General features: G+C 55.1%; 127 protein-coding genes (1 of these 127 only partly in view). 87 read left to right on the top strand and 40 right to left on the bottom strand.

Features of this window, described 5'->3' with window-relative positions; genetic code table 11:
* The 8 genes from GVJ63_RS16260 to glpD all read right to left on the bottom strand — a co-directional run.
* A protein-coding gene (locus tag GVJ63_RS16260) for a malonate decarboxylase holo-ACP synthase (protein ID WP_022624026.1) crosses the window boundary here: on the bottom strand, positions 1-30 show its beginning. It extends 591 nt beyond the left edge of the window; the window shows 30 of its 621 coding nt (coding positions 1-30); its start codon is at positions 28-30; its stop codon lies off the left edge, out of view.
* Between the two features lies 1 nt (position 31).
* Positions 32-991, bottom strand: coding sequence for an AEC family transporter (locus GVJ63_RS16255; RefSeq protein WP_010253228.1), 960 nt, complete (start codon positions 989-991; stop codon positions 32-34).
* A gap of 133 nt (positions 992-1,124) precedes the next feature.
* On the bottom strand, positions 1,125-1,925 hold the full coding sequence (mdcE, locus tag GVJ63_RS16250; protein WP_159227120.1) for a biotin-independent malonate decarboxylase subunit gamma: 801 nt from the start codon (positions 1,923-1,925) through the stop codon (positions 1,125-1,127).
* Positions 1,925-2,758 (bottom strand): biotin-independent malonate decarboxylase subunit beta, encoded by an 834-nt coding sequence (locus GVJ63_RS16245; RefSeq protein WP_010253223.1) that lies wholly within the window; start codon positions 2,756-2,758, stop codon positions 1,925-1,927. Before GVJ63_RS16245 ends, mdcE begins: the two co-directional genes overlap by 1 nt.
* On the bottom strand, positions 2,751-3,050 hold the full coding sequence (mdcC, locus tag GVJ63_RS16240) for a malonate decarboxylase acyl carrier protein (protein WP_010253220.1): 300 nt from the start codon (positions 3,048-3,050) through the stop codon (positions 2,751-2,753). Before mdcC ends, GVJ63_RS16245 begins: the two co-directional genes overlap by 8 nt.
* Before the next feature lie 8 nt (positions 3,051-3,058).
* Positions 3,059-3,919 carry a triphosphoribosyl-dephospho-CoA synthase gene (locus GVJ63_RS16235; RefSeq protein WP_132499647.1) on the bottom strand — a complete coding sequence of 287 codons (861 nt, stop codon included), beginning with the start codon at positions 3,917-3,919 and terminating at the stop codon, positions 3,059-3,061.
* A complete protein-coding gene (gene mdcA / locus GVJ63_RS16230) occupies positions 3,919-5,574 on the bottom strand; it encodes a malonate decarboxylase subunit alpha (RefSeq protein WP_010253213.1) in 1,656 nt (551 codons plus the stop codon). The genes GVJ63_RS16235 and mdcA overlap by 1 nt, the downstream gene beginning before the upstream one ends.
* A 381-nt stretch (positions 5,575-5,955) precedes the next feature.
* Entirely contained in the window at positions 5,956-7,461 is a 1,506-nt protein-coding gene (gene glpD / locus GVJ63_RS16225) for a glycerol-3-phosphate dehydrogenase (RefSeq protein ID WP_010671548.1), read from the bottom strand.
* Between the two features lie 227 nt (positions 7,462-7,688).
* Between glpD and glpE the strand changes: the two genes are divergently transcribed.
* From glpE to malQ, 5 genes are all read left to right on the top strand, one after another.
* The gene (glpE, locus tag GVJ63_RS16220; RefSeq protein WP_010253207.1) at positions 7,689-8,015 is read left to right on the top strand and encodes a thiosulfate sulfurtransferase GlpE; all 327 of its coding nucleotides are present in this window, start codon (positions 7,689-7,691) and stop codon (positions 8,013-8,015) included.
* A gap of 29 nt (positions 8,016-8,044) precedes the next feature.
* Complete coding sequence (gene glpG, locus GVJ63_RS16215; protein WP_010671549.1) at positions 8,045-8,866, top strand: rhomboid family intramembrane serine protease GlpG; 822 nt, start codon at positions 8,045-8,047, stop codon at positions 8,864-8,866.
* A gap of 31 nt (positions 8,867-8,897) precedes the next feature.
* Positions 8,898-9,656, top strand: a complete 759-nt coding sequence (locus tag GVJ63_RS16210; RefSeq protein WP_010253201.1) for a DeoR/GlpR family transcriptional regulator — start codon at positions 8,898-8,900, stop codon at positions 9,654-9,656.
* Between the two features lie 155 nt (positions 9,657-9,811).
* Entirely contained in the window at positions 9,812-12,217 is a 2,406-nt protein-coding gene (gene malP, locus GVJ63_RS16205; RefSeq protein ID WP_159227119.1) for a maltodextrin phosphorylase, read from the top strand.
* A 9-nt stretch (positions 12,218-12,226) separates the two neighbouring features.
* Positions 12,227-14,308: a 4-alpha-glucanotransferase gene (gene malQ / locus GVJ63_RS16200; protein WP_159227118.1), complete on the top strand. Its 2,082-nt coding sequence runs from the start codon at positions 12,227-12,229 to the stop codon at positions 14,306-14,308.
* A 35-nt stretch (positions 14,309-14,343) separates the two neighbouring features.
* On the opposite strand, the gene nfuA is transcribed toward malQ, so the two are convergent.
* Both nfuA and gntX read right to left on the bottom strand, forming a co-directional pair.
* Positions 14,344-14,919 carry a Fe-S biogenesis protein NfuA gene (gene nfuA, locus GVJ63_RS16195; RefSeq protein WP_010253194.1) on the bottom strand — a complete coding sequence of 192 codons (576 nt, stop codon included), beginning with the start codon at positions 14,917-14,919 and terminating at the stop codon, positions 14,344-14,346.
* Between the two features lie 58 nt (positions 14,920-14,977).
* Positions 14,978-15,658, bottom strand: a complete 681-nt coding sequence (gntX, locus tag GVJ63_RS16190) for a DNA utilization protein GntX (RefSeq protein WP_022624032.1) — start codon at positions 15,656-15,658, stop codon at positions 14,978-14,980.
* A 34-nt stretch (positions 15,659-15,692) separates the two neighbouring features.
* Between gntX and bioH the strand changes: the two genes are divergently transcribed.
* Together bioH and GVJ63_RS16180 are read left to right on the top strand one after the other, a co-directional pair.
* Complete coding sequence (gene bioH, locus GVJ63_RS16185) at positions 15,693-16,466, top strand: pimeloyl-ACP methyl ester esterase BioH (RefSeq protein ID WP_022624033.1); 774 nt, start codon at positions 15,693-15,695, stop codon at positions 16,464-16,466.
* Positions 16,467-16,639: 173 nt separating this feature from the next.
* Positions 16,640-16,909, top strand: coding sequence for a YdgH/BhsA/McbA-like domain containing protein (locus tag GVJ63_RS16180; protein ID WP_010671554.1), 270 nt, complete (start codon positions 16,640-16,642; stop codon positions 16,907-16,909).
* On the opposite strand, the gene GVJ63_RS16175 is transcribed toward GVJ63_RS16180, so the two are convergent.
* The 4 genes from GVJ63_RS16175 to yjbE all read right to left on the bottom strand — a co-directional run bounded on the left by GVJ63_RS16175 (position 16,910) and on the right by yjbE (position 22,059).
* Positions 16,910-18,595 carry an alpha-amylase family glycosyl hydrolase gene (locus tag GVJ63_RS16175; RefSeq protein WP_010253185.1) on the bottom strand — a complete coding sequence of 562 codons (1,686 nt, stop codon included), beginning with the start codon at positions 18,593-18,595 and terminating at the stop codon, positions 16,910-16,912.
* 128 nt (positions 18,596-18,723) lie between these two features.
* Positions 18,724-21,051, bottom strand: a complete 2,328-nt coding sequence (locus GVJ63_RS16170; RefSeq protein ID WP_050680521.1) for a Tex family protein — start codon at positions 21,049-21,051, stop codon at positions 18,724-18,726.
* A 103-nt stretch (positions 21,052-21,154) separates the two neighbouring features.
* On the bottom strand, positions 21,155-21,628 hold the full coding sequence (greB, locus tag GVJ63_RS16165) for a transcription elongation factor GreB (protein WP_010253180.1): 474 nt from the start codon (positions 21,626-21,628) through the stop codon (positions 21,155-21,157).
* 182 nt (positions 21,629-21,810) lie between these two features.
* The gene (yjbE, locus tag GVJ63_RS16160) at positions 21,811-22,059 is read right to left on the bottom strand and encodes an exopolysaccharide production protein YjbE (protein ID WP_010253177.1); all 249 of its coding nucleotides are present in this window, start codon (positions 22,057-22,059) and stop codon (positions 21,811-21,813) included.
* Between the two features lie 537 nt (positions 22,060-22,596).
* On the opposite strand from yjbE, the gene ompR reads away from it, so the two are divergent.
* Together ompR and envZ are read left to right on the top strand one after the other, a co-directional pair.
* Positions 22,597-23,316: a two-component system response regulator OmpR gene (gene ompR, locus GVJ63_RS16155; RefSeq protein ID WP_003853014.1), complete on the top strand. Its 720-nt coding sequence runs from the start codon at positions 22,597-22,599 to the stop codon at positions 23,314-23,316.
* Entirely contained in the window at positions 23,313-24,680 is a 1,368-nt protein-coding gene (envZ, locus tag GVJ63_RS16150) for a two-component system sensor histidine kinase EnvZ (protein WP_010253168.1), read from the top strand. Before ompR ends, envZ begins: the two co-directional genes overlap by 4 nt.
* Before the next feature lie 39 nt (positions 24,681-24,719).
* On the opposite strand, the gene pckA is transcribed toward envZ, so the two are convergent.
* The 5 genes from pckA to GVJ63_RS16125 all read right to left on the bottom strand — a co-directional run bounded on the left by pckA (position 24,720) and on the right by GVJ63_RS16125 (position 30,882).
* Complete coding sequence (pckA, locus tag GVJ63_RS16145; protein ID WP_010253165.1) at positions 24,720-26,339, bottom strand: phosphoenolpyruvate carboxykinase (ATP); 1,620 nt, start codon at positions 26,337-26,339, stop codon at positions 24,720-24,722.
* Between the two features lie 368 nt (positions 26,340-26,707).
* Entirely contained in the window at positions 26,708-27,574 is an 867-nt protein-coding gene (hslO, locus tag GVJ63_RS16140; protein WP_010671560.1) for an Hsp33 family molecular chaperone HslO, read from the bottom strand.
* Between the two features lie 49 nt (positions 27,575-27,623).
* Positions 27,624-28,028, bottom strand: a complete 405-nt coding sequence (gene hslR, locus GVJ63_RS16135; protein ID WP_010253159.1) for a ribosome-associated heat shock protein Hsp15 — start codon at positions 28,026-28,028, stop codon at positions 27,624-27,626.
* Between the two features lie 13 nt (positions 28,029-28,041).
* Positions 28,042-28,689: a GMP/IMP nucleotidase gene (gene yrfG, locus GVJ63_RS16130; protein WP_022624036.1), complete on the bottom strand. Its 648-nt coding sequence runs from the start codon at positions 28,687-28,689 to the stop codon at positions 28,042-28,044.
* 57 nt (positions 28,690-28,746) lie between these two features.
* A complete protein-coding gene (locus GVJ63_RS16125) occupies positions 28,747-30,882 on the bottom strand; it encodes an intracellular growth attenuator family protein (protein ID WP_033773015.1) in 2,136 nt (711 codons plus the stop codon).
* Positions 30,883-31,273: 391 nt separating this feature from the next.
* Here GVJ63_RS16125 and nudE point away from each other — a divergent pair, with 391 nt between their 5' ends.
* Positions 31,274-31,837, top strand: a complete 564-nt coding sequence (gene nudE, locus GVJ63_RS16120; RefSeq protein WP_010253151.1) for an ADP compounds hydrolase NudE — start codon at positions 31,274-31,276, stop codon at positions 31,835-31,837.
* A gap of 72 nt (positions 31,838-31,909) precedes the next feature.
* On the opposite strand, the gene mrcA is transcribed toward nudE, so the two are convergent.
* Entirely contained in the window at positions 31,910-34,459 is a 2,550-nt protein-coding gene (gene mrcA, locus GVJ63_RS16115) for a peptidoglycan glycosyltransferase/peptidoglycan DD-transpeptidase MrcA (RefSeq protein WP_033773014.1), read from the bottom strand.
* Between the two features lie 116 nt (positions 34,460-34,575).
* Here mrcA and pilM point away from each other — a divergent pair, with 116 nt between their 5' ends.
* From pilM to hofQ, 5 genes are read left to right on the top strand one after another with little or no spacing between them, the layout of a single operon-like run.
* A complete protein-coding gene (gene pilM, locus GVJ63_RS16110; protein ID WP_159227117.1) occupies positions 34,576-35,382 on the top strand; it encodes a type IV pilus biogenesis protein PilM in 807 nt (268 codons plus the stop codon).
* Positions 35,382-35,924 carry a PilN domain-containing protein gene (locus GVJ63_RS16105; RefSeq protein ID WP_061901981.1) on the top strand — a complete coding sequence of 181 codons (543 nt, stop codon included), beginning with the start codon at positions 35,382-35,384 and terminating at the stop codon, positions 35,922-35,924. The genes pilM and GVJ63_RS16105 overlap by 1 nt, the downstream gene beginning before the upstream one ends.
* Positions 35,917-36,411 (top strand): hypothetical protein, encoded by a 495-nt coding sequence (locus tag GVJ63_RS16100; protein WP_061901982.1) that lies wholly within the window; start codon positions 35,917-35,919, stop codon positions 36,409-36,411. Before GVJ63_RS16105 ends, GVJ63_RS16100 begins: the two co-directional genes overlap by 8 nt.
* On the top strand, positions 36,401-36,781 hold the full coding sequence (locus GVJ63_RS16095) for a DNA utilization family protein (protein ID WP_061901983.1): 381 nt from the start codon (positions 36,401-36,403) through the stop codon (positions 36,779-36,781). Before GVJ63_RS16100 ends, GVJ63_RS16095 begins: the two co-directional genes overlap by 11 nt.
* On the top strand, positions 36,723-37,991 hold the full coding sequence (hofQ, locus tag GVJ63_RS16090; protein ID WP_159227116.1) for a DNA uptake porin HofQ: 1,269 nt from the start codon (positions 36,723-36,725) through the stop codon (positions 37,989-37,991). Before GVJ63_RS16095 ends, hofQ begins: the two co-directional genes overlap by 59 nt.
* A gap of 91 nt (positions 37,992-38,082) precedes the next feature.
* Here the strand turns inward: hofQ and GVJ63_RS16085 are convergent, their stop codons facing one another.
* Positions 38,083-38,256 carry a hypothetical protein gene (locus GVJ63_RS16085; protein WP_223265993.1) on the bottom strand — a complete coding sequence of 58 codons (174 nt, stop codon included), beginning with the start codon at positions 38,254-38,256 and terminating at the stop codon, positions 38,083-38,085.
* 97 nt (positions 38,257-38,353) lie between these two features.
* Between GVJ63_RS16085 and aroK the strand changes: the two genes are divergently transcribed.
* The 7 genes from aroK to trpS all read left to right on the top strand — a co-directional run bounded on the left by aroK (position 38,354) and on the right by trpS (position 44,466).
* Positions 38,354-38,875, top strand: coding sequence for a shikimate kinase AroK (aroK, locus tag GVJ63_RS16080; protein WP_003852989.1), 522 nt, complete (start codon positions 38,354-38,356; stop codon positions 38,873-38,875).
* A gap of 38 nt (positions 38,876-38,913) precedes the next feature.
* Entirely contained in the window at positions 38,914-40,002 is a 1,089-nt protein-coding gene (gene aroB / locus GVJ63_RS16075; RefSeq protein ID WP_010253124.1) for a 3-dehydroquinate synthase, read from the top strand.
* A 72-nt stretch (positions 40,003-40,074) separates the two neighbouring features.
* Complete coding sequence (locus GVJ63_RS16070; protein ID WP_022624046.1) at positions 40,075-41,127, top strand: SPOR domain-containing protein; 1,053 nt, start codon at positions 40,075-40,077, stop codon at positions 41,125-41,127.
* Positions 41,128-41,220: 93 nt separating this feature from the next.
* Positions 41,221-42,036 (top strand): adenine-specific DNA-methyltransferase, encoded by an 816-nt coding sequence (gene dam / locus GVJ63_RS16065; protein ID WP_010671570.1) that lies wholly within the window; start codon positions 41,221-41,223, stop codon positions 42,034-42,036.
* 67 nt (positions 42,037-42,103) lie between these two features.
* Positions 42,104-42,787: a ribulose-phosphate 3-epimerase gene (rpe, locus tag GVJ63_RS16060; RefSeq protein ID WP_010253116.1), complete on the top strand. Its 684-nt coding sequence runs from the start codon at positions 42,104-42,106 to the stop codon at positions 42,785-42,787.
* Positions 42,771-43,448, top strand: a complete 678-nt coding sequence (locus GVJ63_RS16055; RefSeq protein WP_132499656.1) for a phosphoglycolate phosphatase — start codon at positions 42,771-42,773, stop codon at positions 43,446-43,448. Before rpe ends, GVJ63_RS16055 begins: the two co-directional genes overlap by 17 nt.
* 16 nt (positions 43,449-43,464) lie before the next feature.
* Positions 43,465-44,466, top strand: coding sequence for a tryptophan--tRNA ligase (trpS, locus tag GVJ63_RS16050; RefSeq protein ID WP_010253111.1), 1,002 nt, complete (start codon positions 43,465-43,467; stop codon positions 44,464-44,466).
* A gap of 58 nt (positions 44,467-44,524) precedes the next feature.
* Here the strand turns inward: trpS and cysG are convergent, their stop codons facing one another.
* The 3 genes from cysG to nirB are packed head-to-tail and all read right to left on the bottom strand — an operon-like array spanning position 44,525 to position 48,798.
* A complete protein-coding gene (gene cysG / locus GVJ63_RS16045) occupies positions 44,525-45,889 on the bottom strand; it encodes a siroheme synthase CysG (protein WP_159227115.1) in 1,365 nt (454 codons plus the stop codon).
* Positions 45,890-45,934: 45 nt separating this feature from the next.
* Positions 45,935-46,261: a nitrite reductase small subunit NirD gene (nirD, locus tag GVJ63_RS16040; RefSeq protein WP_159227114.1), complete on the bottom strand. Its 327-nt coding sequence runs from the start codon at positions 46,259-46,261 to the stop codon at positions 45,935-45,937.
* Positions 46,258-48,798, bottom strand: a complete 2,541-nt coding sequence (nirB, locus tag GVJ63_RS16035; RefSeq protein ID WP_159227113.1) for a nitrite reductase large subunit NirB — start codon at positions 48,796-48,798, stop codon at positions 46,258-46,260. Before nirB ends, nirD begins: the two co-directional genes overlap by 4 nt.
* A gap of 217 nt (positions 48,799-49,015) precedes the next feature.
* Here nirB and GVJ63_RS16030 point away from each other — a divergent pair, with 217 nt between their 5' ends.
* The gene (locus GVJ63_RS16030) at positions 49,016-50,293 is read left to right on the top strand and encodes a cytosine deaminase (RefSeq protein WP_031593898.1); all 1,278 of its coding nucleotides are present in this window, start codon (positions 49,016-49,018) and stop codon (positions 50,291-50,293) included.
* Positions 50,294-50,328: 35 nt separating this feature from the next.
* Here the strand turns inward: GVJ63_RS16030 and tsgA are convergent, their stop codons facing one another.
* Positions 50,329-51,507 (bottom strand): MFS transporter TsgA, encoded by a 1,179-nt coding sequence (tsgA, locus tag GVJ63_RS16025; protein WP_022624051.1) that lies wholly within the window; start codon positions 51,505-51,507, stop codon positions 50,329-50,331.
* 261 nt (positions 51,508-51,768) lie between these two features.
* On the opposite strand from tsgA, the gene ppiA reads away from it, so the two are divergent.
* The 5 genes from ppiA to GVJ63_RS16000 all read left to right on the top strand — a co-directional run bounded on the left by ppiA (position 51,769) and on the right by GVJ63_RS16000 (position 55,113).
* Positions 51,769-52,341 (top strand): peptidylprolyl isomerase A, encoded by a 573-nt coding sequence (gene ppiA, locus GVJ63_RS16020; protein WP_003852970.1) that lies wholly within the window; start codon positions 51,769-51,771, stop codon positions 52,339-52,341.
* A gap of 99 nt (positions 52,342-52,440) precedes the next feature.
* Entirely contained in the window at positions 52,441-52,611 is a 171-nt protein-coding gene (locus tag GVJ63_RS16015; protein ID WP_010253095.1) for a YhfG family protein, read from the top strand.
* Positions 52,601-53,194, top strand: a complete 594-nt coding sequence (locus tag GVJ63_RS16010; RefSeq protein WP_010253092.1) for a putative adenosine monophosphate-protein transferase Fic — start codon at positions 52,601-52,603, stop codon at positions 53,192-53,194. Before GVJ63_RS16015 ends, GVJ63_RS16010 begins: the two co-directional genes overlap by 11 nt.
* 41 nt (positions 53,195-53,235) lie before the next feature.
* Positions 53,236-53,811 carry an aminodeoxychorismate/anthranilate synthase component II gene (locus GVJ63_RS16005; RefSeq protein WP_033768095.1) on the top strand — a complete coding sequence of 192 codons (576 nt, stop codon included), beginning with the start codon at positions 53,236-53,238 and terminating at the stop codon, positions 53,809-53,811.
* An 81-nt stretch (positions 53,812-53,892) separates the two neighbouring features.
* Positions 53,893-55,113, top strand: a complete 1,221-nt coding sequence (locus GVJ63_RS16000) for an aspartate aminotransferase family protein (protein WP_159227112.1) — start codon at positions 53,893-53,895, stop codon at positions 55,111-55,113.
* Position 55,114: 1 nt separating this feature from the next.
* Here GVJ63_RS16000 and GVJ63_RS15995 read toward each other — a convergent pair whose 3' ends face one another.
* Complete coding sequence (locus GVJ63_RS15995) at positions 55,115-57,190, bottom strand: YccS/YhfK family putative transporter (protein WP_159227111.1); 2,076 nt, start codon at positions 57,188-57,190, stop codon at positions 55,115-55,117.
* A gap of 57 nt (positions 57,191-57,247) precedes the next feature.
* Positions 57,248-57,880 (bottom strand): cAMP-activated global transcriptional regulator CRP, encoded by a 633-nt coding sequence (crp, locus tag GVJ63_RS15990; RefSeq protein WP_003852956.1) that lies wholly within the window; start codon positions 57,878-57,880, stop codon positions 57,248-57,250.
* 303 nt (positions 57,881-58,183) lie between these two features.
* On the opposite strand from crp, the gene GVJ63_RS15985 reads away from it, so the two are divergent.
* Entirely contained in the window at positions 58,184-58,588 is a 405-nt protein-coding gene (locus GVJ63_RS15985) for an OsmC family protein (RefSeq protein ID WP_010253071.1), read from the top strand.
* A 544-nt stretch (positions 58,589-59,132) separates the two neighbouring features.
* On the opposite strand, the gene GVJ63_RS15980 is transcribed toward GVJ63_RS15985, so the two are convergent.
* The 3 genes from GVJ63_RS15980 to GVJ63_RS15970 form a co-directional block, all read right to left on the bottom strand.
* A complete protein-coding gene (locus GVJ63_RS15980; RefSeq protein WP_010253068.1) occupies positions 59,133-60,002 on the bottom strand; it encodes a phosphoribulokinase in 870 nt (289 codons plus the stop codon).
* Between the two features lie 61 nt (positions 60,003-60,063).
* Positions 60,064-60,282 carry a YheU family protein gene (locus tag GVJ63_RS15975; protein ID WP_010253066.1) on the bottom strand — a complete coding sequence of 73 codons (219 nt, stop codon included), beginning with the start codon at positions 60,280-60,282 and terminating at the stop codon, positions 60,064-60,066.
* A 4-nt stretch (positions 60,283-60,286) separates the two neighbouring features.
* A complete protein-coding gene (locus GVJ63_RS15970; RefSeq protein WP_010253062.1) occupies positions 60,287-61,303 on the bottom strand; it encodes a hydrolase in 1,017 nt (338 codons plus the stop codon).
* A gap of 57 nt (positions 61,304-61,360) precedes the next feature.
* On the opposite strand from GVJ63_RS15970, the gene GVJ63_RS15965 reads away from it, so the two are divergent.
* Positions 61,361-61,963, top strand: coding sequence for a LysE family translocator (locus GVJ63_RS15965; RefSeq protein WP_010671578.1), 603 nt, complete (start codon positions 61,361-61,363; stop codon positions 61,961-61,963).
* A gap of 1 nt (position 61,964) precedes the next feature.
* On the opposite strand, the gene GVJ63_RS15960 is transcribed toward GVJ63_RS15965, so the two are convergent.
* A complete protein-coding gene (locus GVJ63_RS15960) occupies positions 61,965-62,945 on the bottom strand; it encodes a LacI family DNA-binding transcriptional regulator (protein WP_122889873.1) in 981 nt (326 codons plus the stop codon).
* Positions 62,946-63,181: 236 nt separating this feature from the next.
* On the opposite strand from GVJ63_RS15960, the gene tauA reads away from it, so the two are divergent.
* From tauA to tauD, 4 genes are read left to right on the top strand one after another with little or no spacing between them, the layout of a single operon-like run.
* A complete protein-coding gene (gene tauA / locus GVJ63_RS15955; RefSeq protein ID WP_010253052.1) occupies positions 63,182-64,159 on the top strand; it encodes a taurine ABC transporter substrate-binding protein in 978 nt (325 codons plus the stop codon).
* A gap of 9 nt (positions 64,160-64,168) precedes the next feature.
* Positions 64,169-64,936, top strand: a complete 768-nt coding sequence (gene tauB / locus GVJ63_RS15950; RefSeq protein WP_010671580.1) for a taurine ABC transporter ATP-binding subunit — start codon at positions 64,169-64,171, stop codon at positions 64,934-64,936.
* Positions 64,933-65,760, top strand: a complete 828-nt coding sequence (gene tauC / locus GVJ63_RS15945) for a taurine ABC transporter permease TauC (RefSeq protein ID WP_159227110.1) — start codon at positions 64,933-64,935, stop codon at positions 65,758-65,760. The genes tauB and tauC overlap by 4 nt, the downstream gene beginning before the upstream one ends.
* Complete coding sequence (gene tauD / locus GVJ63_RS15940) at positions 65,757-66,596, top strand: taurine dioxygenase (RefSeq protein WP_159227109.1); 840 nt, start codon at positions 65,757-65,759, stop codon at positions 66,594-66,596. Before tauC ends, tauD begins: the two co-directional genes overlap by 4 nt.
* Before the next feature lie 32 nt (positions 66,597-66,628).
* Here the strand turns inward: tauD and GVJ63_RS15935 are convergent, their stop codons facing one another.
* Positions 66,629-68,533 carry an ABC transporter ATP-binding protein gene (locus tag GVJ63_RS15935; protein WP_010671582.1) on the bottom strand — a complete coding sequence of 635 codons (1,905 nt, stop codon included), beginning with the start codon at positions 68,531-68,533 and terminating at the stop codon, positions 66,629-66,631.
* Positions 68,534-68,645: 112 nt separating this feature from the next.
* Here GVJ63_RS15935 and kefG point away from each other — a divergent pair, with 112 nt between their 5' ends.
* From kefG to slyD, 4 genes are all read left to right on the top strand, one after another.
* A complete protein-coding gene (gene kefG, locus GVJ63_RS15930; protein WP_010253037.1) occupies positions 68,646-69,197 on the top strand; it encodes a glutathione-regulated potassium-efflux system ancillary protein KefG in 552 nt (183 codons plus the stop codon).
* A complete protein-coding gene (gene kefB, locus GVJ63_RS15925) occupies positions 69,198-71,003 on the top strand; it encodes a glutathione-regulated potassium-efflux system protein KefB (protein WP_010253035.1) in 1,806 nt (601 codons plus the stop codon).
* Positions 71,004-71,026: 23 nt separating this feature from the next.
* The gene (locus tag GVJ63_RS15920; protein WP_010253033.1) at positions 71,027-71,221 is read left to right on the top strand and encodes a YheV family putative zinc ribbon protein; all 195 of its coding nucleotides are present in this window, start codon (positions 71,027-71,029) and stop codon (positions 71,219-71,221) included.
* A 197-nt stretch (positions 71,222-71,418) separates the two neighbouring features.
* Positions 71,419-71,985, top strand: coding sequence for a peptidylprolyl isomerase (gene slyD / locus GVJ63_RS15915; RefSeq protein WP_010671583.1), 567 nt, complete (start codon positions 71,419-71,421; stop codon positions 71,983-71,985).
* A 95-nt stretch (positions 71,986-72,080) separates the two neighbouring features.
* Here slyD and GVJ63_RS15910 read toward each other — a convergent pair whose 3' ends face one another.
* Positions 72,081-72,299 carry a SlyX family protein gene (locus GVJ63_RS15910; RefSeq protein ID WP_010253031.1) on the bottom strand — a complete coding sequence of 73 codons (219 nt, stop codon included), beginning with the start codon at positions 72,297-72,299 and terminating at the stop codon, positions 72,081-72,083.
* A 269-nt stretch (positions 72,300-72,568) separates the two neighbouring features.
* Between GVJ63_RS15910 and fkpA the strand changes: the two genes are divergently transcribed.
* From fkpA to bfr, 11 genes are all read left to right on the top strand, one after another.
* The gene (gene fkpA, locus GVJ63_RS15905) at positions 72,569-73,414 is read left to right on the top strand and encodes an FKBP-type peptidyl-prolyl cis-trans isomerase (protein ID WP_010253030.1); all 846 of its coding nucleotides are present in this window, start codon (positions 72,569-72,571) and stop codon (positions 73,412-73,414) included.
* A gap of 166 nt (positions 73,415-73,580) precedes the next feature.
* Entirely contained in the window at positions 73,581-74,303 is a 723-nt protein-coding gene (locus GVJ63_RS15900) for a transcriptional regulator (protein WP_010253029.1), read from the top strand.
* On the top strand, positions 74,303-74,689 hold the full coding sequence (tusD, locus tag GVJ63_RS15895; RefSeq protein WP_010671584.1) for a sulfurtransferase complex subunit TusD: 387 nt from the start codon (positions 74,303-74,305) through the stop codon (positions 74,687-74,689). Before GVJ63_RS15900 ends, tusD begins: the two co-directional genes overlap by 1 nt.
* Positions 74,689-75,048: a sulfurtransferase complex subunit TusC gene (tusC, locus tag GVJ63_RS15890; protein WP_010253027.1), complete on the top strand. Its 360-nt coding sequence runs from the start codon at positions 74,689-74,691 to the stop codon at positions 75,046-75,048. The genes tusD and tusC overlap by 1 nt, the downstream gene beginning before the upstream one ends.
* 9 nt (positions 75,049-75,057) lie before the next feature.
* Positions 75,058-75,345, top strand: a complete 288-nt coding sequence (gene tusB / locus GVJ63_RS15885; protein WP_010253026.1) for a sulfurtransferase complex subunit TusB — start codon at positions 75,058-75,060, stop codon at positions 75,343-75,345.
* Positions 75,346-75,469: 124 nt separating this feature from the next.
* Positions 75,470-75,844 carry a 30S ribosomal protein S12 gene (gene rpsL, locus GVJ63_RS15880; RefSeq protein WP_003852912.1) on the top strand — a complete coding sequence of 125 codons (375 nt, stop codon included), beginning with the start codon at positions 75,470-75,472 and terminating at the stop codon, positions 75,842-75,844.
* Positions 75,845-75,940: 96 nt separating this feature from the next.
* On the top strand, positions 75,941-76,411 hold the full coding sequence (gene rpsG, locus GVJ63_RS15875) for a 30S ribosomal protein S7 (RefSeq protein ID WP_003852909.1): 471 nt from the start codon (positions 75,941-75,943) through the stop codon (positions 76,409-76,411).
* A 90-nt stretch (positions 76,412-76,501) separates the two neighbouring features.
* Complete coding sequence (gene fusA, locus GVJ63_RS15870) at positions 76,502-78,616, top strand: elongation factor G (RefSeq protein WP_010253020.1); 2,115 nt, start codon at positions 76,502-76,504, stop codon at positions 78,614-78,616.
* 68 nt (positions 78,617-78,684) lie between these two features.
* Entirely contained in the window at positions 78,685-79,869 is a 1,185-nt protein-coding gene (gene tuf, locus GVJ63_RS15865; protein WP_010253018.1) for an elongation factor Tu, read from the top strand.
* A 171-nt stretch (positions 79,870-80,040) separates the two neighbouring features.
* On the top strand, positions 80,041-80,235 hold the full coding sequence (gene bfd / locus GVJ63_RS15860; RefSeq protein ID WP_159227151.1) for a bacterioferritin-associated ferredoxin: 195 nt from the start codon (positions 80,041-80,043) through the stop codon (positions 80,233-80,235).
* A 100-nt stretch (positions 80,236-80,335) separates the two neighbouring features.
* A complete protein-coding gene (bfr, locus tag GVJ63_RS15855; RefSeq protein WP_010253012.1) occupies positions 80,336-80,809 on the top strand; it encodes a bacterioferritin in 474 nt (157 codons plus the stop codon).
* On the opposite strand, the gene GVJ63_RS15850 is transcribed toward bfr, so the two are convergent.
* Positions 80,796-81,569 carry an A24 family peptidase gene (locus tag GVJ63_RS15850; RefSeq protein ID WP_122890136.1) on the bottom strand — a complete coding sequence of 258 codons (774 nt, stop codon included), beginning with the start codon at positions 81,567-81,569 and terminating at the stop codon, positions 80,796-80,798. The two genes, bfr and GVJ63_RS15850, sit on opposite strands and share 14 nt — an antisense overlap.
* Before the next feature lie 393 nt (positions 81,570-81,962).
* Here GVJ63_RS15850 and rpsJ point away from each other — a divergent pair, with 393 nt between their 5' ends.
* The 32 genes from rpsJ (at position 81,963) to GVJ63_RS15690 (ending at position 98,589) form a co-directional block, all read left to right on the top strand.
* On the top strand, positions 81,963-82,274 hold the full coding sequence (gene rpsJ / locus GVJ63_RS15845) for a 30S ribosomal protein S10 (RefSeq protein ID WP_001181005.1): 312 nt from the start codon (positions 81,963-81,965) through the stop codon (positions 82,272-82,274).
* Between the two features lie 32 nt (positions 82,275-82,306).
* On the top strand, positions 82,307-82,936 hold the full coding sequence (rplC, locus tag GVJ63_RS15840; protein ID WP_003850712.1) for a 50S ribosomal protein L3: 630 nt from the start codon (positions 82,307-82,309) through the stop codon (positions 82,934-82,936).
* A gap of 10 nt (positions 82,937-82,946) precedes the next feature.
* Positions 82,947-83,552, top strand: a complete 606-nt coding sequence (gene rplD, locus GVJ63_RS15835) for a 50S ribosomal protein L4 (protein WP_003850711.1) — start codon at positions 82,947-82,949, stop codon at positions 83,550-83,552.
* Positions 83,549-83,851, top strand: coding sequence for a 50S ribosomal protein L23 (gene rplW / locus GVJ63_RS15830; RefSeq protein ID WP_003850708.1), 303 nt, complete (start codon positions 83,549-83,551; stop codon positions 83,849-83,851). The genes rplD and rplW overlap by 4 nt, the downstream gene beginning before the upstream one ends.
* Before the next feature lie 17 nt (positions 83,852-83,868).
* Positions 83,869-84,690: a 50S ribosomal protein L2 gene (gene rplB, locus GVJ63_RS15825; protein ID WP_008927137.1), complete on the top strand. Its 822-nt coding sequence runs from the start codon at positions 83,869-83,871 to the stop codon at positions 84,688-84,690.
* A gap of 16 nt (positions 84,691-84,706) precedes the next feature.
* Positions 84,707-84,985 carry a 30S ribosomal protein S19 gene (gene rpsS / locus GVJ63_RS15820; RefSeq protein ID WP_001138115.1) on the top strand — a complete coding sequence of 93 codons (279 nt, stop codon included), beginning with the start codon at positions 84,707-84,709 and terminating at the stop codon, positions 84,983-84,985.
* 13 nt (positions 84,986-84,998) lie between these two features.
* The gene (gene rplV / locus GVJ63_RS15815; protein WP_008927136.1) at positions 84,999-85,331 is read left to right on the top strand and encodes a 50S ribosomal protein L22; all 333 of its coding nucleotides are present in this window, start codon (positions 84,999-85,001) and stop codon (positions 85,329-85,331) included.
* A gap of 17 nt (positions 85,332-85,348) precedes the next feature.
* Entirely contained in the window at positions 85,349-86,047 is a 699-nt protein-coding gene (gene rpsC / locus GVJ63_RS15810) for a 30S ribosomal protein S3 (protein WP_009087585.1), read from the top strand.
* 12 nt (positions 86,048-86,059) lie between these two features.
* A complete protein-coding gene (gene rplP / locus GVJ63_RS15805; RefSeq protein ID WP_008927134.1) occupies positions 86,060-86,470 on the top strand; it encodes a 50S ribosomal protein L16 in 411 nt (136 codons plus the stop codon).
* Complete coding sequence (gene rpmC / locus GVJ63_RS15800; RefSeq protein ID WP_003850146.1) at positions 86,470-86,661, top strand: 50S ribosomal protein L29; 192 nt, start codon at positions 86,470-86,472, stop codon at positions 86,659-86,661. The genes rplP and rpmC overlap by 1 nt, the downstream gene beginning before the upstream one ends.
* Entirely contained in the window at positions 86,661-86,915 is a 255-nt protein-coding gene (gene rpsQ / locus GVJ63_RS15795) for a 30S ribosomal protein S17 (RefSeq protein ID WP_003850147.1), read from the top strand. Before rpmC ends, rpsQ begins: the two co-directional genes overlap by 1 nt.
* A 358-nt stretch (positions 86,916-87,273) precedes the next feature.
* Positions 87,274-88,626, top strand: coding sequence for an 8-oxoguanine deaminase (locus GVJ63_RS15790; protein ID WP_159227108.1), 1,353 nt, complete (start codon positions 87,274-87,276; stop codon positions 88,624-88,626).
* Between the two features lie 248 nt (positions 88,627-88,874).
* On the top strand, positions 88,875-89,246 hold the full coding sequence (gene rplN / locus GVJ63_RS15785; RefSeq protein WP_006120590.1) for a 50S ribosomal protein L14: 372 nt from the start codon (positions 88,875-88,877) through the stop codon (positions 89,244-89,246).
* A gap of 10 nt (positions 89,247-89,256) precedes the next feature.
* Complete coding sequence (gene rplX / locus GVJ63_RS15780) at positions 89,257-89,571, top strand: 50S ribosomal protein L24 (protein WP_003850150.1); 315 nt, start codon at positions 89,257-89,259, stop codon at positions 89,569-89,571.
* Between the two features lie 14 nt (positions 89,572-89,585).
* A complete protein-coding gene (gene rplE / locus GVJ63_RS15775; protein ID WP_003850155.1) occupies positions 89,586-90,125 on the top strand; it encodes a 50S ribosomal protein L5 in 540 nt (179 codons plus the stop codon).
* Between the two features lie 14 nt (positions 90,126-90,139).
* The gene (gene rpsN, locus GVJ63_RS15770) at positions 90,140-90,445 is read left to right on the top strand and encodes a 30S ribosomal protein S14 (RefSeq protein WP_008927132.1); all 306 of its coding nucleotides are present in this window, start codon (positions 90,140-90,142) and stop codon (positions 90,443-90,445) included.
* Between the two features lie 32 nt (positions 90,446-90,477).
* Complete coding sequence (gene rpsH / locus GVJ63_RS15765; RefSeq protein WP_003850158.1) at positions 90,478-90,870, top strand: 30S ribosomal protein S8; 393 nt, start codon at positions 90,478-90,480, stop codon at positions 90,868-90,870.
* A gap of 13 nt (positions 90,871-90,883) precedes the next feature.
* Positions 90,884-91,417 (top strand): 50S ribosomal protein L6, encoded by a 534-nt coding sequence (gene rplF, locus GVJ63_RS15760; RefSeq protein WP_003850161.1) that lies wholly within the window; start codon positions 90,884-90,886, stop codon positions 91,415-91,417.
* A gap of 9 nt (positions 91,418-91,426) precedes the next feature.
* Positions 91,427-91,780, top strand: a complete 354-nt coding sequence (rplR, locus tag GVJ63_RS15755) for a 50S ribosomal protein L18 (RefSeq protein ID WP_003850163.1) — start codon at positions 91,427-91,429, stop codon at positions 91,778-91,780.
* Positions 91,781-91,794: 14 nt separating this feature from the next.
* Positions 91,795-92,295, top strand: coding sequence for a 30S ribosomal protein S5 (gene rpsE, locus GVJ63_RS15750; protein ID WP_003850164.1), 501 nt, complete (start codon positions 91,795-91,797; stop codon positions 92,293-92,295).
* A 5-nt stretch (positions 92,296-92,300) separates the two neighbouring features.
* Positions 92,301-92,480, top strand: coding sequence for a 50S ribosomal protein L30 (gene rpmD / locus GVJ63_RS15745; protein WP_003850166.1), 180 nt, complete (start codon positions 92,301-92,303; stop codon positions 92,478-92,480).
* A 3-nt stretch (positions 92,481-92,483) separates the two neighbouring features.
* The gene (gene rplO / locus GVJ63_RS15740) at positions 92,484-92,918 is read left to right on the top strand and encodes a 50S ribosomal protein L15 (RefSeq protein ID WP_003850168.1); all 435 of its coding nucleotides are present in this window, start codon (positions 92,484-92,486) and stop codon (positions 92,916-92,918) included.
* A gap of 7 nt (positions 92,919-92,925) precedes the next feature.
* Positions 92,926-94,257, top strand: coding sequence for a preprotein translocase subunit SecY (gene secY / locus GVJ63_RS15735; protein WP_003850175.1), 1,332 nt, complete (start codon positions 92,926-92,928; stop codon positions 94,255-94,257).
* 32 nt (positions 94,258-94,289) lie between these two features.
* Positions 94,290-94,406 (top strand): 50S ribosomal protein L36, encoded by a 117-nt coding sequence (rpmJ, locus tag GVJ63_RS15730; RefSeq protein WP_010252805.1) that lies wholly within the window; start codon positions 94,290-94,292, stop codon positions 94,404-94,406.
* A 146-nt stretch (positions 94,407-94,552) separates the two neighbouring features.
* Positions 94,553-94,909, top strand: a complete 357-nt coding sequence (gene rpsM, locus GVJ63_RS15725; RefSeq protein WP_003850176.1) for a 30S ribosomal protein S13 — start codon at positions 94,553-94,555, stop codon at positions 94,907-94,909.
* 16 nt (positions 94,910-94,925) lie between these two features.
* Positions 94,926-95,315, top strand: coding sequence for a 30S ribosomal protein S11 (gene rpsK / locus GVJ63_RS15720; protein WP_004160563.1), 390 nt, complete (start codon positions 94,926-94,928; stop codon positions 95,313-95,315).
* 33 nt (positions 95,316-95,348) lie between these two features.
* Positions 95,349-95,969: a 30S ribosomal protein S4 gene (rpsD, locus tag GVJ63_RS15715; RefSeq protein ID WP_008927131.1), complete on the top strand. Its 621-nt coding sequence runs from the start codon at positions 95,349-95,351 to the stop codon at positions 95,967-95,969.
* Between the two features lie 25 nt (positions 95,970-95,994).
* Positions 95,995-96,984 (top strand): DNA-directed RNA polymerase subunit alpha, encoded by a 990-nt coding sequence (rpoA, locus tag GVJ63_RS15710; protein ID WP_003850179.1) that lies wholly within the window; start codon positions 95,995-95,997, stop codon positions 96,982-96,984.
* Positions 96,985-97,024: 40 nt separating this feature from the next.
* A complete protein-coding gene (rplQ, locus tag GVJ63_RS15705; RefSeq protein WP_003850180.1) occupies positions 97,025-97,411 on the top strand; it encodes a 50S ribosomal protein L17 in 387 nt (128 codons plus the stop codon).
* Between the two features lie 96 nt (positions 97,412-97,507).
* On the top strand, positions 97,508-97,879 hold the full coding sequence (locus tag GVJ63_RS15700) for a DUF1992 domain-containing protein (protein WP_022625141.1): 372 nt from the start codon (positions 97,508-97,510) through the stop codon (positions 97,877-97,879).
* Positions 97,880-98,296, top strand: coding sequence for a Zn(2+)-responsive transcriptional regulator (gene zntR / locus GVJ63_RS15695; protein ID WP_010252765.1), 417 nt, complete (start codon positions 97,880-97,882; stop codon positions 98,294-98,296).
* A 59-nt stretch (positions 98,297-98,355) separates the two neighbouring features.
* Positions 98,356-98,589 (top strand): alternative ribosome-rescue factor A, encoded by a 234-nt coding sequence (locus GVJ63_RS15690; protein ID WP_010252762.1) that lies wholly within the window; start codon positions 98,356-98,358, stop codon positions 98,587-98,589.
* Here GVJ63_RS15690 and mscL read toward each other — a convergent pair whose 3' ends face one another.
* The 5 genes from mscL to def all read right to left on the bottom strand — a co-directional run bounded on the left by mscL (position 98,590) and on the right by def (position 103,348).
* Positions 98,590-99,000 (bottom strand): large-conductance mechanosensitive channel protein MscL, encoded by a 411-nt coding sequence (gene mscL, locus GVJ63_RS15685; RefSeq protein ID WP_010671590.1) that lies wholly within the window; start codon positions 98,998-99,000, stop codon positions 98,590-98,592. It lies immediately after the preceding gene.
* A 124-nt stretch (positions 99,001-99,124) separates the two neighbouring features.
* Positions 99,125-100,501, bottom strand: coding sequence for a Trk system potassium transporter TrkA (gene trkA / locus GVJ63_RS15680; protein WP_010252756.1), 1,377 nt, complete (start codon positions 100,499-100,501; stop codon positions 99,125-99,127).
* 18 nt (positions 100,502-100,519) lie between these two features.
* Positions 100,520-101,821 carry a 16S rRNA (cytosine(967)-C(5))-methyltransferase RsmB gene (gene rsmB / locus GVJ63_RS15675; protein WP_052272168.1) on the bottom strand — a complete coding sequence of 434 codons (1,302 nt, stop codon included), beginning with the start codon at positions 101,819-101,821 and terminating at the stop codon, positions 100,520-100,522.
* A 49-nt stretch (positions 101,822-101,870) separates the two neighbouring features.
* On the bottom strand, positions 101,871-102,815 hold the full coding sequence (gene fmt / locus GVJ63_RS15670) for a methionyl-tRNA formyltransferase (RefSeq protein ID WP_010252750.1): 945 nt from the start codon (positions 102,813-102,815) through the stop codon (positions 101,871-101,873).
* Between the two features lie 20 nt (positions 102,816-102,835).
* Complete coding sequence (def, locus tag GVJ63_RS15665; RefSeq protein WP_010252747.1) at positions 102,836-103,348, bottom strand: peptide deformylase; 513 nt, start codon at positions 103,346-103,348, stop codon at positions 102,836-102,838.
* A 115-nt stretch (positions 103,349-103,463) separates the two neighbouring features.
* On the opposite strand from def, the gene dprA reads away from it, so the two are divergent.
* Genes dprA through GVJ63_RS15635 form a run of 6 tightly spaced genes read left to right on the top strand, consistent with a single transcriptional unit; the run spans position 103,464 to position 107,258 of the window.
* Positions 103,464-104,588: a DNA-protecting protein DprA gene (dprA, locus tag GVJ63_RS15660; RefSeq protein WP_159227107.1), complete on the top strand. Its 1,125-nt coding sequence runs from the start codon at positions 103,464-103,466 to the stop codon at positions 104,586-104,588.
* Entirely contained in the window at positions 104,560-105,033 is a 474-nt protein-coding gene (gene smg, locus GVJ63_RS15655; RefSeq protein ID WP_010252741.1) for a DUF494 family protein Smg, read from the top strand. Before dprA ends, smg begins: the two co-directional genes overlap by 29 nt.
* A gap of 24 nt (positions 105,034-105,057) precedes the next feature.
* Positions 105,058-105,606, top strand: coding sequence for a topoisomerase DNA-binding C4 zinc finger domain-containing protein (locus GVJ63_RS15650; RefSeq protein WP_010252738.1), 549 nt, complete (start codon positions 105,058-105,060; stop codon positions 105,604-105,606).
* A gap of 3 nt (positions 105,607-105,609) precedes the next feature.
* Positions 105,610-106,182 carry an L-threonylcarbamoyladenylate synthase type 1 TsaC gene (gene tsaC, locus GVJ63_RS15645; RefSeq protein WP_010252735.1) on the top strand — a complete coding sequence of 191 codons (573 nt, stop codon included), beginning with the start codon at positions 105,610-105,612 and terminating at the stop codon, positions 106,180-106,182.
* A gap of 3 nt (positions 106,183-106,185) precedes the next feature.
* Positions 106,186-107,004 carry a shikimate dehydrogenase gene (aroE, locus tag GVJ63_RS15640; RefSeq protein WP_122890140.1) on the top strand — a complete coding sequence of 273 codons (819 nt, stop codon included), beginning with the start codon at positions 106,186-106,188 and terminating at the stop codon, positions 107,002-107,004.
* The gene (locus tag GVJ63_RS15635) at positions 107,001-107,258 is read left to right on the top strand and encodes a DUF1488 domain-containing protein (RefSeq protein WP_010252729.1); all 258 of its coding nucleotides are present in this window, start codon (positions 107,001-107,003) and stop codon (positions 107,256-107,258) included. The genes aroE and GVJ63_RS15635 overlap by 4 nt, the downstream gene beginning before the upstream one ends.
* Here the strand turns inward: GVJ63_RS15635 and GVJ63_RS15630 are convergent.
* Entirely contained in the window at positions 107,225-107,779 is a 555-nt protein-coding gene (locus GVJ63_RS15630) for a gamma carbonic anhydrase family protein (protein WP_010252727.1), read from the bottom strand. The two genes, GVJ63_RS15635 and GVJ63_RS15630, sit on opposite strands and share 34 nt — an antisense overlap.
* Between the last annotated feature and the right edge of the window lie 452 nt (positions 107,780-108,231).

The following is a 108,231-nucleotide window of genomic DNA, read 5'->3' as shown; positions in this document are numbered from 1 at the left end:
AAGATCGTGGGGGCGCGGTACAGAGCTCATATTACATTCCTGATGTCAGCGTAATGAACAGCGGTAATGACAAAATACAGAGAATAGAGCTGAGCAGCAGCACAGCCTCTGCATCCGGCGACTGCACGCCAAAGCGGTTGCCAAACACCACCCCGAAGAAACCGGCGGAGAGCGCAATCATCAGAATGGCGGTAATGGCCACAGGACCGCTGAGACCCAATGCCAGCACCAGACCCCAGGCGATAAAGGGCTGAATCAGCAGTTTAGTCACCGTGCCGACGCCCACCACCGCGTTGAGTTTCAGTTTGCGTGCCGACAGGATGACACCGGTCAGGAAGAGTGCAGCGGCCGTGGCAGCCAGACCCAGCGGTTTGATGGCGGCCAGCACCAGATCAGGCATTTTAACGCCCAGCGCTGATAACACCACGCCAATCAACGGTCCCAGTACGATCGGTTTTTTCACTGAACGCCACATCAGAATCGGCAGCATGGTCAGGGTTGAACCGTGTTCGGTGCCGTCGGCAAACGCTTTTTCACGTTCCAGAATCAGCAGGCAAAGCGGTGTAAGCAGCACTGAACCACAGGCGATGGAGACCGCTACCGAGAGCGAGGTGGCGCCATTTTCACCCAGTACGCTGGCCAGAATGGGCAGGCCCAGCGCGGCGTAATTTGGCAGCGCCACCGTCAGTGTCAGCACAGCCGCATCCTGCGGTGACTTTTTGAAAACTTTTGTAGCCGCGAAATAGACAGCTCCATAGGTAATCCACATTGCGCCGGTAATAACCACAATCAGCGGCCATTGCGCCACGATGCCCGGCCAGGGCGTTTGTACCGTGGCACTGAACAGCGCGGCGGGCAGCGCAAAATCCATGACGAAAATATTCAGCAGAGAGACGTCTTTGTTGTTGACCATTCCGGCCTTACCGGCCCAGAAACCCAGCAGCATGATGACAAAAATCGGAGCAAGGGCATGAACAATTATATAAATCATAAATCACCTGTATTTAAGAAAGAATTTTCTGTTAACAGCGATGTTTATAATTCTGAACACGGCCACTGCCCCGGGGCGCACTTAGCAATGCGCCCCGTCAGACCGGTTTCGGCAGGTTTATTTTTTTATTTAATTACCAGGTTGCGCGCATCCGCTCGCGAACCAGGGAGGAGCTGTGGCGATTGGATGCGCCCAGCCGGTTTTTCAGGCTCGGATCCTGACGCGCATCGCTAATGGCTTTCTGCAACGCGATCTCGACCATCGCCACATCGGCGTCAGAAGGCGCATCGGGATTGGCCACGTTCAGCAGATCGGAGAGCAGACCCAGCGTGGCGAAGTTATTCACGTCATAGGCCATCGGCGGAATGGTCGCCGCCAGTTTCTCCAGCGCCTCCACCGAACGCAGCGTGATACGCGCGGCGGACTCTTTACCCATCGCGTGCACCAGCACACCCTGATCGTTGAGCGCAATCAGGCAGTTGGCCTGATAACCGTGCGCCAGGAAGGCGCCAGACATCGCTTTGCCAACAATCAGCCCAATCACCGGATGACCCGCAAGGCGTGCTTTGGCATAAGCGCCCGCAGCCCCGGCCAGCGCCTGATGAATACCGAACGCCTCTTCGCGACGACCATAGGCCTGACTCGGCACGTCGATCACCGCCACAATCGGGCGTTTCACGTCGCTGTTCTTGTCCTCTTCCAGCGTTTCATTCACCACTTTCGCCAGCGTCCAGCCTTCCAGCAGACCGACTTCGCCCCTCGCGGCACGCGGATAGTGGTTTTGTGCATCGGGCACCACGGCGATAAAGCGCACGCTTTCGCCATTAAGTTCACCGTCCGCCACCTGGACAGAGGCGCACAGGCCGCTGAGGCGCTGCGCATCAGGTGCAAGTTTTTCCAGCCAGATTGCACCGCGGCTGTTTGTCTGGGTCATTATTTATCCTCCCGGGCGAAAAGCTGTTTAATCTGCGCCGTGTCCGCCTGCTGACGGGTGTCGAACTGCGTCAGACGTGGCAGGAAATCGGCATATTTATCGCTGCGGTGCTGCGCCGGAACACCTTTAGCGATGAAGTCATTCATCGCACTTTTAACCGCATTGACGCCATCACCGACCAGCGCATCGACCAGGCCGCTGGCGTAGCGGATTTCACCGCCGGTCATGCTCCAGATAAACGGGCGATCGCGCGAGTCATACTCTTCAATGCCCGCTTCCTGCTCAATCACCTGCGGACCGTTCAGCCCCAGGCGCGCTTCACGCGTCACAATCAGGTAGCTGCACAGCGCAGCGGCGATGGACATCCCGCCAAAGCAGCCGACGGTACCGGCAATAATGCCGATAACCGGGGTATAGCGGCGCAGATCGACAATCGCGGCATGAATATCGGCAATCGCCGCCAGCCCCAGATTGGCTTCCTGTAAACGCACGCCGCCGGTTTCCAGGCAGAGCACCGCCTGAGTGGGTATTCCATTGCGGTTGTCTTCGGCTGCCAGTTCCAGCGCCGCCGCCATTTTGGCACCGGAGACTTCGCCCATGCTGCCACCCTGGAAGGTGCCTTCAATGGCGATAACGACCGCAGGCTGACCGTTCAGCGTGCCGCGTGCCACCACCATGCCGTCATCTGACTGCGGCACCACACCCTGCGGGGCCAGCCACGGCGACATGATGCCTTCGAAAGGATCCAGCAGTTCGCGATAGCTGCCGTCGTCCAGCAGTGCACGGGCGCGCTCACGGGCGCGTAATTCAATAAAACTGGCATCGTTACGCATGGCTCACCTCCTCAAAAACCTGTTCAATACGGATACGAGCCACGCCGGGTGTCGCGCCGAAATCGTGAATAATCAGCTTTCCGGCGGGCAGACCGTTGGTTAAATTCAGGCGGTCAAACAGCGCCTTCCAGCGGGCGTCGCTGTTATCCAGTGAGGTGGTGATATCAATGCTAAGCGTTTGTCCTTCAGTTGCGGTGTACAGCACTTCCATATCACCGGAACCAACGACCCCTGCCAGAGCTTTACCGCTGAGTGAGCGGTTAGCAGGTAAAGATAATGTGATGTGTTCCATAATGGCCTCTAGAAATAAGAATGTTCAGGTGAACAGACCCGATCAATGAACAGCGTCGCGGCCAGCAAATCGGCGGCCCCGCCAGGCGAAGCGTTGAGTGACAGCATGCGCTGGTCGAGCTGCGCCAGCGCCTTCTGGCCGCCTGCTGTGCGACAGCCGCCAGACAGCAGCACGGCGCGTGCTCCCTGCTGCATCGCTTTCAGTCCGGTCATACCGGCCCGTGACAGCACGCAGGTATCGCTGAGCGAGGTCATGATCGCCATCAGCGCATCAAGGCGGGCTTCACTTTCACTGGCACCCGTTGCACGACTGGTCAGCAGTTGTGGCAGCGCCAGCTTCATTACGTGAGGAAACGCCTGTTGCGCCTCTTCGCGTGCGCCGGGCACCTGATAGCGATGCGTCGCTTTTAACCCTTTGCTGAACAGTTTTGGCGCGGCGCGGTCGGGCAGGCTGGCCAGCGCGGCTGCGGTGCGGGTCATCTGGTCGGCACTGGCCGCGCCACCGTGCATGGCTGCAGCACTGACCAGCAGTCCCAGCGCCCAGATCGCACCCCGATGGGTGTTGACGCCGCCGGTTGCCGCCATCATCTGCTGTTCACCGTCACGGCCCAGCCGACCCACCGTTTCACGCAGGGCAATATCAGCAGGACGCAGCCAGCTGTGACGGGCCAGCGCCAGAAAGGTCGGCACAAGGCTGTGAGCGGAACGCTCCATCAGCGCCAGTGTCAGGTCCTGATGCGCGCCGTTCCCCCGACTGTCTACCAGACCCGGCTTGGGGCTTAGCCGCGCTTCATCGGTCAGACAATCGCGCGCAATCGTCGCCAGCTGGCTGGCCTGCGCCTCGGTTTGAGTCTGCGACAGAAGTTTCATTACCAGCTCCGGAATTTTGCCGGTGGGTTATAAAGACCACCCGACCATTCCACCAGGTCAGAGACGCTGCTGGCGGCGAGCAGTGAGCGGGTCGCATCTGAACGACGAATGCCCATATCTTCCGGATAGACCACTTTGCCGCTTTTACGCAGGGCCGCCACGCGCGCCGCATCAACGCCAAGGCCGATATCGGTGATGCCGGCTACCGCAGCGACCATCGCACGGCGCTCTTCAAGGCTTTCCGCGCGATAGAGATAGGCAATACCCTCTTCGGTCAGCACGTGGGTGACGTCATCGCCATAGATCATCACCGGTGCCAGCGGCATACCGGTCGATTTCGCCACTTCAACCGCATCAAGCGTTTCAACAAAGGTCGGTTTGGCACCGGCCTGGAAGGTTTCCACCATCTGAACCACCAGCTTTTTACCGCGCTGCATCGGGTCCGGTTCGGTGATCATATTGAGCCATGCAGGCGTGGCATGACGCCGGCCGTGCGGATCGTGACCCATGTTAGGCGCACCGCCGAAACCGGAAAGGCGACCGCGGGTCACGGTTGAGGAGTTTGCCAGGCCATCGACCTGCAGGGTGGCACCGATAAACATATCCACCGCATACTGACCTGCCAGCTGACAGAAGGCGCGGTTAGAGCGCATAGAGCCGTCGCTGCCGGTGAAGAAGATATCGGGACGGGCGCGAATGTACTCTTCCATGCCCAGCTCGCCACCGAAGCAGTGCACGCTCTCAACCCAGCCGCTCTCAATCGCCGGGATCAGCGTCGGATGCGGGTTAAGGGTCCAGTGCTTACAGATTTTGCCTTTCAGGCCGAGTTGTTCGCCGTAGGTAGGCAGCAGCAGTTCGATCGCGGCGGTGTTAAAACCGATACCGTGGTTAAGTGACTGCACCTGATGTTCGGCGTAAATGCCTTTAATCGCCATCATCGCCATCAGGATATGTTCCTGTTTAATCAGGCGCGGATCGCGGGTAAACAGCGGTTCGATAAAGAAAGGTTTATCGGCTACGACGATGTAATCGATCCAGGAGCCGGGAATATCGACGCGGGGCAGGTCGGTCTCGTCATCGACCAGCTCATTTACCTGGGCAATCACGATACCGTCACGGAACGCGGCGGCTTCCACCAGGGCAGGCGTATCTTCAGTACTCGGGCCGGTGTAAAGGTTGCCTTTGCGGTCAGCTTTATAACCGGCAATCAGCGCGACGTTTGGACTCAGATCGACATAAAGGCGGGAATAGAGTTCGATATAGGTGTGGATTGCGCCTATTTCCAGCTGACCATCTTCTAACAACTGAGAAATACGCAGACTTTGCGGACCGGAAAAAGAGAAGTCGAGTTTACGCGCAATGCCTTTTTCGAAAATATCCAGATGCTCACTGCGACCCACGCTCGGCATAATCATATGCAGGTCGTGTACTATCGCCGGATTAACCTCAGCCAGGGTACGTGATAAAAAATCGGCCTGCTTCTGGTTATTCCCTTCCAGTACCACCCGGTCGCCCGGTGCAATCAGTTTTTCAAATGCTTCTACAGCTCTTTCAGTAGGAATGACTTTGCCATCAACAGGGAAGGATGCCAGACGACGCGCTTTTTCACTGCGGCGTGTGTTCCATTCCCGGGCAGGCGTTTGGCCTGTGTTCATTTCAACCTCCTGATTAAAATAACGGTTGTTTCGTTTTTACTGAGGAAAGTTTGTGCTTTCTGATGACGTCGTTCAATTAAGCAAAAAGCCTGAACGTTATATTTACAGTAACAATAGGATGTGAACGTTTTGATATGCGAAGCAGAAAGAGTTGAGTTTAGGCGCTGACCAAAAATGTGATCGCATAAACGGATTTCTGTATAAAAAATGGTTTGAGCCTGGCATTTTTAATAAAATGTTCGTCGTACAAAAATAAACTCTGCTACACGCTGAAAAGCGCAACCTGTTGGATCAGCACCCGGATTCACCGACCCGCTATCGCAGACATAAAAAAAGCAGGCCGAAGCCTGCTTTCTGATTCTTTAGTTAGTTACTGTCCGTTTATGATGCCAGCGACAGGGCGGGTTTAGCTTTCGCTGCCAGCCACTCGGTGACTCGCGCCTGCTGCTCTTTGGTCAGCCACATGCCCTGTTTGGTACGACGCCAGATAGCATCATCCAGCTCACGAACCCACTCATGCTGCACCAGGTAGCGTAATTCTGCTTCGTAAAACTCGTGACCGAAGTTCTCGCCCAGATCGTCCAGGCTTTTCGCGCCAGCCAGCAGGGTTTCAGTGCTGCTGCCGTAGGTGCGCGAGAAGTGGCGCGCCATATTTTCACTGATAAATGGATAGCGACGACGCAGGCTGGCCGCATAATCTTCACGGGTGCCGGAGATATTTCCGCCTGGCAACACGCAGTTCTTCGTCCATGCCGGGCCCGCGTTCGGGTAGTACTTCGCCAGTTTCTCCAGCGCATGTTCTGCCAGCTTACGGTAGGTGGTCAGCTTGCCGCCAAATACCGACAGCAGCGGAGCCTGACCATTATCGTCGCGCACATCCAGGGTGTAATCACGGGTGATCGCCTGTGGCGAATCGGATTCGTCATCACACAGCGGACGGACACCGGAATAGGACCAGACGATATCGTCAGCGGTCAGCTGCTTTTTAAAGTGTCCGTTGAACACTTTCAGCAGATAGTCGGTCTCGCTGTCATCAATATTGACGTTTTTCGGATCGCCTTTGTACTCGACGTCGGTGGTACCGATGATAGAGAACTCATCCATCCACGGGATGACAAACACGATGCGGTTATCTTCGTTCTGCAGAATGTAAGCCTGCTTTTCGGTATGGACGCGTGGCACCACAATGTGGCTGCCCTTGATCAGGCGAATACCGTAAGGTGATTTCAGCTTCAGACTGTCGTCGAACAGCTGTTTGACCCACGGGCCGGCAGCATTGACCAGGCCTTTCGCCTGCCAGGTAAAGGTTTTACCGCTGTCGACATCTTCCGCTTCGACCTTCCACAGGCCGCCTTCACGCCAGGCACGGGTCACGCGGGTGCGGGTACGGACTTCGCCGCCACGCTTCACGACTTCCTGTGCGTTCAGTACCACCATGCGGGCATCATCGACCCAGCAGTCAGAATATTCGAATCCGCGCGTAATTTCCGGCTTCAGGGCCGAATCCGCGCCAAATCGCAAACTTTTACTGCCTGGCAGACTGGTACGCTTGCCAAGATGGTCATACATAAACAGGCCGGTACGGATCATCCACGCCGGACGCAGATGCGGACGATGCGGCAGACGGAAGCGCATCGGGAACGCCAGATGCGGAGCCATTTTCAGCAGCACTTCACGCTCGGCCAGTGCTTCACTGACCAGACGGAATTCGTAATGTTCAAGGTAGCGCAAGCCGCCGTGAATCAGTTTTGAACTGGCAGAGGAGGTCGCGCAAGCCAGATCCCGCGCCTCCAGCATTAACACCGACAGTCCGCGTCCTGCAGCATCTGCTGCAATGCCGGCACCGTTGATGCCGCCGCCGATCACGATCAGGTCTTTGGTTTCCACGTCATCTCCTCCGATGTTCGGAATAGTTCACTAATGTTCGTTTTCGAGCATAATCATAATCGCAAACCAACATTGACGCCAGCTTTTAACCAGGTAAAAACATTTTTGCGTGATATAGCTAACATTCTGCCCACCAAAAAAACCGATAGCCGTAACGATTGTCAGGTTATCGGCGTGGATTCTCGGGTTACACTACGCGCTATTGTGACGCTGTTATGAGAGATCCCATGGAAACGTTCGAATGTATTGATGTGCAGCAGGCGCAGGCGCGTCTGGCGCAGGGTGCGCTGCTGGTAGATATCCGCGATCCGCAAAGTTATGCCCTGGGTCATGCGGCGGGTGCGTTGCATCTGACCAACAGCAACCTCAGCGATTTTGTCAGCGGCGCCGATCACAGCCTGCCGGTGCTGGTGATGTGCTATCACGGCAACAGCAGCAAAAGCGCGGCACAATATCTGCTGGGACAGGGCTTCAGCGCGGCGTACAGCATTGATGGCGGCTTTGATGCCTGGCGTGCTGCCTTTCCTCAGCAGGTTGCCCTCGGCAGCGAATAGATTGCCGCTCGTCACATGGAGAGTTACTGATGCGCATTACTCAATTTAATCAGCCCCGCATGGCGCAGGCCTTTGTTGACTACATGGCGACGCGGGGCATCACGCTGCGTATTGAGCATGAAAATCACTACGTCATCATGCTGGATGATGAGAGCAAGATTTCACTGGTCGAAAACGAACTTCAGCAGTTTTTGCACGACCCTAACCATCCGCGTTATCAGGCCGCCAGCTGGCACAGCGGAAAAACCGACAGTGGCCTGCGCTATGAGCGCAGCAATATCTGGGCGAATATCCGTGAGCGTGCCGGTCCGCTGACCATGACGCTGATGGTGCTCTGTATCGCGATATTTATTCTGATGCAGGTCATGGGCGATCGCACCGTGATGGCCTGGCTCTCCTGGCCGGATGCCGATCAGCATCTTCAGGTCTGGCGCTGGTTCAGCCATGCGCTGCTGCACTTTTCACTGCTGCACATTCTGTTTAATCTGATGTGGTGGTGGTATCTGGGCGGCGCGGTTGAGAAGCGACTTGGCAGCGGCAAACTCTTTGTCATCCTGCTGATTTCGGCTCTGCTCAGCGGCTGGCTGCAGGCGAAGTTCAGCGGCATCTGGTTTGGTGGCCTGTCGGGCGTGGTCTATGCCCTGATGGGTTACTGCTGGCTGCGCGGGGAGCGCGATCCCGACAGCGGCGTCTATCTTGAACGGGGATTGATCGGTTTTGCGCTGGTCTGGCTGGTGATTGGCTGGTTTGGCGTCTTTGGTCTGGCTATTGCCAACGCGGCGCACGTCGCCGGTCTGGTGGTCGGACTGGCGATGGCGCTGGTGGATACGCGTAAAGTCACGCGTCGTTAGACAGGATTATGCGGGTTAACAGGAGAGGAACGTGAAGCAGACGCAACGTCATGACGCGATTATCGATTTAGTCCGTCGTCAGGGATATGTCAGTACTGAGGAGCTGGTGGATCATTTTGAGGTCAGCCCGCAAACCATTCGTCGCGATCTCAACGATCTGGCCGATCAGAACAAAATTCAGCGTCACCACGGCGGCGCGGCGCTTCCCTCCAGCTCTGAGAATACCGCCTGGCACGACCGTAAAATGATGTGGTCAGCGGAAAAAGCGCGGATTGCCCAGCGCGTGGCCAGCCAGATCCCGGATGGTGCCACGCTGTTTATCGATATCGGCACCACGCCGGAAGCGGTGGCGCATGCGCTGCTCAACCACAGCGATTTGCGCGTGGTCACCAATAACCTTAACGTCGCCATGCTGCTGATGGATAAACCCGATTTCCGGGTCATTATCGCGGGCGGTGAAGTGCGGACCCGTGATGGCGCGGTAATGGGTGAAGCGACGCTCGACTTCATTTCTCAGTTCCGGCTCGACTACGGCATTCTGGGGATCAGCGGCATCGATATGGATGGTTCGCTGCTGGAGTTTGACTATCACGAAGTCCGCACCAAGCGCGCCATCATTGAAAATTCACGCTGCGTGATGCTGGTGGTGGATCACTCGAAGTTTGGCCGTAACGCCATGGTCAACCTCGGCAACATGAGTCTGCTTGACTACCTCTACACGGACAAAACGCCGCCTGCCAGCGTAATGAAGGTGATTGAGCAGCATGAGGTTCACCTCGAACTCTGCTGATTCCTGCCACGCCAGCCTCCCGGCTGGCGTTTTTCTTTGATTGCTGTCGCTTTTTTCCTCACTCCCGTCTTTACTTAACGGTTGCTGGCACCCGGTTGCCAGCCCGTGCGCTTTCTATTTTTGCTTCACCTCATTGCGTAACAGAAGGGAGTGATATGCCGCAGCAAAAATTTAATAAAGCCCGTTTTAATGCCGCCTTTACCCGCCAGTGGCAACAGTTAAGTCTCCGTTCCGCCCAGCAGATGACCCCGCACCAGGCGTGGCAGGCGGTCAGCGCGGCGCTGGCGGAGCTACTGGACGCACAACCGGCACCGCGTCCGGCTGTGCAGCAGCGTCACGTTAATTACCTCTCGATGGAGTTTCTGATTGGCCGTCTGACCGGCAACAACCTGCTCAATTTCGGCTGGTATAACGACGTCAAAGCGGCGCTGGCTGAGCACGAGTTCGATTTAACGGAACTGCTGGAGCAGGAGGTCGATCCGGCGCTGGGCAACGGCGGGCTGGGACGACTGGCCGCCTGCTACATGGATTCGATGGCAACGGTGGGGCAGTCCGCCACCGGCCACGGACTGAACTACCAGTATGGCCTGTTCCGCCAGTCTTTCGATGATGGTCAGCAGATTGAAGCGCCCGATGACTGGCAGCGTGAGCGCTATCCCTGGTTCCGCCACAACGCGGCGCTGGATGTGGAAGTCGCGATGGGGGGCCGGGTAGAAAAGCAGGAAAACGGCGGTGTACGCTGGCTGCCCGATTTTGCGCTGCGCGGCGAGGCCTGGGATTTGCCGGTGACCGGCTACCGCAACGGCGTGACGCTGCCGCTGCGTCTGTGGCAGGCAGTGAGTGCGCATCCGTTTAATCTTACGGCGTTCAATGACGGCAATTTTCTGCAGGCGGAGCAGCCGGGCATCGAGGCGGCAAAACTGACCAAAGTGCTCTATCCCAATGACAACCATCAGGCCGGCAAGCGGCTGCGCCTGATGCAGCAATATTTCCAGTGCGCCTGTGCGGTGGCGGATATCCTGCGTCGTCACCATCTGGCGGGACGCAGCATTCACAGCCTGCCTGACTTCGAAGTGATTCAGCTCAACGATACACATCCCACCATCGCCATCCCGGAGATGCTGCGCGTGTTGCTGGATGAGCATCAGCTGAGCTGGGATGAGGCATGGCAGATCACCAGCCGGTTGTTTGCCTACACCAACCACACGCTGATGCCGGAGGCGCTGGAGCGCTGGGATGAGAAGCTGATGCGCAGTCTGCTGCCGCGCCATATGCTGATCATCAAAGAGATCAACCAGCGGCTGAAAAAGCAGGTGAAGCAGCGCTGGCCGGATGACAAAGCGATGTGGCACAAGCTGGCGGTGGTCGCTGACGGTCAGGTGCGGATGGCGAATCTCTGCGTCGTCAGCGGGTTTGCGGTCAACGGTGTGGCGGCGCTGCACTCAAGCCTGGTGGTCAGCGATCTTTTCCCGGAATATCACCAGCTCTGGCCGCAGAAATTCCACAACGTCACCAACGGCATCACACCGCGCCGCTGGCTGAAGCAGTGTAATCCGGCGCTGGCCGGGCTGATTGATGAGACGCTGAAAACCGAGTGGGCCAATAACCTTGAGGCGTTAAGCGGTCTGGAGGCCTATGCCGACGATCAGGCGTTTCGTCAGCGCTATCGCAGCATCAAACAGCAAAATAAAGCGCAGCTTACGGAGTATATCGCCCGCCACACGGGGATTATCGTGAACCCGGCCGCGCTGTTCGATGTGCAGATCAAACGGCTGCATGAGTACAAGCGCCAGCACCTCAGCCTGCTGCATATCCTCTACTGCTATCAGAAGCTCTGTCATAACCCGGAGGATGTCACCTTTACGCCACGGGTGTTCCTGTTCGGTGCCAAAGCCGCGCCGGGTTATTACCTCGCCAAAAATATCATTTACGCCATTAACAAGGTGGCGGAGGTGGTGAACAACGATCCACGCGTCGGTGACCGACTTAAAGTGGTGTTTATCCCGGACTACCGCATCACCGTGGCCGAACTGATGATCCCGGCGGCCGATCTCTCAGAGCAGATCTCCACCGCCGGATATGAAGCTTCCGGCACCGGCAACATGAAGCTGGCATTGAACGGTGCGCTGACGATTGGCACGCTGGATGGCGCCAATGTCGAGATTGCCGAACAGGTGGGTGAGGAGAATATCTTTATCTTTGGTCACACCGTGGATGAGGTCAAAGCGCTCAAGGCGAAAGGCTATAACCCGAAAAAGGTGCGTAAGCAGAACAAGCCGCTGGACGATCTACTGAAATCGCTGGAGAAGGGCAAATTCAGCAACGGGGATAAACATGCGTTTGACCTGATGCTGGAGAGCCTGACGAAACATGGCGATCCCTGGCTGGTGCTGGCCGATTTCCAGGCCTACATCGAGGCGCAGCAACGGGTGGAAGCCCTGTGGCGCGACCCGGAAGGCTGGACCCGCGCCGCCATCCTCAATACGGCACGAACCGGCATGTTCAGTTCGGACCGGTCAATTCGTGACTATCAGCAACGTATCTGGCAGGCACCGCGCTAAGGAGCAGCAATGAAGCAACATTCACTCGATCAGGCCGCCCGTGCCGCGGGAATTTCACTGGACTACATCAACGTCAATGGCGAGAAAGAGGCGATCAGCGATGAGACCCTGCAGGCGCTGCTGGCGGTGATGGACGATCCGCAGGACGCAAAAAAATCGCCGCTGCCGCCGGTCGCGGTGTTCAGCGGCAGTGGCAAGCGACAGCTGACGCCACAGGGCAGCGGCGTTTACCGCTGGCAGTTGCAGACTGAAAACGGCAAACAGCACAGCGGCGAGTTAACCGCCGGTGAGCCTTTTACGCTGCCTGGCCCGCTGGCGCAGGGGTACCACCAGCTCACACTCAGTAAGGGCAAAAAAAGCTGGCAGACGCGGATTATCGTCGCGCCGCGCCGCTGCTATCTGCCTCCGGCGCTGGAAGCGGGGGAAAAACGCTGGGGTGCGCTGGTGCAGCTCTATACCGTGCGCTCTGAACAGAACTGGGGCATCGGCGACTTCGGCGATCTCGACCAGCTGTTGGTGCAGCTGGCTGAACGCGGTGGCGATTTCGTCGGGCTGAATCCGCTGCATGCGCTCTATCCCGCCAGCGCCGGTTTCGCCAGTCCGTACAGCCCGTCGTCGCGCCGCTGGCTGAACGTAATCTATATCGACGTCAGTCAGGTGGCCGATTTTCAGCAAAGCGCGGCGGCACAGAAGTGGTGGAACAGCGCCAGAACCCGGAAGGCGCTGACCAAAGCGCGTGAGGCGGAGCTGGTTGACTACGAGGCCGTAATGGCGCTTAAGCTCGCTGCGCTGCGGCACGCCTGGGCACACTTTCAGACGCGAGACAGCCAGAGCGAAGAGCATCAATCCTGGGCGGCCTTTGTGCATGAAGGCGGCGACAGCCTGCGTTATCAGGCCGCCTACGACGGCATACAGCTGGAGCGGCGGGCAGACAAGGCGCAGCAGGGCGGCTGGCCTGCGTGGCCGGAAGCGTGGCGCAACAGCCAGTTGCCGGAGGTGCAGCAGTGGTGTGAACAGCATGAAGAGGAGATCGCCTTCTGGCAGTGGCTGCAATGGCTGGCGCAGCAGCAGTTCTCTGGCTGCTGGACGCACAGTCAGGCGCTGGGCATGAGCGTCGGACTCTATCGTGACCTGGCTGTGGGCGTGGCGGAAGGCAGCGCGGAAACCTGGCACGACCCGGAGCTTTACCGCCTCAAGGCCTCGGTGGGTGCGCCGCCTGACCGTCTCGGTCCGCTGGGACAAAACTGGGGCTTACCGCCGATGGATCCGCATGTAATGAAGGCGCGCGGCTACCAGCCATTTATCGACATGCTGCGCGCCAATATGCGCGACTGCGGCGCGTTGCGCATCGATCACGTGATGTCACTGCTGCGTCTGTGGTGGGTGCCTGCCGGGGAGACGGCGGATAAAGGCGCCTATGTGGCCTATCCGGTCAACGATCTGCTGGCTATCCTGGCGCTGGAGAGCCACCGGCTGCGCTGCATGGTGATTGGCGAAGACCTGGGCACCGTCCCCCAGGAGATTGTCAGCCTGCTGCGTAAAAGTGGCGTCTTTTCATGGAAGGTGCTCTGGTTTGAGCAGGAGAAGGATGAGCGCTATCGCGCGCCGCAGGACTATCCGCGCCAGTCTATCGCCAGCGCCAGCACGCATGATCTGCCTACGCTGACCGGCTTCTGGGAGCAGGGCGACCTGGCGCTGGGTGAGAAGATTGGCCTCTATCCGGGCGATGCGGTGAAAGCGTTACATCAGCAGCGCGCCGCGCAGAAGCAGGCGCTGCTGGATGCGCTTCATCAGGCGGGCGCCTTACCGGCACGCAGCCAGAAGAAGGCAGAGAAGCTCACCATGACGCCTGCGCTGAATCGGGCAATACATCGCTTCCTGGCGGATACCGACAGTGCGCTGCTTGGCCTGCAGCCTGAGGACTGGCTTGGCATGACCACGCCGGTCAACGTCCCGGGCACGGTGGATCAGTACCCTAACTGGCGACGCAAGCTGAGCAAAACGCTGGAGGAGATCTTTGCGGACAAGGAAGTGAATGCACTGCTGAAGGTGGTCAGCCAGCAGCGTCAGTCAGGACAGAAAGGGCAATAACAGAAGCGCGGCAGCCAGGCTGCCGCGCTTAATCATCAGTAGAACGAGTGTTCACCGCGCTGATGCTCAGTAATATCCCGCACGCCTTTGAGTTCCGGGAAGGCGGCCAGCAGCTCTTTCTCGATACCATCTTTCAGGGTCACGTCGATCATCGAACAGCCGTTACAGCCGCCGCCAAACTGCAGAATGGCGTAGCCCTCATCGGTGATCTCCATCAGCGACACGCGACCGCCATGGCCGGCCAGCTGTGGGTTGATCTGCGCCTGAAGCAGATACTCAACGCGCTCAACCATTGGCGCATCATCAGAGACTTTACGCATTTTGGCATTCGGCGCTTTCAGCGTCAGCTGTGAACCAAGATTGTCGGTAACGAAGTCAATTTCAGCATCTTCCAGATACGGCTTGCTCAGTTCATCAACGTAAGCAGAGAGCTTTTCGAACTTCAGTTCGGTGTCAGTAGCTTCAACGGCATCGGGCGGACAGTAAGAGACGCCACACTCGGCTGTTGGCGTACCCGGGTTAATCACGAATACGCGAATCTGGGTGCCATCTTCTTGTTTGGATAGCAGTTTAGAAAAATGTTCCTGGGCAGAGTCAGTAATTCGGATCATGTCGATTGCTCAATAGTTGACTAATTTAGTTGGTTATAATACGCCCATCAAAGACGCTCTACAAGGTACGGCACAGGCACCAGACCTGCACGCTGGCGGCACCCTGGGCCATTAACAGGCGGCTGATTTCATCTACCGTACTGCCGGTGGTAATGACGTCATCCAGCAGAGCGATATGGCGTCCCTGCACCACCATTTCAAGGCAGAAAGCACCCCGTAAGTTGGTGCGGCGCTGGCGGGCGCTGAGCTGATGCTGTAATGCGCCCCCGCGCTTGCGGGAAAGACCTTCGCGCCATTCACATCCCAGCCAGTGCGCCAGCGGTGCGGCCAGCAGTACCGTCTGATTAAAGCCACGCTGCCAGCGTCGTCGCCGATGCAGCGGAACCGGCAGCAGCAGATCGGGACGCGGCACACTGCCACGCCGGTAAACATTAAGCCAGCTTAGCAAAAGCAGCCGCGCCAGCATCACCCTGAGTGCGGTTATGTGAGAAAATTTAAGCTGGTTAACCCACTGGCTGAACGGCGGACAATAGTCATTGACGCAGACCAGCGCCTGCCAGGCGGGCGGTTTAAGCTGGCAGCGGCCGCAGGCGACCTTTGCTGAACCTGCCGGCAATCCGCAGCGTGGACAGAGCAGCGGTAACGGCGGTAATCCGCGCAGACATAAGCTGCAGATGCCGTGCCGGGCTATCCGCAACGGCATCCGGCATAGCCAACACAGGGCAGGCATTGCTAGCATAGCGACCTCCTTATCATTTTCGGGATAGTAACTGATGACGTCGCTCTACTGGCACACCTGCGGAGAAGGAAAACGCGATCTTGTGCTGCTGCACGGATGGGGACTGAATGCCGAAGTCTGGCAAAGCATCATTCCGCGACTCAGTGCGCACTATCGCCTGCATCTGGTCGATCTGCCCGGCTATGGCCGCAGCCAGCATTTCGGTGCGCTGACGCTGGAGCAGATGGCAGCGCAATTGCTGCCTGCGCTGCCACCGCAGTCGATTGTGGTGGGCTGGTCGCTGGGCGGACTGGTGGCGACGCAGCTGGCGCTGAGTGCGCCAGAAAAACTGGCTGCACTGATCACCGTTGCCTCGTCGCCCTGTTTCACCGCCACAGAGAGCTGGCCCGGCATTAAACCGGAGACGCTGCAGAACTTTCAGCAGATGCTCAGCAACGATTTCCAGCGCACGGTGGAGCGCTTTCTGGCGCTGCAGACGCTGGGTACCGAAACGGCTCGCGCCGATGCGCGGCAGCTGAAAGAGGTGGTGCTGTCGCAGCCGATGCCGGAAGTGGCGGTGCTGGATGGCGGACTGGATATTCTGCGCCAGGTCGATCTGCGCGACGCGTTACCGCAGATTACGCTGCCGTTCCTGCGACTCTATGGCGCGTTAGATGGACTGGTGCCGCGCCGGATTGCGGCGGAGATAGATGAAATGTTGCCAGCATCGCCCTCAGTGGTTATCGAAAAAGCCGCACATGCGCCTTTTATTTCCCATCCTGAGCGCTTTTGCCTGCATATTGTTAATTTTATCAGTAATCTGCCGTGATAATGACGCTTTGAACTGGCAAAATCGCAGACAGCAGCAATACTTCTCTCTGTGAGCGAGGCCGTTGCAATTTTATGTGATTAGTCATGGAAATGACTATGCCGTTCCATACTGCCTTACGCGTTTAGCGGCTGCTTACATCTCACAATGGATCATGAATGAGGGTAAACATAATGAAGGTTTTTAAATGGGTTGTGGCTTCAATGATGATGGGCGCGATTTCATTTTCTGCGATGGCAGCGAAAGAAGTCACCCAGGAAGAAGTTAAAACAATGAACCTGCAAAAGATCGGCAACGTTAACACCACGGCGGAAACCACCTCGCCAATGGATGCTAAGAAAGTGTTGTCGAAGCTCGCTGACGAAAAGGGCGGTAAATATTACCGCGTGATCGCAGGCCGCGAACACGGTAAATTCAGCGCAACGGCTGAAGTCTACAAGTAATTAACGTAGCCACATGAACTGCCAGGCATCCAGCTTAACCGGCTGGGTGCCATCAATTTTCTCTCCGCTCACCACATCCTGCAACGTATGCGCCACCGGTAATTGCGTCTCCACTGACCGTCCACTGAGATTAAACACGCACAGCAGCCCGTCGCCGCTTTCTGGCTGATGACGTCTGAGCACCAGCACGGCATTTTCGCTCTCATAAAGCGTCATCGGATTATCCGGGTGAAACGCAGGCTGACGACGACGCAGCTGAATCAGTTGCCCGAGCCGGGTATAGACCTGCTGGCGCAGCCAGTTACCGCCCGCCAGATCTCCCTCAATCTGCTGTAAATCATACTTCTGCCGATTAATCGCCCGGTTGTGTCCGGCGGCGCGCACGCCATCGTAATGGTTACGACCACCCAGAATGCTCTGGATATAGATGGCAGGCACGCCGGGAAAGACCAGCAGAATCGCATGGGCCAGCAAAAAACGTTTCAGCCGCGTGGCGTCATCGTCATCTTCACGGTTGAGCGCATCCAGATAGGTGACGTTGATTTCATAGGGGCTGGTGGTGCCGTCAGGGTTGTTTTTATAGGAGACCAGCGCGCCTTCCAGCGCCAGATCGCGCACCAGCGCCACAATCTCTACTTCAGACAAAATGCCGCGCGCCGGATTAAGGCCGATGCCGTCGTGTGACGCCAGAAAGTTGAAAAAGGTGGTGTCGTTGCTGCTGAGATCCAGAGCGCTCGCCCACTGCCGCAGTGCGCGCGCCGAGCCGGTGTGAATCGCATGCAGTACCAGCGGCGGCAGTGAAAACTGATAGACCATCTGCGCCTCATCGTGCCCGTTGCCCAGATAGCTGATGTTGTCCTGATGCGGCACGTTAGTCTCGGTGATAATCACCGTGCCAGGCGCAACCTGGTCGGCAATAGCGCGAAACAGCTTCACCAGCTGATGAGTCTTTTCCAGATGAATACAGCGCGTGCCGGGCGTTTTCCACATGTAGCCGACCGCATCGAGACGCACATAGTCAGCGCCGCGTTTCAGGTAATCGAGCAGCACATTGACCATGCGCAGCAGCACCTCAGGATTGGCAAAGTTGAGGTCGATCTGGTCAGCGCTGAAGGTGGTCCAGATAAAGCGGGTTTCGCCATCCGCCATTTTAAACGGCGTCAGCAGCGGCGAGGTGCGCGGACGCGTCACGGCGCTGAGATCGGTGGCGGGCGGCATACTGATAAAGAAATCGTCCCAGCCGGGATCCTGCGCCAGGAAGTGGCTGAACCAGGCGCTGTGTGCCGACATATGGTTGCAGACAAAATCGAACATCAGCCGGGTTTCCTGATGCAGCCGCGCAATGTCCTGCCAGTCGCCGCACAGCGGATCGACCTGATGGTAATCAATCACCGAAAAGCCGTCATCGGACGACCAGGGGAAAAAGGGCAGCAGGTGAACCAGCGGAAACGTGGATTGCAGGTGCTGCTGATAGAACCGGGAAAAGGTGCTGAGCGTGGGTTTATCGGCTTCGCGAAACTGATCGGCATAGGTGATCAGCACCACATCCTGCTCATCCCAGTGTGCCTTGCGCGGCAGCTTAATGGCCTCGCGGGCGGTGGCGATGTCAGCCAGCAGGCGCGCAAAGGTCGCCTCCGGAAATGTGCCAGCATAAATCTTATCAATCAGATCGGTGATCGTTTCCATCGTGAATTGGGTGCCACAGCAGGTGTTGTTTTTATGACAGGCGTCTTTTTAGCGTAGCGCGATGGCGGGGATTTTCAACCGGGGAGAAGGGTGTGAAGAGGGGGCCAGGCAGTGGCCCCCTGAAAAGCTTAGCGTTTTTTACCGAAAGCCGCAGCCAGCGCATCACCCATCGCACTGTTACCTGCTGACGAGCTGACCGGACGCGGACGACCTTTCGCGTTGTTCTGACGTTTCTCCTCGCGCGGAGCAGCGTTTTTCGCGCCACCACGGGCATTGCCTTCGCCTGGCTGCTCATCAAGACGCATGGTCAGGGCAATACGCTTGCGCTGGAGATCGACCTCCATCACTTTCACTTTGACGATATCGCCCGCTTTCACCACCTGATGCGGATCTTCCACGAAGCGATCGGAGAGCGAAGAGATATGCACCAGGCCATCCTGATGCACGCCGATATCCACAAATGCACCGAAGTTGGTCACGTTAGTGACGGCACCTTCGAGGATCATGCCCGGCGTCAGATCGTTCAGCGTCTCTACGCCTTCAGCGAACTGTGCGGTTTTAAACTCAGGACGCGGATCGCGGCCCGGCTTCTCAAGCTCTTTCATGATGTCGGTGACGGTCGGCAGACCAAAACGTTCATCAATGAAATCGCGGGCGCTGAGATTACGCAGGCTGCCTGCGTTGCCCATCAGATCGCTCAGTGCCTGCTCGGTGGCGGCCAGGATGCGCTCCACCACCGGGTAGGCTTCCGGATGCACAGTCGAGGCATCCAGCGGGTTATCGCCATGGTTGATGCGCAGGAAGCCCGCACACTGCTCAAAGGCTTTTGGCCCAAGGCGGCTCACTTTCAGCAACTGCTGACGGTTCTGGAAGCGGCCATGCTCATCACGCCAGCCGACAATATTCTGCGCCATCATGCGCGTCAGGCCCGCCACGCGGGTCAGCAGCGGCACCGAGGCGGTGTTGAGGTCAACGCCGACGGCATTCACGCAATCTTCCACTACCGCGTCGAGTTTCTTCGCCAGCTGGCTCTGACTGACGTCATGCTGATACTGACCCACACCGATCGATTTCGGGTCGATTTTCACCAGCTCAGCCAGCGGATCCTGCAAACGTCGGGCAATCGACACCGCGCCGCGCAGCGAAACATCGAGATCCGGGAACTCCAGCGCCGCCAGTTCAGAGGCCGAATAGACAGATGCGCCAGCTTCACTGACAATCACTTTTTGCGCCGTGACCTGCGGGAACTGCTGCTGCAGATCCAGGAAGAAGCGCTCAGTTTCACGTGAAGCGGTGCCGTTGCCAATCGCCACCAGCTCAACCTGATGCTTAATGCAGAGTGCCGCTACGGCGGCCGCGGCTTTCGCGGTCTGGCCGGTATGCGGATAGACGGTATCGGTCGCGACGACCTTGCCGGTGGCATCGACCACCGCCACTTTGACACCGGTGCGCAGGCCTGGGTCCAGCCCCATGGTGGCGCGCATACCGGCGGGAGCGGCCATCAGCAGATCGTGCAGGTTGCGGGCAAAGACGTTAATCGCTTCATCTTCTGCGCGTTCGCGCACCGTGCCCATCAGCTCCGTTTCCAGATGCAGCATCACCTTGATGCGCCACGTCCAGCTCACCACCGCTTTACGCCAGCTGTCGGCAGGAGCGTTATTCAGGCGCAGGTTCAGGTGCTCAGCAATCAGCGTTTCGCCGTGGCTTTCACGCGGTGCTTCATCAAACTGTGGATCGGCATTCAGCGACAGTTGCAGCACGCCTTCGTTGCGGCCACGCAGCATCGCCAGCGCACGGTGCGACGGCACGCCGCTCAGCGCTTCATGGTGATCAAAGTAGTCGCGGAACTTCGCGCCCGCTTCCTCTTTGCCTTCCACCACGCGTGACACCAGATGGGCATTTTTCCACAGGTAATTACGCACCTTCGCCAGCAGCGCGGCATCTTCAGCGAAACGCTCCATCAGAATGTAGCGGGCACCATCCAGCGCGGCACGGACGTCGGCGACGCCTTTGTCGGCATCGACATACTGTTCGGCAAGCTGCTCAGGAATGTGAGACGGCTCCTGCCACAGCGTCTCCGCCAGCGGCTCCAGACCCGCTTCGATAGCGATCTGTCCACGCGTCCGGCGTTTCTGTTTGTAGGGCAGGTAGAGGTCTTCAAGCTCGGTTTTGCTGAGGGTGGTGTTGATCGCGCGGGCGAGGTCGTCAGTGAGTTTCCCCTGATCGTCAATCGACTTCAGAATCGACTGGCGTCGCTCTTCAAGTTCACGCAGATAGCTGAGGCGGGTTTCCAGCTGGCGCAACTGGGTATCATCCAGCCCGCCGGTGACCTCTTTACGATAGCGTGCGATAAACGGCACGGTATTCCCTTCATCCAGCAGGCGAACGGCGGCGTCAACTTGCTCTGGACGCGCCTGGAGCTCACTGGCAATTATCTGGCTCAGAACTTTCATCATCAGGATTGTCTTGCTTTCCGGGTTGAGAAATAGCCGACAGTTATACGGATTGATGGTTAAAATTGCCAGAGACGCGGGCGGCTTTCAGCGATAATCTGAAGGGTTATTGCGGGTAGTCAATCGCGTTGATATACCACAGTGCCGGCCCCACTGGCGTCTCGACGGTGGCGGCATCGCCGACCTCTTTTTTCAGCAGCGCCCGCGCCATGGGCGAGTCGATGGAGATGTAATCTTTGCGGCCAAAAATCTCATCGTAGCCCACAATGCGGAAGCGTTTTAGGTCGCCCTCATCGTTTTCAATTTCCACCCAGGCGCCAAAGAAGACTTTGCCATCCTGCTGGGGTGAATAGTCAACGATACGCAGCTGTTCAAGACTTTTGGTCAGATAGCGAACGCGACGGTCGATTTCACGCAGCCGTTTTTTGTTGTACTGATAATCGGCATTTTCACTGCGATCGCCAAGACTGGCAGCCCAGGTGACTTTTTTTGTCACTTCCGGTCGCTCTTCACGCCAGAGATAGTCGAGTTCTGCTTTCAGCTTATCGAAGCCTTCGCGGGTAATGAGTCGGGTTTTCATGCTATACCGGCCAGAGAGATCCAAAGAGGAACAGTGTAAGACAAAGGGGGCGCGGCAAAAAAGGGCGGGGAAAGGGTTTTTAAAGGCTAAAAACCCACGTTGACTTCCCCGGCGGCGAAAGGGTTGGTGCTGAACAACAATCTGAAGCCAGTAATCTGAAGCTGTAAAAGAAGTCGTGATACTTATTTACCGGCGTGAGTCGCCGTGGTGGTCGATGTACCGGTGCTGTGACCGTCACCGCCGCCGCCGCCCATGGTGGCCAGCGCAACGCCCAGCAGGGCTGCGACTGCGCCAACACCGATGGCGTTAGAGTTACCTTGTGCTGTGGTGGTTGCCGCTGCGCCAGCTGCTTCACCGGTGGCTGTGGCAGCATAAGCTGGAGTGACGCTGCTTAATGCCAGCGCGCTCAGCAGTAAAATTGTTTTTTTCATTGTGTGTAATCCCCGTTGAGACATCGAATGTTGCCTGAGCAGTCTGGTTGAAAACGGAGAAGGCGAAAAGTTGGCTTTACTGATTGATTTAACGGACTTTAATTTCAACTGGTCTTGCTGGTGGCACCGCTGAAACTAATCCGAGAGGAGAGTGGGGCGTTACGCAGGTTTGCTGGAATATTATGCTGTTTGGCTACTGTTGAGGTAGATTATCTGGAGCTTATCCACAGTGATGGCTGATCATTAAGTCAAATTGTCTGCTAACTTGCTGAATTCGTTCATCGAATAAAAACTGGCCCGCTTCTGACGCCAGCGATTCAGAGAAACAGAGCCGTTTTTTCAGATTTGCCGTAACAGGGGCCGGGCAGCGCCAGACGCGTTAAAACTGACCCGAAATCGCCTTAAATCAAATATAAGCTCCTGTTTAATATGCTTTGTAACAATTTTGGCTAGAATATAAACCATTAATGACTGTCACTATAAGGCATCTTTTTTTAACAATGTTGGCTCAGGCAATAGCGCCTTTGGGAGTTGAAAATGCAAGAGAACTACAAAATTCTGGTCGTCGATGATGATATGCGTCTGCGTGCACTGCTTGAACGCTATCTCACCGAGCAGGGCTTTCAGGTGCGCAGTGTCGCTAATGCCGAGCAGATGGATCGTCTGTTAACCCGTGAATCCTTTCATCTGATGGTGCTCGACCTGATGTTGCCAGGCGAGGATGGTCTCTCTATCTGCCGTCGTCTGCGCAGTCAGAGCAACCCGATGCCGATTATTATGGTGACCGCCAAGGGCGAAGAGGTGGATCGTATCGTGGGGCTGGAGATCGGCGCCGACGACTATATTCCTAAACCCTTTAACCCGCGTGAGCTGCTGGCGCGTATCCGTGCGGTGCTGCGCCGTCAGGCCAATGAACTGCCAGGCGCGCCTTCGCAGGAAGAGGCGATCATCGCCTTTGGTAAGTTCAAACTTAACCTCGGCACCCGCGAGATGTTCCGTGAAGATGAGCCGATGCCACTGACCAGCGGTGAGTTTGCGGTGCTGAAAGCACTGGTCAGCCACCCGCGTGAGCCGCTGTCTCGCGATAAGCTGATGAACCTGGCGCGTGGCCGTGAATACAGCGCCATGGAACGTTCGATTGACGTCCAGATCTCCCGCCTGCGTCGCATGGTGGAAGAGGATCCTGCGCATCCGCGTTATATCCAGACCGTCTGGGGTCTGGGCTACGTCTTTGTGCCGGACGGCAGTAAAGCATGAAGCGACTGCGCTTCTCGCCTCGCAGTTCGTTTGCCCGCACCCTGCTGCTGATCGTTACCCTGCTGTTTGTCAGCCTGGTAACGACCTATCTGGTGGTGCTGAACTTCGCCATTCTTCCCAGCCTGCAACAGTTCAATAAGGTGCTCGCTTACGAAGTTCGTATGCTGATGACCGACCGGTTGCAGCTGGAAGATGGCACGCAGCTGGAAGTGCCACCGGCGTTTCGCCGGGAAATCTACCGCGAACTGGGGATCTCGCTCTACACCAATGCAGCAGCAGAGGAGAGCGGATTACGATGGGCGCAGCACTATGAATTCCTGAGCGAGCAGATGGGCCAGCAGCTTGGCGGTCCCACCGATGTGCGGGTTGAGGTTAACAAAAACTCGCCCGTCGTCTGGCTGAAAACCTGGCTGTCGCCCGATATCTGGGTGCGGGTGCCGCTGACTGAGATTCATCAGGGCGACTTCTCGCCGCTGTTCCGCTACACCCTGGCGATTATGCTGCTGGCGATTGGCGGTGCCTGGCTGTTTATCCGCATCCAGAACCGCCCGCTGGTGGATCTGGAGCACGCCGCTCTGCAGGTCGGGCGCGGGATTATTCCGCCGCCGCTGCGCGAGTATGGCGCGTCAGAAGTGCGATCGGTGACCCGCGCCTTTAACCAGATGGCGGCCGGGGTGAAGCAGCTGGCGGATGACCGCACGCTCTTAATGGCGGGCGTCAGCCACGATTTGCGAACGCCGCTGACCCGTATTCGTCTCGCCACCGAGATGATGAGCGAGCAGGATGGCTACCTGGCCGAATCGATTAATAAAGATATCGAAGAGTGCAACGCCATTATCGAACAGTTCATCGACTACCTGCGTACCGGTCAGGAGATGCAGACTGAGCGCGCCGACCTTAACAGTGTGCTGGGCGAAGTGGTGGCCGCTGAAAGCGGCTATGAACGTGAGATCGAAAATGCGGTGATGCCGGAAGAGTTAATGCTGGATATCAACCCGCTGTCGATTAAACGGGCACTGGCTAACCTGGTGGTCAATGCCGCGCGATACGGTAATGGCTGGATCAGGGTCAGCAGCGGACGGGAACTGCATCGTGCCTGGTTCCAGGTGGAAGATGATGGACCTGGCATTAAGCCGGATCAGCTGGCGCATCTGTTCCAGCCCTTTGTGCGCGGCGACAGCGCCCGCAGCACCAGCGGAACCGGTCTGGGCCTGGCGATCGTGCAGCGTATCATCGATGCCCATCAGGGCTCGCTGGAGATTGGCGAGAGCGAACGCGGCGGTTTACGCATTCGTGCCTGGTTGCCGTTAGTGGAAAGCATGGCGCTGAGCCACAACAACGGCAGCAACAGCGTGTCGGGATGATAAAAACGGCGCGGCAGTTTCATTGCCGCGCCGCTTCTTTTAGCGTTGCGGGCCAGCTTTCACCAGCGCAGCACCTGCGGCGTTATCCGTGTACTTGTCGAAGTTATCAATAAAACGCTGCGCCAGACCTTCGGCGGCGGCGGTCCACTTCTCCTCACTCTCCCAGCTACGACGCGGATCGAGCGTATCACTATCCAGTTCGCCCAGCGTAACCGGCATCTGCAGATTAAAGATCGGCAGCGTTTCCATCGGCGCATCATCCAGCTCACCCGCCAGAATGGCATTGATAATGGCGCGGGTATTCTTCAGTGAGATGCGTTTGCCGCTGCCGTTCCAGCCGGTATTGACCAGATAAGCCTGCGCACCGGACGCCTCCATCCGTTTCACCAGCACTTCCGCATACTGCGTCGGATGCAGCATCAGGAACGCCGCGCCGAAACAGGCGGAGAAGGTGGGGGTCGGCTCAGTGACGCCACGCTCGGTCCCCGCCAGTTTGGCGGTGAAACCTGACAGGAAATGATACTGCGTCTGCTCCGGCGTCAGACGTGAAACCGGCGGCAGCACGCCAAACGCATCGGCGGTCAGGAAAATCACTTTCTTCGCGTGGCCCGCTTTTGAGACCGGCTGCACGATATTGTCGATGTGATTGATCGGATAGGAGACGCGGGTGTTTTCGGTTTTGCTGCCGTCGTCATAATCGACGCTGCCATCTTCGCGAACCACCACATTTTCCAGCAGCGCATTGCGGCGAATGGCGCGGTAGATCTCCGGCTCAGCCTGCTCAGAGAGGTTGATGGTTTTGGCGTAACAACCGCCCTCGAAGTTAAACACGCCATCATCGTCCCAGCCGTGCTCATCGTCACCGATCAGCTGGCGGTCAGGATCGGTAGAAAGTGTGGTTTTACCGGTGCCCGAGAGGCCAAAGAAGACCGCCACATCGCCCGCTTTACCCACGTTTGCTGAGCAGTGCATCGAGGCGATGCCTTTCAGCGGCAGCAGGTAGTTCATGATGGCGAACAGACCTTTCTTCATCTCGCCGCCGTACCAGGTTCCGCCAATCAGCTGCATGCGTTCAGTCAGATTGAAGGCGACAAAGTTTTCAGAGTGAAGACCCTGCGCCTGCCAGTCTGGATTGGTACATTTGGCGCCGTTCATCACCACAAAGTCGGGAGTGAATTCGGCCAGTTCAGCGTCGTCAGGCTGGATGAACATGTTCTTCACGAAGTGTGCCTGCCAGGCCACTTCGGTGACAAAACGTACGCTCAGACGGGAATCGGCATTGGCACCACAGAACGCATCCACCACAAACAGGCGCTTGCCGGAAAGCTGGCGGGTGACGCAGCTTTTCAGCGCGTTCCAGGTCTCCTGCGACAGGGGCTGATTGTCGTTTTTGCCGGTGCCCTGGTCGTTCCACCACAGGGTATCGCGCGTGGTGTCGTCACGCACAATGTACTTATCCTTTGGCGATCGCCCGGTGAAAATCCCGGTGTCTACTGCAATCGCGCCGCTCTGCGTCAGGGTGCCACGAGCAAAACCTTCGAGGTCCGGGCGCGTCTCTTCCTGAAAAAGCGTGTCGTAATCAGGGTTGTAAACCACTTCCGTGGTATCCACGATGCCCAAAGCGGCAAGGTCTTGCGAGGTCAGGCCGTTAACGCGCATTTTACTGCTCCTTAAATCGGTGTCTGTTCTGCAAAGCAGAGATAGGTTGGGATCGTGCCACCGGCTGTTGTATCGGGTGCGGCAAATCACTGACAGTCGACTGCGCTTCGTCACGACAGCCTGCAAAGATCACCGGGCAATTCAGGGCATCTGCCTCTGACTTCCGGGCGTTTGCACGATCGCGCGCAGTTTACTCTTCTGCGTTAAGGGAAAAAGGGCAGTGATCTAAAAATGCGACTCAGGGCGCGTTAAGGCTATGTTTCGAACGTTTAAAAGATGTTATGAAAGTAAAAAAAGATAATTTGTCTGAAAAATTATGGGGATAGGCATGGGCGGCGCGGAAGGGGCGGCAGAAGCCGCCCGATAAATCAGTGAAGCTGGTTATTATTCTCAAGGGAGTGGCTGCGAATACCGGCGATATCGACAGCGTCAAACACGTAGTTTGAGCCGCAATAGTCGCAGTGCATGTCGATTTTGCCATCTTCCGCGATGATCTCATCCACCTCTTCCTGCGGCAGCGTGGTCAGTACTTCGCCACAGCGCTCACGCGAGCAGGTGCATTTGTAGATCACCGGCTGCGGATCGTAGAGGGTGACCTCTTCCTGATGGTAGAGACGCCACAGCGCTTCATTCGCAGGCAGATCGATCAGCTCTTCCGTTTTAATGGTTTCGGTCAGCGTTGCCAGATGGTCGAAAACCTCTTTCTCCGTATCCTGCGCCGGCATCACCTGCAGCAGAATACCCGCGGCGCCTTTGTCGCTGGTGCGGATAAACAGCCGCGTTGGCAACTGCTCTGAGCGCATGAAGTAATCTTCCAGGCACTCCGCCAGAGTTTCACCTTCCAGTCCCACCACTCCCTGATAACGTTCGCCCTTTTCAGGGGAAATGGTGATCACCAGATAGCCATTGCCCACCATGCTTTTCAGGGTACTGTCGTCCGGGATGTCGCCTTTGATACGCGCTACGCCGCGCAGTTCCTGGTTGTTGTTACCGTTGATCACCGCCAGCGACAGCGGACCGTCACCCTGCAATTGCACGGTGATTTCGCCATCAAACTTCAGCGTGGCAGTCAGCAGGCTGGTGGCGACCAGCATCTCACCCAGCAGCGTTTTAACCGGTGCCGGATAGTCATGGTTCTTTACGGTTTCACGCCAGGTGTCAGAGACGTTCACCAGCTCGCCGCGCACGGCGGCATTTTCAAACAGATAACGGTGCAGTTGATCCTGGGCTGACATATTTTTTCTCTCACTGGTACGGGGCGATGGCGCGTCAGCTAAGACGGCGTTATTCATCGCCCGATAATTTAAACTTCATCAAATCGCGACGCTCTTTTTTGTCAGGTCGCCGATCGGGATGGGGCATAGTCAGCGCATTCATTTTGCGCGCCTGCGCCATTTTTTCGCGTTTTTCAATGCTGGCATCGGTTTCGCGATAGAGCTGCTGGGCCTCGCTGGCGGGACGGCGCTGAGCGCTGATGTCCGCCACCACTACGGTGCGTTCATCGTTGCCCTGACGCAGTGTCAGTTCCGCATTCAGCTCTACCACCTTGCCGGGTTTGCTGCGCTGGCCGTTGTAATGCACTTTGCCGCCTTCAATCATCTCCCGCGCAATCGCCCGGGTTTTGTAAAAGCGCGCGGCCCACAGCCACTTGTCGAGGCGTACCTCTTCGCTGCTTTTCTCTTTCTTCATTGCTGCTCCTGACTCAGATCAGCGTCCGGTAATCGCCGGTGGCGCGATGACGCTGAAAGATTTGCTCAGGACGACCCGAATCGGGGTTCTTTACGCCTAAGCACTCGCCGATGCCCCATGACGCCGCAGCATCCAGAATCACTTCGCTATCATCGATAAACAGCGTGCGCGGCGCAGAAAAGCCGGTGTGCTGTTGTACCGCCTGCCATAAACGTTGGTCTTCTTTCGGATACCCAAAGGTATGGGTGGAAAGTAATAAATCAAGGTGCGGCGCTAAACCTGTCTGCGCCAGTTTGACGTCCAGATTGTAAGGATGCGCGTTGGTCAGCAGGATAGTGGACTTGCCGGCACGGCGCAGAGCCTGCAAAAAAGGCAGCGTATCGTCACGCAGCGCAATCCGGCTGCGCATCGCCCAGGTCATGGCACGGATGTCCAGCGCCAGCGCTTCTGCCCAGTAATCCAGACAATACCAGTTTAGCGTATGGGCGACGGCCTGATACTTTTCCGCGATGATCGCTTCGGCTTCCGCCCGGGTGATGCCGCGTTGCTGACTGAGTTGTTCAGGCACATGCTCCAGCCAGAAGTGGCGATCAAACGCCAAATCCAGCAGCGTGCCATCCATGTCGAGCAGCACGGTATCAATCTCAGACCAGTTGAGCATGCGGATGTTTCACCCTGTAAAAAAACCGGGCGACAGGGTAGCACAGAAGGGCAGGGCTCAGAATATCGGGCGCACGCTCTGCAAAGTGCCGAGGTTATGATTGAAGCACTTGTCGTAATAGTGCTGGATATCGATCATGCGCTGGCGATTAAGGTGCATACGGCGCAGCGCCAGTAACCCATTGATCACACCGCAGGTTAACAGCACCAGCAGCAGCAATACGGTGCCGAGATAGCGCCACTGCGCCATGGCATCCGGTTCATTGTGCAGCACAATGTGACGCGTGCCGTTGGCATCCGTTGAAATGCTGGTGATGATGCCGCTGGCGCTGAAAGGCGTATGCAGCAGCATGGCGGAGATACGTTGCAGTTCGCGCCACTGAGAGGGCGGATCGAGGTCAAACAGCGACACGGTTGGCTGAGGCTGATTCACCAGCTGGCGACCCTCGTCGCTGACGATCAGGAACCCCCCTGGCGGCGGGCTGTTAAGATTTTCTGCCGCACGACGGGTTTCGCGGAAAAAGAAGGTCGAGGTGGCGGTATTGACCAGGTTTTCCAGGGCTTCGGCACTGACCGGCCGCAGCAGCACATTCATGCCGTTTAGCTGGCCGGAATCTGCGCGACGCATCAGCGCTTCCCAGTCTTTGGCATTGCCCAGGTTCACCAGCGCATTTTTCAGGCGCATACAATCCTGTGGTTGATTACAGAGATCCTGCGTTTTCATCACCAGATCGGAGAAGTCATCCAGCAGGATCATGCCGGACTTCTGAATCGCGGAGGCCAGCTGCGGATTCAGTTTAGGATCGGTATTGGTTTCCGGATGCAGCTGCTTTGTGGTGGTCTCCAGCAGAGCAGCGGCTTTATCAATAATGTCCGATTGTGGCTGCGGCAACGGCGTGGCGTTATTCCAGTAGACCGCCGAGCAGTCGAACGGCATGAAGGCGTAACTTCGGTTGCTCTGATAGTTGTCCGGCACCGAACACATGCCGGTACCGCTCACTTTGAGGTTGTCGCCAATATTCAGGGGCACGCTGCTGAGTTTATCGACGCTGCTGACCTCCAGGCTGTCGGTGCCCCTGGCCCAGGCCAGACTGAGCTTGATCGGCATGCCGAGCGGGATCCAGGTGACCAGCATGGTCAGCACCATCAGTGAACCACAGGCCAGCACCACGTTTTTCCGCCAGCGCTGAATAGGGAAGTTTTTGACTTCATCCTGCAGCGACAGGAAGCGACCCTGACGCACCACCTGACGGTTAAGGTAGATCTCCACATCCGTCACCTGTCCGAGATCGTGCGCGACATAAGGCTGCCAGTGTGGTGGATAGGCGAGGTCAATAATCCCCAGTGTGATATTGCTCTGCTCCTGGTTCGATTCGCTGAACAGGCCCCAGCGCTTTGGCGCGCCGCGCAGGCAGTGTATGTCACGCAGGCCGCGCTCACCCGGAATGCGGTAGAGCAGCCACAGGCTGGCGGCAATCATGACTGCACCCGTCAGCACCAGCCAGATCATCAGCGTTGCGGGGACTAACAGGCTGAAGAAGAAGAGTAAGAAGGCAAGAGAGATGATCACCGCTTCACGCGTGCCATCTGGCCGCGACAGACGATACTCTTCCGGCGTCTCTTTGCGCACCTGCAGCAGTTCGACGTTTTCCGTTTCCGCTTTGCGGATAGAGGCGTTGGTCGACACCGGACGCATCAGCGTCGGCAGCGATTGCTGATCCACGGCGTAATCCACCAGCGAGTGGCCGTTCAGCGAGATCACCAGCGGAATAGATTGGGTGCGGATTAACTCAACGTAGTTTTCGTCGGCGATGTACTGCTCCCACAGCGGCGGCAGATGAACTTCAACTTCATCTAGGTAGTAGCGCCATTTATGGGGATCGTCCGTGGAGAGTCCGTAGCGGGTAATCGCACGGGTAACGGGGTAGACATTGTTGCTTTGTGCCGTCAGCGTCAGTCGTTCGGACGCGCTGCGCTTATCGGTCGTCACCGTAGTACGGGGCTGCTTTTCCAGCGCGGCGACATACTTATCAACCGCCTCACGCTCCTGAGCAGAGAGTTTACGGCAGGGCGGACTGATAAATGGCAGAGGTTTCGCCAACGGCGGACGATGCCGCATAGCGTACCAGAACCCAATGCCTGCCAGGATTGAACAGGTCAGCACTATGGCCAGGATCATCAAGATTGTGCTCATGCTCTGCTCAATTCAGCCAAAATGCTGCCTTCACTTTAAACTTTCGCTTTCGGTTATGCTCACTATAAAAGAGGCATTCCGGAAGATTATATAACCCTGAGGAGTCAGACACCCGATGAAATAGTGCCAGCGTATATCTGATTAGCATTTGTTAAACCCTGCCTTGTCCGAATGGTAACCGGCTCAGACTGGATTAAATATCGGTATTATCTGAAACTTATCGCAGCATATTGACTAATGCAAATTTAGTCTTAACTGATAACCAAAGGCTGTTATTCAATCGATGTAATCTGTGTAACGATAACGTGATTGTCTGACTGTCGCACAATTGCCTGTGGTTAGGTATGCTAATTCGCTCCAGATAGCCGGCGCAAAATAATTTGAGGCTGATATGAAAATTCCAAAAAAACCTGACATCCTCAATATCACCGCCGTGGCACGTTCACGGTTATTCACCATTGAATCGGTCGATCTGACTTTCAGCAATGGTGCGCATCGCGTTTATGAGCGGATGAAGCCCTCAGAGCGTGAAGCGGTGATGATTGTGCCGATTATTGATGACCATCTGATCCTGATTCAGGAGTATGCCGTCGGACTGGAAACCTATGAGCTTGGTTTCCCCAAGGGGCTGATCGATTCAGGTGAAACCGTGAATGAAGCGGCAGTTCGCGAACTGAAAGAAGAGGTCGGTTTTGGTGCCGATCAGCTGACAACGCTGGGCAAACTCACCATGGCACCCTCCTACTTTTCCAGCAAAATGAACATTGTGGTGGCGGAAGGTCTTTACGCTGAAAAGCTTGAAGGCGATGAGCCGGAGCCGCTGATTGTCCACCGCTGGCCGCTGAGCGATATGATGTCGCTGCTGGATGAGCCCGATTTCCGCGAGGCACGTAATGTCAGTGCGCTGTTTATGGCGCGCGAATGGCTGGTGAAGCAGGGACGGCTGAGTTACTGAATATCATCTGTGACTGAATAAAAAAGGCCGACTGACGTCGGCCTTTTTTACAGTGCGGTTTCGTGGGTCACATCAGAACAGCTCGTGACTCTCACCGTTATCCATAATGGTGGTACCCACATCATGAACCGAATATTCGGTTGGCTGGGTGCCATTGATGAAGTACTCCTGACGGGTGTTACCCCCTCCATTTGCCAGCTTGCCGGTGCTGCGATCGATCGTCACCGTGACCACGCCATCCGGTGGTGTTAACGGCTGCACCGGTACGCCATCCAGCGCACTCTTCATGTACTCATCCCATGCAGGTTGTGCGCTCTTAGCACCGCCTTCATAGCCCGAAATCTGATCGGGAATGGCGCCGGAGAGCGTGCTGCGGCCCAGATTGCGGCGCGCATCATCAAAGCCGATCCAGACTGAGGTGACCACGCCAGGGCCGTAACCCGAGAACCAGGCATCTTTCGAGCTGTTAGTGGTACCGGTTTTACCGCCGATATCATTACGCTTAAGGTCACGCCCGGCACGCCAGCCTGTTCCCATCCAGCCCGGTTCGCCAAAGATGTTACTGTTCAGCGCGCTCTTGATCAGGAAGGTGAGCGGGGTGTTGATCACGTGGGGTGCATATTGCTGCTCACCCTGTTGTGCCTGAGCGGGAACCTGCTCCAGTTCAGGCTGAGGAACGGCCTGATTCTGGTTGTTATTTGAGGCAGCAACGTTCTCGACGCTCTCTTCATTCAGGGCCAGCGCTTTTTTGGTCTCGCCATAGATCACCGGCAGATTGCACTGCGGGCAGGCGATCTTCGGTTTCTCTTCAAATACGAGGCCGCCCTGTTCGTTCTCAATCCGGGTGATGAAGTAAGGATCGACCAGGAAGCCGCCATTCGCCATCACGGAGTAGCCGCGCACCACCTGTAACGGGGTAAACGAGGCCGCACCTAATGCCAGCGATTCGGTATGAACAATGTTCTGAGCCGGGAAACCAAAGCGCTGCAGATACTCAGCGGCGTAATCCACGCCCATCGCACGCATCGCACGCACCATCACCACGTTTTTCGACTGGCCTAAACCCTGACGCAGACGAATCGGACCATCGTAAGTTGGCGGGGAGTTCTTGGGACGCCAGTCAGCACCCGCACCCGCATCCCAGCGTGAAATCGGCACATCGTTAAGGATTGAGGCGAGCGTCAGCCCGCGATCCATTGCGGCGGTATAGAGGAAAGGCTTGATGTTAGAGCCGACCTGACGTAGCGCCTGGGTCGCACGGTTAAACATGCTCTGGTTAAAGGCAAAGCCGCCTACCAGCGCGCGCACCGCACCATCATTCGGATCCAGCGAGACCAGCGCCGAGTTCACATCCGGCACCTGGCCCAGCCACCACTCATCACCCACTTTGCGCACCCAGATCTGCTGGCCGGCCTGCAATACCTGCGTCACGCTTTTCGGCGTCGGGCCCTGCACGGTGTCAGACTTATAAGGACGCGCCCAGCGCACACCCGCTAATGCCAGCGACACATTGCTGCCATCTTTCAGCATCACGGTCGCTTCATCGCTGCGCGCTTCCGTTACGACTGCCGGATTGAGCGGACCATAGACCGGCAGCGTCTTCAGCGCTTTCTCAATCCTGGTCTGATCCCAGGCCGGTTCACCCACTTTCCACAGCACACTGGTCGGGCCGCGATAGCCATGACGCATATCGTAGGCCATGACGTTATTGCGAACGGAGGTCTGCGCGGCTTCCTGCAGGCGACGGGTCACGGTGGTGTAGACCTTGTAACCGTCGGTGTAGGCATTCTCACCGTAGCGTTTCACCATCTCCTGACGCACCATCTCGCTGAGATAGGGGGCAGAGAAAGCGATTTCCGGACCGTGATACTTCGCGACCAGCGGCGTATTACGCGCCTCATCATACTGCTGCTGCGTGATGTAATGCTGATCCAGCATACGCGCCAGCACCACGTTGCGGCGCGACAGGGCACGACTCGGCGAGTAAAGCGGGTTAAAGGTGGAAGGGGCTTTCGGCAGACCGGCAATCATCGCCATCTCACTCAGCGACAGCTGGTCAACCGGCTTACCAAAATAGACCTGTGAGGCTGCGCCAACGCCATAAGCACGGTAGCCGAGGTAGATCTTATTCAGGTAGAGCTCAAGTATTTCATCTTTGTTCAGCAACTGCTCAATGCGGATCGCCAGGAACGCTTCCTTTATTTTACGCATCAGGGTGCGTTCCGGGCTCAGGAAGAAGTTACGGGCCAGCTGCTGAGTGATAGTACTGGCACCCTGTGAGGCGTGACCGGAGACCAGCGCAACGCTGGCCGCACGGAAAATACCCACCGGATCAACACCATGGTGCTCATAAAAACGGCTATCTTCGGTCGCAATAAACGCTTTCACCATCACAGGTGGCACTTGCTGCAGAGTCAAAGGAATACGGCGCATTTCGCCATACTGGGCGATCAGATCGCCGTCGGCGCTGTAAACCTGCATAGGGGTTTGCAGACGCACATCTTTCAGCGTGTTTACGTCGGGCAGCTGTGGCTCTATGTATTTGTATAAACCATAAATCGAGCCAGCTCCCAACAGGATGCAACACACTGCAAGGATCAATAAATACTTTACGAACTTCACCTGGAATTTCCCATCTGTTGTCGTTTGAGCAGTTTATAAACAACCGCGCGGTAGTATAAAGGCAAGCCAGACGCTTTGATATGTCCATTTTCCCGGACGATAAGGAGATCGCGCGTATGGCTTTTCATACCTGGCAAATTGGGCTGGATATTCAGAATAGGCAGATTTGCGCCCTGGCCCTCCAGCCTCGTCGTGATGGCTGGCAGCTACGCCACTGGTGGCAGCAGCGGCTGCCGCAAGATACGTTAAGAAACGGCGTGCTGCAATCTTCGCCTGAATTACTGGCGGCCTTAACGACCTGGCGCCAGCGGTTGCCACGCCGTTATTCGCTGCGGGTCGGATTGCCTGCCCAGCTGGTGCTGCAGCGCCAGCTCCCCCTTCCTGCGCAGTCGCTGAAGGAGCCCGCGCTGGGGCACTACGTGCAGGCGGCCGCGCGCCGTCTCTTTCCGCTGGAGCCCGCTGCGCTGGCGCTTGATTACCGACCGGATGCGCAGAGCGGTCAGCTCTGCGTCACGGCAGCGCGGCTGGAGATTATCGACCAGTGGGCGGCACCCCTGTTGCAGGCAGGTTTAAAACCGCAGGTGTTCGAACTGACCACCGAGGCGCTGAAGCGGTTAGCCCGGCAGGCAGCGCTGCAGGACGATGCGGTACTGGTTCTGCAGCAGGATAACCGCTGGCTCTGGAGCGATGCGCACACCGCTGCTGACACAGGCGAAGCCACCACGCTGGAGGCACTGCAACGGCAGGCCTTTCCCGGGGCGCGTTCTGTCGCCTGGTGTACTGCAGAGCAGGCGCCGTTGCCTGCAGACGTTAGCGCGTTTTCCCCTTTTGATCTGTTTCGTTATAAGCAGCCACCTTTGCCGGAGAATCCGGGCGCTTTTGCGCTGGCGGCCGGGCTGGCGCTGCGCGACGGAGATGAGTGATGGTCGCGGTTAATCTGCTGCCCTGGCGGCAGCGCCGTCGGCAACAGCAGCGGCGACAGAGCCTGGTCGTGCTGTCACTGGCGACTGGCGCCCTGTTACTGGTGGTGATGCAGCAAACCTGGCGGATCCAGCAGACGCGTCAGCAGGTGGCGCAGGCGAGCAGGACGCAGCAGCAGGCACTGGAAAGCGTGGAGCAGCAGTTAGCCCAACAGAAGCAGTTACTGGAGCAGCTCGCGGTCGTGCAAAAACAGCAGGCGAAGCATCGCCAGCAGGCTGCACAACTGGCCGCCTGGCAGCAGTTCTGGCTCGATTTACCCGCGTTGCTGCCCGACACCGCCTGGCTGACCCGGCTGGAAAAGCGCGACAACCGTCTGACACTTGAGGGGCGGGCACAGGATATGGCGGCAGTCCGACAGTTCCGCCAGCAATTAACCACTGTGGCCCTGTTTGGTCTGGTGAAGCAGGGCGGGGTTAAGCGTCAGGCTGATGGCCATTATCGGTTTTCACTGCGGGCAGAGATGCAGGAGGTGAACAGTGAGTGAATGGTGGGATCGCTGGTGGCAGATGGCCGCTATTGCGCGCTATGGCTCGTTCGCCGCGCTCTTATCCGGTCTGCTGCTGCTCTCCTGGATCCTGTGGTTACGGCCACAGCAGCAGGCGCTCATTGCTGAACAGCATACGCTGTTGCAGTTGATCCGCACTCTGCAGCAGCGCCAGCACCAGTGGCGTCAGAACCCCGATAATGCACAGTTGCAGGCGCAGCTGCAGTCGATACAGATCGCGAGATCAGCATCTGCATCGGGCCGTGCAGTGGAAGAGATCCTGGCGGCACGCCGTAGCCAGCTGGATGAGTGGCAGCCGGACGCCCCCTCACGCATGCTGACGCTGCATCTGCAGTGGCCGGCGTTCCAGTCGCTTTTTGCCGAGCTGGCCCAGGCCTCCGCACCGTTTCCGGTGCATTTCCAGCTGCTGGCGCAGCCGCAGTACCTGGTGGCTCAACTCTGGCTGGAACCTGACGATGCGCCATAGTCTGCTGATTTTACTGTTGTGCTGTGGCGGCGTGCTGGCGCGCGATCCGTTCCGGCCTGTAGCCGGTTCCGTCTGTGAGGCGACAGTGGAACCGCTCACGGGCTGGCGTCTGCAGGGGATTATTGGCCGGGAGGCGCATTTCCATGCCTGGCTGCTGACCCCGCAGGGAGAGAGTATTACGGCCCGCACCGGCAAGCCATTTCCATTCGCACCCTGGCAACTGGCGGATATGACCCGCCGCAGCCTCACCTTAGCGGTGCCGAATAGCTGCAACGCACAACAGGCCGCATTTTATTTAAAAGGACGTTCGCATGATAAGGATAACCACTCTGCTGCTACTAAGCTGCCTGCTGCCGGTTTACGCCGCTGATGAGGAGCCTCTCAGTCTGACTTTTGATAACGCCCCGGTAGAGCGTATTTTGCAGGCGCTGGCTGACTATCAGCAGATCAATCTGATGATTGCGCCAGAGGTTGAAGGTTCGTTATCGCTGCGGCTGGATAACCTGCCCTGGCATCAGGCGCTGGACCTGGTGGCACGCATGGCAAAGCTGACGCTGGTTGAACAGGATAATGTCCTGCTGGTCTATCCGGAAAGCTGGCAGCAGGCTCAGCAGCAGGCACGTGAGGCTGAGCAGCAGTCGCAGTTGCAGCAGGTTCCTTTGCAACAGCGCGCTGTGATATTGCGTTATGCCAGCGCCAGCGAGGTATATGCCAGCCTGCTGAGTGAGCGTCAGTCGCTGATGACACCGCGCGGTAGCGTGACGGTCGACAAACGCACCAACGCATTGTTACTGCGCGATAGTGCGGCGGCTTTAAAAGAGACGGAGCGCTGGATACGGGCGCTGGATCTGCCACTGGAACAGATTGAGCTGTCAGCCCACATCGTTACTATCAGCGAGGAGCATCTGCAGGAGCTGGGCGTGAAGTGGGGATTGCAGGCGGGGGACGCCGCAGTAAATGATATCCTGCATCATCCCCGGCTGGATGTTCCGCTGGCGGTGAGTTCACCCGGCATCAGCGTGGGAATGGCGCTGGCGCGCATCGGAGGGCAGCTTCTGGATCTGGAGTTAAGTGCGCTGGAGCAGGAGAACCAGATTGAAATCATCGCCAGTCCGCGCCTCTTTACCTCACATCAGCAGACCGCTTCGATTAAGCAGGGCACAGAAATTCCTTATGAAGTGTCGGCAGGAAACAGCGGTGCCACCAGTATTGAGTTTAAAGAAGCGGTACTGGGTATGGAGGTGACACCGACGATTTCCGGCAATGGCCGCATCCAGCTGAAGATCCATATCAGTCAGAATATGCCGGGTCGCAGCATCAGAACCGGCGATAGCGACATATTATCCATCGATAAACAGGAAATTGAGACTCAGGTCACGGTCAGTGACGGGCAAACACTGGCGTTAGGCGGTATCTTTCAGCAGCAGCGCACCCGCGGACAGAATCAGGTGCCGCTACTGGGAAATGTGCCGCTGATTGGCGGGTTGTTTCGCCAGCAATCTGATCAGCGCAAAAAAAGAGAGCTGGTGATCTTTATTACGCCGCGATTGGTCAGGGAAGCAGCGCTTACGGCTGGATAAAACGGAAAATGCGTCCCTTAAGGCCATCTGCGTTGACGCAGGAGAGGAATTAGCTTACAAGGTTTAGCGATTTTCAATACGGTGTAACCGTCTATGCTGGGTAAATCCCGGCAAACAGATCAGAAAACTCCTCTGTACGCAGCGTTGTAAAGACGCAGCGCTGGCGCGTTACAGTTTCGCGAACACAGGCCAATTCAGAAATGGATGTGCTGAAGGCAATATAATCGGTTGCCAAACAGCCTTGAGTGTTGAGATAATTTTTCATCTGACTCTTGCTAACGCTCATGAGGTCTCAGTTCCTGTCCCGCCAGCAAATGCTGAACGCGGGGTATCATTAACGAATTCTTAGTAATACCGACAAAATGGCAGAGAAACGCAATATCTTTCTGGTTGGGCCGATGGGTGCCGGCAAAAGCACTATTGGCCGTCAGTTGGCTCAGCAACTCAACATGGAGTTCTTCGATTCCGATCAGGAAATTGAGCGACGCACCGGAGCGGATGTGGGCTGGGTTTTTGATGTCGAAGGCGAAGCTGGCTTTCGCGATCGCGAAGAAAAAATCATTAACGAACTGACCGAGAAGCAAGGCATCGTCCTGGCGACAGGCGGTGGTTCCGTCAAATCCCGGGAAACGCGTAATCGTCTCTCCGCCCGCGGTGTTGTGGTTTATCTTGAAACCACCATCGAGAAGCAACTGGCGCGCACCCAACGTGACAAAAAACGTCCGTTGCTGCAGGTGGATTCACCGCCGCGTGAAGTGCTCGAAGCGCTGGCTGGCGAACGTAACCCGCTCTACGAAGAGATCGCCGATGTAACCATTCGCACAGATGATCAGAGTGCGAAAGTGGTGGCGAATCAGATTATCCACATGTTGGAAAAAAGTTGATCCAACGTTCGAAGGCTCCTTAACAGGTATCGGGCATCATGGAGAAGATCACCGTCTCACTGGGGGAACGCAGTTACCCCATCACTATCGCTGCCGGACTGTTTAACGATCCGGCTTCTTTTTGGCCGCTAACCGCGGGCGAAAACGCCATGGTGGTGACAAACCAGACGCTGGCTCCGCTTTATCTTGACCAGCTGACTGCGCTGCTGACGGCGGCAGGTGTAAAAGTGGATCAGGTGATCTTACCCGACGGCGAGCAATATAAGACGCTGGCCGTGATGGATCAGGTTTTTACCGCGCTCCTGCAAAAGCCGCACGGTCGTGATACGACGCTTATCGCCTTAGGCGGCGGCGTCATTGGCGATCTTACCGGTTTTGCTGCGGCCAGTTATCAGCGTGGCGTACGCTTTATTCAGGTACCGACCACCTTACTGTCGCAGGTCGACTCTTCGGTTGGCGGCAAAACGGCCGTTAACCATCCGCTGGGCAAAAACATGATCGGCGCGTTTTATCAACCCGCGTCGGTGGTGATTGATACTGCCTGTCTGCAGACGTTGCCCGCGCGCGAACTGGCGTCGGGTCTGGCGGAAGTGATTAAGTACGGCATCATCCTCGACGGTGCGTTTTTCCAGTGGCTGGAGCAGAATCTTGATGCCCTGCTGGCGCTGGATGAACAGGCGCTGGCGTACTGCATTCGTCGCTGCTGTGAACTGAAAGCCGAAGTCGTGGCCGCCGATGAACGTGAAAACGGTCAGCGGGCGTTGCTGAATCTGGGCCATACTTTTGGTCATGCGATTGAAGCACACATGGGCTATGGCAACTGGCTGCACGGTGAAGCGATTGCAGCGGGCATGGTGATGGCGGCACGCACGGCTGAACGCCTGGGGCAGTTCCAGGCACAGGAGACGGACCGCATTATTGCTCTGTTCCTGCGTGCCGGTTTGCCGGTACATGGGCCGGAGGCGATGAGTGCGGAGATGTATCTGCCGCACATGATGCGCGATAAGAAAGTTCTGGCGGGCGAATTGCGGCTGGTACTCCCGCTGTCGATTGGCCGCTCTGAAGTGCGTGGTGGCGTGGCACATGATATGGTGCTGGCTGCAATTAATGATTGTCAGCAATCCTGAGATTAAGCAGTTGAGTGGTGACGCGGCGCGCAGGGTGCGCAGTGCGGAATGCCGCTTTACGGAGGAGGCAAAATGGATGAGTTTAAACCGGAAGATGAGTTAAAACCTGACGCCAGCGATCGCCGTCCCTCGCGCCCTCGTAAGTCGTCTCCCGCAGCCAAAATACCGGTTTCGCGCCAGCGCATCATGATGGGTGTCGGGATCCTGGTTCTGCTGTTACTGGTACTGGGTATTGGTTCGGCGCTGAATGGCCCGGATGAGAAAAAACCTGCGACTGCGGGCAACACGCCTGCCGCTGGCGGCGGTTCCGGCAGTGAGAAGAATATCGACCTGGCCGGCTCCTCTTCCATGTCAGGTGGACAGACGACGCCAACCGGCGGGCAGACCACGCCAGCTACCAGCGAAAATAACGCGGCGACCAGCGGTAATGCTGCGTCTGACCCGCAGCGCGACGTCTCAATGCCGCCTGTGGCTTCAACGCCTACGCAGGCCGCCCCTGTTGAGACGCCAGCAAATCAGCAGCGTGTCACGCTGCCGGGCGATCTGAACAGCGCGCTGAGTAATCAGCAGCAGCAGGTCGACAGTGCCGCGATGGGCACGCAGGGTGGCAGTTCACTGCCAACGGCGCCTGCCACGGTCAGCGGCAATGCCGGAACGGCTGCGAATCCGGTTACGGCCCCAGCAGGCCGTCAGACGCCAAACAAATCAAATGCTTCTGCACGTCCGGCGCACGATTCATCGCATAAAACTGCCTCGAAGCCTGCAACCCGTGACAGCAAAACACATACCACGCCAGCACGCACGCCAGCCCCTTCTGCTCCGGCCACTGCGGCGGCAGGCAGCAGTTCAGCCAGCAAATCATTGCCAGGCGGCAGCTATACCCTGCAGCTGAGCGGTGCATCGAAGGCGGAAAGCCTGAATGCCTGGGCTAAGCAGCAGAATCTGAGTGGGTATCACGTCTACAAAACCACCCGTAACGGTCAGTCGTGGTACGTGCTGGTGAGTGGTTCCTATGCCACACCGGCTGATGCCAAACGCGCGGTAGCCTCACTGCCTGCCGAAGTGCGTGCGAAGAACCCGTGGGTTAAACCAGTAAGCCAGGTGAAGAAAGAAGCCAGCCAATAGCGGATGTGGGGCCAGTTTCTGGCCCCGTTTTAAGCGCAGATCTGCTGTCGGTCCAGCCACAGCCTCACAATAAGATGTAATAACCACGACAGCATGAAAAAAAATCGCGCTTTCCTGAAATGGGCAGGGGGAAAATTTCCCTTAGTAGAAGAGATCCATCGCCATCTGCCGCAAGGCGACTGTCTGGTAGAACCCTTTGTTGGCGCGGGTTCGGTGTTTCTGAACACTGAATTTGATCGCTACCATCTGGCTGATATCAACAGTGACCTGATTAATCTCTATAACATTGTTAAAACGCGCACGGCGGATTTCATCCGTGACGCGCAGCTGCTGTTTACGCCGGAAAGTAACAACGAGATCTGTTATTACCAGCGTCGCACCGAATTTAACACCAGCACCGACGCCTACCTGCGCGCGCTGTTGTTCCTCTATCTGAACCGTCACTGTTACAACGGCCTCTGTCGCTATAACCTGCGTGGCGAGTTCAACGTGCCGTTTGGCCGCTATCGCAAACCCTACTTTCCGGAAGCAGAACTGTTATGGTTTGCCGAGCGTGCGCAAAAAGCGACGTTTGTCTGTGAATCGTACGATGTTACCCTGACCAATGCCGGTAAAGGCTCGGTAGTCTATTGCGATCCGCCTTATGCGCCGCTGTCGGCAACGGCCAATTTCACGGCTTATCACACCAACAGCTTCAGCCTGCGTGAGCAGGAGAACCTGGCGGCGTTAGCGGCAAAGCTGGCTTCGTCGGAGGACCGGATTCCGGTACTGATTTCTAACCACGACACTGCACTGACGCGTTTATGGTATCAGGATGCAGAGTTACATGTGGTCAAAGCCCGGCGTTCTATCAGCCGAAGCATAACGGGTCGCACCAAGGTCGACGAACTGCTGGCACTTTATAGCTAGTCTGTTTCGTCCGCGACCAACGCATTACGCCAGCCTGCGTGCTGGCGCACAACAGTGGGAGAATCGGATGAAACAATATTTGCTGGCCCCTTCAATCCTTTCGGCGGACTTTGCTCGCCTGGGCGAAGACACAGCCAAAGCGCTGGCGGCCGGAGGTGACGTGGTTCACTTCGACGTGATGGACAACCACTACGTGCCTAATCTGACCATGGGTCCGATGGTGCTGAAAGCACTGCGCGACTATGGCATCACTGCCCCCATCGATGTGCATCTGATGGTGAAGCCGGTAGATGCGCTGATCCCTGATTTCGCCAAAGCGGGTGCCACCTACATCACCTTTCATCCCGAAGCCAGCGAACACGTTGACCGCACCCTGCAAATCATCAAAGAGCATGGCTGCAAAGCGGGTCTGGTGTTTAACCCGGCGACCCCGCTGAGCTACCTCGATTACGTCATGGATAAGCTGGATATCATTCTGCTGATGTCAGTGAACCCCGGCTTTGGCGGTCAGTCATTTATTCCTGGCACACTGGATAAACTGCGTGAAGCGCGCAGGCGTATCGATCAGAGCGGTTACAGCATTCGCCTTGAAGTGGATGGCGGCGTGAAGATCGACAACATTGGCCAGATCGCTGCCGCCGGTGCCGACATGTTTGTCGCCGGTTCCGCGATCTTCGGTCACCCTGACTATAAAAAAGTGATCGACGATATGCGCAACGAACTGGAGAAGGCCAATGGCTCATTTCACTGATATTCGTGCGCTGGCGTTTGATCTTGATGGGACACTGGTGGATAGCGCACCCGGCCTGGCCGATGCGATTGACCGCACGCTGAACGATCTCCGTCTGCCGCAGGCGGGCCTTGAGCGTGTCTCAACCTGGATTGGCAACGGCGCGGATATCATGATGGCCCGCGCGCTGACCTTCGCGCTGGGCCGTGAGCCGCAGCCGGAAGAGCAGCGTGATGCGCGGGCACTGTTTGACCGGCATTATGCCGATACCGTGGATGCGGGCAGTACGCTGTTTCCACAGGTAAAGAAGACGCTGGCCGCATTAAAGGCTGCCGGGCTGCCGATGGCGATAGTCACCAACAAGCCGACGCCGTTTGTGGCACCGCTGCTGGAGTCGCTTGGCATTGCTGATGCGTTTTCGCTGATTATCGGTGGCGACGATGTGCCGGTTAAAAAACCGCATCCTGCGGCAATTTTTATGGTGCTGGGCACCTTTGGTGTGTTGCCGAATGAGTTGCTGTTTGTCGGCGACTCACGCAATGATATCCAGGCGGCGCAGGCGGCGGGCGTACCCAATATCGGCATGACCTTTGGCTATAACTATGGCGAGCCGATTGCCACCAGCCAGCCCGATTTAACCCTCGACTCTTTCGACGAACTTTTGCCCGCTCTGGGGCTGTAAATATCAGGACATAAGTATGAAACCCATCGTTTTCAGCGGCGCACAGCCGTCCGGCGAACTGACCATTGGCAACTATATGGGAGCGCTGCGTCAGTGGGTGCAGATGCAGGATGATTTCCACTGCATTTATTGCATCGTTGATCTGCATGCGATCACCGTGCGTCAGGATCCTGTTGCACTGCGTAAAGCGACGCTGGACACGCTGGCGCTCTATCTGGCCTGTGGTATCGACCCGCAAAAAAGCACCATCTTCGTTCAGTCGCATGTGCCAGAGCACACGCAGCTGAGCTGGATCCTGAACTGCTACGCCTACTTCGGTGAACTGAGCCGCATGACGCAGTTCAAGGATAAATCAGCGCGTTACGAAGAGAACATTAACGCCGGTCTGTTCGACTATCCGGTGCTGATGGCGGCTGACATTCTGCTCTATCAGACCCATCAGGTGCCGGTGGGTGAAGATCAGAAGCAGCATCTGGAGCTGAGCCGCGATATCGCGCATCGCTTCAATGCGATCTACGGCGATATCTTCAAAGTACCAGAGCCGTTGATTCCGAAGTCTGGCGCGCGCGTGATGTCGCTGCTGGAACCGACGAAGAAGATGTCCAAGTCTGACGATAACCGCAATAACGTGATCGGCCTGCTGGAAGATCCGAAAGCGGTCGTGAAGAAGATTAAACGCGCCGTCACCGATTCTGAAGAGCCGCCAGTGGTGCGCTACGATATCAAAGAGAAAGCGGGCGTCTCTAACCTGCTGGATATTCTGTCGGGCGTGACCGGTAAAACTATCGCCGAGCTGGAGCAGGAGTTCGAAGGCAAGATGTATGGTCACCTGAAGGGCGCAGTAGCCGATGCTGTGTCGGGTATGCTCTCTGAGCTGCAGGAGCGTTATCACAGCTTCCGCAACGATGAAGCACTGCTGGAGCAGGTGATGCGTGATGGCGCGGCCAAAGCACGCGCACAGGCGCAGGAAACGCTGAAGAAGGTGTATCAGGCGGTAGGCTTTGTCGCGATGCCGTAATGGCTGAGCAGACAACCAGGACGGCGGGCATTGTGCCCGCCGTTTTTATTTGCCGGACTCAGAACCAGCGCAGACTGTCGCGCAGACTTACCACGCTGCCGATGATCATCAGGCCGGGACTGGTCACCTGACCGGCTAACGCTTCCAGCTCGCTCAGTGTCCCGGTGACCACGCGTTGACGCGTAGTGGTGCCGTTTTCCACCAGCGCCACCGGCATATCGCTGCGCATACCGTGCTTTATCAGCTGCTGCTGAATCTCTCCGGCCTGCGTGAGCCCCATATAAAAGACCAGCGTCTGCTGTTCCGCCGCCAGCGTCTGCCAGGCGAGCGAGCCCTCTTTCTGCAGGTGTCCGGTAACCAGTCTGACGCTCTGCGCATGATCGCGGTGGGTCAGGGGAATACCGCTGTAAGCCGCACAGCCCGATGCGGCGGTGATCCCCGGCACCACGCTGAACGGAATCTGCCGCTGCGCCAGCGCTTCCAGCTCTTCACCGCCGCGACCAAAGATAAAGGGATCGCCGCCTTTCAGCCGCACGACCCGTTTTCCACGCTGCGCCTGTTCGCAGAGCAGCTGGTTGATCTCATCCTGCGGCACGCAGTGATGTCCGGCGCGTTTCCCGACAAAAATGCGCTCGGCATCGCGGCGCACCAGATTCAGGATCTCATCAGAGACCAGCCGGTCATAAACGATGACGTCTGCCTGCTGGATCAGCTGTAAGCCTTTCAGGGTCAGTAATCCGGCATCACCCGGACCGGCACCAACCAGTGCCACTTCACCCTGTTGGTGAAGGTCAGCGTTAAAGAGCTGGTCGGTAATCTGCTCCGCGCGTTCACTGTCGCCGTTGGCCAGCGTCTGGGCCAGCCGCTCGCTGTTAAAGAAGCGTTCCCAGAAGTGGCGGCGGGCACTGACAGAGCTGAATTGCTGTTTCACCCGCGCGCGCAGAGTGCCTGCCAGCTGAGCCAGCTGGCCAAGGTGTTGCGGCAGCATCGCCTCCAGCTTCTCCCGCAACAGGCGCGCCAGTACCGGCGCGCGTCCACCGGAAGAGACGGCGACCATCAGCGGGGAACGATCGATAATCGACGGCATAATGGCGCTGGCCTGCTGCGGCGCATCCACCAGATTGCAGAAGATCTGCTGTTTTTCGGCGGCTTCAGCCACCTGCTGATTAACCGCATCATCGCTGGTCGCGGCGACCACCAGCCAGCAGCCGGTGAGCCAGTGCGGATCAAACGCCCCTGGCAGCAGCGTGATGGTTTCCTGCTGCGCCCATTGCCGGAAGGCGGGGGAGAAATCAAGGGCACCGACCAGTAGTTCGGCGCCGGCCTCCAGTAGCAGGCGGGCTTTCCGCTCAGCCACGTCACCTGCGCCGACCAGCAGGCAGCGTCGGCCCTGCAGGCGGCAGAATAAGGGGAAGTAGTCCATCAGACGTCCTTAAAAAAGCCCGCGGAGGCGGGCTGTTGACGGGAGTTACAGGCAGACTTCAACCTGTCCGGCATTGACCCGCACCGGCCAGGCCGCCACGGAGCGCGTTTCATCCTCCATGCAGTAGCCATCGCTAAGACGGAAATGCTGCTTTTTCAGCGGGCTGGCAACCCAGAGCGCATCCTGATGTTCAGCAATAATGCCGCGTGACAGCACGCTGGCATCGGCAAACGGATCGATATTGCTGATGGCATAGAGCTGCTCATCGTTGCGGGGACGGAAGATTGCAACCTGCTGGCCTTTGACCAGCGCGCAGACGCCCGTAGCGGGCAGGATCTGCGTCAGCGGGCACACCGGATTCCACTGGCTCATGATTCGGTCTCCTCAATCAGGGTCACGGCAATGCGTTCATCGGCGCGTGCCGGGCGGTGCTGGTCGCGCTCCGCGACCCGCTGCACGCCAGGATCGCGTTGCGGCGAGTTGATAAAGTGGGCAAAGCGCGTCAGGTGATCCTTATCTTCCAGCGTCGCTTTCCATTCGCAGCTGACGCTGGTACGCAGGGCGGCCAGCTGCTGCTCCATCTGGCTGTTGAGGCCAAGTTTGTCATCCACGATCACCTTACGCAGATAGTCGATGCCGCCTTCCAGACTCTCCAGCCACAGCGAGGTGCGCTGCAGTTTGTCGGCAGTGCGGATATAGAACATCATTAAACGGTCGAGATAGGTGACCAGCGTCTGCTGATCGAGATCGGCCGCCAGCAGATCGCCATGGCGCGGCTTCATGCCGCCGTTGCCGCAGACGTAAAGGTTCCACCCTTTTTCCGTCGCGATAATGCCGACATCTTTGCCCTGTGCTTCCGCACATTCGCGGGTGCAACCAGAGACGCCAAACTTCATCTTGTGCGGCGTACGGATGCCTTTGTAGCGGTTCTCCAGCATCACGCCGAAGCCGAGGCTGTCACCCACGCCATAACGGCACCAGGCGCTGCCAACGCAGGTTTTCGCCATGCGCAGCGCCTTGGCGTAGGCCTGGCCGGTTTCAAATCCGGCGTCGATCAGCTGTGACCAGATGGCGGGCAGATCGTCTTTCTGCGCGCCAAACAGACCGATGCGCTGAGAGCCGGTAATTTTGGTGTAGAGCTGATAGCGCTCGGCGATCTCGCCAATTACTTTCAGTCCCTGGGGCGTGATTTCACCGCCGGGCGAGCGCGGGATCACCGAGTAGGTGCCATCTTTCTGGATGTTGCCAAGGTAGAGGTCGTTGCTGTCCTGTAACGGCGCGTGCTGGGGTTTGAGCACATATTCATTCCAGCAGGAGGCGAGCAGTGAGCCAACCACCGGCTTGCACACTTCACAGCCATAACCCTGACCATAGCGGGCCAGCAGTTCGTCAAAGGTTTTAATCTCCTCTACCTGAATCAGGTGATAAAGCTCCTGACGTGACCAGGCGAAGTGGGCGCAAAGATGGTTATTGACCTCAATGCCCTGACGGCTGAGTTCACTGTTGAGAACCTGGGTGATCAGTGGGATACAGCCGCCGCAACCGGTGCCGGCACGGGTGCTGCTTTTCAGTGCTGCCACGGTATGACAGCCACCCTGTACCGCCTTAATGATGTCGCCTTTACTGACGTCAAAACAGGAGCAGATTTGTGCGGTATCAGGCAGAGAATCGACGCCGATGGCCGGTTTATCCCCGCTGCCGGCTGGCAGAATCAGTGCTTCCGGATTAGCAGGCAGCGGAATACCATTCAGCACCAGCTGCAGCAGGTTGCCATAGTCGCTGGTGTCGCCCACCAGGACGGCACCCAGCAGGGTTTTCTGATCTTCGCTGATAATCAGGCGCTTGTAGATCGATTTGCTCTCATCCAGCCAGACCACGCTGCGAGCGCCTGGCGTGGTGCCGCGCGCATCGCCAATGCCGCCAACATCAACACCCAGCAGCTTCAGTTTGGCGCTCATGTCCGCGCCGGTAAACGCATTGTCGCGGCCCAGCAGATGGTCGCTGGCGACCTGGGCCATTTTGTAACCCGGCGCCACCAGGCCATAGACACGATTCTGCCAGGCAGCGCACTCACCGATAGCGTAGATGGTGGGATCGCTGGTCCGGCACTGGTCATCAATGGCGATGCCGCCGCGCGGCCCCAGTGCTAATCCACACTGTTTCGCCAGTTTGTCCTGCGGGCGAATGCCGGTGGAGAAGACGATGAAATCGACCTCCAGCGCGCTGCCATCAGCAAACTGCAGCGTTTTGCCGCCGTGTTCGTGATGCACAATCTGTTGGGTGTTTTTACCGGTGTGGACCCGTACACCCATCTGCTCAATCTTGCGACGTAGCTGCTCACCGCCTTGCTGATCTAACTGCTCCGCCATCAGCACCGGCGCAAATTCAATAACGTGGGTTTCAATGCCCAGATTTTTCAGTGCGCCCGCCGCTTCCAGCCCCAGCAGGCCGCCGCCAATCACCGCGCCGCGTTTGCTGCGGCGCGAACAGGCTTCGATGGCGTTGAGATCTTCGATGGTGCGATAGACAAAGCAGTCGCTGCCTTCGGCACCGTTAATTGGCGGGATCCACGGATAAGAGCCGGTGGCAAAAATCAGCGTATCGTAATGCACCGCGCGACCGGTACTGGAGTGGATGAGCTTCTCATCACGGTTAATGGTGATGGCGCGTTCACCCAGCAGCAGATTGACCTGATGTTTGTCGTAATAGCCTTCACGAACCAGCGACAATTCTTCAGCGGTGTGATGGGAAAAGTAGGCGGACAGGTGGACACGATCATAGGCGACACGGGGTTCTTCACAAAAGACGGTCAGCGAAAACTGGTCAGGTTCCGCTTTCTCTAGTAATTCTTCTATGAAGCGGTGGCCGACCATGCCGTTACCGATAACGACGACATTGTGCTTGCTCATTTTTGCCTCAAATTTGCGATATCTGCGGCTACAATAGCGCGCCGTTTCTGGCACTTATTGATATACATCAACCACGACGCCATATACCCATTAAGAGGTATATGGTTGATTTGAAATAATTTTTTCTGGTGCGGATAACCCGCTGATTATTCGGGCTTGCGGCGGGTCACCTGAATCGTGTTAGTTTTAAAACACAAAACCGGAAAAGGAGTCGGCAATGATGTCACCTAAGTGGATCAATAACGTGCGTTTACCCTGGCGGGATGGGTTATGGCAGATCGCCATCGCCGATGGCAAAATTGCCCGGCTCTCAGCCCAGCCGCAGCACGCTTCACCGGCGGATGAATCGCTGGACGGCGAGGGTGGCTTAGCCTGCGCGCCTTTTATTGAGCCGCATATTCATCTGGATACCACCCAGACCGCTGGCGAACCCGCGTGGAACCAGTCCGGGACGCTGTTTGAAGGCATTGAGCGCTGGGCTGAACGCAAAGCCATGCTCAGTCATGAAGATGTTAAGCGGCGGGCGATGCAGACGCTGAAGTGGCAGATTGCCAACGGCATTCAGTTTGTCCGTACTCATGTTGACGTTTCTGACCCGTCACTGACGGCGCTTAAAGCGATGCTGGAGCTAAAGGCGGAGATGGCGCCGTGGATCACTATCCAGATTGTTGCTTTTCCCCAGGAGGGTATTCTCTCTTATCCCAACGGTGAAGCGTTGCTGGAGGAGGCATTGCGGCTGGGCGCGGATGTGGTCGGCGCGATCCCGCATTACGAATTTACCCGTGAATATGGCGTTGAGTCGCTGCATAAAACCTTTGCGCTGGCTAACCGCTACGATCGGCTGATCGATGTTCACTGCGATGAGATCGATGATGAACAGTCGCGCTTTGTGGAAACCGTGGCGGCGCTGGCGCATCGCGATGGCAACGGCGCGCGCGTGACGGCCAGTCATACCACCGCGATGCACTCTTACAATGGCGCGTATACCTCACGACTTTTTCGACTGCTTAAGCTGTCGGGCATTAATTTTGTCGCGAATCCGCTGGTCAATATTCACCTGCAGGGCCGCTTTGATACCTACCCTAAGCGGCGCGGCATTACGCGGGTGAAAGAGATGCTGGAGGCGGAGATTAACGTCTGTTTCGGCCACGACGATGTGTTCGATCCCTGGTATCCGCTGGGCACCGCCAGCATGCTGCAGGTGCTGCATATGGGCTTACACGTCTGTCAGTTGATGGGCTATGAGCAGATTGATGCGGGGCTGGATCTGATTACGCATAACAGCGCGAAGACGCTGCAGCTGTCAGGCTATGGCATTCAGACCGGCAACGATGCCAGCCTGATTATTCTGCCGGCAGAGAGTGGTTTTGATGCAGTAAGAAGACAGGTTCCGGTGCGCTACTCGCTGCGTCGCGGCATCGTGGTGGCAGAGACAAAGCCCGCAGAAAGCGAGATTTACTGGCGGGAGCGGGAGCGGATAGACTTCCGGCGTTAAACAGCAGGGCGGCGATCAATCGCCGCCCTGAATGATTAATGCGTAACGTGACCGTGCGAGCGATGTTTAGTGACCAGCCCCAGCAGGACACACATTACAAACACCACCGCGTAGAGGCCGTTGGCGGTGACCAGCGCCGTGTGCACGCCGCTCTTCTCAACAATCGGCGCGGTCACCACGAAGGTCAGCATGGTGCCGACGGTGCCGCAGGTCAGAATAAAGTTCACCAGTTTCGGTGACGCCACTTTGGTCTGCAGCGAGCCGAGCGTGATGATGGTGGTGTAAATTGCGCTGGAGCTGAAGCCCAACACCATAATGATCCACTTCAGCATGCTGGCATCGCTGCTGCTGACGAACCAGTACATCAGTACGGTAGCCAGTCCCGCCAGTACCATCAGAATGCGTTGCAGATCGAAGAAGCGCAGCAGGAAGCTGAAGGCCCACATACCCACCATATACGCGGTCCAGAAGCTGCCCACCAGTTGTCCGGCATCGTTAATATTCATGCCCATGACTTTGGTGGCATATTCCGGCACCCAGGAGATAAAGCCAAGCTGGCCCAGAATGTAGCAGAGCGCCGCCACTGCCAGCAGCAGCACGCCCACACCCCATTTTTCTTTCTCAACTGTCGGGCTGTTTTCGGGCTTACGCAGCACCGGGAACTCGACAAACAGCGTCATGATGAAGATCGCGACGTAGATAAAGCCGATGCAGACGTAGACCCAGTACCACGGCAGCTGACGCGCAAGCAGAATCCCCGCCAGCACCGGAAACAGCGTGCCCGCCATGCTGAAGAAGGAGTCGGTAAACAGCAGGCGCGAACCGCGCTGGCGGCCTTCATACATATGGGTGATCAGGAAGGTGCCGATCGACATAGTAATGCCGCTGACCACGCCCAGCACAAACATACAGAGCGAGAAGACGGTCAGATCGCGGCTGGTCATCAACCCGATTATCGCCAGTACCATCAGGACGAAGCCGAAAATCAGCTGACGCTTCAGTGGCACAATCACCATCAGCCAGGCGTTCAGGAAAACCGCCGCCAGGATGCCGCTGTTGAGGAAGGTGAAGGTATTACTCATGCTGGAGATGGGGATCTGGAAATCTTTTGCGATATCGCCCATTACCATGCCGGTAACAATCACCAGCGCGCCGGTAAGCGCGTAGGAGAAGAAGCTTATCCAGGTGAGGCCAATACGATTACGGTTTGTCATGTTCTGAACCTGTTGAGAACCGGGTGCCAAAAAGTGTCAGAAAGTGTAAACGGAACCGTGATCTTAATAAACAACCAGTGAAACCAGAGATCCATATTTCATGGGTTGTGTGATTTTAATCACGTAATTGCCGGGGTTTAACGTTTGCTCCCCCCATTTGCTGCCACAGCGTAAATATAGGTAAAACGCTGGCTCCTGGAATAGAGTCTCTTTACAATCAATCACGTTTTTGTGCCCGCTCTCCCAGGTAAGGAATCTTTCATGTTTAAACGTACTTTAACAGCGGCCATCACCCTGTTAGCGCTCTCTTCCGTTTCCGCCCAGGCGCTGGCTGCAAAAGGTGACACCCACGTTCTGCTCACCACCTCCGCCGGCAATATCGAACTCGAACTGAATAACCAGAAAGCGCCGGTTTCTGTGAAAAACTTCGTTGATTACGTCAACAACGGTTTTTACAACAACACCATTTTTCACCGCGTGATCCCGGGTTTTATGGTGCAGGGTGGGGGCTTCACTACGGACATGCAGCAGAAGCAGACCAACGCGCCAATCAAGAATGAAGCGGATAATGGCCTGCGTAACCTGCGCGGCACGATTTCCATGGCGCGAACCGCCGATAAAGACAGTGCGACCAGCCAGTTCTTCCTCAACGTCGCGGATAATGCATTCCTCGATCACGGACAGCGCGATTTTGGCTATGCCGTATTTGGTAAGATTGTGAAAGGTCAGGATGTGGTTGAAAAAATTTCTCAGGTACCGACCAAAGATGTGGGTCCTTACCAGAATGTTCCATCCAAACCGGTAGTTATCCTCTCCGCCAAAGTCCTGCCTTAAGTCCGTTCGTCGCCATCTGCGGATGGCGACCGCCTGCCGCATCCGGCAAAGCCAGAATTTGCTCTTATACTTAGGGCAAAAACCTGAGCAGGAGGCGGCATGGCGAACAAACTCACCGAAAAACAGAAGGTCACCCTGTGGCGACAGCGGCGTAGCGCCAGCTATCAGGCCAGCTGTCGGCTGGAAGGCTTCTCGCCAAATGAAACCAGCGTAAACAGCGATGATGCGGCCGCACGTCTGGCGTCACTGAGGAGGCAATATGGACTCTAATACCGCCGTCAGCCAGGATCCCTACCTGTGGCAGCATGACAATGTGCTGAAAAACCTGCCCGATATTCACGATGCCGCGCAGCTGCGTAAGGCGGAGCTGAGTTTTAGTGCGGCGCGTGCCGCCACGCTGGAGCTGGGCCCACGTAATCCTGGACTGCCTTACCTGCGCCAGATCCACCGTACGCTGTTTCAGGACGTCTACAGCTGGGCTGGTGAACTGCGCACTATCGATATCTGGCGCGATGAGACGCCGTTCTGTCATTTCGAATATATCGAAAAGGAAGGTAACGCCCTGATGGCCGCGCTGGAGGAGGAGAAGGGACTCGTTGACCTGCCACGTGACGCGTTTATTGAGCGTGTTGCCCACTACTACTGCGAAATCAATATGTTGCATCCTTTCCGCCACGGCAACGGTCGGGCGCAGCGGATTTTCTTTGAACAGCTGGCGCTGCATGCCGGTTATCTGCTCTCCTGGGAAGAGACTGACGCTGAAAGCTGGAAAGCGGCGAATCAGGCTGGTGTGGCCGGAGACCTGACTCTGCTGGAGCAGGTATTCGCGAAAGTGGTGAGCGAGGCGGCTTAACCGCGTAGAATAGCGGCGCGGGTAATTATTCTGGACTGGCCATGCTGCTGCTTATCGACAATTACGACTCCTTTACCTGGAATCTTTATCAATATTTCTGCGAGCTGGGCGCGCAGGTTCGGGTGGTGCGCAATGATGCCATCACGCTGGAGCAGATGGCGGCGTTACCGCTGACTCATCTGGTGATCTCCCCTGGTCCCTGTACGCCGTCGGAGTCAGGCATTTCGCTGGCGGCGATCCGGCATTTCGCCGGTCAGCTGCCGGTGCTGGGCGTCTGTCTGGGCCATCAGGCAATTGCGCAGGCGTATGGCGCGCAGGTCGTGCGTGCGCGTCAGGTGATGCACGGCAAAACCTCTGCGATTCAGCACACTGGCCAGGGCGTGTTCCGCACTCTGAATAATCCACTAACCGTGACCCGCTACCATTCGCTGATTGTACAGCGCGGCTCCCTGCCAGATGCCTTCGAGGTGACTGCCTGGACGATGCGTGACGGCGAGCCTGACGAAATTATGGGATTCCGCCATAAAACCCTGGCGCTGGAAGGCGTGCAGTTCCATCCCGAAAGCATTCTCAGCGAGCAGGGACATCAGCTGCTGCGCAATTTCCTTGAGCAATAAGTTGCCTTTGAGTGATTTTTTATGCATATTTTGTGATTATTATTTCAAAGTTGCACATCAATCATCTAAATGGGGTCATCAATGGCAGCGGAAAAAATTGCGGTCACGCGGGAGACGTTCGATAACGTTATTTTGCCTGTTTATGCACCTGCGCAGTTCGTGCCGGTAAAAGGCAAGGGCAGTCGTGTATGGGATCAGCAGGGCAAAGAGTATATCGATTTCTCAGGTGGTATCGCCGTCACCGCACTTGGACACTGCCATCCTGCGCTGGTGGAGACGCTGAAAAGTCAGGGCGAGACGCTGTGGCACACCAGCAACGTCTTCACCAACGAACCGGCGCTGCGTCTTGCCAGTAAGTTAATTCAGGCGACCTTTGCCGAGCGGGTCTTCTTCGCTAACTCCGGGGCCGAAGCCAACGAGGCCGCCTTTAAGCTGGCGCGCTACTACGCCTGCAAACGTCACAGCCCATTCAAAAGTAAGATTATCGCCTTTCATAACGCCTTTCATGGCCGGACGCTGTTTACCGTCACGGTCGGAGGACAGCCAAAATATTCTGATGGGTTCGGGCCTAAACCGGCGGATATCGTTCATGTGCCGTTCAATGATCTGAACGCAGTGAAAGCAGTGATTGACGATCATACCTGCGCCATTGTGGTTGAACCGATTCAGGGTGAGGGCGGCGTCGTGCCCGCAACGCAGGAGTTTATGCAGGGACTGCGTGAGCTTTGCGATCAGCATCAGGCGCTGCTGGTGCTGGATGAAGTGCAGAGCGGCATGGGGCGCAGCGGCAAGCTGTTCGCCTATGAGCATTATGGCATCCAGCCCGATATTCTGACCTCAGCCAAAGCGCTGGGCGGCGGTTTCCCGGTCAGCGCCATGCTGACCACTAACGAGATCGCCTCGACCATGGCGCCGGGCGTGCATGGCACCACCTATGGCGGCAATCCACTCGCCTGCGCCATCGCCGAAACTGCGCTCGATATTATCAATACGCCGGATGTGCTGGCAGGCGTTGAGACACGTCGTCAGCACTTTGTCACGGCGCTGCAGGCCATCGATGCGAAGTATGATCTCTTCAGCGATATTCGCGGCAAGGGTCTGCTGATTGGCGCGGCGCTGAAACCGCAGCATGCCGGTAAAGCACGCGACATCCTGAATGCCGCGGCCGCAGAAGGCGTGATGGTGCTGGTTGCCGGCACCGACGTGATGCGTTTTGCCCCGTCACTGATCATTGAGCCTGCCGACATCGAAGAGGGCATAAGTCGCTTCGCCACGGCCGTCGGCAATGTGCTCAACGGCTAGCTTAGTTTTTACGTAAGCGTCTGATCAGCCAGCGGCCATGTTGCGGCCGCTGGTTCCACGCCAGCGATGAAATGGTGTACATCACGCTCAGATGGTCGAGAATGCGCCGCACATGCTGCTCCACCACCGTGATCGGTCCCTCACTGATGTTCTCCAGCTCATCCAGCAGGTTAACCTGTGAGCTTTCACCATCATATTCCAGCCGCTGCTGACACCGCTGCAGCGCGATTTCACAGGATTGCAGGTAACGCTCAGCCAGCGAGGCAGTGAGCATGGTGTGCTCCCGCGCCAGAATCGTCATGGCGTTGATATGCTCGACGATAAACTGGCTGTGCGTGACCCAAAGCCGCATATCACTCAGATAGCGGGAGTTGAACGCGGGTTCCTGCATCGCCTGATTCAGTGAGTTAAACAGCGCATTGTGTGCCTGATTGACCTTCACGCGCTGATAAGCCAGTTTCTCTGGTGACTGTTCGTCACCCAGCAACAGCCGCAGCGCATCCTGATAGGTTTCCAGTGCGTCGTGGGCGTTCTGCCGCAGCAAGCCGCTCTGCCACTGCGGCCACAGCCAGAGCATCCCGCCAAAGGCGATCAGACAACCCATCAGCGTATCCATGAGTCGCGGCAGCAGAAACTGCGCGCCATTCAGCGACAGCAACTGCAGCGAGTAAACCGCCGTGACCGTAAAGCCAATCATCGACCAGCCATAAAACTGGCGGGTAAAGCGATAGCTGATAAAGGTAATCGCCAGCATGATCAGCAGCACCAGCGACTCCGGCACCGCCATGCGCAGCGTGGCGGCCGCGATCACCAGACCGGCAAAAGTGCCCAGCGCCCGGTGCTGAATGCGGACACGGGTAGCGCTGTAGCCGTTCTGGCTGACGAACATGATGGTCATCAGGATCCAGTAGGGTTTGGGGATGTTGAAGAACAGCGCCAGCGCGCTGCCCAGCATCAGCATCACCGCAAAGCGGCCGGCAGTGCGCAGGGCCGATGAGCGAAACGAGAGATAACTGCGCAGTGCCGGTAACAGCGGCAGACGGCGCTGGCGGTCAGCCATCAGATCGCGCTGATAAAGGGGTTTCTGGGTGCGCAGAACCCGCGCAATACGGTTGAAGTGGTAAAGGCAGAAGTTACCCACCGGATTGTCGGGATGCTGATGGGCGATTTTCTCCAGCGCGCCGAGCTGTTTATCCATCGCAAAGCGATCGGGTAGCTGGTGATAGAGAATGTTATCCGCCAGCACCCGCAACCGGGCCGAGATGGTTTTGGCATTCCAGCGGATCACCGCTTCGGCGTGGCTCTGTTCGACCAGCTTCTGCACCTCTTCCGGCCGATGCAGGCTGACCGAGATATGTTCCTGCAGATCCAGCGCCACCTGAAAGGCGCGCGTCAGCCGTTTATGGCTGTGATCGCGGCTTGCCGACAGCATATGCATCTGCTGATAACAGGTGTTAATCAGATCGACCACTTTCTGCTGACGAGCCAGCAGCGGCGGCAGCGCCTTTTCTGGATCGGTCAGCTGCGTCAGCATGGTATATTTTGCGTCGCAGTAGTTAGCCAGCTCGCGATAGATCAGGCTCAGGCTTTCGCGCATTGGCTGCTCTTTCCACAGCCAGAACCAGAACCAGTTAAAGAGCCCGTACCATAGCGTGCCGCCGATATAGAGCAGCGGGGGAACATAGATTGGCATGCGGCCAATCAGGCTCAGGGTAAAGATGGCGGCAATCAGGGTGCCGGGCAGCAGACGACCATGCAGCGGGCTGATCTCCCCGGTAACGCCGAGCAATAAGGGCATGGCAAACAGAATCAGCGGCAGCGGAATAGCATGCAGGGTGAGCCACTGCATCAGAAAGCTGCCGAGGGCAAACAGGCTGCCGCCAACAATCAGGCGTTTGAAGAAGCGTTTATGCGGGGTATCCAGACCGGCGATGTTGCAGCAGGCGGGCACTAATGAGAACAGCAGACCTTTTTGCAGGTCGCCAGCCAGCCAGCCCAGCGCCACCGGCAGACAGAGCACCAGCGTTTGCCGCAAGGCGTAGTTAACTTCAGGATGGTAAATAATTCGACGCCACATCGGCCCAACACAAACAATAACGGCGTGATGTTGCCATCACGCCGTGGGTAACAGGAATTAGCGGGTGCCGTAAACGACGATGGTTTTGCCGTGTGCGGAGATCAGGTTCTGATCTTCCAGCATCTTCAAAATACGGCCCACGGTTTCACGTGAACAACCAACAATCTGGCCAATTTCCTGACGAGTGATTTTAATTTGCATGCCGTCGGGATGCGTCATGGCATCTGGCTGCTTCGCCAGGTTGAGCAGGGTCTGTGCAATGCGTCCGGTTACGTCGAGGAAAGCGAGGTTACCCACTTTTTCAGACGTCACCTGCAGGCGACGCGCCATCTGCGATGAGAGTCGCATCAGGATGTCAGGGTTAACCTGGATCAGCTGACGGAATTTCTTGTAAGAAATTTCCGCCACTTCGCACGCGCTTTTCGCACGTACCCAGGCGCTGCGCTCCTGGCCTTCTTCGAACAGGCCAAGTTCACCAATAAAATCGCCCTGATTCAGGTAGGAAAGAATCATCTCTTTGCCTTCTTCATCTTTAATCAGAACCGCAACGGAACCTTTCACGATGTAGTAAAGCGTTTCTGCTTTTTCACCTTGGTGAATCAGCGTACTTTTGGATGGATACTTGTGAATATGGCAATGGGACAGGAACCATTCGAGTGTAGGGTCTGTTTGCGGTTTGCCGAGAACCATTCGCTATTATCCTCTGTTGTAATCGTGCCCAAAATACAGGGGGCAGTTTTCCCTGTCAGGCGGTGAAAGCTTCAAGCGTTTCCATTTCAGGAAATTATTCGGGCCGCATCAGGCGCAGTGCGCATCATCCTTCCCGGCTTCGTCATCGGGTGACGAAAAATATTTTCAGCACTGTTTGTAGCACAGCTTTTGCCGACTGTCTTCTGTTGTCTCGCTTCAGCTACGGGCGGATTTCTCTGGATTGCTGTTTACCAGGCGAAAGCGTACTCTGGCGACAAAACAGCGTATTCCGGAGCAAAAATCATGCAGGCAAGAGTGAAATGGGTAGAAGGGCTGACATTCCTCGGAGAATCCTCATCCGGCCATCAGATACTGATGGATGGAAATTCGGGTGATAAAGCGCCCAGCCCAATGGAGATGGTGCTGATGGCGGCGGGCGGATGCAGCGCGATTGACGTGGTATCAATTCTGCAAAAAGGCCGAAACGATGTGGCTGATTGTGAAGTAAAACTGACCTCAGAACGTCGTGAAGAGGCGCCGCGAATCTTTACGCACATCAACCTGCATTTTATCGTGAGTGGTAAAGCCCTCCAGGATAAAGCGGTCTCACGCGCTGTGGATCTTTCTGCTGAAAAATATTGCTCTGTGGCCATCATGCTGGGTAAAGGCGTCAACATTACGCATAGCTATGAAGTGATCGAACTTTAGTACCCGCAGGGATCTTTTAAGGTCGCGGGCAAAATCTGTCGTGCTCTGCTGTCAGACTGTGCCTGCGCTGGGAACCGGGTCAGATCGGAAAGTCGCTTAAGCCAATCCCTGGCCGCTCGGCCCGCGCGATTACGCACCTCATCCCTGAGGTGCGCCCGTAGCCGGGCCAACGCGTTGCGTTGTTCAAAAACGCTCCCGGCGTTTTTGTCCCAGGCGCGGGACGCTTTCCTCTTCTGACCCGGTTCCCAGCGTGTTGAACTTATCTATTGCTGCCAGATTCTTGCTGCCCAGGCGTTGTCTGTAGCGACCTTCCTGAAACCGGATGCGGTTGCCGGACGTGAAGCGAAGGGAGCATATACCTGTAGCAAAGCATCGCGGGCCAGGGATGGCCCGCGCTGAGCCTGCCAGGGATGGCGGTTTTGCGTCTTTGCGAAAGGTTTATGCTCCCTGAAGCCTGCTCAGCGGTAAGTCTTTAGCCGCAGGAAAGCCAGTTTTACCATGTTTGTGAAAGACATCTGCTCTCAGAGCGGTTTTTGCTGGCCTCTTACTCTATTCGCTTGCCTTCCATCAGCCGCTTCACCAGCGGACCCATGATCAACTCCATCGCCAGACCCATTTTGCCGCCAGGCACCACCAGCGTATTGATGTGCGAGATAAACGAGCCCTGCAGCATCGCCAGCAGGTAGGGGAGGTCGATATCTTCCAGCGCCTGGAAGTGGATCACCACAAAGCTCTCATCCAGTGACGGAATAGCGCGGGCAGCGAACGGGTTTGAGGTATCGACCGTCGGGACGCGCTGAAAGTTGAGGTGAGTGCGTGAGAACTGTGGTGTGATGAAGTTGATGTAATCTTCCATCGAGCGCACTACCGAATCCATGACCGCTTCACGTGAATGGCCGCGCTCGCCAGTGTCGCGCACCAGCTTCTGTATCCACTCCAGATTCACAATCGGCACCACGCCAACCAGCAGATCAACCTGTTCTGCTACGTTGTGCTGCGCCGTCACCACGCCGCCGTGCAGCCCTTCGTAGAAGAGAATATCGGTGTTCTGCGGCAGCGGTTGCCACGGCGTAAAGGTGCCGGGCACCTGATTCCACGGCACCGCTTCATCGTAGGTATGCAGATATTTACGCGACTGGCCCTGTCCGCTCTGACCATACTCTTTAAAGCTCTGCTCCAGCAGGCCAAAGTCATTGGCTTCCGGGCCGAAGTAGCTGACATGACGTCCTAAATCGCGCGCCTTACGAATCGCCATATCCATTTCAGGGCGGGTAAAGCGGTGAAAACTGTCACCTTCCAGCTCCGCCGCATGAAGATCGAGCTGCTGAAAGATTTTGCGAAACGCCACGCTGGTGGTGGTGGTTCCTGCACCGCTGGAACCAGTCACCGCGATAATGGGATGACGTGCAGACATAGAAAAGCTCCCTGTGAGGTCGGGCAATAGGCATTGTTAACACGAAATGCCGTTGGGTGCATCAGCCACGAAATTCTTTGCGCGGCATGATATTGACCGATTCGTGCAGTTCCGACCACACCAGTACCACTTCACCCGTTTCCAGCTGACGTCGCACATCGGCCACCTTGTCGATCAGGCTGCGTTCCTGCTCGCCATAGTCCGTGCCTTCGCGCAGCACAAAGGTTTCAATCAGATTTTCAAGGGTCTCAGGTGAGACCTGTTGCCAGGGAATAATCACGAGTTCAGTTATCCAGAAAAGGGGCGATCCACTGGGGGATACGCTGTTCCAGCCACATTTCAGGCTGGCGTAATGTCCCACCAACAAAACCTACATGGCCGCCGTGTGGTGTCAGTTGATAAGTAATAGTGGCAGATAATTGGCTGCTGTGCGGGATCACCTCATCACTCATAAAAGGATCATCTTTGGCGTGAATGATCAGCAGCGGTTTCTCTGCGTGCTTCAGCCAGGGCATGGCGCTGGCACGATGATAGTAATCGGCCGCATCCAGAAAACCGTGGGCGCGGGCGGTAATGGCATCATCAAAGTCGCGCAGTCGACGTAGCGCTTTCAGCTGCGCCAGATTGACCGGCAGCGTATCCGGCCAGGCGTGCAGTTTACGGCGGGCATTTTTCTTGAGCTGCGCCAGCAAATAGTATTGATAGACGCGTGAGAAGCCGCGTTCCAGTTTTACGCTACAGGGCTCCAGCAGCAGCGGAGCGGAGACAATGACACCCGCGTCTACCTCAGCGGCTGCGCCCTGCTGGCCCAGCAGGCAGCCCAGCATGTTACCGCCCAGCGAGAAACCGACCGCCGCGGTGGGTACGCGGCCCCAGCGGGTGCGCAGCCAGTGCAGAAAAAAACGGGCATCTTCGGTTTCGCCGGAGTGATAGATGCGGTTGAGCCGATTCGGTTCGCCGCTGCAGCCGCGAAAATGCATCACCACCGCCAGCCAGCCGCGCGCGCGGCAGATCGCCATCAGTCCATGAATATAAGGGCTGTGAAAACTGCCCTCCAGCCCATGAAACAGCACCACGCGCGGTTTATGCTGCGCGAACTGCGGATCTTCACTCCAGGCGAGATCGACGAAGTCGCCATCCGGCAGGTCGAGACGTTGCCAGTGGGGATCGCCCGCGATACGACGACGTAGCAGGCGCGGCAGCAGGGTCTGCAGGTGCGCATTACGCAGACTCTCAGGAGGCGTGAAGTGCTCGTTTTCCGGTCCGGTAAATTTCATGTGGTAAAAGCTTGTCTGTTCCATATCACACTGTTAGCTTCGATAAGTTTTTTCTTGCAGGGTAAGGAGTACCCGATTGCCATGGAACTGAGTCTTTTCTTATCAATGTTGGGATTTCTTTGGGTCGCGGCCATTACGCCCGGGCCTAATAATATGTTACTCACCGCTTCGGGTGCTAATTTTGGCTTTATGCGCACCATTCCGCTGATGATTGGCATCATGATCGGAATGCAGGTGATGCTGCTGATGGTGGCCTTTGGCGTCGGCGGGCTGATCCTGCTCTATCCTTCGCTTCACCTGGTGCTGAAAATCGCCGGTAGCCTCTATCTGCTCTGGCTGGCATGGAAAATCGCTACCGCCAGTTATGAGAAGCTGGAAACCGATCAGGCGCCGGATGCGCCGATGCCCTTCTGGCAGGGCGGCTTGTTGCAGTTGATTAATCCCAAGGCCTGGCTGATGGCGCTGGGCGCGGTCGCCAGCTTCAGCCTGGCCGGTGACGCGTATCGCCATTCAGTGATGGCGATAAGCATCGGCATGTTTCTGGTTAATCTGGTGTCGGGTGTTATCTGGATGGGATTTGGTGCGATGATCGGCCGCATTCTGCGCAGCCGTCGCGCCTGGAAAATCTTTAACCTCGCCATGGGGCTGCTGACCGCCGCCTGCGTGCTGTTAATCTGGCACTGAGTCAGCTGGATGCGCGTTCAACGCGCGTCCACGGCAGCACCTCGCGGATGACTGGCGCATTAGCATTGCGGATCTTCTGCAGCAGCAATTGCACGCTACGCGCGCCCAGCTGGTTCATCGGCTGCTCGATGGTCGTCAGCGGCGGATTCAGGCTGCGGGTAAACGACACGCCATCAAACCCGACCACCGCCAGATCTTCCGGCACGCGCAGACCCGCTTCCAGCGCCGCATGCACCACGCCTACCGCCAGCACATCTGAAACCGCGAACACCGCATCCGGCGGTTCCGGCAGCGCCATCAACTCCCTCAGCCCCTGACTGCCCGCCTCACAGGAGATTTCGTAAGTGTAGGAGACGCCGGACCAGACATACCCCAGCTCCTCAATCGCCTGCCGGTAGCCCTTTTCACGATGATGCGAGTAAAGGTAACGCATGTCGCCATTGATCAGCCCGATGCGTTTACGCCCTTTACCGGCAAGGTAATGGACGGTGTCGCGCGCGGCTTCAAGGTGATCAATGCTGACCGAGGAGGCGGGAATATCCGGATCAAATTCGCAGCACTGTACCCAGGGCGCCCCGGCAATGAGCGCCTGCAAATCCTGTAAACCGGAGGCCGCATCCATAGTAATTACGCCATCCACCACTTTTCCGGTCAGCAGGGAGAGATAGGCGGCTTCACGCTGGAGCTGCGAGGCGGAGTTACAGAGCAGGATGTGATAGCCGTGCAGTTCCGCTTCGGCCTCGATGCCCTGAACCACGCGTGAACAGAAGGGATTGGTGATATCCGAGATCAGCACCAGCAGCATGTTGCTTTGCGACGTACGCAGCTGACGCGCCAGTAAGTTGGGCTGATAGTCGCAGGCAGAGATTGCCGCCAGAACTTTCTCACGCGTATCGGGCTTCACGCCGGGATGCGCGTTGAGAACCCGCGATACCGTGGCTTTGGAGACGCCAGCCAGCTGAGCGACTTTCTCGATCGACATCGGATTCAGAAACCTTAACAGGCAATAATTGGGAACGCATATGAATAGCACAGGGACAATGTGAGCGCCTGACATTTTTGCTTACTTTAGCTATTTTCAGCATTTGCGATTTTTAACTTTGTTTTGCAGATAGTGATCTAAGAACTTATTTCTATTAGGGATAATTTTTAATTCCTTTATGAAACTATAGCGCGCAGAGACACTGCCTCCACTATAAAAACGGTGGGGTAGTGATCATGGCAGCAACACGTTTAACTTTTTTAGCCGCAGCGCTGGCGCTGCTGGCGTTTCGGGCTGATGCGGTCAATGTCACCGTGGCTTACCAGACCTCGGCTGAGCCGGCGAAAGTGGCGCAGGCTGACAACAGCTTTGCGAAAGAGAGCGGGGCCAGCGTTGACTGGCGCAAGTTTGACAGCGGCGCCGGGGTATTACGTGCGATGGCGTCCGGTGACGTCCAGATTGGCAATATCGGTTCCAGCCCGTTAGCGGTTGCGGCGGCGCAGAAGCTGCCGATTGAAGCCTTTTTACTCGCCTCTCAGCTGGGCAACTCTGAAGCGCTGGTGGTGAAGAAGAACATCACTACGCCCAAAGATTTAATTGGCAAACGCATCGCGGTGCCGTTCATCTCCACCACCCACTACAGCCTGCTGGCTGCGCTGAAACACTGGGGCATCAAACCGTCACAGGTACAACTGGTCAATCTGCAGCCGCCAGCGATTATTGCTGCCTGGCAGCGTGGCGACATTGATGGCGCTTACGTCTGGGCACCGGCGGTTAATGAGCTGGAAAAAGAGGGCAAGGTGTTAACCGACTCTGCGGAAGTGGGAAGCTGGGGATCGCCGACGCTGGATGTCTGGGTGGTACGCAAAGATTTTGCTCAGCAGCATCCGGAGATCGTGACTGCTTTTGCCCGCAGCGCGCTTGACGCGCAGCAGGCCTACCTGAACAGCCCCGACAGCTGGCTGAAACAGTCCGATAACCTCAGCAAACTCTCTCGCCTCAGCGGTGTGCCGGAAGCACAGGTGCCCGGTCTGGTGAAGGGCAATACCTACCTCACGGCGCAGCAGCAGGTTGAGCAACTGGGCAAACCGGTCAATAAAGCGATCGTCGATACCGCGCAGTTTCTGAAAGCACAGGGCCGGGTGCCGCAGGCGGATAACGACTACAGCAGCTATGTGACCTCCCGTTTCGTCGAGCCATTAGTTAAACCTTAAGGAGGCACTATGCTGCGCATCGCTCACCTTAATGCCCGTTATGCCGGACAGCCGGTGTTGCAGGATATCAATCTGCAGCTGGATAGCCATGAACTGCTGGTGGTGCTCGGCCCCTCCGGCTGCGGCAAAACCACACTGCTCAATCTGGTTGCCGGTTTCCTGCCGGTGGAGTCGGGCAGCATCACGCTGGATAACCAGCCGGTGACCGGGCCTGGTGCGGAGCGCGGCGTGGTGTTTCAGCATGAAGGATTACTGCCGTGGCGCAACGTGCTGGATAACGTCGCCTTTGGCCTGCAGCTGGCGGGGATGTCACGCCCGGATCGCGACGCGATTGCCCGCCGGTTAATCAGGCAGGTGGGGCTTGAAGGTGCGGAAAAGCGCGCCATCTGGCAGTTGTCCGGTGGTCAGCGTCAGCGGGTGGGCATTGCGCGTGCGCTGGCTACCGATCCACAACTGCTATTGCTGGATGAGCCTTTCGGCGCACTGGATGCCTTTACCCGAGAGCAGATGCAAACCCTGCTGCTGACGCTGTGGCGCGACAGCGGTAAACAGATTCTGTTGATTACGCACGACATAGAAGAGGCGATTTTCCTGGCCAGCGAACTGATTCTGCTGTCGCCAGGACCGGGCCGCATCGTAGAGCGGCTGCGTCCTGGCTTTGGTCAGCGCTTTGCCGCGGGAGAGTCGTGCCGCAGCATCAAATCCGATCCGCAGTTTATCGCCCAGCGCGAGTATGTGCTGAGCCGGGTCTTTGATCAGCGGGAGGCGTTTGCATGAGTGCACTCATCAATGACAAGTCTCTGCCGGTGCGCCGTCGTTTGCGCTGGCCGTTTTCAACCGCCTTCACGCTGAGCATGCTGAGTCTCTCTTTGCTGTTGCTGATCTGGTGGGGCGTGACCGCGCTGGGCCTGATTGCCCCGCTGTTCCTGCCGTCGCCGCAGCAGGTGTTAAGCAAGCTGCTGCTGATTGCCAGCTCGCAGGGCTTTATGGATGCCACGCTGTGGCAGCATCTGGCCGCCAGCCTGACACGAATGCTGATTGCGCTGACTGCCGCTGCCGCCATCGGTATTCCTGTAGGGATCCTGATGGGCCTCAGCCCGGTCGCTCGCGGGTTGCTCGATCCTCTGATTGAACTCTATCGTCCGATTCCGCCACTCGCCTATCTGCCATTGATGGTGATCTGGTTCGGCATTGGTGAAACCTCGAAAATCCTGCTGATCTATCTGGCGATTTTCGCGCCGGTGACGCTCTCCACCCTGGCCGGCGTGCGTAACACGCAGCAGGTCCGACTGCGTGCGGCGCGCTCGCTGGGGGCTAATCGCTGGCAACTGCTGCGCTGGGTGATTCTGCCAGGCGCGTTGCCGGAGATCCTCACCGGTCTGCGCATCGGTCTGGGGGTTGGCTGGTCAACGCTGGTGGCCGCTGAGCTGATTGCTGCCACGCGGGGTCTGGGTTTTATGGTGCAGTCAGCAGGAGAATTCCTCGCCACCGATGTGGTGCTGGCGGGTATCGCGGTAATCGCCTTTATTGCTTTTAGCTTAGAACTCGGGCTCCGCGCGTTGCAGCGCCGTCTGACGCCCTGGAGTGGAGAACAATCATGAACGAACGTCTCAGTTTTACCCCGCTTGGCCCGTACATTGGCGCGCAGGTCTCAAACCTGGATGTGTCTCGCCCATTGAGTGATGCTCAGTTTGAGCAGCTTTATCATGGCCTGCTTCGTCATCAGGTGCTGTTTCTGCGTGACCAGAAAATAACGCCGGAACAGCACCGCGCGCTGGCAATCCGCTTTGGCGATCTGCATATCCATCCGGTCTATCCGCATGCGGAAGGCGTCGAGGAGATTATCGTGCTGGATACCCATCAGGATAATCCGTCGGATAATGACAACTGGCATACCGATGTCACCTTTATTGATACGCCGCCAGCGATCGCCTTGCTGGCCTCGAAGGTGTTACCGGAGTCGGGGGGTGACACGCTCTGGACCAGCGGCATTGCGGCTTACGAAGCGCTCTCTGAACCCTTTAAGCAGCTGCTGGCAGGTCTCCATGCCGAGCATGATTTCAAAAAGTCATTCCAGGAGTATAAGTACCGGAAAACCGAGGAGGAGCATCAGCGCTGGCAGCAGGCGGTAGCAAAACATCCGCCGGTGCAGCATCCGGTCATCCGCACCCATCCGGTCAGCGGCAAAAAAGCGCTGTTTGTGAATGAGGGCTTTACCACGCGGATCGTCGATTTAAGCGAGAAAGAGAGTGATGCGGTGCTGGGCTTTCTGTTTGCGCACGCCACCAAACCGGAGTTTCAGGTGCGCTGGCGCTGGCAGCCAGACGATCTGGCTATCTGGGATAATCGGGTCACGCAGCATTATGCCAATGCTGATTACTATCCTGCCCGGCGCATCATGCAGCGGGCAACGGTGCTGGGCGATAAACCCCGTTAAAAGAGAATCTCCCCGCTCGCGGGGAGATTTTTTTATGAGGCCATAATCTGTTCGAGCTGTTCCTGCGCTTCCAGCCACGCCATCTCTACCTCTTCCAGCGCAGATTTGCTCTCCGCCTGACGCTGCAGCGCGGTGGTCAGGTCCGCTTTACGGCTCTGTTCATAGATAGCGCTGTCTGAGAGCTGAGCTTCGGCTTCGGCCAGCTGGCTCTGCCATTTGCTCATCTGCTTTTCCAGCTTCTCTATCTCTTTGCGCAGCGGCTGCGTCTGGGTGCGCAGTTCAGCATCACGACGCTTCTGGTCTTTACGCGCCTGGGCACTGTTGCCGTTATCCTGCTTCGGCGCGGCATCCTGTTGCGCCTGCTGCTTCTGCAGATCGCTCAGCCACTTCTGATAATCTTCGAGATCGCCTTCAAACACATCCACTTTGCCATCATGCACCAGATAGAGATCGTCGGTGGTCGCGCGCAGCAGATGTCGGTCGTGCGATACCACGACCAGCGCACCTTCGAAGTCGATCAACGCTTCGGTCAGCGCCTGGCGCATATCGAGATCGAGATGGTTGGTGGGTTCATCCAGCAGCAGCAGGTTAGGGCGCTGCCAGACAATCAGCGCCAGCACCAGTCGCGCTTTCTCTCCGCCGGAGAAGCGCTCAGTGATTTCAGTGACTTTATCGCCGCGGAAATCGAAGCCCCCCAGATAGTCGCGCAGCTGCTGTTCCAGCACCTCAGGCGCAATACGCGACAGATGCTGCAGCGGTGACTCATCGGCTCGCAGATACTCCAGCTGATGCTGAGCGAAGTAACCAAGCTTGATCCCTTTCGCCAGACCCATCTTGCCGTCCATCGCCTCCAGCTCACCCGCCAGCAGCTTAATCAGGGTCGATTTACCGGCACCGTTACGTCCCAGCAGGCCGATGCGCGAGCCGGGGACCAGGTTGAGCTTGATGGCGTCGAGAATAATACGGTCGCCATAACCCGCAGTGACCTTCTCCATCTTCATCAGTGGATTAGGCAGGTTCTCCGGCTTGCGGAAAGTGAAGCTGAATGGGTTATCGACATGGGCGGGCGCAATCATCTCCATGCGCTCCAGCATCTTGATGCGGCTCTGCGCCTGCTTCGCCTTGGTGGCCTGGGCACGGAAGCGATCAATGTAGCTGTGCAGGTGCGCCACTTTCTCCTGCTGGCTCTCATACAGCGACTGCTGCTGAGCCAGTTTGGCGACGCGCTGCCGCTCAAAGGAGCTGTAGTTGCCGGTATATTCGAACATCGACTCCTGTTCGATATGAATAATTTTGTCGATGACGGGATCGAGGAAATCACGATCGTGCGAAATCAGAATCAGCGTGCCTTCATAACTCTTCAGCCAGCGCTCCAGCCAGATCACCGCATCGAGATCGAGGTGGTTGGTCGGTTCATCCAGCAGCAGCAGATCGGAACGGCAAATCAGCGCCTGTGCCAGGTTGAGGCGCATGCGCCAGCCACCCGAGAAGTCGCTGACCGGGCGTTGCAACTGTTCCTGACTGAAGCCCAGACCATGCAGCAGGCTTGAGGCGCGCGCATGGATGCTCCACGCCTGCACCGCGTCCAGCTTGCCATGCAGCAGCGCGATGGCATTGCCATCGTCACGCAGATTGGCGTCCGCCAGTTCTGCTTCAAGCTGGCGAAACTGGCGATCGCCATCAATCACGTACTCCAGCGCGGCTTTATCCAGCGCAGGGGTTTCCTGATTCACCCAGGCCAGCGCCCAGTGAGTGGGGAAAGTGACGGTACCGGCATCGCTGGTGATTTCACCTTTTAACAGCGACAGCAGCGTGGATTTTCCACAGCCGTTTTTACCCACCAGCCCGACCTTCTGGCCGGGATTAATGGTGGCGGTGGCATTATCGAGCAGGACGCGGATGCCGCGGCGAATTTGTAAGGCTGAGAAGACAATCATGTAAGCGCCGTATCGTCAGAATATGTTAATTTACTGGCAACATAATGAGATTTTGCTGCGTCGTGCATGGTAGCGGAAAACCGCACCAATGACGACGCTTTGGAGGGAAAGGATGTCGCAGCCACCCAGGGTTTTGCTGCTTTATGCTCATCCGGAATCACAGGATTCGATCGCCAATCGGATTCTGCTGCAGCCGGCTCAGGCACTGGAACACGTTACCGTGCACGATCTGTACGCGACCTATCCGGATTTTTTTATCGATATTCACCATGAACAACAGCTGCTGCGTGAACATGATGTCATCATTTTTCAGCATCCGCTCTATACCTATAGCTGTCCGGCGCTGCTGAAAGAGTGGCTGGACAGAGTTCTGTCGCGCGGTTTCGCCAATGGCGTGGATGGCAATGCGCTGGAAGGAAAGTACTGGCGCAGCGTCGTCACCACCGGAGAACCGGAAAGTGCCTTCAGACATCAGGGTCTGAACCGCTATTCGCTCAATGACATTATGCGTCCTTTTGAGCTGACCGCGCAGATGTGCCGTATGCACTGGATGCCGCCGATGATCGTCTACTGGGCGCGTCGTCAGAGTCCTGAATTAATGAAAAATTACGCCCGCGCCTATGGCGACTGGCTGGCGGCACCGCTGCCGAATGGAGGGGTATAGATGGAAGGGCAAACGCTGCTGACCGCCGGGGTGATTTATCTGGTCGCGGCGGTATTGATTGTACCGGTGGCGGCTCGCCTCGGTATTGGTGCAGTTCTGGGCTATCTGGTGGCGGGTATCGCTATCGGCCCGTGGGGATTAGGCTTTATCAGCGACGTCGACGAGATTCTGCACTTCTCTGAGCTCGGCGTGGTGTTCCTGATGTTTATTATCGGGCTGGAGCTGAACCCGGCAAAGCTGTGGGCGCTGCGCCGCTCCATTTTTGGCGTCGGCGCGGCGCAGGTGATCTTCTCAGCGGCGATTCTGGGCGGCTTATTGTGGCTGACCAACTTTAGCTGGCAGGCTGCGATCATTGGCGGGATTGGTCTGGCGATGTCCTCGACCGCCATGGCCCTGCAGCTGATGATGGATAAAGGCATGAACCGCAGCGAAGCGGGGCAACTGGGCTTTTCGGTGTTGCTGTTTCAGGATATCGCGGTGATCCCAGCCCTGGCGCTGATCCCGCTGCTGGCCGGAACCGACAGCGGTCATATCGACTGGATGAAGGTCGGCATGAAAGTACTGGCGTTTGCCGGCATGCTGGTAGGCGGACGCTATCTGCTGCGGCCTATCTTCCGTTACATCGCTGCGTCGGGCGTGCGCGAAGTCTTTACCGCCGCTTCGCTGCTGCTGGTGCTGGGCTCGGCGCTGTTTATGGATGCGCTGGGTCTGTCGATGGCGCTGGGGACCTTTATTGCCGGGATCCTGCTGGCGGAGAGCGAGTACCGGCATGAGCTGGAAGTCGCCATCGACCCGTTTAAAGGTTTACTGCTGGGCCTGTTCTTTATTTCGGTTGGCATGGCGCTCAACCTCGGTGTGCTCTATACCCATATTGTGACCATCCTGCTGGGCGTCGTGACGCTGGTGGCGGTGAAAACGCTGGTGCTCTATCTGCTGGCGCGCATTTACGGCTTGCGCAGCTCTGAGCGGCAGCAGTTTGCTGGCGTGCTGAGTCAGGGGGGCGAGTTCGCCTTTGTGCTCTTTTCCGCGGCCTCCTCGGCAAAGCTGTTCTCTGGCGATCAACTGCCGATGCTGCTGGTGACGGTAACCCTGTCGATGATGACCACACCGCTGCTGATGAAGGGAATCGATCGTCTGCTGGCACGCCGCTTCAATGAGCCGGATGACGAGGCAGAGAAACACTTTGTCGAAGACGATCAGCCGCAGGTGATTGTGGTGGGCTTTGGTCGGTTCGGGCAGGTGGTGGGGCGTTTGCTGATGGCGAATAACAAACGCATCACCGTGCTTGAGCGCGACATCAGTGCAGTCAGTCTGATGCGGAAATATGGCTATAAGGTCTATTACGGCGACGCCACCGAACTGGAGTTGCTGCGGGCAGCCGGTGCGGCCAGCGCTCAGGCGATTGTGATCACCTGTAACGAGCCCGAAGATGTGATGACGATTGTACATCTGTGCCAGCAGCATTTTCCGCAGTTGCAGATTCAGGCGCGCGCCAGGGGCCGTGTAGAAGCGCATGAACTGCTTCAGGCGGGCGTCACGCAGTTCTCGCGTGAGACCTTCTCCAGTGCGCTGGAGCTGGGACGTAAGACGCTGATGACGCTGGGGATGCATCCGCATCAGGCGCATCGCGCCCAGCAGTATTTCCGCCATCTTGATATGCGGATGCTGCGCGAGCTGATGCCCAATCTCTCTGAAAGCGCGCAGGCTTCGCGCGTCCGTGAAGCGCGGCGTGAACTGGAAGATATCTTCCAGCGTGAAATGCAGCGCGAAAAGCGGCAGATCGACGGCTGGGACGATGATGAATAACCTCTTTAAACAGGCAGAAGCTAATGCGTAAACGTTTTATTGCTGGTGCGACATGCCCGCACTGCCAGGAGAAGGACACGCTGGCAATGTGGCGTGAAAATAATGTCGATGTGGTGGAGTGCGTGAAGTGTGGTCACCAGATGCGTGAGGCCGATAAGCAGGCGCGCGATCAGGTTCGCACTAATGAGCAGGTTATCGGTATTTTTCATCCTGAGTAGCGGAATGGCGCAGCTTTTTTTACGCCTGGACTTACAGCGGGATTGAATTCCGTTACAATTGTCGCCATTAACGCTGTAGTCGCAAGAGAAAGTGAAAACCCTCTTGTACTCAGCCCCGAACCTTTCTGGTTGGTGTTATTGCACGAAAGAATAGACCAATGAGACGGGATCTCAGCTCTCAACGGTTAGGAGATATCATGAAAGTAGCAAAAGACCTGGTGGTAAGCCTGGCCTATCAGGTACGTACAGAAGACGGCGTGTTAGTTGACGAGTCACCGGTGAGTGCACCGTTAGACTACCTGCACGGTCATGGTTCCCTGATTTCTGGTCTGGAAAATGCGCTGGAAAACCACATTGCCGGCGACAAGTTTGACGTGCATATCCCGGCAAACGATGCCTACGGTCAGTATGACGATAACCTGGTGCAGCGCGTTCCTAAAGACGTCTTCATGGGCGTTGACGAACTGCAGGTTGGCATGCGCTTCCTGGCAGAAACCGATCAGGGCCCGGTACCGGTAGAAATCACCGAAGTGGAAGATGATCACGTCGTGGTTGATGGTAACCACATGCTGGCGGGTCAGAACCTGAACTTCAACGTTGAAGTGGTTGCTATCCGCGAAGCCACGCCGGAAGAACTGGCTCATGGCCACGTTCACGGTGCAGATGGCCATCATCATGACCACGATCACGGCCATGATCACGACCACGACCATGATCAGGGTAAAGGCGGTTGTGGCACTGGCGGCTGCGGCTGCAGCCACTAAGTCTCAACAGACCTTTCAAGGCCACCCTCGGGTGGCCTTTCTTTTGGCGCGTATTCTGGTTCTGCCCGGGTAAGCCGGGGCCCGATAGCCCGCGATCAGTAGTGCGGTGGTGGCGTCTCTTCAGATTGTGAGGCGACGATCGATGGCGCATTCGCTTTGAGCTTGTCGGTTAAAATGCGCATCTGCTCACGCATCTTATTCATCTCCAGCTCGTGCTGAACGACCGCGCTGTTCAGCTGATCGATAGTCATCTCCTGAAAGGCCAGTTTGCTCTCCAGCGTCTCCAGACGCTGTTCCCACTCAGATTGTTGCATGACCTGTTCCTCTGTTAAGGTGCGACTCGGGGCGTGATTCTACGATCTGAATGCCAGGAATCACCTGTTTTTTTCACGCCCGGAGGCGTTGCGCTTGAAAAAAGGCAGCGCGGCATCATCTCTGATGAAACTTCCCGATGTTATAAAGGTCGGAGGTTAACCGGGTAATTACATTGTGGGAGTGTTCGACACTGCCACGTAAAGTTATAGTGTGGACCCTGAAGTCCGCAATGTTTCCCGAGGTTAGACGCTTCGGTTTTGGAGAATGGATGAAATCACTGTTTAAAGTCACATTGTTAGCTACCACCATGGCTGTTGCGCTGAATGCTCCGCTGGCAATGGCGGCAGATACCGCTGCGGCGCCACAGGCTGCACCAGCCGCCGCGCCACAGTCTGCGCCTCAGGCACCGAAAAATGCTGCCTTCAAAGATGAAGACCAGCAGTCTGCCTACGCGCTGGGTGCTTCGCTGGGTCGCTACATGGACAACTCCCTGAAGGAGCAGGAAAAACTGGGCATCAAACTGGATAAGCAGCAGCTGATCGCTGGTGTTCAGGATGCATTTGGTGGCAAGAGCAAACTCTCTGATGAAGAGATTGAGCAGACGCTGCAATCCTTTGAAGGCCGCGTGAAAGGCGCAGCCTCAGCGAAAATGGAAAAAGATGCGAAAGAGAACTCTGAAAAGGGCGAAGCTTACGCAACCAAATTTGCTAAAGAGAGCGGCGTGAAGAAAACCGAAAGCGGCCTGCTGTATAAAGTTGAGAAAGAGGGTACCGGCGACGCACCTAAAGACAGCGATACTGTAGTGGTAAACTACAAAGGGACGCTGATTGACGGTACTGAATTCGACAACTCTTATACCCGTGGCGAGCCACTTTCATTCCGTCTGGATGGTGTCATCCCGGGCTGGACTGAAGGTCTGAAGCACGTGAAGAAAGGCGGCAAGATCAAGCTGGTGATCCCACCAAATCTGGCTTACGGCAAAAATGGCGTTCCGGGCATCCCGGCTAACTCCACCCTGGTGTTTGATGTCGAGCTGCTTGATATCAAACCAGCGCCAAAGGCAGATGAAAAAGCACAGGCTCCTGCGCCTGCTGCTGCAGAAAAAGCGCAGTAATCTGCTGACCGCCGCCTCCGGGCGGCGGTTTCATTTCGGCTTCACGACAAACCTCTGGCATAAGCCGACGACATTTGCCAGACTAATGCCTGCCTAATTATCCCAATATTGAGTCTGCCCATAAGCCGCTGTGACAGGCTCCAGCCATTCAGGGTGATACTCTTCAATGTCTAATCCATTCAATCCGGGTGAACTGAGCGACTTCGATCTTCTGGAGCAGCGCCCGTTCGAACAAAGTGATTACGATATTCTGAAATCGTACGAGGCTGTCGTGGATGGCCTGGCGATGTTGATCGGTTCGCATTGTGAAATTGTCCTGCATTCGCTTGAAGATCTTAAGTGTTCGGCCGTGCGTATCGCTAATGGTGAACACACTGGACGTAAAGTCGGTTCGCCTATTACCGATTTAGCCCTGCGTATGCTGCATGATATGCATGGCGCGGACAGTAATGTCTCCCGTGCCTACTTCACACGTGCCAAAAGCGGCGTGCTGATGAAATCGGTCACGATTGCGATTCGTAACCGTCAGCAGCGGGTCATTGGCTTGCTCTGCATCAACATGAACCTTGATGTGCCGTTCTCACAGATCATGTCGACCTTTATGCCGCCCGAGATGCAGCAGGTTGACTCCAACGTCAACTTCGCCAGTTCGGTAGACGATCTGGTGATGCAGACGCTGGAGTTCACCATTGAAGAGGTGAGTGCTGACCGTAATGTATCGAACAACGCCAAGAATCGTCAGATTGTGCTGAACCTGTATGAGAAGGGGATCTTCGACATCAAGGATGCCATCAACCAGGTGGCCGATCGGCTGAATATTTCCAAACACACCGTCTATCTCTATATCCGTCAGTTTAAAAATGGCGACTTCCAGGGGCAGGAGCGGTAATGCGTTACACCCTGCTGGTCACCGGCCCGGCTTACGGTACGCAACAGGCGACCAGTGCCTGGCTGTTTGCCTGCGCACTGCTGACGGCAGGCCATCAGCTTGACAGTGTTTTCTTCTATCGCGAAGGGGTGCTGAACGCTAACCAACTGACGTCGCCCGCCAGTGATGAGTTTGATCTGGTGCGCGCATGGCAGACATTGCATCAGGAGCAGGGTGTGGCACTGAATATTTGTGTGGCGGCCGCGCTGCGTCGTGGCGTCAGCGACCAGCAGGAAGCGGCACGACTCCAGCTGGCGGGCAGTAACCTGCAGCCGGGCTTTACCCTGAGCGGGCTGGGCGCGCTGGCGGAAGCGGCGCTGAGCTGTGAACGCATGGTGCAGTTCTGATGAATCGGGTCGCGTTTGTCTTTACCCGGGCGCCGCACGGCAGCAGCGCAGGACGTGAGGGGCTGGATGCCGCGCTGGCCACGGGCGCGCTCAGTGAGGATATCGGCCTGTTTTTTATCGGTGATGGCGTGCTGCAGCTTAATCTGCACCAGCAACCTGAGACGATTAAGAGCCGTCACTATGCCGCGACCTTTGGCGTGCTGGCACTATATGAGATTGAACACTGCTATCTCTGCCGGACATCGCTGATAGCGCGTGGATTAGAGGTTGACGCTGACCGGTTGCTGGATGTTACGCTACTGGACGCGCCGGCACTGCGACAGACGCTGGCCAGCTACGATCGCATTCTTACTTTTTAAGAGACGTTAATGCTGCATACGTTACTGCACTCACCGGCACACTGTGACCTTGAGAGCCTGCTTTTAATGGCGGGTGCGGGTGATGACCTGCTGCTGTTGCAGGATGGCGTGCTGGCCGCTTTAGCTGGCAGCCACGCATTGATGCGACTGTCAGAGAGCGAAGCGACGCTCTGGGTGCTGGACGAAGATGTCCAGGCTCGCGGTCTCGCTGGACAAATTTCGACCCGTGTGCAGTCAGTAGACTATACTGGGTTTGTCACGCTAACGATCAGGCATCAGCAACAAATGGTCTGGTAATCGGCTAAAACCTGGTTATTTCTTGACACCCCTTTGACTCAGCCCTAAAATTCTGCCTCCTCGTAATTCTACGAGGCGATTTATTACGTGTTTACGAAGCAAAAGCAAATCCAGGAGCTATTTAATGGCAACAGTTAACCAGCTGGTTCGCAAACCACGCGTCCGCAAAGTTGCAAAGAGCAACGTGCCGGCGCTGGAAGCTTGCCCGCAAAAACGTGGCGTTTGTACTCGTGTGTACACCACCACTCCTAAGAAACCAAACTCCGCACTGCGTAAAGTCTGCCGTGTGCGTTTGACCAACGGTTTTGAAGTTACCTCCTACATTGGTGGTGAAGGTCATAACCTGCAGGAACACTCCGTGATCCTGATCCGTGGCGGTCGTGTAAAAGACCTGCCAGGTGTGCGTTACCACACCGTTCGTGGCGCGCTTGACTGCTCAGGTGTTAAAGACCGTAAGCAGGCTCGCTCCAAGTACGGCGTGAAGAAGCCAAAGGCTTAATGGTTCTCCGTTAAGTAAGGCCAAACGTTTTAAATTAAATGTCAAAATAAACTCATAGAGTTTTGGACAATCCTGAATTAACAACGGAGTATTTCCATGCCACGTCGTCGCGTCATTGGTCAGCGTAAAATTCTGCCAGATCCTAAGTTCGGATCAGAGCTGCTGGCCAAATTTGTAAATATCCTGATGGTAGATGGTAAAAAATCTACTGCAGAATCAATCGTTTATACCGCGCTTGAGACCCTGGCTCAGCGTTCAGGTAAAAACGCGCTGGAATCTTTTGAAGTAGCTCTGGAAAACGTGCGTCCGACTGTCGAAGTTAAGTCACGTCGCGTTGGTGGTTCTACTTATCAGGTACCAGTAGAAGTCCGTCCGGTTCGTCGTAATGCTCTGGCAATGCGCTGGATCGTAGATGCTGCTCGTAAACGCGGTGATAAATCAATGGCTCTTCGCCTGGCGAACGAACTTTCTGATGCTGCAGAGAACAAAGGTACAGCAGTTAAGAAACGTGAAGACGTTCACCGCATGGCAGAAGCCAACAAGGCGTTCGCACACTACCGTTGGTAATCACCACGTAGTTGTTAAACCAGCGGGCGCTCAATCAGCCAACCCGCTGGGGTCGACTTACCTTGAACGTCCGAGAATCAGAGGAATCAAATGGCTCGTAAAACACCCATTGCCCGCTACCGTAATATCGGTATCAGTGCGCACATCGACGCCGGTAAGACTACCACTACCGAACGCGTTCTGTTCTACACCGGTGTAAACCACAAAATCGGTGAAGTACATGACGGCGCAGCAACCATGGACTGGATGGAGCAGGAACAGGAACGTGGTATTACCATCACCTCCGCTGCGACCACCTGTTACTGGTCTGGTATGGCCAAGCAGTTTGAACCACACCACGTAAACATTATCGACACCCCAGGACACGTTGACTTCACCATCGAAGTTGAACGTTCTATGCGTGTGCTTGATGGCGCGGTAATGGTTTACTGTGCAGTTGGTGGCGTTCAGCCACAGTCTGAGACCGTATGGCGTCAGGCTAACAAATATAAAGTTCCACGCATTGCGTTCGTTAACAAAATGGACCGCATGGGTGCTAACTTCCTGAAAGTTGTTAAACAGATGGAAGTTCGTCTGGGCGCAACTCCAGTTCCTCTGCAGCTGGCTATCGGCGCAGAAGAGAAATTCACCGGTGTTGTTGACCTGGTGAAAATGAAAGCAATCAACTGGAACGACGCAGACCAGGGTGTAACCTTCGTCTACGAAGATATTCCAGCTGATATGCAGGAACTGGCTGAAGAGTGGCATGCGAAGCTGGTTGAAGCCGCTGCTGAAGGCTCTGATGAGCTGATGGAGAAATTCTTCGGTGGTGAAGAACTGACTGAAGAAGAGATCAAAACATCTCTGCGTAAGCGTGTTCTGAACAACGAAATTATCCTGGTAACCTGTGGTTCTGCATTTAAGAACAAAGGTGTTCAGGCGATGCTGGATGCAGTTGTTGAATATCTGCCAGCACCGACTGACGTTACCGCGATCAACGGTATGCTGGACGACGGTAAAGACACGCCGGCTGTTCGTCACTCTGATGACAACGAGCCGTTTGCTGCACTGGCGTTCAAAATCGCTACCGACCCGTTCGTGGGTAACTTAACCTTCTTCCGCGTTTACTCTGGTGTTGTTAACACGGGTGACACCGTGTTCAACCCGGTTAAGTCAAACCGTGAGCGTCTGGGCCGTATCGTTCAGATGCACGCTAACAAGCGTGAAGAGATTAAAGAAGTTCGTGCGGGTGATATCGCAGCTGCGATCGGCCTGAAAGATGTGACCACTGGTGACACCCTGTGTGACCCAGATAACGTCATCATCCTTGAGCGCATGGAGTTCCCGGAGCCGGTAATCTCTATCGCCGTTGAGCCAAAAACCAAAGCTGACCAGGAAAAAATGGGTCTGGCTCTGGGCCGTCTGGCAAAAGAAGACCCATCATTCCGCGTATGGACTGATGAAGAATCTAACCAGACCATCATCGCCGGTATGGGTGAATTGCACCTCGACATCATCGTTGACCGTATGAAGCGTGAGTTCAACGTTGAAGCAAACGTGGGTAAACCACAGGTTGCTTACCGTGAAGCGATTCGCAACAAAGTTACCGATGTTGAAGGTAAACACGCCAAGCAGTCTGGTGGTCGTGGTCAGTATGGCCATGTTGTTATCGACATGTACCCACTGGAGCCAGGTTCGAACCCGAAAGGCTACGAATTTGTCAACGACATCAAAGGTGGTGTGATTCCTGGTGAATACATCCCTGCGGTTGACAAAGGTATCCAGGAGCAGCTGAAATCAGGCCCTCTGGCTGGTTACCCGGTTGTGGATCTGGGCGTGCGTCTGCATTTCGGTTCTTACCACGATGTCGACTCCTCAGAACTGGCGTTTAAACTGGCCGCGTCTCTTGCCTTCAAACAAGGCTTTAAACAAGCGACACCTGTTCTGCTTGAGCCTATCATGAAGGTTGAAGTTGAAACGCCAGAAGAGAACACGGGTGATGTCATCGGTGACCTTAGCCGTCGTCGTGGTATGCTCAAAGGGCAGGAATCTAACGCTACTGGCGTTCAGATTCACGCTGAAGTTCCGTTGTCTGAGATGTTCGGATACGCAACTCAGCTGCGTTCTCTGACCAAAGGTCGTGCTTCTTACTCCATGGAGTTCCTGAAGTATGACGATGCGCCAAACAACGTAGCGCAGGCCGTTATTGAAGCTCGTAGCAAATAAGCTACGGTTTAAATTTGAACTGATGCCTTCACCCAGATGGTGAAGGCACAACGTAAGGAATTATCGCCATGGCGAAAGAGCAATTTCAGCGTAACAAACTGCACGTAAACGTGGGCACCATCGGTCACGTCGACCACGGTAAAACCACCCTGACTGCAGCTATCACCACCGTACTGTCTAAAACTTACGGCGGCCAGGCTCGTGCATTCGATCAGATCGATAACGCACCAGAAGAGAAAGCACGTGGTATCACCATCAACACTTCACACGTTGAGTATGAAACCCCGACTCGCCACTATGCGCACGTTGACTGCCCAGGCCACGCCGACTATGTGAAAAACATGATCACCGGTGCTGCGCAGATGGACGGCGCGATCCTGGTTGTTGCTGCGACTGATGGCCCAATGCCACAGACCCGTGAGCACATCCTGCTGGGTCGTCAGGTTGGCGTTCCTTACATCATCGTGTTCCTGAACAAGTGTGACATGGTTGATGATGAAGAGCTGCTGGAACTGGTAGAGATGGAAGTTCGTGACCTGCTGTCAGCATATGACTTCCCAGGCGACGACACTCCAATCGTTCGTGGTTCTGCTCTGAAAGCGCTGGAAGGCAACCCAGAGTGGGAAGCGAAAATCATCGAACTGGCTGAGCATCTGGACAACTACATCCCAGAGCCACAGCGTGCGATCGACATGCCGTTCCTGCTGCCAATCGAAGACGTATTCTCAATCTCTGGCCGTGGTACCGTTGTTACCGGTCGTGTTGAGCGCGGCATCGTTAAAGTCGGCGACGAAGTTGAAATCGTTGGTATCAAAGATACTGTGAAATCAACCTGTACCGGTGTTGAGATGTTCCGTAAGCTGCTGGACCAGGGTCAGGCAGGCGAAAACTGTGGTGTTCTGCTGCGCGGTATCAAGCGTGAAGACATCCAGCGTGGCCAGGTTCTGGCTAAGCCAGGCTCAATCAAGCCGCACACCCAGTTCGAGTCAGAAGTTTACGTTCTGTCTAAAGACGAAGGTGGTCGCCATACTCCGTTCTTCAAAGGCTATCGTCCACAGTTCTACTTCCGTACAACTGACGTAACCGGCTCAGTAGAGCTGCCAGAAGGCGTTGAAATGGTAATGCCAGGCGACAACATCAAAATGGTTGTTACCCTGATCCACCCAATCGCAATGGACGAAGGTCTGCGCTTCGCAATCCGCGAAGGCGGCCGTACCGTTGGCGCGGGTGTTGTTGCTAAAGTTATCGCTTAATTGTGATATCTGCTGTGGCTGTGTAAATGGCCACTGCAACACAGTAAAAAGAGCACTTCGGTGCTCTTTTTTTTTGCTCTGAAAACGCCATAACCCTGCAAAGGGTGGGTTTGAAATAAAAACTATTCGCATTTACACTGTGTACAGAAAATGTACCCGAGTGATGAATCAATGTACGTCTGCCTGTGTAATGCCATCAGTGATAAAACCCTTCGTGAAGTCGTGCGTCGCTATCAGCCCAAATCTATTCAGCAACTGCGCGAGCTTGTGCCGGTCGGCAAGCAATGCGGCAAATGTATTCGTGCTGCGCGTGAAATTATGGATGAAGAGATGCAGCATGCACCACTCTACAAAGAGATAGCCTGACCGACGATCGGCGCGTGAATACCCACAATATCTGTCGCGTTTTTTTGACTTCTTTTTAACCGCATCTACGCTCTAATAAACCAGACGCGGAGGGTTAACAATGAAGGGCGATATCAAAGTTATCAGTCATCTCAACAAACTGCTTGGAAATGAACTGGTTGCTATCAATCAGTACTTTCTTCATGCGCGCATGTTCAAAAACTGGGGTCTGACGCGCCTCAATGATGTGGAATACCATGAATCAATCGATGAGATGAAACATGCCGATAAATATATTGAGCGTATTCTTTTCCTTGAAGGGATCCCAAATCTTCAGGATCTGGGACGGCTCCGTATCGGTGAAGATGTTGAAGAGATGCTGAGTTCAGACCTGAATCTGGAGCTGGAGGGCGCGAAAGACCTTCGTGAAGCTATCTCCTATGCTGACAAAGTGCATGACTATGTCAGCCGTGACATGATGATTGAAATCCTGGCTGATGAGGAACATCACATCGACTGGATTGAGACGGAACTTGAGTTAATCCAGAAGATGGGCATCCAGAACTATCTGCAGGCTCAAATCAAACAAGAGTGAATCGGGTCTGCAGTACTATCGCTACCCAGCCCGCAATGGCCAGGAAAGGGCCAAACGGCAGCGGGCTGTCCCCCTGAATAAAACCCCGCAGTTGCAGCATCACGATCGACGTCAGCGCCATAACGGTGGCACCCAACGCAATCCAGGGTAATGCCTGCCAGCCACAGCAGGCACCTAACGCTGCGAAGAGCTTGATATCGCCATAACCTAATCCCTCGTACCCCCGCATCTGCCGATAGCTCCAGGCGAGCAGCCACAACGCACAGTAGCCCGCCACAGCACCCCATATCGCCGTTGTTTCGGTTCCGGACAGCGTGGCATGGAATAATCCAGACCAGAGCAGCAGATAATTGAGCGGGTCAGGTATACAGAAGTGGCGACGATCGATGGCAGCCACGAGCAGCAAGAGGCCTGAGGCCGTAATAATAAAAATAGCCTCCGCAGAGTGGTCAAAACTCTGCAGCACCAGCAGGCACAGAAGGGCAAACAGCCATTCAATGACAACGCTTTCTGCGCCGAACGCGCGATGACAGAAGCGACACCGCCCTTTTAAGCCAGGCCAGCTTATTAACGGCAGCGCATCTCGCCACAGCAGGCGCTGCTGGCAATGATTACAGTGCGAACCCGGAAAGCAGAGTAGGGCAAACCATTGAGCGGGTGAGAGGGCGGGGGTGAAGCGCTGGCTGGTCAGCGAAAGAAAGCTTCCCAATGCACCTCCGCCTGCGAGTGCAGCAATGTGAGTTATCAGAGTGGGCGACATGATTATGCTCCGGACGAAAGGTTAGATGCACTCTCGTGGGCAACGGGTTCTGTGTCACCTATGAATGAAGAAGGGCGGAAACAGAGTCACAACTGAATAACTGATTTATCAGCGATACGGCAGTGCAATGCGACGCACGCTTCACGAACCGGCCACAATTTAATGGGTAAAACCTCAACACGGGTTGCTTCCTGAACAGATTTACGTATAATGCGCGGGCCTGCAGATATTGCAGGCGCGATTCGAGCAGAATCGCAGACGGCTGAAATTTAGGCCGCCTGACAATACTCCCAATTGTGGAGTTATATGCTGAACGATTACACTCTCCCATCAATCGTAATGGGCTCGAGTAGTAATTTTTTTCGTCTATAAAAAGTTTGGAGCTCTGGTCTCATGCAGAACCAAAGAATCCGTATCCGTCTTAAAGCGTTTGATCATCGTCTGATCGATCAATCAACCGCGGAAATCGTTGAGACCGCCAAGCGCACTGGTGCGCAGGTTCGTGGTCCAATCCCGCTGCCAACCCGCAAAGAGCGTTTTACTGTTCTGATCTCTCCGCACGTTAACAAAGATGCGCGTGATCAGTACGAAATCCGCACTCACAAGCGTCTGGTAGACATCGTTGAGCCAACTGAAAAAACCGTTGATGCTCTGATGCGTCTGGATCTGGCTGCCGGTGTTGACGTGCAGATCAGCCTGGGTTAATCAGGTCATCGAGCGATTGAGAGGTTGAAACAATGATTGGTTTAGTCGGTAAAAAAGTGGGCATGACCCGCATCTTCACTGAAGATGGCGTTTCTATCCCCGTCACCGTAATCGAAGTTGAAGCGAACCGCGTTACTCAGGTCAAAGGCCTGGAAAACGATGGTTACCAGGCAATTCAGGTTACCACCGGTGCTAAAAAAGCAAACCGTGTGACCAAACCTGAAGCTGGTCATTTTGCTAAAGCTGGCGTTGAAGCTGGCCGTGGCCTGTGGGAATTCCGCACCGCTGAAGGTGAAGAATACTCTGTAGGTCAGAGCATCAGCGTTGAGATTTTCGCTGAAGTTAAGAAAGTTGACGTAACCGGTACCTCTAAAGGTAAAGGTTTCGCCGGTACCGTTAAGCGCTGGAACTTCCGTACCCAGGACGCTACTCACGGTAACTCCTTGTCTCACCGCGTTCCGGGTTCTATCGGTCAGAACCAGACTCCGGGCAAAGTGTTCAAAGGCAAGAAAATGGCAGGTCAGCTGGGTAATGAGCGCGTAACCGTTCAGAGTCTGGACGTAGTACGTGTTGACGCTGAGCGCAACCTGCTGCTGGTTAAAGGTGCAGTTCCCGGTGCTACCGGTAGCGACCTGATCGTTAAACCAGCTGTGAAGGCGTAAGGGGATAGCAATGGAATTAGTATTGAAAGACGCGCAGAGCGCGCTGACTGTTTCCGAAACTACCTTCGGTCGTGATTTCAACGAAGCGCTGGTTCACCAGGTTGTTGTTGCTTACGCATCTGGCGCCCGCCAGGGTACTCGCGCGCAGAAAACTCGCGCCGAAGTAACCGGTTCAGGCAAAAAGCCATGGCGTCAAAAAGGCACCGGCCGTGCGCGTGCAGGTTCTGTAAAGAGCCCAATCTGGCGTTCAGGTGGTGTGACCTTTGCTGCGAAGCCGCAGGACCACAGTCAAAAAGTTAACAAAAAGATGTACCGCGGCGCGCTGAAAAGCATCCTGTCCGAACTGGTACGTCAAGATCGTCTGATCGTTGTCGAATCATTTGCTGTAGAAGCACCGAAAACCAAGCTGCTGGTACAGAAACTGAAAGACATGGCTCTGGAAGACGTGCTGATCATCACCGGTGAACTGGATGAGAATCTGTTCCTGGCTGCGCGTAACCTGTACAAGGTTGACGTACGTGATGCATCCGGTATCGACCCAGTTAGCCTGATCGCCTTCGACAAAGTCGTTATGACTGCTGATGCAGTTAAGCAAGTTGAGGAGATGCTGGCATGATCCGTGAAGAACGTCTGCTGAAAGTACTGCGCGCGCCGCACGTATCTGAAAAAGCATCTAGCGCGATGGAAAAAACCAATACCATCGTTCTCAAAGTTGCTAATGACGCGACCAAAGCAGAGATCGTTGCTGCTGTTGAGAAACTGTTCGAAGTAGAAGTTAAAGACGTAAACACCCTGGTAGTTAAGGGCAAAGTTAAGCGTCAAGGACAGCGTATCGGTCGTCGTAGCGACTGGAAAAAAGCTTACGTCACCCTGAAAGAAGGCCAGAATCTGGACTTCGCTGGCGGCGCTGAGTAAGTCGGAGGAGAAAGACAATGGCAGTTGTTAAATGTAAACCGACATCTCCGGGTCGTCGCCATGTAGTTAAAGTGGTAAACGCGGAGCTGCACAAGGGCAAACCATTTGCCCCGCTGGTAGAAAAAAACAGCAAATCCGGTGGCCGTAACAACAATGGTCGTATCACTACCCGTCATATCGGTGGTGGTCACAAGCAGGCTTATCGTATTGTTGACTTCAAACGCAACAAAGACGGTATCCCGGCAGTTGTTGAACGTCTTGAGTACGATCCGAACCGCTCTGCGAACATCGCACTGGTTCTGTACAAAGACGGCGAGCGCCGTTACATCCTGGCCCCTAAAGGCCTGAAAGCCGGCGACCAGATCCAATCTGGCGTTGATGCTGCGATTAAAGCAGGTAACACTCTGCCGATGCGTAACATCCCGGTGGGTTCAACCGTGCATAACGTAGAAATGAAACCAGGCAAAGGCGGTCAGATTGCTCGCTCAGCCGGTGCTTACGTGCAGATCGTTGCGCGTGAAGGTTCTTACGTTACCCTGCGTCTGCGTTCAGGTGAAATGCGTAAAGTCGAGTCTGACTGCCGCGCAACACTGGGCGAAGTCGGCAACGCTGAGCATATGCTGCGCGTTCTGGGTAAAGCTGGTGCAGCCCGTTGGCGTGGTGTTCGTCCTACCGTTCGTGGTACCGCGATGAACCCAGTTGATCACCCGCACGGTGGTGGTGAAGGTCGTAACTTTGGTAAGCACCCGGTAACTCCGTGGGGCGTTCAGACCAAAGGTAAGAAGACCCGTAGCAACAAGCGTACCGATAAGTTTATCGTACGTCGCCGTAGCAAATAATATTAGAGGATAAGCCATGCCACGTTCTCTCAAGAAAGGTCCTTTTATTGACCTGCACTTGCTGAAGAAGGTAGAGAAAGCGGTGGAAAGCGGTGACAAGAAGCCTTTGCGCACTTGGTCCCGTCGTTCAACGATCTTTCCTAACATGATCGGTTTGACCATCGCTGTCCATAATGGTCGTCAGCACGTTCCTGTCTTTGTTTCCGACGAAATGGTTGGTCACAAACTGGGTGAATTCGCGCCGACACGTACTTATCGCGGTCACGCGGCTGATAAAAAAGCCAAGAAGAAATAAGTAGGAGGAAGAGATGGAAACTTTAGCTCAACATCGCCACGCTCGTTCTTCTGCTCAGAAGGTTCGCCTTGTTGCTGACCTGATTCGCGGTAAGAAAGTGTCGCAGGCACTGGACATTTTGACCTACACCAATAAGAAAGCGGCTGTACTGGTCAAAAAAGTTCTGGAATCTGCCATTGCTAACGCCGAACACAACGATGGCGCTGATATCGACGATCTGAAAATCACGAAAATTTTCGTTGATGAAGGTCCGACCATGAAACGCATTATGCCGCGTGCCAAAGGTCGTGCAGATCGCATCCTGAAGCGCACCAGCCACATTACTGTGGTTGTGTCCGATCGCTGAGACTCTGGAGACTAGCAATGGGTCAGAAAGTACATCCTAATGGTATTCGCCTGGGTATTGTAAAACCATGGAACTCTACCTGGTTTGCGAACACCAAAGAATTCGCTGACAACCTGGACAGCGATTTTAAAGTACGTCAGTTTTTGACTAAAGAACTGGCTAAAGCATCTGTCTCTCGTATCGTTATCGAGCGTCCAGCGAAGAGCATCCGTGTGACTATTCACACCGCTCGTCCGGGCATCGTTATCGGTAAGAAAGGCGAAGATGTAGAAAAACTGCGCACGGTCGTCGCGAATATCGCTGGCGTTCCTGCACAGATTAATATCGCCGAAGTCCGCAAGCCGGAACTGGACGCGAAACTGGTAGCTGACAGCATCACTTCACAGCTGGAGCGTCGTGTGATGTTCCGTCGTGCTATGAAGCGTGCAGTTCAGAACGCCATGCGTCTTGGCGCGAAGGGTATTAAAGTCGAAGTTAGCGGCCGTCTGGGTGGCGCCGAGATCGCACGTACCGAATGGTATCGTGAAGGTCGCGTGCCATTGCACACACTGCGTGCTGACATTGACTACAACACCTCTGAAGCGCACACCACTTATGGTGTAATCGGCGTTAAGGTATGGATCTTCAAAGGTGAGATCCTGGGTGGTATGGCTGCTGTTGAACAACCGGAACCGGCTGCTCAACCTAAAAAGCAGCAGCGTAAAGGCCGTAAGTAAGGAGAGTCGCTGATGTTACAACCAAAGCGTACGAAATTCCGTAAAGTGCACAAAGGCCGTAACCGCGGTCTGGCTGCGGGTACGGATGTCAGCTTCGGTACTTTCGGTCTGAAAGCTGTTGGCCGTGGTCGTCTGACTGCTCGTCAGATCGAAGCAGCACGTCGTGCTATGACCCGTGCAGTTAAGCGTCAAGGTAAGATCTGGATCCGAGTATTCCCGGACAAACCGATCACCGAGAAGCCGCTGGAAGTGCGTATGGGTAAAGGTAAGGGTAACGTAGAGTATTGGGTTGCCCTGATCCAGCCTGGTAAAGTCCTGTATGAAATGGACGGCGTACCAGAAGAGCTGGCCCGTGAAGCATTCAAGCTGGCAGCAGCAAAACTGCCTATCAAAACCACCTTTGTAACTAAGACGGTGATGTAATGAAAGCAACTGAGCTGCGTGAAAAAAGCGTTGAAGAGCTGAACACTGAGCTGCTTAATCTGCTGCGTGAGCAATTTAACCTGCGCATGCAGGCAGCATCTGGCCAACTGCAGCAGACTCATCTGCTGAAACAGGTTCGCCGTGATGTTGCACGCGTTAAGACTTTACTGACTGAGAAGGCGGGTTCGTAATGACCGATAAAATCCGTACTCTGCAGGGTCGTGTAGTAAGTGACAAAATGCAGAAATCTGCAGTTGTTGCTATCGAACGTTTCGTGAAACACCCGATCTACGGCAAATTCATTAAACGTACGACCAAGCTGCACATCCATGACGAGAACAATGAATGTGGAATTGGTGACGTGGTAGAAATCCGCGAATGCCGTCCACTGTCCAAGACTAAATCCTGGACCCTGGTTCGCGTAATCGAGAAAGCTGTTCTGTAATAAGAATCGTTTTTTCTGAGGAAACCCTCTGCTTCGGCAGGGGGTTTTTTTTTGCCTGCGATTCGGGCTTGATCCATTTGTGCCCGTGGCAATACGGATTTGATGGTGCTCACAAATTCAGGGATTTGCAGGGATTAAGCTGCCTCTCTTCAGGCGAGGTGGCCTGAAAGCGCCAGGCTATAAACGCCGGGGTTATCATAACTGTACAAGGAAATGTGCCGTGAAAATGGAGAGTCATGACCGCTTACGCCGGTCACTGTTAAAATTGCCACTGTTAGCTGCGTTACCTGCGATTAGCTCTGCCAAAAGCTTGCCGCTATTATCGGGTAACACACAACCACTACCCACAGGCAATAGCATGGAACGAACTCTGTTACTGAAGAATGCTGAATGTGTGGTCTGCATGGATGCTGACCGTCGGGAAATAGGTAACGCTTCTATTCTGATAAAAGGAAATAAGATCGTTGCAGTCGGGGAAGCACGCTCGTTACCCGATAGCGCGGATGAGATCATCGATCTGCGAGGACACATTGTCATCCCTGGCCTGATCAATACGCATCACCACATGTATCAGAGCCTGACCCGCGCTATTCCTGCAGTGCAAAACGGCGAGCTCTTTAACTGGCTGACCCACCTCTATCCACTGTGGCAGAATCTGACGCCTGAGATGATTCATATCTCAACACAGATCTCCATGGCCGAGTTAATGCTCTCCGGCTGCACCACCACCAGTGACCATCTCTACGTCTACCCGAATGGCTGTAAGCTTGACGACAGTATTGAGGCTGCAGCCTTAATGGGCATGCGTTTCCATGCGAGCCGGGGCAGCATGAGCGTCGGTAAGTCCCTGGGTGGCTTATTACCCGATGCACTGGTAGAGGATGAAGCCGCCATTCTTAAAGATACGCAGCGTGTGATTGAGCGCTACCATGATGACAGCCACGGTTCGATGTTACGCATCGTGGTTGCGCCATGTTCGCCGTTTTCAGTCAGCCGTGAGCTGATGAAGCAATCCGCAGCGATGGCACGCAGCTTCAATGTCTCTATGCATACCCATCTGGCGGAGAACGACAGCGATATCCGTTATAGCCGTGAAAAATTCAATATGACGCCAGCACAGTATGTTGAAGACCTCGGCTGGGTAGGACCGGATGTCTGGCATGCACACTGCGTCAAACTGGATCAGCATGGCATAGAACTCTTTGCACGTACCGGTACCGGCGTCGCACACTGTCCCTGCTCGAACATGCGTCTCGGTTCCGGTATTGCGCCGATACGCCATATGTGTGATGCCGGCGTACACGTGGGTATGGGTGTGGATGGCTCAGCCTCCAATGACAGCTCAGACATGATGGCCGAGGTTCGTCAGGCGATGCTGCTGCAACGCGTTGGCTTCGGCCCGGATGCGATGACGGCACGTCAGGCACTGGAACTGGCGACGCTGGGTGGAGCAAAGGTGCTAAACCGCGATGATGTGGGCACCATTGCGCCGGGCATGATGGCCGATCTGGCCATTTTTGACCTGAATCGAATTGGACTTGCCGGGGCAGGGCACGATCCTGTCGCCGCCCTGGTGTTCTGTAATCCGGGACAGGTTGCCTATAGCATCATTAACGGAAAAGTCCGGGTACGGGACGGACAAGTGGCCGGAATTGAACTGCCAGCCGTGTTGCGTCAGCATAACCAACTGGCCAGGAAACTGGCTGGTTGAGTCAGAAGGGCATTTTATTTGGGAGGCGACGAAAAATAAGGCAGATTACATTTGCTACTGTTCGCACTATTCCCTAGAATACGCCCTCCCTGTCATCAGGGGAAATCAGCGGCTCGATTGAGAGCCGTTTATTTTTTCTACCCATCTGTGAGAACCGGTGTTACAATGCCGCGCCCTCAATTATGGGGCTTTCTAACGACCTGAGGTTTAGGTCCCGAAGTAGTAGTTGACATTAGCGGAGCACTAAAATGATCCAAGAACAGACTATGCTGAACGTCGCCGACAACTCCGGTGCACGTCGCGTAATGTGTATCAAGGTTCTGGGTGGCTCGCACCGTCGCTACGCAGGCGTCGGTGACATCATCAAAGTTACCATCAAGGAAGCAATTCCGCGTGGTAAAGTCAAAAAAGGTGATGTCCTGAAGGCGGTAGTGGTGCGCACCAGGAAGGGTGTTCGTCGCCCGGACGGTTCTGTCATTCGCTTCGATGGTAATGCATGCGTTATTCTGAACAATAACAGTGAGCAGCCTATCGGTACGCGTATTTTTGGGCCGGTAACTCGTGAACTTCGTACTGAAAAGTTCATGAAAATTATCTCTCTGGCACCAGAAGTACTCTAAGGAGCGAACAATGGCAGCTAAAATCCGTCGTAACGACGAAGTTATCGTGTTAACCGGTAAAGATAAAGGTAAGCGCGGTAAAGTTAAGAATGTCCTGTCTTCTGGTAAGGTCATCGTTGAAGGTATCAACCTGGTGAAGAAACATCAGAAGCCGGTTCCGGCTCTGAACCAACCAGGTGGCATCGTTGAAAAAGAAGCTGCTATTCAGGTTTCTAACGTTGCACTGTTCAACGCGGCAACTGGTAAGGCTGACCGTGTAGGCTTTAGATTCGAAGACGGCAAAAAAGTCCGTTTCTTCAAGTCTAACAGCGAAACTATCAAGTAATTTGGAGTAGTACGATGGCGAAACTGCATGATTACTACAAAGACGAAGTAGTCCAGAAACTCATGACAGAGTTTGGCTACAATTCTGTCATGCAAGTCCCTCGGGTCGAGAAGATCACCCTGAACATGGGTGTTGGTGAAGCGATCGCTGACAAGAAACTGCTGGATAACGCAGCAGCTGACCTGGCAGCAATCTCCGGTCAAAAACCGCTGGTCACCAAAGCACGCAAATCAGTTGCAGGCTTCAAAATCCGTCAGGGCTATCCGATCGGCTGTAAAGTAACTCTGCGTGGCGAGCGCATGTGGGAGTTCTTTGAGCGTCTGGTCACCATTGCTGTTCCACGTATCCGTGACTTCCGTGGCTTGTCCGCTAAGTCATTCGATGGTCGTGGCAACTACAGCATGGGTGTACGTGAGCAGATCATCTTCCCAGAAATCGACTACGACAAAGTCGATCGCGTTCGTGGTTTGGATATCACCATTACCACTACTGCGAAATCTGATGATGAAGGCCGTGCTCTGCTGGCTGCCTTTGACTTCCCGTTCCGTAAGTAAGGTAGGGTTACTTAATGGCTAAGCAATCTATGAAAGCACGCGAAGTTAAGCGTGCAAAATTAGCAGACAAATTCTTCGCTAAACGCGCTGAACTGAAAGCGATCATCTCTGATGTGAACGCTTCCGACGAAGATCGTTGGGATGCTGTTCTGAAGCTGCAGAGTCTGCCGCGTGATTCCAGCCCTTCGCGTCAGCGTAACCGCTGCCGTCAAACAGGTCGTCCGCACGGTTTCCTGCGGAAGTTTGGGTTGAGCCGTATCAAGGTCCGCGAAGCCGCCATGCGCGGTGAAATCCCGGGCCTGAAAAAGGCTAGCTGGTAATTGTCACCAATTGAATCACGGGAGTAACACAGATGAGCATGCAAGATCCGATCGCGGATATGCTGACCCGTATCCGTAACGGTCAGGCCGCAAACAAAGTTGCGGTCACCATGCCTTCCTCCAAGCTGAAATTGGCAATTGCCAACGTTCTGAAGGAAGAAGGATATATTGAAGATTTCAAAATCGAAGGCGACATCAAGCTGGAACTGGAACTTACTCTCAAGTATTTCCAGGGCAAAGCTGTTGTAGAAAGCATTCAGCGAGTAAGCCGTCCTGGTCTGCGCATCTATAAGAAAAAAGATGAGCTGCCAAAGGTAATGGCTGGTATGGGCATCGCTGTAGTTTCTACATCTAAAGGTGTCATGACTGATCGTGCAGCGCGCCAGGCAGGTCTTGGTGGCGAAATTATCTGCTACGTAGCGTAATCGGAGGATACATATGTCTCGTGTTGCTAAAGCACCTGTCGTTGTTCCTGCCGGCGTAGAGGTAAAACTCAACGGTCAGGTAATTTCGATTAAAGGTAAAAACGGCGAGCTGACTCGTACTATCAATGATGCTGTTGAAGTTAAGCATGCTGACAACGCTCTGACTTTCGCTCCGCGCGAAGGTTTCGTTGACGGCTGGGCGCAGGCGGGTACTTCTCGCGCGCTGCTGAACGCAATGGTAATCGGTGTTACCGAAGGCTTCACTAAGAAGCTGCAGCTGGTTGGTGTAGGTTATCGTGCAGCCGTTAAAGGCGACGTGGTTAACCTGTCTCTGGGCTTTTCTCATCCAGTCGATCACCAGCTGCCCGCGGGTATCACTGCAGAATGTCCAACTCAGACTGAGATCGTGCTGAAAGGCGCTGATAAACAGCTGATTGGTCAGGTTGCAGCGGACTTGCGCGCCTACCGTCGTCCTGAGCCTTATAAAGGCAAGGGTGTCCGTTACGCCGACGAAGTCGTGCGTACCAAAGAGGCTAAGAAGAAGTAAGGTAACACTATGGATAAGAAATCTGCTCGTATCCGTCGTGCGACCCGTGCACGTCGCAAGCTCAAAGAGCTGGGTGCTACTCGCCTGGTGGTACATCGTACCCCGCGTCATATTTACGCACAGGTAATCGCCCCGAACGGTTCCGAAGTTCTGGTCGCTGCTTCTACTGTAGAAAAAGCTATCACTGAACAACTGAAGTATACCGGTAATAAAGAAGCCGCAGCTGCAGTAGGTAAAGCTATCGCAGAACGCGCAATCGAAAAAGGCATCACTGGTGTTTCTTTCGACCGTTCCGGTTTCCAATATCATGGTCGCGTCCAGGCACTGGCAGATGCTGCCCGTGAAGCTGGCCTTCAGTTCTAAGGTAGAGGTCTAAGATGGCACACATCGAGAAACAAGCTGGCGAACTGCAGGAAAAACTGATCGCGGTAAACCGTGTTTCTAAAACTGTTAAAGGTGGTCGTATCTTCTCCTTCACAGCACTGACTGTGGTAGGCGATGGTAATGGTCGCGTAGGTTTTGGTTACGGTAAAGCGCGTGAAGTTCCAGCAGCGATCCAGAAAGCGATGGAGAAAGCCCGTCGCAACATGGTTAACGTCGCGCTGACCAACGGCACCCTGCAGCACCCAGTTAAAGGTGCACACACGGGTTCCCGCGTGTTCATGCAGCCGGCTTCAGAAGGTACCGGTATTATTGCCGGTGGTGCAATGCGCGCCGTTCTGGAAGTCGCTGGAGTTCATAACGTACTGGCAAAAGCCTATGGTTCTACTAACCCGATTAACGTGGTTCGTGCAACTATCGACGGCCTGGGCAATATGAAATCTCCGGAAATGGTCGCTGCTAAGCGTGGTAAATCCGTTGAAGAAATTCTGGGGTAATCACGATGGCTAAGACTATTAAAATCACTCAAACCCGTAGTTCAATCGGCCGCTTGCCTAAGCATAAAGCCACTCTGGTTGGCCTGGGTCTGCGTCGTATTGGCCACACCGTTGAGCGTGAAGACACGCCTGCAGTACGCGGTATGGTTAACGCGGTTTCCTATATGGTTAAAGTGGAGGAGTAAGAGATGCGTTTAAATACTCTGTCTCCGGCCGAAGGGTCTAAGCACGCTACCAAGCGTCTGGGTCGTGGTATCGGTTCTGGCCTCGGAAAAACCGGTGGTCGTGGTCACAAAGGTCAGAACTCACGTTCTGGCGGTGGCGTACGTCGCGGTTTCGAAGGTGGTCAGATGCCTCTGTACCGTCGTCTGCCGAAGTTCGGTTTCACCTCTCGCAAAGCAATGATCACCACAGAGATTCGTCTGTCTGATCTGGCGAAAGTTGAAGGCGGTATCGTCGACCTGAACGCGCTGAAAGCAGCCAACATTGTCGGTGTTCAGATTGAATTCGTTAAAGTAATTCTGTCTGGTGAAGTTTCTACACCGGTAACGGTTCGCGGTCTGCGTGTCACCAAAGGTGCACGTGCTGCAATCGAAGCTGCTGGCGGTAAAATCGAGGAATAAGTAGCAGATGGCTAAACAACCGGGATTAGATTTTCAAAGTGCCAAGGGTGGCTTTGGTGAGCTGAAACGCAGACTGCTGTTTGTAATCGGCGCACTCATTGTCTTCCGTATTGGCTCTTTTATTCCAATCCCTGGTATTGATGCCACTGTACTTGCCAAACTGCTTGAGCAACAGCGTGGCACCATCATTGAAATGTTTAACATGTTCTCTGGTGGTGCTCTGAGCCGTGCTTCTATTTTCGCACTGGGCATCATGCCGTATATTTCGGCGTCGATTATCATCCAGTTATTAACGGTGGTTCATCCAGCGTTAGCGGAAATTAAGAAAGAAGGGGAGGCTGGCCGTCGTAAGATTAGCCAGTACACCCGATACGGTACGTTGGTATTGGCCATATTTCAGTCGATCGGTATTGCTACCGGTCTGCCGAATATGCCAGGGATGCAAGGCCTGGTAATGAATCCAGGCTTTGCTTTCTACTTTACCGCTGTTGTGAGTCTGGTCTCAGGAACGATGTTCCTGATGTGGCTGGGCGAACAGATTACTGAACGTGGTATCGGTAACGGTATTTCGATCATTATCTTCGCAGGTATCGTTGCGGGTCTCCCGCCGGCCATTGGCCATACCATCGAGCAAGCGCGGCAAGGCGACCTGCACTTCCTTCTGTTGCTGTTGGTTGCAGTACTCGTATTCGCAGTGACCTTCTTTGTTATCTTTGTTGAACGTGGTCAACGCCGCATTGTGGTGAACTACGCAAAACGTCAGCAGGGTCGTCGCGTTTACGCTGCACAGAGCACACATTTACCGTTGAAAGTGAACATGGCAGGCGTCATTCCAGCCATTTTTGCTTCCAGCATTATTCTGTTCCCGGCAACGATTGCATCGTGGTTTGGGGGCGGTACCGGTTGGAACTGGCTGACAACAATTTCGCTGTATTTGCAGCCAGGACAGCCGCTTTATGTGCTACTCTATGCGACTGCAATCATCTTCTTCTGTTTCTTCTATACGGCGTTGGTTTTCAACCCACGTGAAACAGCAGATAACCTGAAGAAGTCTGGTGCATTCGTACCGGGAATTCGTCCGGGAGAGCAAACGGCGAAGTATATTGATAAAGTAATGACGCGATTGACCTTAATCGGCGCTCTCTACATTACGTTTATCTGCCTTATCCCGGAGTTCATGCGTGATGCGATGAAGGTTCCCTTCTACTTTGGCGGTACTTCACTGCTTATCGTAGTTGTCGTCATCATGGACTTTATGGCTCAAGTGCAAACTCTGATGATGTCAAGTCAGTACGAGTCGGCACTGAAGAAAGCTAACCTGAAAGGCTACGGCCGTTAATTCAGTTGGTTGAGAAGTTACGGAGAGTAAAAATGAAAGTTCGTGCTTCCGTCAAGAGATTATGTCGTAACTGCAAAATCATTCGTCGCGACGGTGTCGTCCGTGTGATCTGCAGCGCCGAGCCAAAGCATAAACAGCGCCAAGGCTGATTTTGTCACATATTTTTCTTGCAAAGTCGGGTTGAGCTGGCTAGATTAGCCAGCCAATCTTTTGTATGTCAGTGCGTTTCCATTTGAGTATCCTGAAAACGGGCTTTTCAGCATGGGACGTGCTTGTTTAATTATAGGAGTGCATAGTGGCCCGTATAGCAGGCATTAACATTCCTGATCAAAAACATACCGTTATCGCATTAACTTCGATCTTCGGTATCGGTAAAACCCGTTCTAAAGCCATCTGCGCTTCAACGGGTATTGCTGAAAATGTTAAGATCAGTGAGCTGTCTGAAGAACAAATTGATCAGCTGCGTGATGCAGTTGCGAAATTCGTTGTAGAAGGTGATCTGCGCCGTGAAATCACCCTGAGCATCAAGCGTCTTATGGACCTTGGTTGCTACCGTGGTTTGCGCCATCGTCGTGGTCTTCCGGTTCGCGGTCAGCGTACTAAGACCAACGCACGTACCCGTAAGGGTCCGCGTAAACCGATCAAGAAATAATCGGGGTGAGTAAATAATGGCAAAGGCACCAGTTCGTGCACGTAAGCGTGTAAGAAAACAAGTCTCAGATGGCGTGGCTCATGTCCATGCTTCTTTTAACAACACCATCGTTACCATTACTGATCGTCAGGGTAACGCACTGGGTTGGGCAACCGCCGGTGGTTCCGGTTTCCGCGGTTCACGTAAATCCACTCCGTTTGCTGCTCAGGTCGCTGCAGAGCGCTGTGCAGAAGCGGTAAAAGATTACGGAATTAAGAACCTGGAAGTTATGGTAAAGGGTCCGGGTCCAGGTCGCGAATCTACGATTCGTGCTTTGAACGCCGCTGGTTTCCGCATCACTAATATTACTGATGTGACTCCGATCCCTCATAACGGTTGTCGTCCGCCGAAAAAACGTCGCGTATAACGCCCGTTTTTTTAGGATAGTTGGAGAAAGAAAATGGCAAGATATTTGGGTCCTAAGCTCAAGCTGAGCCGTCGTGAGGGCACTGACTTATTCCTTAAGTCTGGCGTTCGCGCGATTGATTCCAAGTGTAAGATTGAACAAGCCCCTGGTCAGCATGGTGCGCGTAAACCGCGTCTGTCTGATTACGGCGGTCAGTTACGTGAAAAGCAAAAAGTTCGTCGTATCTACGGCGTGCTGGAGCGTCAGTTCCGTAACTATTATAAAGAAGCAGCTCGTCTGAAAGGCAACACCGGTGAAAACCTGTTGGCTCTGCTGGAAGGTCGTCTGGACAACGTAGTTTATCGTATGGGCTTTGGTGCCACTCGTGCAGAAGCACGTCAGCTGGTTAGCCATAAGTCTGTTCTGGTAAATGGCCGCGTTGTTAACATCGCTTCTTATCAGGTATCTCCGAATGATGTCGTTAGCATCCGTGAGAAAGCCAAAAAGCAATCTCGCGTGAAGGCCGCTCTGGAGCTGGCTGAGCAGCGTGAAAAGCCAACCTGGCTGGAAGTTGATGCGACTAAGATGGAAGGTGTGTTCAAGCGTATTCCTGAACGTACTGATCTGTCTGCGGACATTAACGAACACCTGATCGTCGAGCTTTACTCCAAGTAAGGCTTAGTACCAAAGAGAGGACACAATGCAGGGTTCTGTGACAGAGTTTCTAAAACCGCGCCTGGTAGATATCGAGCAAGTGAGTTCGACGCACGCCAAGGTGACCCTTGAGCCTTTAGAGCGTGGCTTTGGCCATACTCTTGGTAACGCACTGCGCCGTATTCTGCTTTCATCCATGCCGGGTTGCGCGGTGACCGAGGTTGAAATTGATGGTGTACTTCATGAGTACAGCACCAAAGAGGGAGTACAGGAAGATATCCTGGAAATCCTGCTCAACCTGAAAGGGCTGGCGGTAAGAGTTCAGGGGAAAGATGAAGTTATTCTGACCTTGAATAAATCTGGCATTGGCCCTGTGACTGCAGCCGACATTACCCATGATGGTGATGTCGAAATCGTCAAGCCTCAGCATGTCATTTGCCATCTGACCGATGAGAACGCTGCTATCAGCATGCGTATCAAAGTTCAGCGTGGTCGTGGCTATGTGCCGGCTTCTGCCCGAATTCATTCGGAAGAAGATGAGCGCCCAATCGGCCGCCTGTTAGTTGACGCTTGCTACAGCCCTGTAGACCGTATCGCCTACAATGTTGAAGCAGCGCGTGTAGAGCAGCGCACCGACCTGGACAAGCTGGTCATCGAAATGGAAACCAACGGCACAATCGATCCTGAAGAGGCGATTCGTCGTGCGGCAACCATTCTGGCAGAACAACTTGAAGCTTTCGTTGACTTACGTGATGTACGTCAGCCGGAAGTTAAAGAAGAGAAACCAGAATTCGATCCGATCCTGCTGCGCCCTGTTGACGATCTGGAATTGACTGTCCGCTCTGCTAACTGCCTTAAGGCAGAAGCTATCCACTACATCGGTGATCTGGTACAGCGTACCGAGGTTGAGCTGCTTAAAACGCCTAACCTTGGTAAAAAATCTCTTACCGAGATTAAAGATGTGCTGGCTTCGCGTGGTCTTTCTCTGGGCATGCGCCTCGAGAACTGGCCGCCAGCAAGCATTGCTGATGAATAATCAGATCACAGGTTAAGGTTTCACTGAGAAGGATAAGGTCATGCGCCATCGTAAGAGTGGTCGTCAACTGAACCGCAACAGCAGCCATCGTCAGGCTATGTTCCGCAACATGGCCGGTTCTCTGGTTCGTCATGAGATCATCAAAACGACTCTGCCGAAAGCCAAAGAACTGCGTCGCGTAGTTGAGCCGCTGATTACTCTTGCCAAGACCGACAGCGTAGCTAATCGTCGTCTGGCATTCGCCCGTACTCGTGATAACGAGATCGTGGCAAAACTGTTTAATGAGCTGGGCCCGCGTTTCGCGAGCCGTGCCGGTGGTTACACTCGTATTCTGAAGTGTGGCTTCCGTGCTGGTGACAACGCTCCGATGGCTTACATCGAGCTGGTTGATCGTCCAGAAGCTCAAGCAGAAGCAGCCGCAGAGTAATCTGTAGCAACGTAAAAAACCCGCTTCGGCGGGTTTTTTATTGCCTGAAATTTACTACCTTAGAACTTACTCTTTTCATGTTCAAAGGAGCTAACTATGTGGCTGGTTGATGAACTTGCTGAACAGCACATCAAAGCGGCGCTGGAAAAAGGCGAGCTGAGTAATCTTCCCGGCTCTGGTAAGCCGCTGCAGCTGGATGATGACAGTCATGTTCCGCCTGAGTTAAGAGCGGGCTACCGTTTACTGAAAAATGCGGGCTTTCTGCCGCCGGAGCTTGAGCTCAGACGTGAAGCCATGGAAGTTAACGATCTTCTTCGTAACCTCGATCCTGCGGATCAAAATTATCAGGATCATTGCCATCGGCTTCAGGTGCTGGAGCTAAGATTACGCCAGGCGGGTATCAGTACCGACTTTCTCCATGGCAGTTATTCCACTGCTATTCAGCATCGTTTCCGCGAGGAGGAGTAAATGTTTCGTATCGGTCAGTTAGCTAAGCTTGCGGAGGTGACGCCAGACACTATCCGTTTTTATGAAAAGCAGCAGATGATGGATCATGATGGTCGTACTGAAGGTGGCTTTCGCCTTTACAGCGAGGGCGATCTTCAGCGTCTGAAATTTATTCGTTATGGTCGTAAACTGGGTTTCAGTCTGGAAGCGATCAGAGAGCTACTTTCGATCCGGGTTGATCCTGCGCATCACACCTGTCAGGAATCAAAAGCGATCGTTGAAAAACGGCTGAGTGAAGTTGCTCAGATGATCGCAGAGTTAGAAACGATGCAGCGTTCCCTGCGACACCTTTCCGATGCCTGTTGTGGTGACAGTCACAGTAGCATTTCGTGCTCAATTCTTGAGGCGCTGGAGCGGGGAGAGGCTTCGAGCAAATAAGCATATTGTTATTTTGCTGCAAAGGAATAGAGTATCAGACCATCTCAACAGGAGGCGTCATGAGTAAATATCAGCACACCAAAGGGCAAATCCGCGATAACGCGATTCAGGCTCTGTTACACGACCCACTATTTCGGCAACGCATAGAGCAGAAGCAAAAGGGTAAAGGTAGTTTCAAGCGGAAAGAGAAACATGGCAAGGGGACTGGATGGGAGGGCAGTGATAAGAAAGCGTCTTATCACTGCCCTTCTGCTTTTACGGTTAAAAAAACCGCCTGTGCGGCGGCTTATTAACTAGACCCGGCTATTCTGCTGTTTCAGCAGATCGCGGATTTCAGTCAGCAGAACTTCTTCGTTTGACGGTTTAGCCACTGGCTTCTCTACTTCCTTTTTCTTGTACAGACGATTCATTAACTTGATCGCCATAAAGATTGCGAAAGCGATGATGACGAAATCGAAGATGGTCTGAAGGAAGATACCGTACTGCATTACAACGGCTGGAGCATCACCAACTGCAGGCTTAAGTACCCAGGCGAATGATTTAAAATCGACACCACCAATCAGTAAGCCTAAAGGCGGCATAATGATGTTGGCGACTAACGATGAAACAATTTTACCGAATGCAGCACCGATGATGACACCGACGGCTAAATCCATCACATTGCCGCGCATTGCGAAATCGCGAAACTCTTTGATTAAACTCATACTTATCTCCTTGCCCAAGCCAATGCCATAAAGTCTAACAAACCCTACTGGTTTTGCCATCAACACAGCGAATTAAGCGGCAGTTTTGCGTTCCTTATGTTCTGTTCGCCTATAAACGCGGCATTTACAGGAAAAATGGACTCGGCTGGAAGAGACGTTCCACATCTGATACAAACTTCTTGTCGGTCAGGAACATGATGACATGATCACCTTGTTCAATTCGCAGGTTATCATTGGCAATCATCACATCGTCTCCACGAACCACTGCGCCAATAATGGTGCCTGGCGGTAGTTTGATATCATCAATGGAGCGGCCGACCACGCGTGAAGTTGATTCGTCTCCGTGCGCTATCGCTTCGATCGCTTCTGCAATACCGCGTCGTAGCGATGAAACGCCCACGATATCCGCTTTGCGCACATGACCAAGCAGGGCAGAAATCGTGGCCTGCTGAGGTGAAATAGCGATATCGATAACGCTGCCTTGTACCAGATCGACGTAGGCGCGGCGCTGAATCAGCACCATAACCTTCTTCGCCCCCATCTTTTTTGCCAGCATGGCTGACATAATATTGGCTTCATCATCATTGGTGACGGCGATAAAGAGATCAACCTGATCAACATGTTCTTCAGCGAGAAGTTCCTGATCTGACGCATCGCCATAAAAGACGACTGTGTCGTGAAGATGCTCTGCCAGTTCTGCTGCGCGCTGGGGGTTACGTTCAATCAGCTTCACGCTGTAATTTTTCTCAAGTTTTTGTGCCAGACCGAAACCGATATTACCGCCACCTACCAGCATAATCCGTTTATAAGGTTTCTCCAGCCGCTGCATTTCACTCATTACCGCACGAATGTTCTGACTGGCTGCAATGAAAAAGACTTCATCACCCGCTTCTACGATGGTTGAACCCTGCGGGCGAATGGGGCGATCCTGACGAAATATAGCGGCTACGCGGGTATCAATGTGTGGCATATGCTCACGCATGATCGACAGCGGATTTCCTACCAGTGGCCCGCCATAATAAGCTTTCACCACGGCGAGGCTGACTTTGCCTTCAGCAAAGTTGACGACCTGCAATGCGCCAGGGTACTGGATTAAACGATAGATATTGTCGATCACCAGCTGTTCAGGCGAGATCAGGTGATCGATAGGCACCGCTTCAGGAATAAATAATTTGTCCGCATCACGCAGATAATCGGCCGCGCGAATACGGGCGATACGATTCGGCGTATTGAAAAGCGAATAAGCAATCTGACAGGCAATCATGTTGGTTTCATCGGAGTTGGTTACGGCAACCAGCATGTCGGCATCTTCCGCACCCGCCTCACGTAAAATTCGTGGATGAGAACCATGACCCTGCACGACGCGAAGATCGAACTTATCCTGCAGGTGACGCAGGCGTGAAGAGTCGGTATCAACCACCGTGATATCGTTGTTTTCACCCACCAGATTTTCTGCCAGGGTTCCGCCAACCTGTCCTGCGCCCAGAATGATTATTTTCATCGCTTATCAATACTCATTTCAGTTTGTACCCGATTTTTTTATCAGCTTAGCGTAGAAGAAACCATCTCCGCCCTCGGCTTCCGGGAAGACCTGTAAGCCGTTCGCGGGCGCATCTCTGAGGGGCTCTGCCTGCGCATCATGCTGGCGCTGCAGGAAAGCATCTATCTGCTGATGATTCTCTTCAGGCAGGATGGAACAGGTGGCATAAATCAGTGTACCGCCAGGTTTCAGGTGCGGCCAGATAGCATCAAGAATTTCACCCTGAAGCTTTGCCAGCTCGGCGATATCCCGATCGCGACGCAGCCACTTAATATCAGGATGGCGTCGGATCACACCGGTAGCAGAGCAGGGCGCATCCAGCAGAATACGGTCAAACTGACGAACGCCGCACCACTGTTGCGGCGTTCGTCCATCACCCTGTTTCACGTCTGCTTTCATACCCAGTCGTTGCAGATTCTCATTTACGCGTTTAAGACGTTGCGCATCCACGTCGACGGCCATAACTTCGGCCTGAGGCGCGATTTCAAGGATATGGGTCGTTTTACCGCCGGGCGCAGCGCATAAATCCAGAATCTGTTCGCCGTTTTGGGGCTCAAGCAGCAAGGCACAGCGCTGAGCAGATAAATCCTGCACGGTAACCCAACCCTGATCAAAGCCTGGTAGCTGGCTGACCGGGGCAGGGGCGTCAAGCCGCAGCGCATCCGGCACATCGACATCAGGCTGAGCATTCCTGCCGCTTTCGGCCAGCATAGCCAGCCACGTGTCACGATCGTGGTGCTGGCGATTAACCCGCAGCCACATCGGCGGACGCAGATTATTTGCTTCGACAATCTGTTGCCATTGTTCCGGCCAGGCATGCTGCAAACGCTTTAGCAGCCATCCCGGATGCAGATAGCGTTGCGGGCCATCCTGAACAGTGGCGAGCAGCTCTTCCCGCTGACGCTGAAACTGGCGTAATACGCCATTTAATAAGCCTTTCATACTGGTGCGCTTCAGTACTTCGGCGCCCGCGACGGTTTCTGCCAGTGCGGCATGGGCAGGCACACGGGTATATTCCAGCTGATAAAGCCCGACCATGATCAGATAGTGCAGAACCCGCTGTTTGCCGGTAAGTGGACGCTCCATCAGTTTGCCAATCAGCGCTTCCAGCTGCGGTAATGTGCGCAATACGCCAAAACAGATCTCCTGCACTAATGCGCTATCTTTGTCAGAGAGCTTTTTCTGGGCGGCTGGCAGTGCCGTATTCAGGGATTCGCCCTTGTCGACCACACGCTCAATAAGTTGAGCCGAGAGGCTACGCAGGTTGATAGATTTAGTCATAGGGTTTTGTCATCAAACAAAAGGCCCGGTGAGGGACCGGGCCTGAGAGTCAGTCCAGAAGGGTTCCAGGTTCAAACCATTCCCGGCGCGAGTTGAGAAGATCCTGAGCCGACATCGGTTTTTTACCGGCGGGCTGCAACTGGAGCAGGTTCAGTACGCCCTGAGCCGTTGCCACCTGGATGCCATGCTTGTCAGCATGGATAATTTCACCAGGCGCACGATCGCAGTGGGGCAGAACGCTTGCCTGCCAGACTTTAACCGGCTGATCTTCAATGGTGAAAAAGCTCATCGGCCACGGGTTAAAAGCGCGAATACAACGCTCAAGCTGTTCTGCAGAGAGTGTCCAGTCAAGACGTGCCTCCTCTTTACTGAGTTTCTCAGCATAGTTGGCCAGCGTTTCATCCTGTTTTTCAGGTGAAGCCTGCTGAGTGGTCAGTAATGTCAGCGTATCCAGCAGCCCCTGTGGGCCAAGCTGTGCCAGCTTGTCATACAGCGTGGCACTGGTATCCTGGGCAGTAATCGGACAGGCCAGCTTATGCAGCATATCGCCGGTATCCAGTCCCACGTCCATCTGCATGATGGTCACGCCGGTTTCGCTGTCGCCAGCCCAGAGCGCACGTTGAATAGGCGCAGCTCCGCGCCAGCGTGGCAGCAGTGAGCCATGGACATTGATGCATCCCAGACGTGGCATATCAAGCACGGCCTTGGGCAGAATTAATCCGTAGGCTACAACCACCATCACATCGGCCTTGAGGTCAGCAACCAGTTGCTGATTTTCTTCAGGTCGCAGTGACTTAGGCTGATAAACCGGAATGTCATGTGCCATCGCCAGCGTTTTGACCGGGCCTGGCGTTAATTTGTTACCGCGACCAGCAGGACGGTCGGGTTGGGTGAATACGGCGATAACCTGATGTTCAGAAGCAAGCAGCGCGTCAAGATGACGCGCTGCAAAGTCAGGTGTGCCAGCAAAGATGATTTTTAGCGGGGCAGACACGTTTATCCCTTATTAAGATCTCAGGAAGCCTGCGCGTTCTGACGCGCCAGTTTCTCTAATTTATTTTTGATCCGTTGCCGCTTTAAAGGCGACAGATAATCGATAAACAGTTTGCCTTCCAGATGATCGATCTCATGCTGGATACAGATGGCCAGTAACTCGCTGGCTTCCAGTTCGAAACTTTTACCCTCGCGATCCAGTGCACGGACCTTTACCCGCTCGGCACGCGGAACAAATGCGCGCTGTTCCGGAATAGAGAGGCAACCCTCTTCAATGCCGGTTTCACCACTTTTTTCCAGCAGCTCAGGGTTAATCAGCACTAAACGCTCTTCACGACTTTCAGAGACGTCAATCACGATAATGCGCTGATGAATATCGACCTGCGTAGCCGCAAGACCGATACCTTCTTCGGCATACATCGTCTCGAACATATCATCAACGATACGCTGAATGTCTGCGTTAACTTCTTTAACGGGCGCAGCAACTTTGCGAAGACGCTCGTCAGGGAAATGTAATACCTGCAAAACTGACATAAATATCCAGATCTGTATTCGGTTAAGAAAAGATTACTACCTTATATTGTAGACTTTTCGAGGCCTGATTGACAGCATTCTGCGGCAGGAAGCAAGGGCGATCAGGGAGCTGAAGATGGACAAAATAGCGCAGTCTGTACGGCTGGCCGCCGTCACTGGAATGACAGGGAAACGCTGGGTTGATGTGGCGCAGCAAATAGGTGCCGGACAGGCAGACAGGGAGCAGCTTATCCGGCTTGGCTTAGATGAGAGCCAGTGCCAGCAATATTATGATTATAATGAAAAAAATCTTACAGAAGTCTATTCCTGGCTGGATCAGAGTCCGGCTCATCATCTGGTGACTGCTCTGGACGCGGCCTATCCTGCCCGTCTTAAAGAAACCAACCGCTTTCCGCCGCTGCTCTATATTGATGGCGATCCTGCGCTTATCAGCACACCACAGTTAGCGGTGGTGGGCAGCCGAAACTGTTCACACTATGGCCGCTACTGGTGCGACTGGTTTACCCAGCACTTAAGCCTCAGCGGTCTGACCATTACCAGCGGACTGGCAAGAGGTATTGATGGTGTTGCGCATCAGGCAGCACTCAACGTAGGCGGTAAAACGGTGGCCGTGTTAGGTAGTGGTTTGCAGCGGCTCTATCCCAGCAATCATGCCCATCTTGCCGCAGAGATCGTTGAACAGGGTGGGGCGGTGGTTTCTGAGTTTCCGCTGACGACCCTGCCGCATCCGCTTAATTTTCCGCGCCGTAATCGTATTATCAGCGGCCTGAGCCATGGGGTGCTGGTGGTAGAAGCCTCGCTGAAGAGTGGTTCCCTGGTAACGGCGCGGTATGGGCTGGAGCAAAATCGTAATGTCTATGCCTTACCTGGCGCGCTCGGTAACCCGTTAAGCGAAGGCGTAAACTGGCTGATTCAGCAGGGGGCGCTGCTGGTGGCCCATCCCCATAACATCGTGGAAGATCTGGCAAGTGCACTTAACTGGCTGCCGATGACACCGGCCGGTGAAATTTATTCTGAGGTGAGTGACGATGCTCCATTGCCATTTGCTGATGTGTTGGCTAACGTAGGTGATGATGTTACACCTGTTGACGTTGTCGCTGAACGTGCCGGCCAATCTGTGCCAGTTATCTCAGCTCAGTTGCTGGAACTGGAGTTAGCAGGATGGATCGCAGCTGTACCCGGCGGCTATGTCCGATTGAGGAGGGCATGCCATGTTCGACGTACTGATGTATTTGTTTGAGACATATATCCACAACGAAGCAGAAATGGGTGTTGATCAGGACAGATTGACAGACGACCTGACGGATGCCGGGTTCCATCGTGAAGATATTTACAGTGCGCTGAACTGGTTAGAAAGATTGGCTGACTATCAGGAAGGACTGGTTGCGCCAATTTTACTGACAAATGATCCGCTCTCCATGCGTATTTATACCGATGAAGAGAGCAAACGTTTAGATGCTGACAGCCGTGGTTTCCTTCTGTTCCTGGAGCAGATTCAGGTGCTGAACCTGGAAACGCGTGAAATGGTCATCGAACGCATTATGGCGCTGGATACCTCTGAGTTTGACCTGGAGGATCTCAAATGGGTGGTACTGATGGTGTTGTTCAACATTCCCGGATGTGAAAATGCCTATCAGCAGATGGAAGAACTGCTATTCGACGCCAATGAAGGTATGCTGCATTAAATTTCCTTTCATGCATTGATCGCTATGAGTAAAGCTGCACTCTTCACCGTGCGTAAACAGGATCCCTGCCCCGCTTGCGGGGCAGAACTGGTTATCCGCTCCGGTAAACACGGTCCTTTTCTGGGCTGCGCGAACTACCCGGCATGCGACTACATTCGACCCTTAAAGGGTCAGGCCGATGGTCATGTGGTCAAAGTGCTGGAAGGCCACGCCTGTCCCGAATGCGGTGCGGATAAAGTGTTGCGGCAGGGGCGATTTGGCATGTTCATTGGCTGTAGCCTCTATCCGGAATGCGGATACACCGAAACCATCGACAAACCAGATGAAACCTCGCTGGCTTGTCCACAGTGCCATGAAGGCCGGTTAGTTCAGCGGCGCTCCCGTTACGGCAAAACGTTTCACTCCTGCGATCGCTATCCAGCCTGCCAGTTTGTTGTGAATCTGACACCCGTTGCCGGAATCTGTCCTTATTGCCAGTATCCGCTATTAGTTGAAAAAAAGACGGCCCAAGGGATCAAACGCTTTTGCGCCAGTAAAAGTTGTGGCAAAGCCATTGCTGAAGAGAATTCATAGACCATGGAAAATCAACACCTCGCCGATTCACTTGAAACCTGCCTAGAGCAGCTGAATCGACAGGCGGTCATCGCCTATCCTACTGAAGCCGTATTTGGTCTGGGCTGTGACCCTGACAGTGAATCTGCCGTCATGGCTTTACTGGCACTGAAACAGCGTCCGGTAGAAAAGGGGCTTATCCTGATTGCGGCTGATTACACCCAGCTGGAACCTTACATCTCCGCTCGGGAACTGTCTGTGATACAGCGTGAGCGGATGTTTGCATGCTGGCCCGGCCCGGTGACCTTTGTCGTACCCGTTCCGCCACAAACGCCTCGCTGGCTTACCGGACAGTTTGATTCACTGGCCATTCGCGTCAGTGACCATCCTGATGTGCAGGCCCTTTGCCGCGCATTTGGTAAACCGCTGGTCTCAACCAGTGCAAATCTGTCAGGCCTGCCTCCCTGCCGAACGGCTGAAGAAGTGAAGCAGCAGTTTGGTGAGCAGTTCCCGGTTCTGTCGGGAAAAACAGGTGGGCGGCTCAATCCCTCTGAAATCCGCGATGTCATCAGCGGCGAACTTATACGTCAGGGCTAATTCATGGATCAATTCGCCGTTTTCGGTAATCCGATCAACCACAGTAAATCTCCGCTGATCCATCAGGCTTTCGCTGAACAGACGGGCGTTGAACATCGCTATGGTCGGATTTGTGCCCCGATAGATGGTTTTCCTCAGGCGCTCTCTGCCTTTTTCGAACAGGGAGGCCGTGGTGCCAACGTGACGTTACCTTTTAAACAGCAGGCATGGGAATTTGCCGATCAGCTCAGCGAACGTGCAGCCCTGTCCGGCGCGGTAAACACGGTGAAAAAACTCAGCGATGGGCAGATCCTGGGTGACAACACGGATGGTATCGGGCTGTTAAGCGATCTTGAACGGCTGAAGATGATCAATGCTGGTGACAAGGTTTTGCTGGTGGGGGCGGGTGGTGCTGCACGTGGGGTCATTCTGCCGCTTCTCTCAGCAGGCGTGACACTCACTGTTGTTAACCGTACCGCCGCGCGGGCGGAAGAGCTGGCTGGCCTGTTTGCAGCGAGCGGCACTATCCGCGCATGTGGTTTTGAGCAGCTGACAGATCAGCACTTTGATCTGATCATTAATGCGACATCAAGCGGTGTGAATGGCGAAACCCCTCCTTTACCTGCAGCAGTCATTCATGCTGATGTGCGCTGTTATGACATGTTTTATCAAATCGGGCTGACGCCTTTCCTTCGCTGGTGTCAGGCGCAGGGCACGGCTCATCTGGCAGATGGTTTGGGCATGCTGGTGGGGCAGGCTGCTCATGCCTTCTATCTGTGGCACGGTGTGATGCCGGAAATCGCGCCGGTGATTACCCAGCTTAAACAGGCCATGCAGCCATGAATCAGGCGATACAGTTTCCTGATGATGAAACCTATAATGCTGAACTGAACGCGGTCTGTTTCCCGGTGCTGGTCAACGGCATGCGGCTGACCTGTGCAATCAGCAGGAAGTCGCTGGCTTCACGTTTTGGTGAAGGGGAGGCGATGGCGCTGTTTCAGCACCATCGCTGGGATCTGGAAGATGAGGCTGAAGCGGCTATCCGTCAGGATAATATTGATGCTCAGGGCTGGATCTGGTTATCTCCCGCCAGGTAATCATCTTTCCAGGCGACATAATTATTAGCAGAATAGCGTAAACCTTCCTTCTCATTGTCATTCAGCGGCCTGATCTGCCTGACCGGACTACCCAGATAGAGATAGCCGCTCTCCAGTCTTTTACCTGGCGGCACCAGACTTCCGGCACCAATCATCACCTCTTCTTCTACTATTACGCCATCAAGCAGAATCGATCCCATTCCGATCAGCACGCGATCGCCAATGGTACAGCCGTGCAACATCGCTTTATGCCCGACCGTGACATCCTCGCCAATAATAAGAGGGAAGCCTTGCGGGTTAGACGCTGATTTATGCGTAACGTGCAGAACGCTGCCGTCCTGTACATTAGTACGGGCACCAATGCGGACCTGATTCACATCACCCCTGATCGCAACCAGCGGCCAGATGCTCACGTCGTCCCCCATTATGACATCACCGACCACAACACTGCTTGGATCGACCATAACGCGCTGGCCAGTTTGCGGGAAAAGGTCTTTATATGGACGTAGGGCGGAAGCCATCATGTTCTCCTTTGTTCTGTTTTCAATGCAGCCTGATGCGATTTCAGGCAGCTGACAAGCCAATTCTGGCCTGGATCGCTGGCGATCTCATCAATCTGGATCATTTATAACCGTTCAGATAAAAGATCCAAAAAAAGGGTTGTGCTCTGAAACGGGATCCCTATAATGCGCCTCCATCGACACGGAACACCGGCAACGGGAAGCGGGTTGAGAGGCACAGGAGACTGCGCCGCCGGAGAAAAACTTCTGAGAAAGAGGTTGACTCTGCAGGAGGAAAGCGTAATATACGCCACCTCGCGACAGGACGCTAACGCACTGTTCGCACTGCTCTTTAACAATTTATCAGACAATCTGTGTGGGCACTCGCAGGATTGATATCAGCGTCTCCGGACGTAAAAAATATCAAGCCTCACGAGTGAACACATAATGAAATTCATTATGACGTTTTACAG

Source organism: Pantoea sp. 18059 (assembly GCF_902706165.1).
Taxonomy (GTDB): Bacteria; Pseudomonadota; Gammaproteobacteria; order Enterobacterales; family Enterobacteriaceae; genus Pantoea; species Pantoea agglomerans.
This window is presented reverse-complemented; position numbering and strand designations above follow the sequence as displayed.

What these genes read in the sequence shown, in the direction of transcription:
- tauC (WP_159227110.1), top strand. Translation starts at nt 64,933, where the DNA reads ATGAGTGCACTCATCAATGACAAGTCTCTGCCGGTGCGCCGTCGTTTG.
- GVJ63_RS15980 (WP_010253068.1), bottom strand. Translation starts at nt 60,002, where the DNA reads ATGTCTGCACGTCATCCCATTATCGCGGTGACTGGTTCCAGCGGTGCA.
- rplX (WP_003850150.1), top strand. Translation starts at nt 89,257, where the DNA reads ATGGCAGCTAAAATCCGTCGTAACGACGAAGTTATCGTGTTAACCGGT.
- rpmC (WP_003850146.1), top strand. Translation starts at nt 86,470, where the DNA reads ATGAAAGCAACTGAGCTGCGTGAAAAAAGCGTTGAAGAGCTGAACACT.
- trpS (WP_010253111.1), top strand. Translation starts at nt 43,465, where the DNA reads ATGAAACCCATCGTTTTCAGCGGCGCACAGCCGTCCGGCGAACTGACC.
- tsgA (WP_022624051.1), bottom strand. Translation starts at nt 51,507, where the DNA reads ATGACAAACCGTAATCGTATTGGCCTCACCTGGATAAGCTTCTTCTCC.
- GVJ63_RS15650 (WP_010252738.1), top strand. Translation starts at nt 105,058, where the DNA reads ATGAGTAAAGCTGCACTCTTCACCGTGCGTAAACAGGATCCCTGCCCC.
- mdcC (WP_010253220.1), bottom strand. Translation starts at nt 3,050, where the DNA reads ATGGAACACATCACATTATCTTTACCTGCTAACCGCTCACTCAGCGGT.
- greB (WP_010253180.1), bottom strand. Translation starts at nt 21,628, where the DNA reads ATGAAAACCCGACTCATTACCCGCGAAGGCTTCGATAAGCTGAAAGCA.
- GVJ63_RS15700 (WP_022625141.1), top strand. Translation starts at nt 97,508, where the DNA reads ATGTGGCTGGTTGATGAACTTGCTGAACAGCACATCAAAGCGGCGCTG.
- mscL (WP_010671590.1), bottom strand. Translation starts at nt 99,000, where the DNA reads ATGAGTTTAATCAAAGAGTTTCGCGATTTCGCAATGCGCGGCAATGTG.
- rplN (WP_006120590.1), top strand. Translation starts at nt 88,875, where the DNA reads ATGATCCAAGAACAGACTATGCTGAACGTCGCCGACAACTCCGGTGCA.
- GVJ63_RS16095 (WP_061901983.1), top strand. Translation starts at nt 36,401, where the DNA reads ATGCGCCATAGTCTGCTGATTTTACTGTTGTGCTGTGGCGGCGTGCTG.
- rplC (WP_003850712.1), top strand. Translation starts at nt 82,307, where the DNA reads ATGATTGGTTTAGTCGGTAAAAAAGTGGGCATGACCCGCATCTTCACT.
- def (WP_010252747.1), bottom strand. Translation starts at nt 103,348, where the DNA reads ATGTCAGTTTTGCAGGTATTACATTTCCCTGACGAGCGTCTTCGCAAA.
- nirD (WP_159227114.1), bottom strand. Translation starts at nt 46,261, where the DNA reads ATGAGCCAGTGGAATCCGGTGTGCCCGCTGACGCAGATCCTGCCCGCT.
- smg (WP_010252741.1), top strand. Translation starts at nt 104,560, where the DNA reads ATGTTCGACGTACTGATGTATTTGTTTGAGACATATATCCACAACGAA.
- rplR (WP_003850163.1), top strand. Translation starts at nt 91,427, where the DNA reads ATGGATAAGAAATCTGCTCGTATCCGTCGTGCGACCCGTGCACGTCGC.
- GVJ63_RS15965 (WP_010671578.1), top strand. Translation starts at nt 61,361, where the DNA reads ATGGAACTGAGTCTTTTCTTATCAATGTTGGGATTTCTTTGGGTCGCG.
- GVJ63_RS15910 (WP_010253031.1), bottom strand. Translation starts at nt 72,299, where the DNA reads ATGCAACAATCTGAGTGGGAACAGCGTCTGGAGACGCTGGAGAGCAAA.
- rpsE (WP_003850164.1), top strand. Translation starts at nt 91,795, where the DNA reads ATGGCACACATCGAGAAACAAGCTGGCGAACTGCAGGAAAAACTGATC.
- kefG (WP_010253037.1), top strand. Translation starts at nt 68,646, where the DNA reads ATGTCGCAGCCACCCAGGGTTTTGCTGCTTTATGCTCATCCGGAATCA.
- GVJ63_RS16175 (WP_010253185.1), bottom strand. Translation starts at nt 18,595, where the DNA reads ATGGAAACGATCACCGATCTGATTGATAAGATTTATGCTGGCACATTT.
- cysG (WP_159227115.1), bottom strand. Translation starts at nt 45,889, where the DNA reads ATGGACTACTTCCCCTTATTCTGCCGCCTGCAGGGCCGACGCTGCCTG.
- GVJ63_RS16000 (WP_159227112.1), top strand. Translation starts at nt 53,893, where the DNA reads ATGGCAGCGGAAAAAATTGCGGTCACGCGGGAGACGTTCGATAACGTT.
- nudE (WP_010253151.1), top strand. Translation starts at nt 31,274, where the DNA reads ATGAAAATTCCAAAAAAACCTGACATCCTCAATATCACCGCCGTGGCA.
- tauB (WP_010671580.1), top strand. Translation starts at nt 64,169, where the DNA reads ATGCTGCGCATCGCTCACCTTAATGCCCGTTATGCCGGACAGCCGGTG.
- hslR (WP_010253159.1), bottom strand. Translation starts at nt 28,028, where the DNA reads ATGAAGAAAGAGAAAAGCAGCGAAGAGGTACGCCTCGACAAGTGGCTG.
- rpsN (WP_008927132.1), top strand. Translation starts at nt 90,140, where the DNA reads ATGGCTAAGCAATCTATGAAAGCACGCGAAGTTAAGCGTGCAAAATTA.
- GVJ63_RS16070 (WP_022624046.1), top strand. Translation starts at nt 40,075, where the DNA reads ATGGATGAGTTTAAACCGGAAGATGAGTTAAAACCTGACGCCAGCGAT.
- yjbE (WP_010253177.1), bottom strand. Translation starts at nt 22,059, where the DNA reads ATGAAAAAAACAATTTTACTGCTGAGCGCGCTGGCATTAAGCAGCGTC.
- rpmJ (WP_010252805.1), top strand. Translation starts at nt 94,290, where the DNA reads ATGAAAGTTCGTGCTTCCGTCAAGAGATTATGTCGTAACTGCAAAATC.
- yrfG (WP_022624036.1), bottom strand. Translation starts at nt 28,689, where the DNA reads ATGCTCAACTGGTCTGAGATTGATACCGTGCTGCTCGACATGGATGGC.
- malP (WP_159227119.1), top strand. Translation starts at nt 9,812, where the DNA reads ATGCCGCAGCAAAAATTTAATAAAGCCCGTTTTAATGCCGCCTTTACC.
- GVJ63_RS16055 (WP_132499656.1), top strand. Translation starts at nt 42,771, where the DNA reads ATGGCTCATTTCACTGATATTCGTGCGCTGGCGTTTGATCTTGATGGG.
- ompR (WP_003853014.1), top strand. Translation starts at nt 22,597, where the DNA reads ATGCAAGAGAACTACAAAATTCTGGTCGTCGATGATGATATGCGTCTG.
- gntX (WP_022624032.1), bottom strand. Translation starts at nt 15,658, where the DNA reads ATGCTAGCAATGCCTGCCCTGTGTTGGCTATGCCGGATGCCGTTGCGG.
- GVJ63_RS16010 (WP_010253092.1), top strand. Translation starts at nt 52,601, where the DNA reads ATGGACTCTAATACCGCCGTCAGCCAGGATCCCTACCTGTGGCAGCAT.
- rpsK (WP_004160563.1), top strand. Translation starts at nt 94,926, where the DNA reads ATGGCAAAGGCACCAGTTCGTGCACGTAAGCGTGTAAGAAAACAAGTC.
- zntR (WP_010252765.1), top strand. Translation starts at nt 97,880, where the DNA reads ATGTTTCGTATCGGTCAGTTAGCTAAGCTTGCGGAGGTGACGCCAGAC.
- bfr (WP_010253012.1), top strand. Translation starts at nt 80,336, where the DNA reads ATGAAGGGCGATATCAAAGTTATCAGTCATCTCAACAAACTGCTTGGA.
- rpmD (WP_003850166.1), top strand. Translation starts at nt 92,301, where the DNA reads ATGGCTAAGACTATTAAAATCACTCAAACCCGTAGTTCAATCGGCCGC.
- GVJ63_RS15970 (WP_010253062.1), bottom strand. Translation starts at nt 61,303, where the DNA reads ATGGAACAGACAAGCTTTTACCACATGAAATTTACCGGACCGGAAAAC.
- nirB (WP_159227113.1), bottom strand. Translation starts at nt 48,798, where the DNA reads ATGAGCAAGCACAATGTCGTCGTTATCGGTAACGGCATGGTCGGCCAC.
- rpsL (WP_003852912.1), top strand. Translation starts at nt 75,470, where the DNA reads ATGGCAACAGTTAACCAGCTGGTTCGCAAACCACGCGTCCGCAAAGTT.
- GVJ63_RS15850 (WP_122890136.1), bottom strand. Translation starts at nt 81,569, where the DNA reads ATGTCGCCCACTCTGATAACTCACATTGCTGCACTCGCAGGCGGAGGT.
- GVJ63_RS16180 (WP_010671554.1), top strand. Translation starts at nt 16,640, where the DNA reads ATGAAGGTTTTTAAATGGGTTGTGGCTTCAATGATGATGGGCGCGATT.
- hofQ (WP_159227116.1), top strand. Translation starts at nt 36,723, where the DNA reads ATGATAAGGATAACCACTCTGCTGCTACTAAGCTGCCTGCTGCCGGTT.
- rplW (WP_003850708.1), top strand. Translation starts at nt 83,549, where the DNA reads ATGATCCGTGAAGAACGTCTGCTGAAAGTACTGCGCGCGCCGCACGTA.
- malQ (WP_159227118.1), top strand. Translation starts at nt 12,227, where the DNA reads ATGAAGCAACATTCACTCGATCAGGCCGCCCGTGCCGCGGGAATTTCA.
- rplQ (WP_003850180.1), top strand. Translation starts at nt 97,025, where the DNA reads ATGCGCCATCGTAAGAGTGGTCGTCAACTGAACCGCAACAGCAGCCAT.
- GVJ63_RS16030 (WP_031593898.1), top strand. Translation starts at nt 49,016, where the DNA reads ATGATGTCACCTAAGTGGATCAATAACGTGCGTTTACCCTGGCGGGAT.
- fkpA (WP_010253030.1), top strand. Translation starts at nt 72,569, where the DNA reads ATGAAATCACTGTTTAAAGTCACATTGTTAGCTACCACCATGGCTGTT.
- nfuA (WP_010253194.1), bottom strand. Translation starts at nt 14,919, where the DNA reads ATGATCCGAATTACTGACTCTGCCCAGGAACATTTTTCTAAACTGCTA.
- trkA (WP_010252756.1), bottom strand. Translation starts at nt 100,501, where the DNA reads ATGAAAATAATCATTCTGGGCGCAGGACAGGTTGGCGGAACCCTGGCA.
- GVJ63_RS16235 (WP_132499647.1), bottom strand. Translation starts at nt 3,919, where the DNA reads ATGAAACTTCTGTCGCAGACTCAAACCGAGGCGCAGGCCAGCCAGCTG.
- kefB (WP_010253035.1), top strand. Translation starts at nt 69,198, where the DNA reads ATGGAAGGGCAAACGCTGCTGACCGCCGGGGTGATTTATCTGGTCGCG.
- GVJ63_RS15635 (WP_010252729.1), top strand. Translation starts at nt 107,001, where the DNA reads ATGAATCAGGCGATACAGTTTCCTGATGATGAAACCTATAATGCTGAA.
- GVJ63_RS16255 (WP_010253228.1), bottom strand. Translation starts at nt 991, where the DNA reads ATGATTTATATAATTGTTCATGCCCTTGCTCCGATTTTTGTCATCATG.
- rpe (WP_010253116.1), top strand. Translation starts at nt 42,104, where the DNA reads ATGAAACAATATTTGCTGGCCCCTTCAATCCTTTCGGCGGACTTTGCT.
- bioH (WP_022624033.1), top strand. Translation starts at nt 15,693, where the DNA reads ATGACGTCGCTCTACTGGCACACCTGCGGAGAAGGAAAACGCGATCTT.
- GVJ63_RS15690 (WP_010252762.1), top strand. Translation starts at nt 98,356, where the DNA reads ATGAGTAAATATCAGCACACCAAAGGGCAAATCCGCGATAACGCGATT.
- aroE (WP_122890140.1), top strand. Translation starts at nt 106,186, where the DNA reads ATGGATCAATTCGCCGTTTTCGGTAATCCGATCAACCACAGTAAATCT.
- pilM (WP_159227117.1), top strand. Translation starts at nt 34,576, where the DNA reads ATGGCTTTTCATACCTGGCAAATTGGGCTGGATATTCAGAATAGGCAG.
- rpsG (WP_003852909.1), top strand. Translation starts at nt 75,941, where the DNA reads ATGCCACGTCGTCGCGTCATTGGTCAGCGTAAAATTCTGCCAGATCCT.
- pckA (WP_010253165.1), bottom strand. Translation starts at nt 26,339, where the DNA reads ATGCGCGTTAACGGCCTGACCTCGCAAGACCTTGCCGCTTTGGGCATC.
- dam (WP_010671570.1), top strand. Translation starts at nt 41,221, where the DNA reads ATGAAAAAAAATCGCGCTTTCCTGAAATGGGCAGGGGGAAAATTTCCC.
- GVJ63_RS16170 (WP_050680521.1), bottom strand. Translation starts at nt 21,051, where the DNA reads ATGATGAAAGTTCTGAGCCAGATAATTGCCAGTGAGCTCCAGGCGCGT.
- rplB (WP_008927137.1), top strand. Translation starts at nt 83,869, where the DNA reads ATGGCAGTTGTTAAATGTAAACCGACATCTCCGGGTCGTCGCCATGTA.
- rplF (WP_003850161.1), top strand. Translation starts at nt 90,884, where the DNA reads ATGTCTCGTGTTGCTAAAGCACCTGTCGTTGTTCCTGCCGGCGTAGAG.
- rsmB (WP_052272168.1), bottom strand. Translation starts at nt 101,821, where the DNA reads ATGACTAAATCTATCAACCTGCGTAGCCTCTCGGCTCAACTTATTGAG.
- rpsQ (WP_003850147.1), top strand. Translation starts at nt 86,661, where the DNA reads ATGACCGATAAAATCCGTACTCTGCAGGGTCGTGTAGTAAGTGACAAA.
- GVJ63_RS15920 (WP_010253033.1), top strand. Translation starts at nt 71,027, where the DNA reads ATGCGTAAACGTTTTATTGCTGGTGCGACATGCCCGCACTGCCAGGAG.
- rplV (WP_008927136.1), top strand. Translation starts at nt 84,999, where the DNA reads ATGGAAACTTTAGCTCAACATCGCCACGCTCGTTCTTCTGCTCAGAAG.
- GVJ63_RS16005 (WP_033768095.1), top strand. Translation starts at nt 53,236, where the DNA reads ATGCTGCTGCTTATCGACAATTACGACTCCTTTACCTGGAATCTTTAT.
- GVJ63_RS16125 (WP_033773015.1), bottom strand. Translation starts at nt 30,882, where the DNA reads ATGAGCACAATCTTGATGATCCTGGCCATAGTGCTGACCTGTTCAATC.
- GVJ63_RS15995 (WP_159227111.1), bottom strand. Translation starts at nt 57,190, where the DNA reads ATGTGGCGTCGAATTATTTACCATCCTGAAGTTAACTACGCCTTGCGG.
- dprA (WP_159227107.1), top strand. Translation starts at nt 103,464, where the DNA reads ATGGACAAAATAGCGCAGTCTGTACGGCTGGCCGCCGTCACTGGAATG.
- bfd (WP_159227151.1), top strand. Translation starts at nt 80,041, where the DNA reads ATGTACGTCTGCCTGTGTAATGCCATCAGTGATAAAACCCTTCGTGAA.
- aroK (WP_003852989.1), top strand. Translation starts at nt 38,354, where the DNA reads ATGGCAGAGAAACGCAATATCTTTCTGGTTGGGCCGATGGGTGCCGGC.
- GVJ63_RS16085 (WP_223265993.1), bottom strand. Translation starts at nt 38,256, where the DNA reads ATGAAAAATTATCTCAACACTCAAGGCTGTTTGGCAACCGATTATATT.
- rpsC (WP_009087585.1), top strand. Translation starts at nt 85,349, where the DNA reads ATGGGTCAGAAAGTACATCCTAATGGTATTCGCCTGGGTATTGTAAAA.
- mdcA (WP_010253213.1), bottom strand. Translation starts at nt 5,574, where the DNA reads ATGAACACAGGCCAAACGCCTGCCCGGGAATGGAACACACGCCGCAGT.
- GVJ63_RS15630 (WP_010252727.1), bottom strand. Translation starts at nt 107,779, where the DNA reads ATGGCTTCCGCCCTACGTCCATATAAAGACCTTTTCCCGCAAACTGGC.
- tusB (WP_010253026.1), top strand. Translation starts at nt 75,058, where the DNA reads ATGCTGCATACGTTACTGCACTCACCGGCACACTGTGACCTTGAGAGC.
- GVJ63_RS15960 (WP_122889873.1), bottom strand. Translation starts at nt 62,945, where the DNA reads ATGTCGATCGAGAAAGTCGCTCAGCTGGCTGGCGTCTCCAAAGCCACG.
- GVJ63_RS16015 (WP_010253095.1), top strand. Translation starts at nt 52,441, where the DNA reads ATGGCGAACAAACTCACCGAAAAACAGAAGGTCACCCTGTGGCGACAG.
- fusA (WP_010253020.1), top strand. Translation starts at nt 76,502, where the DNA reads ATGGCTCGTAAAACACCCATTGCCCGCTACCGTAATATCGGTATCAGT.
- rpsS (WP_001138115.1), top strand. Translation starts at nt 84,707, where the DNA reads ATGCCACGTTCTCTCAAGAAAGGTCCTTTTATTGACCTGCACTTGCTG.
- hslO (WP_010671560.1), bottom strand. Translation starts at nt 27,574, where the DNA reads ATGTCAGCCCAGGATCAACTGCACCGTTATCTGTTTGAAAATGCCGCC.
- GVJ63_RS16245 (WP_010253223.1), bottom strand. Translation starts at nt 2,758, where the DNA reads ATGCGTAACGATGCCAGTTTTATTGAATTACGCGCCCGTGAGCGCGCC.
- rplO (WP_003850168.1), top strand. Translation starts at nt 92,484, where the DNA reads ATGCGTTTAAATACTCTGTCTCCGGCCGAAGGGTCTAAGCACGCTACC.
- GVJ63_RS16105 (WP_061901981.1), top strand. Translation starts at nt 35,382, where the DNA reads ATGGTCGCGGTTAATCTGCTGCCCTGGCGGCAGCGCCGTCGGCAACAG.
- ppiA (WP_003852970.1), top strand. Translation starts at nt 51,769, where the DNA reads ATGTTTAAACGTACTTTAACAGCGGCCATCACCCTGTTAGCGCTCTCT.
- rpoA (WP_003850179.1), top strand. Translation starts at nt 95,995, where the DNA reads ATGCAGGGTTCTGTGACAGAGTTTCTAAAACCGCGCCTGGTAGATATC.
- tusC (WP_010253027.1), top strand. Translation starts at nt 74,689, where the DNA reads ATGAATCGGGTCGCGTTTGTCTTTACCCGGGCGCCGCACGGCAGCAGC.
- glpG (WP_010671549.1), top strand. Translation starts at nt 8,045, where the DNA reads ATGCGCATTACTCAATTTAATCAGCCCCGCATGGCGCAGGCCTTTGTT.
- rplD (WP_003850711.1), top strand. Translation starts at nt 82,947, where the DNA reads ATGGAATTAGTATTGAAAGACGCGCAGAGCGCGCTGACTGTTTCCGAA.
- mdcE (WP_159227120.1), bottom strand. Translation starts at nt 1,925, where the DNA reads ATGACCCAGACAAACAGCCGCGGTGCAATCTGGCTGGAAAAACTTGCA.
- crp (WP_003852956.1), bottom strand. Translation starts at nt 57,880, where the DNA reads ATGGTTCTCGGCAAACCGCAAACAGACCCTACACTCGAATGGTTCCTG.
- rpsD (WP_008927131.1), top strand. Translation starts at nt 95,349, where the DNA reads ATGGCAAGATATTTGGGTCCTAAGCTCAAGCTGAGCCGTCGTGAGGGC.
- GVJ63_RS15790 (WP_159227108.1), top strand. Translation starts at nt 87,274, where the DNA reads ATGGAACGAACTCTGTTACTGAAGAATGCTGAATGTGTGGTCTGCATG.
- tusD (WP_010671584.1), top strand. Translation starts at nt 74,303, where the DNA reads ATGCGTTACACCCTGCTGGTCACCGGCCCGGCTTACGGTACGCAACAG.
- secY (WP_003850175.1), top strand. Translation starts at nt 92,926, where the DNA reads ATGGCTAAACAACCGGGATTAGATTTTCAAAGTGCCAAGGGTGGCTTT.
- tauD (WP_159227109.1), top strand. Translation starts at nt 65,757, where the DNA reads ATGAACGAACGTCTCAGTTTTACCCCGCTTGGCCCGTACATTGGCGCG.
- rpsJ (WP_001181005.1), top strand. Translation starts at nt 81,963, where the DNA reads ATGCAGAACCAAAGAATCCGTATCCGTCTTAAAGCGTTTGATCATCGT.
- slyD (WP_010671583.1), top strand. Translation starts at nt 71,419, where the DNA reads ATGAAAGTAGCAAAAGACCTGGTGGTAAGCCTGGCCTATCAGGTACGT.
- envZ (WP_010253168.1), top strand. Translation starts at nt 23,313, where the DNA reads ATGAAGCGACTGCGCTTCTCGCCTCGCAGTTCGTTTGCCCGCACCCTG.
- tsaC (WP_010252735.1), top strand. Translation starts at nt 105,610, where the DNA reads ATGGAAAATCAACACCTCGCCGATTCACTTGAAACCTGCCTAGAGCAG.
- rpsH (WP_003850158.1), top strand. Translation starts at nt 90,478, where the DNA reads ATGAGCATGCAAGATCCGATCGCGGATATGCTGACCCGTATCCGTAAC.
- GVJ63_RS15900 (WP_010253029.1), top strand. Translation starts at nt 73,581, where the DNA reads ATGTCTAATCCATTCAATCCGGGTGAACTGAGCGACTTCGATCTTCTG.
- tauA (WP_010253052.1), top strand. Translation starts at nt 63,182, where the DNA reads ATGGCAGCAACACGTTTAACTTTTTTAGCCGCAGCGCTGGCGCTGCTG.
- glpE (WP_010253207.1), top strand. Translation starts at nt 7,689, where the DNA reads ATGGAAACGTTCGAATGTATTGATGTGCAGCAGGCGCAGGCGCGTCTG.
- tuf (WP_010253018.1), top strand. Translation starts at nt 78,685, where the DNA reads ATGGCGAAAGAGCAATTTCAGCGTAACAAACTGCACGTAAACGTGGGC.
- rplP (WP_008927134.1), top strand. Translation starts at nt 86,060, where the DNA reads ATGTTACAACCAAAGCGTACGAAATTCCGTAAAGTGCACAAAGGCCGT.
- GVJ63_RS15985 (WP_010253071.1), top strand. Translation starts at nt 58,184, where the DNA reads ATGCAGGCAAGAGTGAAATGGGTAGAAGGGCTGACATTCCTCGGAGAA.
- rplE (WP_003850155.1), top strand. Translation starts at nt 89,586, where the DNA reads ATGGCGAAACTGCATGATTACTACAAAGACGAAGTAGTCCAGAAACTC.
- aroB (WP_010253124.1), top strand. Translation starts at nt 38,914, where the DNA reads ATGGAGAAGATCACCGTCTCACTGGGGGAACGCAGTTACCCCATCACT.
- GVJ63_RS15935 (WP_010671582.1), bottom strand. Translation starts at nt 68,533, where the DNA reads ATGATTGTCTTCTCAGCCTTACAAATTCGCCGCGGCATCCGCGTCCTG.